Below are 106,746 nucleotides of genomic sequence, written 5' to 3'. Positions count from 1 at the left end.
AAGGACTTATCCACAGTTAAAGGATCATCCACAGACACAGCATGCGTAATCCCATTTATAAACACGCGCAATCCGTTTTATAAACACATAAATCCGCTTTGTAAACACAGAATACCGATTTACAAACACAAATATCCGACTTATAAACACATGAAATGGCTGTTAGCCTATGCATGGCGCGGTTTTCAACGTACCGGGATCTGTTTGGATCATTATATGGATCTTTGCTGGATCAGATATTTGGATCTACCCGGTGGATAACTGGATAAGTTGTCCATTTAACTTCGAGCGTAAGCAGAATTTGTACGTACAGTTCCCTGGTGCTTCCTCGCTCACTCGCGGGCTTCGCCCTGTCGTTCGGCTGCGGCGAGCACTACTGGCTCTCTCTGAAAGGCAAAATTTAGCCGATCCTCGCTATGGGGATATCTTTCCAGCGGGTGGTGTACGCAGGGGAGAGCATATCGCGTTTCATTTGCCATGATGGCGCAATCCCTCGCCCGGCAAACCAGACCTGTCCCAGACCGGAATGATTAATGCCATCGAGAACCTTCATCAGCTCAGTGCTGTGAAGACGTGGAGGACGTTCGTCGAACAGCTGCAGCTGCGAAACGCCGGAGCCGGTGAAGTCATTCAGCATCACACCGGCTTTGGCATACCGGTGCCCATCCTTCCAGATACGCTCCAGAGCCGTTGTGGCGGCCGCAATGATGTCCCGGGTGTCCTGAGTGGGGGTAAGCAGTTTCTCCGTGGCCACGTTGCCGTAGTAAGGCTCTTTAACGGCGAACGGAGACGTTTTGATAAAAACGGAAATATGCCGGCAGTACTGGCGCTCTTTACGCAGCTTTTCTGAGGCCCGCTCTGCGTACTGACAGACAGCCTGCCGCAGCGAATCGTATTCAGTGACCTTCTCACCAAAGCTGCGGCTGCAGACTATCTGCTGCTTTGTTGGCGGTACTTCCTCAAGCGACATGCAGCTTTCCCCGTTCAGTTCGCGCACTGTTCGCTCGAGAACGACGGAGAAATTTTTGCGGATGAAGGCCGGGTTCGTCAGGGCCAGATCGAGCGCGGTCTTAATGCCCAGAACATTGAGCTTGCGTGCAATACGGTTTCCCACGCCCCAGATCTCTTCGACCGGCTGCAGTGAAAGCAGTTTCCGCGTTCGCTGAGGATTCCCCCGGGTCAGGGCGAGCACGCCTCTAAACTGTTTCCACTCCTTTGAGGCCCATTGTGCTGATTTTGCCAGGGTTTTCGTCGGCCCGGCACCCACGCCGATGGTCAGACGGGTACAGTCATATACGTGCTGGCGCAACTGCCGGCCGAAGTCCTCCAGAGCCATGCAGTGCTCCACGTCGGTCAGGTCGAGGAACATCTCGTCAATCGAATACTGTTCCACCCTGGGAGCCAGCTCCTCCAGACAGCTCATCACGCGCGCCGACATCGAAGCGTAAAGCTCATAGTTGCTTGAAAAACAGTATATTTGTTCCGGGTAAAGCTCGTTCTTTATCTGGAACCACGGGGTGCCCATTTTGATCCAGGGCTTCGCCTCGGCGCTGCGTGCGATCACATTTCCGTCGTTGTTGCTCAGGACGACGATCGGCTTTCCTTTCAAATCCGGGCGGAAAACGCGTTCGCAGCTGGCATAAAAGCTGTTCACATCGGCCAGGGCAAACATCAGTACATCTCCCTCGGGCGGTGGATGATGTGCGTGACGACGCCAAAGATATCCAGATCGTCCGGGTCGGGATAAATCGGCGACCAGGCGGCGTTCATGGGCTGCAGCGTCAGTCGTGGCGTCAGCAGGAGCCGTTTAACCGTAAACTCCCCCTGCACGCTGGCCACAACAATATCGCCATGCCGGGGCTTCTCGGCACTGTCCACAACCAGAAGATCGCCATTGTACAGGCTGCCGTCTGCCATGCTGTCTCCGCTTGCGCGAAGGTAGTAAGTCGCGCTCGGATGCCGTATGCAGTAATCATGGAGATCCAGATCGGACTCGACATAGTCAGCTGCAGGGCTGGGAAAACCGCAGCTGGCCAGGTCTGCAAACAACGGGTGGGCCTGTGGCGGGAGTGCTTTCCCGGTGCTGAAAAGCTGCAGTTTCATCTTTCCTCCTGACGTCTAAATATACTAGTTATACATACAGTGTATTTAACAGCGTGAGGATAATCCAGATCGCCTGCGCCATGAACAGAGTGAGTAACCTAAGCTACTCAAAATGTTCACAAATATCATTTTGATTATTTTGTGTTGCTCATGATGAGAATTAGGACTTTTATTTTTCCATTTTGCTCTTATAATATGTATCAAATTGAGTGTAATTGACGGAGCATAATGGTGAATATTTACTGCGATGATGGTTCAACTAATGTTAAGCTGGCATGGTTTGAAGGAAACGAGCTGCAGACCCGGGTTTCAGCTAACTCCTTCCGGCATGGCTGGAAAGTGGCGGAGTTCAGTGCTGCAACGTTCAACTATCAGGTGGACGGGCAGAAATACACCTGGGACAGCGTCAGCCGGGATGCCATCCCGACAACAAACGTGGAGTATCAGTACGGTGATCTTAACCTGCTGGCCGTGCATCATGCCCTGCTGAACAGCGGACTTGAGCCGCAGCCGGTGAGCCTGACCGTGACGCTGCCCCTGAGCGAGTATTATGACGGGGACTGCCAGCGGAACGAGGAGAACATCCGACGCAAACGGGAAAACCTCATGCGTACGCTGGTTCTGAATAAGGGCAGGGCATTTACCGTAACGGACGTGAAGGTGATGCCGGAATCACTGCCGGCGGCGTTCTCCCGTCTCGCGGAGCTGAAGCCCGGACCCGCTGAGACCACCCTGATTATCGATCTCGGCGGAACCACGCTCGATGCCGGCGTGATTGTCGGACAGTTTGATGATATCAGTGCGGTACACGGCAATCCGTCTGTTGGCGTGTCACAGGTCACCCGCGCAGCTGCAGGCGCGCTGCGGGCTGCAGACAGCGAAACCAGCGCGCTTATTGCTGACACGGTCATCCGCAACCGCCATGATCGTCAGTATCTGCAGCGTGTGATCAACGATGCCGGAAAAATCGACGATGTTCTGAACAAAATTACAGAGGCAATCACTTCCCTGGGCGCGCGTGTCACCAGCGAGCTGACGGCCTTCAGGAACGTTAACCGGGTATTCCTGGTCGGGGGAGGGGCATCCCTCATTGATGAGGCTATCCGTCAGGCCTGGCCTCTGGCTCCTGACCGTATCGAGGTTATCGGCGATCCGCAGCTGGCGCTGGCCAGAGAGATCGCCCTTTACAATAAAGAGGACTAAACGTGCCGGACGGCCAGTATTCTTTCTATCTGCACAGCGACGATCGCACCGACATCGCGGCGATGGCGACCATCAGCACCATCTCACAGCCCCTGCGCGGTGACTTCATCCGGACCGCCGCCACCGCCGGGGCGGTGATGTACCAGACGGATGCCCGTTTACCGGCGCTGATCCCGGTGTTCTTTGACGGGCATCTGAGCGCCATCCGGCTTTGCGCCGTGATGGCCCTGGTCTCCGGCATCTGGTCTTCACTCTCAGGACTTCCTGATGAGCCTGATGGTGGCGTGGCGGCTCTGGCCATGTCACCGGATACGGAATACCAGCGCCGGCGTTACACCCTGACGCTTCTGGATGACCGGAGCAGTGAACGGGTTGAGCGTGTGCTGACGGGGGTGTCTTCGCGCCTGCGTGGAGAGCTGCTGAGAAACCTGATTATCACCGGTCTGGCCCTGCATACGACCGCACCGGAGCTGCCGCGTCTGCTGGCCAGTATGCCGGTACCGCCCGGCACGGTCTGCGAGCTGCAGGTTCTGGTTCAGCAGATGGCCGGATCGGCTGGCGTGAATAACGCTGCAGTACCGGAGAAACCGGCCGCGTCAGTCGAACCGGTATCCGGTGAAGCGACCAGGATAAAGAAAAATATGCAACGGGCATTCGGTGACTAGTATTACGAATCACATCCTGTTCGTTCTGCGGAGGTTCCAGTGGTCCCTGGTTTCAGAAAGGTTTTGCGATTTGCCGGGGCCCCCGTTGACGCATCAGAGGCAGAACGCCGTAAGTATGGCCGCCGCCTGATTCTGATCGTCACCGCCTGTCTTCTTCCGTTACTGTTTGTCGGGGCTCCGTTGTGGGTATTTGTGCTTTCACAGGTTGTATGGGGAGCCGGGATGTACGCTGGCATTTCCCTGATCAGTGACAAAACTGATATCCAGTAACGACTCATCTCACGGGAAGCCGCCCCGGCTTCCTGTGTAACACCGCGCATTTCTGCTTTATCACCTCAGGCTGCTGGCCCACAGATAAAAATTCATTGCGTAAAAAATGACCATGCCGTGGTGTTCCCATGGATACGCGGTCTGCAGCGATCTGACTCCAGGTTATCCACAGAGTTAGGGTACCAGCGCTGTGGACAGGTGCAGGCTATTTATCCGAGGGGGGTGAGTTTCAAACATCGGGTAAAGCGCGGAAAAAAACGTCTCCACAGTGGAGGAGACGTAAAGAATAAAATGATAAACAACAACGCCATCACAGCGATACAGAATGTGTCGAAAACGGCTCAAACCAACGCAACCGTTTGCGTCAGCTATTTTCTCATAACCGATCACCCTTAACAGCTACCAGAACGGGTAAAAATGACAGCTTGCATTTCCGTTATCCGGCTGCCGCAGGCAGACCGGTTCAGTCAGTCTTCGCTGCGGTATGCTGAAGCTGATCATGTTGCTCAAGCTCATACTCGATAAATGCGCTTATCATGGTCCGGTAGATTTTCTCGATAATCACTTCTGAAAGCCCGGCCTCAGCTGCCTGCCTGCGAACCCTGTCGATGACCTGTTGCACGCGATCGGGAGCCCGGACAGCGGAATGATCCGTCTTGAATGCCGCTGCAGCTTTAACACATTCGGCACGCCGGGCGATGATGTTAACCAGTTCTCTGTCTAACTGGTCGATCCGGTTTCTGACCTCTTCAATAGTGGTGAACGTCATTCTGTGAACTCTTAAGCTAGTACATGGGTTTATCAGGATACACCATGTTCAGTCCGGAACCCGTGTGTATTTCCGGGGCTAAGGATGTCGCCGGCTTGCTGTTGCCGCCGGCTCCGCTTCACCCGGCCCCATCCCTCCGGTCTGTGGCCTTATAGCTGCGTCTGTCGCGTTGCGACATCTGCTTCCGCTTTTCTCCCTGTGGTCGAAAAACGGGGGAGAGAAACCTTGTATTCAGCCTCCTGCATCGCGACGGGTAGTGCCGTGCCTTCACTTTAGCCCGGCCGCTGCAGATGCAAGGGTTCGCTGACGCCGCCATCCTCGCCCGGTCGCAGTTTTTTTTATGATGCTCGCCGTTCTTCCCGTCGTTTTCTCGCTCAGGTTTCGCTCGAAAACCGTCCAGACCAGCTTCGCGCTTTATCTGCGCTGCGGCCTCCGGTGTCGCCCCTGCATCTTCCGCTTTCCGCCGGGCTGTCGTGTCGGCACGGCACAACCCGGTGCCGCAATCTTATGAACCTGTGGAGGTTGCTATGTATCACGTCTGTCAAACCGCGCTGGATGTTGAAGAGTCCGATCGCCTGTCATTCCTGCCTGAATTATTTGGGACAGATTTTCTCGCCGCAGAGATGCAGGTCTATGCGCTCGCTGAGAAACACATCACCGATTACTGCGGAGGATTCTGGCATTTCATCCGTATTCCGGAGGGTGGCGGTTACATTATGCCGGACGGTGATCGTTTCCATCTGACTAATCCGGATAACTGGTTTGATCGTTCTGTCAGTGCCGATGCGGCAGGGATCATTATTACGGCGCTGGCGATCAACCGCCGTATCTGGCTGCACTATGAGCGCGGTGATGTTGCCCTGACGCGCCACCTGATGGTGCAGGAGTCCTGCCTGTGGAATTTCATCAGCTCCCATGACGAATGTGCCGCTATTTGTGCTGCCCTGGACTGATACCACGCCGGGGCGCCTGGCGCCCCGTTTAAGGAGCTAAAAATGAACGCTACATCACCGGCGGTGTACGTGGGGACATACCACAAATACAACTGCGGCAGCATTTACGGGAAATGGCTTGATCTGACGGATTTTGACGGCGAAGACGAATTTCTGGAGGCGTGTCGTGAGCTTCATTCCGGCGAGGACGACCCCGAGTTTATGTTTCAGGACCGGGAGGGGATCCCGTCTCAGTTTGCGTCTGAATCCTCCGTGAACTGGGAGTATATTGCGGCCTTCAGGCAGGCACAGGAAGAAGGGCGAACCGGCGCGTTTGTAGCCTGGGCAGAATATACCGGTGAATGCGATTATGACGCCTTCGATACGGCGTATTACGGAGAGGCTGACAGTGAGGAAGGTTTTGCTTATGGCTTTGTGGAGGAACACGGTCTGCTGAATGAGATGCCTGAATCCCTGCGGTGCTATTTCGATTATGAGGCTTACGCACGCGATTTGTTCAGCAGCGGCTACGTGTACATCGACGGGTTTGTTTTTTACAACTGAGGCGGGAGGGGCAGGGGGGAACCTCTGCCGGCACCGCAGGCAGGTCCGGCCGCGCGAAAACCCTGGCAGGCTTCGCCTGCCGGTGAGGCGTTCCGCCGCGCCTGCGGCGCCGCGCATCTTCCTCACCGTTGCGGGTCGCCGGGAAAGCGTTCAGGGGGTAAAATTGGTTTTCCCTTTCTGAATAACCGGATAAAGCCAGTGTCTCAGTGGAATATTGCTGCATTCTCAAAAGAAGATCAGGACAAAGTTTCTGTCGATAAAGCTGCCGCAGCCGTCGCCTGGCAGGAACGAATGAATAAGCCGGTGGTGCCCGAAATGGTTGAGCGTGAGCAGCCGGAGTCTCTTCGCGACTATTTCCGGGAGAGGTTGCGGATTCACCGGCAGAACAGCCTGCAGCTGCCGCGTGCCGGATCTCCTGAATACCTGAAAGCTGACGAAGAAAACAACTGACAGACAGCTAACCCCTTATCTGGACCCCTTCGGCTCCTGACCAGCTGCGCTGTCCAGTCGTCGAGCCACACTCCGCCAGGGCAGCTGCTTCGCACCCGCCGGGCTCCGCCGAACCCGCAGGCGGGTTCGTGCCTGACGGCTAGTGTCTGATGTCTGAGGTCAAGGTCAGGGGCAGCGCTTGCTGCGACCGTTCCGGTCGCGCCGCTTTCACCGTGCCGGCGATAAAGCTGCCGGCACTCTGAGGGGCAACGCCGTTTCGCGCCCGCGCGTTCCGTCGTTGCGGCGGGTTCCTGCTCCTTTCCTCTGGTGCCGTTTCACCCGTTTGAGTCCATTCGCCGGGGCTGAGACAAGCACAACCCGCCTGGCTGTCCAGGGACGGTAAACCTTTCGCAATAAATTTTTCCCGGCCATTCCGCAGGCTCCATTAGACCGAAAAAAATTTCCCGCTCACCCCGGACATCTGCGCCGGGCCGTGCTCGTTTACGCCCTTGCGGCGAACGGCTCTCAAACGGGTGAAGGTAACAACCAGGGGCAGGTTCAGCAGGTCCCCGCAAAACGTCAAAACCGCGGCCCCGGCAACTCAACGGGTGATGGTTTTAAAGGCAAAACAACGGATTAAGGAGATTCATCATGGCAGCACGCGGCGTCAATAAAGTCATTCTGGTTGGTCATCTTGGACAGGATCCCGAGGTGCGGTATCTCCCTTCCGGGGGCGCAGTAGCGAATATGAACCTGGCAACGTCCGAGACGTGGACCGACAAATCCACCGGGGAGCAAAAGGAAAATACGGAATGGCACCGCGTGGTGCTGTTCGGCAAGCTCGCCGAAATCGCCGGGGAATATCTGCGTAAAGGCGCACAGGTGTATATCGAGGGGCAGTTGCGTACCCGCACCTGGCAGGATGAACAGAATGTCACCCGTTATGTCACCGAAATTCTGGTGAATAACAACGGCACCATGCAGATGCTGGGTGGACGCCGTGACAACGTGCCAGCGTCACAGCCTGCCGTGCCGCAGTCCTCTGAACCTGCTGCCCCGACTCCCGCTCAGTCTCCGGCACCCACTTCTCCGGCGAAAAAACCACGTAAAAGCCGGACGACACCACCGCCGTCGAATTTGCCTATGGATGACGATGCCCCGTACTGATAACCCGTTTGTCCGGCCCTGCGGTGGCAGGGCCCTGATAAGGAACTGTTTATGAGCAAGTCTCTGAAAGATTTTTTGAACCAGCCTGAACGTCAGCGGGCGCCAACAGCGGAAGAACTGGAACTGGCCGCTCTGCTTAACGCGAACGCGGTATCACCCGTCATCGCCACCCCGGTGCTACCTGACGGCGAATTCACCCGTCAGGACGCTTATCGCGTGGTGGCGTTCTATACCAACGTGTTTATCGAGGACGATCAGGGTACGCATTTTCGTCTGGTTGTGCGTCGCGAGGGGGAAATGATCTGGCGTGCTTGGAATTTTGAAGCCGGGGCCGGGTACTGGCTGAACCGTTATATCTCCGGCTACGGCACCCGAAAACAGCAGTAAACAGTAAGAAAAAAGCCGGACAGGTGGGCTGTCCGGCAGACATTCATCAATAACTAAGAGGTATCAATTATGTCTGCAACTGAGTCTAAGGTAAAAACTGCTCCGAAAACCAGCAAAAATTCCCTTAAAGCTGCTGAAGCCGAAGCGCTGAAAGCGGCTCTCGATGCCGCACCGATAGAGTATGTCCCGGTGACGGCACTGGTGAAATCTCCCCTGAACGTCAGAACCATCCCTTATCCGGTGGAGAAAGTACGGTCAATGGCAGACTCCATTGATGCGCTTGGCCTGTTGCAGAATCTGGTCGTTCATTCTCTCCCTGACGGGCTGTGTGGTGTGGCTGCAGGTGGTCGTCGCCTGAAAGCCCTGCAATTGCTGCAGGATGAAAACCGTATCGATACCGGATATCTGGTGATGGTGAAAAAGGTGCCCGATGAACTGGCCGTCGCCGCATCAATGGCAGAGAACGAACAGCAGATGGCCATGCATCCGTCTGAACAGATCGCCGGGTTCCGCACGCTGGCAGAGCAGGGGAAAACCCCCGCGCAGATTGGCGATTTACTGGGGTTCGGTACCCGTCATGTTCAGCGCATGCTGAAGCTGACCGAACTGGCTCCCGAAATTCTGGACGCGCTGGCGAAGGATGAAATCACCACCGAACACTGTCAGGCGCTGGCGCTGGAAAACGATCAGACCCGGCAGGTCGAAGTGCTGGCTACCGCGCGTAAACGTGGATGGAATAACGAACCATCGGTTACCACGATCCGTGACCTGATTACCACCGAAGAAGTCTCCACCACGGGCAACAAATTCCGCTTTGTGGGAGAGGCGGCTTTCAGTCCTGAAGAGATCCGCGTTGACCTGTTCAGCAGCGAAACGGGAGGGTTTGTAAAAAGTGCCTCCCTCGATACCGCCCTGCTGGAAAAACTGCAGGATATCGCGGAGCACCTGCGTGAGGCGGAAGGCTGGGCATGGTGTGATGGCCGTCTTGAGCCGGTTTCTCACTACGGGAAGGACGCTCAACTCTGGCGTCTGCAGTCTGTTCCGCCGATTGAATATTCTGAGACAGAATCAGAACGCCTTGCTGAGCTGGAAACGCTGGAAGCGCAGTACGAAAGCGAGAATCCCGGCGTGAGTGATGACGTCGCGGCAGAAGCTCTGGAGGCGGTCCGGGAAGAACAGCAGACCATCGCACACCGGGCAAAACACCGGGCATGGACGGAGGAGGATAAGCAGACCTCCGGTGTGGTGGTTTCCTGGAACGGTCAGGAAGCGACGGTGCAGCGCGGCGTTGTGCTGCGCGCCGATGAAAAAATAAAGGAGAAGGAGACATCCACCGATCAGAAACCTGAAAAAGTCGATCCGCTGGACGCTGTCAGTGTCCCGCTGCTGACGCGCCTTTCTTCTGAACGCACACTGGCGGTTCAGGCAGCCCTGTTGCAGCATCCGCAGAAAGCCGTCGCGCTGATGGTCTGGAAAATGTGTAACTCGGTTTTCCATACCACGACGTCCGTCAAAGAGCCGTTCTGCATTTCCGTGAGCGTGTCGCATTACGCGCTGACCCGGGAAGCGCCGGACGGTGAAAACAGTATCGCATTTCAGGCCATCCAGGCGGAGAAAGAACGCCTTGAAGCCCTGCTGCCCGAAAACTGGCGTAAGGATATGACGGCTTTCTTTTCGCTTGATGGCAAAACCCTGATGGCGCTGATGACGTTCTGCACGGCCTGCTCCATTGACGGCGTCCAGAAAAAAGATGAATTCGGCCGGAAACATCAAAGCCCGCTGGACCTGCTGGAAACGGCTATCCACTTTGACCTGCGCGACTGGTGGAAACCGACAGCAGACAATCTCTTCTCACATATGACGCAGCCACACATTGTGCAGTCCATCTCAGAGGCCGGACTGACTGGGGCGGCACTCGATGCCGCGAAGATGAAGAAAAAGGATGCGGCTGAACACGCTGAGCACTTCCTGACGCAGGTCCGCTGGATCCCCGACTGGATGACCTGCGCCGAAAACGAGAAGCAGTTGTCCGGTAAACCTGATCTGAGTCTGGCTCCGGACCAGTCTGAATCCGACGTTGTGTCTGAATCTGCCCCTGAAAACAACCCGGCACGCGCTGCCTGATAACGGAAGTCGCCCCTGCGGGGGCGGCTAAAAGGAGACTGTAAATGAACACTGTCCTGAACGTTGATGTCCTGAAAACCATGTCAGCCGATGAGCTGGAAGACTATCGCGCTGCCGGGGAAGACTTCCGCCGGGTGCTGAGCCATGCCGTAATGCGCGATCTGCCGTCGCCATCCGGATGGTCGGCGAACGCGGAATACCGGAGTGAGTTTGGTGGCTTTTTCCCGGTACAGATCCGTTTTTCTCCGTTGCACGGCCATTTTGATGTGGCGGTATGCAGCCCCGGTGAACTGAGCCCCCGCTGGATGGTGATTTTTGTCACCCGTGGCGGTCAGCCGTTCTCTGTTGTTCGCGCAATGGACAGCTTTAACCCGGAACTGATTACGCATACGCTGGCGCTGATTGCGTGTCTCGATTCAGATGGATACTCATTTGCCAGCATTATCAGCACGCTGGCGCAGGAGAGTGCGAAATGATCCCGTCATCCCATGCCCTTGTCACCCTGAAGCCAGCGCGTCAGGCTGCGCAGCAGGCCATTATGTCCGTGGAAGAAGCACGCCAGCGCGGTTCCCGTCTGCCATCGATGCCACATGTCCGGACCTTTCTGCGGCTGCTGACAGGCTCCAGTCGCATCAACAGCACGGTGGCGCAGTGTATTCCGGGGCTTAACCGCGATCCCAAAAACCGGCTGTCCAGCCTGAAACAGGTGGAGGAAGCGCTCGATATCCTCATCGAAAGCCACGGTGAGAAATGCCCTCTGCCACTGGATATGGATGTGCAGGCAGAGTTGTTTCCGGAAGTCCGGCATACCCGGACAGAACGGAGGAAGCAGCGAGAGGATATTGCCTTCAGTCGCAAAATGCGCCGGGAAGGCAGACTGGAAGAGAAGGGCTGGAAACAGCGGCAGAATCTGCTGGGGCAGGCGGTGACGGAGCTGAATTTCCAGTCACCGGAGACCGTTCTCAGCTGGTATCGCCGGTGGGCCGACGAGTTTGACGCGAGTGAGCTGGAACCGGCGTTCTGGCAGTGGCAGACGCGATTCGCCTCACTCAGCGAGCTTGTCTGGCTGCGCTGCAGTGATGCCCCGTTGTACGAGGTTATGCATGAAATCAGCTTTATTGTCAGGGGATCGGCTGCGCATATTCTGGAACGTGAACGCTGGCAGGTACCCAACAAACTGACCTGCAGGAGATAATCATGAAATGGCGATATTCACTGCGCTGGAAATTACCCTCTCCGTGTCCCGGCAAAGAGGTGCTGACGATGGCTGAAGTTGAAGCCGGGCAGTCAGCGCCGGAATCGATAATGTCTTTATGGGTTGCCGGAGCCGGGTATGCGGTGTGTGTGGATTTTCCCGGCGACAAACCAATACGGCGCTGGAGCGAGGAAAGGAAAGCAGCGGTGAGAAGGCGTAACATGCAGGCACGGATTAATCGTGTTGCCCCTCTGTTTGCCGATGAGTTAATCGAACGGGAGCTGGCTGCGCGTCTGGCGTATTTCAATGGCAAGTCAGCCCGGTGAATCAGATACAATGCTGCCTGACTGATCAGATAGTTACATAAAAGGAAACCAGAAAAATGAGGTACTTTTTGCTCGTTATATTACTGTTCGTACTCTATTTTTTAATCATCAGAAATGCTGCGCCAGAATGGGAAGGCTCGACAGGCTACTATGCAGGGCTGTTCATATGCAGTCTGATAGCGCTGGTTATCACATGGCGTGATCCGCCTGGCTGGTTCGATAAAACCCTGCTCAGCGTAATGGAGTTCGGCGTTCTGAGTGCCGGGCTTATCTTCTTTATCTGGGGTGTCGGGTACAAGCTGGCATTCTGGGGGCAACATGACTCCGATGCCATATTTGTAAGTGCCGGGGAGATAATTTTACCCAATCTTGCGCTGGTTACGGGTGTATTGATCGCGGCATGGGGATATGTGAGATATTTCAGGCGCTAAGCAGCATAAAGCGTGGATATACCTGGTAAGAAATAGCACCTGCCCGGTATAATCGACGTGGCGCTTGAGGCTTTTTGCCTCATGACGTGAAGGTGGTTTGTTACCGTGTTGTGTGGCAGAAAGCAGAAAGCCCCGAGTAATTTTTCAATTAACCCGAGGCCCCTGTATGTCTGATCAACAACAGTATGGCCGCTTACCTGCCGAAAGGCAAGGAGAAGTCAGCTATGAAACTGCCACGAAGTACCCTGCTCTGGTGTGTGTTAATAGTGTGCCTCACACTGCTGATATTCACTTACCTGACACGGAAATCGCTCTGCGAAATCCGTTACAGGGACACGAACAGGGAGGTGGCGGCTTTTATGGCCTACGAATCCGGTAAGTAAGCTACCTGAAGGCGGGGGAAACCCCGCCTTTTCAGGAGCTGAGTTGCTCTGACATGCCTGAAGCGCCTTTATGAAGGGGTTACCGGTTTACCGGTAGCCCCTTTTTCCTCCCCGACGCGACCGCACGCCTGAACTTCCGGGAAGGGCTGTTCCCCTTCGGGGAACGGGGGAAGGGGGACGCGCCTCCGGCGCTGCCCCTCTGCTCCCTCATGATCGCCTATAAACGCAGTAGCCCCCCGTCGACCACATACTGACTACCCGTAACATATCCGGCATCGTCCGACAGTAAAAACAGTGCAACGGCAGCGGCTTCTTCTGCAGTACCCGGACGTTTAAGGGGGACGCCAGCGTTTATCTGGGCATCATACTGCGCACGGAAGGGGGCGGGAATAATGTCCAGTATCGGCGTATCGATGGCCCCTGGCACAAGCGCGTTCACCCTGATCCCCCGTGGTGCAAAGGCCGTTGCCCAGCTGCGAACCAGCGCCAGTTGTGCGCCTTTACTGGCAGCGTAAAGTGCTGCCATGGGGGTTCCTTCATAGGCTGCCGTGGAGGCGGTCAGTACCACGGAGGCCCCTTCTTTCAAAAAACGGGAGAGACTGGCGACCTGCAGGACCGCGGCCCGGACATTGTTTGCCATTATCGTATCGAACTGAGTCGCGCTGCAGTGTTCAACGGATGAGAAGGCGAGTTGTCCGGCGTTAAGCCACAGGCCATCCAGCATGCCGAACGATTCGACAGCGTCTGCCAGTGCCTGTGCTGCCTCTGGCTCGGCTCCATCGTTTTGAAGAAGAGCTGTGTGATGGGGGAGTTGTGTCCGTAGTTGTTCCAGTTTATGCAGGTTGCGGCCGGTTATCATGACCTCGCCACCTTCTGCTGTAATGCGCTTTGCCCCGGCCAGACCAATACCGCTGCTTGCACCCGTTATCACTATTTTCTTGCCTGAAAATCTTCCCATTGTATCCCTCGCAGAGTGTTTTACGTCCGGTTTACTCACACTAGAACAACGGATATTGGTTGTAAAACCATAAACCTGAGGGGCAGGGCGATGGACCCCTTCGGCTCCTGGCCAGCTGCGCTGTCCAGTCGTCGAGCCACACTCCGCCAGGGCAGCTGCTTCGCACCCGCCGGGCTCCGCCGAACCCGCTGGCGGTTTCGGGCCTGACGGCTAGTGTCTGATGTCTGAGGTCAAGGTCAAGGGCAGCGCTTGCTGCGACCGTTCCGGTCACGCCGCTTTCACCGTGCCGGCGATAAAGCTGCCGGCACTCCGGGGGCGCCACGCCGTTCCGTCGTGTCGGGTGTGTTCATTCTCTTCCTGTGCTTCTGGTGAGCCATCTCCCGTTAAGTCCCCGGGCGGAGGGCTGGTCGTAGCACCGTCGTGTCGTCATCCGAAGGGTGAAATGCACTCCGCCAAAAGTTTTTGCGAAGGACCGCAAAAACTTTTGTCTCCGCCCTTCTCCTGCCGCCACGCCGTCGCTCCTTTGCCCTTTGCCGCCAGGGAACTCACCGAGAGATGGATTAATCACCAGACAAGAGGAAAAGCAGAATGAACACACAGAACGTCAACGTCAAAACCGCCACCAAAGAATCTACCAAAAGATGGGGGACAGACCCGAAAGCGCGTCTGGCCTGTGTTATCGCGGAGCAAAAGTCGTATCTGGCCGAGCTTTGCGGGATAAAGGCGCTCCAGCTGGTCCAGCATGAAGAGGCTGAGGAAGCCTGCAACATCCTGTGCGCCATGAGTAAAAACATCTGGTACGAGGGAGTTATCGACTGGATGCGCGAAAAACCTCTGCTGTCATTCCATGTTGTTCAGCCGTGGTTACAGGCTAAAGCACATGCCGCCCGGTTGTATGGCGAAACAGGCCAGGAAGCATGGGCGTATGCAGACAAGAGCCTTAAGGGCTGCATGATTTTTGAACGTGCCATGCTGGCAGAGTAAACACGCTCACTTTACTACTCACGGCGGCAGAGGGTGCCGCCATCAATCACAGAAGGAGAAAACCATGTACTTACACCTGACCGAATCCTCCACCCTGCTGGGGATGCACGCGACTGCCGAAGCGGAGCGGGCGTACTGGCTACACCGTCAGGAGCAGGCCGTAACAAAACCCGCTGAAATCGACGTGCACGCCTTTCATGACGCGCTGGGGCTGATGTATCCCCTGAACTGGTCAACAAGTGAAAACGGTGAGTGGGAAACGTTCATGATGGCGGAAATGACCTGCGGAGAAGTCACCGAAATTTATGCCCGTACCGGAGCGCGTTATTTCCGTCTGCGGGATGTGTGCCATCTGAACCACGAGCAAATCAAGACGCGCATTAAAGAGGCGTTTGGTCTGTTCCGTAAATGAAAAAGGCAGACTTTCGTCTGCCATTTCCCGCCGGATTTGTACGCCGCAAAACGATGAATCCGGCCTTAACTAAAGGAGTCAAGAATGAATCACTTCAGTGTAGTTTCAATTGTCACACCGACCGCCCTGTATGTCCAGATCTGCCGGGCAAAAATGACGCCAGTGAGAAAACAGACGCGAATTAAGCGCGGGGATATCGCACCGGAGGCTATCAGTACCGAAATGCGGTCGATGGGGCGTCATATTGCCCGCAACTGCAGGAAGGGACGCTCAGTTCGTATCCCGGCCATGCGCGGGAGCGAGTGGGGACAGGTGTTGCGTACGCTCGAACTGGCACGGGCATTTAACTGACGGAGGCGCCGCCCTGTAAGGGGCGGCATTTCAAAGGAGGTAATATGTCTCAACTTAGTTTTGCCAGCGTCTTTGACCAGGCGAGAGCGTCCGAACCCCGGGCTGTGCAGCGGCCTGCTGTCATACCGAAGCAAACCCCAACGTCATCCCGCGGTATGCTAACCATCGATGAGGCGCGGCGGCAGTTCATTCGTGTGTTTAAAGACACCGCCCGCAACCTTCGCCGCTGGGATGTATTCCGCGATTTCATCACGCTGGCTGCCAGTGAACTTGACCTCGCGCGGATCAGAACGCCGGAGAACATGGAAAGCAGCCGCGAGATTTGTGCTAAATACGGTGACAGCGATATCCGGAACCTGCACGAACTTTTCTGCCTGATGGTCTGCGCACTGGAGGCGAAATTTCATGACTTTCTCGGTGCGATCTTCATGGAGCTGGAGCTGGGCGACGACCGGAACGGGCAGTACTTCACGCCCTATCACCTCCAGTCGTTATTGGCAAAGCTGGTTATGCCAGATGTCGAACAGACGATACGCACGGAAGGTTTTGTGACCGTCAGCGATCCGGCCAGTGGTGCGGCGGGAATGATTATTGCTTATGCAGAGAACCTGCTTGAGGCTGGCTACAACCCGTCCGAGCAGATGTATGCACACTGTGTGGATATCGACCCGATCGCCGCCGATATGTCGTTTATCCAGCTTTCCCTGCTGGGTATTCCGGCTCAGGTAGTCACGGGTAATTCGCTGACGCTGGAATGTAGCAGGACGCGGTATACGCCGGTGTACTACATCAACAACTTTGAGAAGCGTCTGGACGATCAGCGGCGTATCAGTGCCATGCGCGAATTTATGCGCAGCATATCAGATGCTGCATAAAGTCCGGCTGGCAGGGGGACATTCTCCTGCCATCGGGCCCGCTAAAAAACGCGCGCCTGCGGCGCCGGAAGGGCAGGCTGCGCTGACGCGCCGCCGGGCCCTTTCCTCCGCGATTTCTCTGTTCTCCGGCTCTCTCTCTGCTTTCTGTCCGGTTTTAGCCTGCTGCTGACTAACTTCCGGCTGTTCTCCCTGCTGTGATGCCTCTTTTTTAACGGCAACGGCAACACCATTATGGACCCCTTCGGCTCCCGGCCAGCTGCGCTGTCCAGTCGTCGAGCCACACTCCGCCAGGGCAGCTGCTTCGCACCCGCCGGGCTCCGCCGAACCCGCAGGCGGGTTCGTGCCTGACGGCTAGTGTCTGATGTCTGAGGTCAAAGTCAAGGTCAAGGGCAGCGCTTGCTGCGACCGTTCCGGTCACGCCGCTTTCACCGTGCCGGCGATAAAACTGCCGGCACTTTGAGGGCGCCACGCCGTTCCGACGTGTCGGGTGTGTGCATCCTGTTCCCCCGGTGAGGCCATCCCCCGTGTGTCCTCACGCGGAGGGCTGGTCGTAGCACCGTCGGGTCGTCATCCAAGGGGTAAAATGCACTCCGCCAAAACTTTTTGCGAAGGGCAGCAAAAACTTTTGTCTCCGCCCCTTTCCTTCCTCCCTTCGCCGTTGCTCCTTTGCCCTTTGCCGCGAGAGAACTCACCAGGGAGATGGACAACCATCACTACAGGAGAGAACCAGGATGCACACACGAAACGTCAACGTCAAAACCGCCGCTCAAGAATCTACCGGAAGATGGGTGAAAAAAATGGCACGGATCATCGACCGTGGGCACTACAACGCGGCCTGTGCGCAGGAGGATCATGCGCATTACAGAAATAAGTTCACCCGTACCGATGCCTGTCTGTACTTCATCCGTGGAGCACTGTCAGAAATTACTAATAAATTTTGATTCAGAGGGAAACGAATATGACACATAAAACTATGTTCCTGCGCACTGACGGCTTTGTACGCAATATTCACTCACGTAATCCGTTCGACGTCATTCGTGCTGATGTGGTTCTGGCTCGTATGGAAAAACTGGCTGGTAAATCATGCGGCGCGTACCCCGAAATCTATGACGTCAGATTGCTGGGAATGGCGCTGGACTACCTGGCTAAATTACCTCTTAAAGACCGCCCGGTATTCATGGGCGCGGCGTCGATGCGTGGCTTTATGCTGACGTGGGCTGAGGAAGAACGTGCGAAGCAGAGGCATGACGACCTTATGAACGAGATGGATTTTGAGTCGCAAATTGAGTCAGGTGAGTATTAATCCCTGATCCCGGATTCGGTTCAGCCCTGGTGGCGTTCATCAGGGCAACCGCACAAACCTCTTTCCCCTGCGGGGAAACGGGGAGGGCGAAAGCGCCTCCGGCGCTCCTGCCTTTCCCCGTTGCAGTGCTTCTCTTCTCACCTGCGTTCATAACCGGCGTCCTGCTGGTTAACTTTCTCAACTGCGGCTCCTTGGCCATAACCCGAAAAACGGGCAGGGCGATGGCCCCCTTCGGCTCCTGACCAGCTGCGCTGTTCAGTCGTCGAGCCCCACTCCGCCAGGGCGGCTGCTGACGCACCCGCCGGGCTCCGCCGAACCCGCAAGCGGTTTCGGGCTGACGCTAGGGTCTGATGGCTAAGGTCAAGGTCAAGGGCAGCGCTTGCTGCGACCGTTCCGGTCACGCCGCTTTCACCGTGCCGGCGATAAAGCTGCCGGCACTCTAGTGCTTCTCTCCTCTCCTGCGTTCATAACCGGCGTCCTGCTGGTTAACTTTCTCAGCTGCAGCTCCGTGGCCATAACCCGAAAAACGGGCAGGGCGATGGCCCCCTTCGGCTCCTGACCAGCTGCGCTGTCCAGTCGTCGAGCCCCACTCCGCCAGGGCGGCTGCTGACGCACCCGCCGGGCTCCGCCGAACCCGCAAGCGGTTTCGGGCTGACGCTAGGGTCTGATGGCTAAGGTCAAGGGCAAGGGCAGCGCTTGCTGCGACCGTTCCGGTCGCGCCGCTTTCACCGTGCCGGCGATAAAGCTGCCGGCACTCCGGGGGCGCCACGCCGTTCCGTCGTGTCGGGTGTGTTCATTCTCTTCCTGTGCTTCTGGTGAGCCATCTCCCGTTAAGTCCCCGGGCGGAGGGCTGGTCGTAGCACCGTCGTGTCGTCATCCGAAGGGTGAAATGCACTCCGCCAAAACTTTTTGCGAAGGACCGCAAAAACTTTTGTCTCCGCCCTTCTCCTGCCGCCACGCCGTCGCTCCTTTGCCCTTTGCCGCCAGGGAACTCACCGAGAGATGGATTAATCACCAGACAAGAGGAAAAGCAGAATGAACACACAGAACGTCAACGTCAAAACCGCCACCAAAGAATCTACCAAAAGATGGGGGACAGACCCGAAAGCGCGTCTGGCCTGTGTTATCGCGGAGCAAAAGTCATATCTGGCTGAGCTTTGCGGCGTGTGCAATCTCCAGCTGAGCCAGCACGATGAGGCTGAGGAAATCCTGCGTCTTCTCAGCCTGATGAGCGACAACATTCACAGGGAAGGTGTGCTGTGCTGGGAACGTTCATATCCGCTGGTTTCGTTTCATGTCGTGCAGCCATGGTTGCAGGCTCAGGCTCATGTCATCCGCTTATACGGCTTTATCGGGCAAAAGGCGTGGGACATCGCGCATAAGGACCTTTGCAATAACATTAATCTTGCACAGTCTCTGTTGCGCCTGGAAGCTCGTTAATCAGCATCTCCATGCATAAATTTATGCGCAGCATGTCAGATGCTGCGTAATGTCCGGCAGGCAGGGGGGCATCCTCCTGCCATTGGGCCCGCTAAAAAACGCGCGCCTGCGGCGCCGGAAGGGCAGGCTGCGCTGACGCGCCGCCGGGCCCTTTCCTCCGCGATTTCTCTGTTCTCCGGCTCTCTCTCTGCTTTCTGTCCGGTTTTAGCCTGCTGCTGACTAACTTCCGGCTGTTCTCCCTGCTGTGATGCCTCTTTTTTAACGGCAACGGCAACACCATTATGGACCCCTTCGGCTCCCGGCCAGCTGCGCTGTCCAGTCGTCGAGCCCCACTCCGCCAGGGCGGCTGCTGACGCACCCGCCGGGCTCCGCCGAACCCGCAAGCGGTTTCGGGCTGACGCTAGGGTCTGATGGCTAAGGTCAAGGTCAAGGGCAGCGCTTGCTGCGACCGTTCCGGTCGCGCCGCTTTCACCGTGCCGGCGATAAAGCCGCCGGCACTCTGGAGGGCAACGCCGTTTCGCGCCCGCGCGTTCCGTCGTTGCTGCGGGTTCCTGCTCCTTTCCTCTGGTGCCGTTTCACCCGTTTGAGTCCATTCGTCAGGAACGTTCATTAACGAATAACGAATTAATTCAGTTTGTGCCTTCTGTCTTTCCCGAAGAAAAGCACAGTACACGCAGTGAACACTATACCTGTATCCCACCTATTACCCTGCTGGATAAGTTACGTGACGAAGGGTTTCAGCCCTTTTTCGCCTGCCAGTCAAGAGTGCGAAATGAAGATAAACGAGGTCATACAAAACATATGGTTCGCATGCGCAGGGAGGGTGTAAACAAAGGAAAGGAAGTTCCGGAAATCATTCTGCTTAATTCACATGATGGTTCATCGAGCTATCAAATGATCCCGGGCATGTTTTGTTTTGTCTGTACCAATGGCCTGATATGTGGAACATCATTTGGTGAGTTCCGGGTACCGCATAAAGGGGATGTCGTCGGACAGGTAATAGAAGGTGCTTACGCAGTCCTGGGTATTTTCGATAAAGTGGCAGAGAACATAGATATAATGAAATCCATTACGCTGACAAAAGAAGAGCAACACCTTTTTGGGAAGGCCGCTCTGACCTATAAGTATGATGACGAGAATAAAGCCCCGGTCAGTGTTGGACAAATTATTCACCCCCCGCCGTTTTGAAGATAAATCAGAAGATATCTGGACCACGTATCAACGTGTGCAGGAAAACTTGATTAAAGGTGGTTTGCCCGGTCGTTCACAGAACGGAAAAAAAACGATAACCCGACCGGTGCAGGGCATTGATGGTGACGTCAAACTGAATAAAGCGCTGTGGTTGATTGCCGAACAGTTCCGCACATTCAAGGGATAATACAAAAATACCCCGGACCGATATGTCCGGGGCCTTCAGTTCAGCGTCAGGGTGTTAATTACAATGTTTGAATTCACAGGCGTCTGCGTCAGTATTACACATATGGAGGGAAAAGATGTCAGGATCCTCCATATACTTTCCTTTAATAACCAGACCATCGAAAGCTATAACGAGTGGATCCATGACACGTCATATGGCGTGGTCATCAGGATGTATGATTTTAAGCGCCATCTTCTGGCCCTTAAAAGAGGTGGCGTATCCAGGCTATTGCGCAGGAATCTTATCCGCATGTATCAGGAACGTGGATATCTCATCTATTATTTTGACAGCGATGCGGATCATTACCCCGATATAGACAGTGTGGAATTCTGAAAAGATGAAGCCTTCTCCACGAGAAGGCTTTTTTTAGTTCATTGCGGTTAGCTGCGTTTTAGCTGGCTGACGTTTACTCGCTTTTATCGCGGTGTAGTACCGATGAATTTTTTTCGCATACTCATAACGCCTGGCTGCCTGAAGCGGCGTTCTTTTAAACCCTGCGTTATACGCACCCACAGCATCCCATGACACGCCCCATTTTCTGAAAGCCTTTGCCAGATAATACGCCCCGGTGTAGATATTCAGACAGGCATCCGTGAGCAGATGGTCTGATTTTATTCCATATCGTGACAGTTCGTCGAAATGCTGCGAATCAATCTGCATAAGTCCGGAGCCGTAACCTGTTACCGGATTACGACCAATGGCGCCAATTATAAAATGCGATTCCTGCCAGGAAATAGCACGGAGTAGATCTGGATCAATTCTGTAATCTCTTCCCGCCATATCAAAACAATCCGATGCCATGGCGGACAACGATATTGCTGACAGTGCGATGCCCAGTACCCAACCTTTCATGAATTTCCCTCCGGTGCAGTTGCCGGAAATACGTTAACCCATCCGAGAAATATACTCAACAAATGTGCACTCCTCACCACAAAAACAGCACACCCCACGCAAAATTAAAATTTTGCAGATAATCCATTAAATTTATGTAGTTGCCTGTGGTTATGTTATGTAGTGTTATATATCGTTATGTAAAAACAAGTTGTCGGAAAGTTTTAAATAAGTTGTGACTGAGTCGATTGAAACTTAACTTCAACTCAGTCCTTTAAAAACAATAAGTTGTTTAGACTTAAGTTCAGGCTTAAGTCGTTAACTGAGTTTCCATACAAGTCGCCAGTGCTCTAGGCTTAAGTTTAGAGTTGTATTAATCGAATGTTCGCGATATCTTCTGCCCTAAATAAACTTGAATATCCCATATTATTAATACAGGAGTCGCTATGGCCAGGGTGCAGGCATATCCCAGTGATGAGGTCGTTGCAAAAATTAGCGCGATTGTTGATAGACGCAGGGCAGAAGGTGCCAAAGAGAAAGATATAAGTTTTTCCAGCGTAGCGACGATGCTTCTGGAACTGGGGCTCCGTGTGTATGAAGCTCAGATGGAGCGGAAAGAGTCCGGCTTCAATCAGACAGAGTTTAATAAAGTTCTGCTCGAAAATGTTATAAAGACTCAGTTCACCATTTCAAAAGTTCTGGCAATGGATTCGCTCAGTCCACATATCATCGGTGATGAACGCTTTGATTTCAAATCTATGGTCATGAATATTCGTGATGATGCAAAAGAAATTGTAGACAGATTTTTCCCAGTGCAGGAAGAAGAGGAATAAGTTAGCAGTTTTTATGTCTATATTGTTTTCTTAAAAAAGAATAATGATCTGGGTTTTATGAGTGACAGGGATAGTCTTGGGTATTAAAATGGAATCCGAGTAGTGATTAAAATTTGTTGAAGCATTGATGCCTGGGGATTGCCCCCCAGACATCAACTATCCATAGAGTCCTTCAAAGGAGGCGCCTATGTGTGCGAAGGATCGTAGTCAAAATGCGTTTGCCAGTCAAACGGATTCCATTCAATCTGTGAGTGAAATGCTTAACATTTCATCTTCATTGTCGTTTATTCGTAACTCCTGTGGTGAATTAATTCGTTCCAGCCCCCTTTTTGACAAAATGTTCTTAACAAACCGTGACATTAACTCATGGTTATCTTCATTACCGATTGAAACGGGTATGGAGCTGGTTGGAGCTGAGATTGGTGTTCTGACTGAGTGCTCTGCATGTATTGTGAAGGATGTTTGTATCGATGGTTATGTCTGGAACGTTTTCATTGAGAGTATGTTGTTAAAAAATGAGTCTTACACTAAATGGGTTTTTGTCAGAGAATCTCATGCTGTTGTATTAGCCCAAAACTCTTATAGTAGATTGGGAAGGCGAATCAATGCATACCTTTCAAACCCGTTATCAAGAAAAGATGATAAATGGAAAATTCTGAGTTTATATGCAATTGGTTTAACGCATTCTAAAATTGCAAGTCTGACTGGTGTTGCTGAAAAAACTTCGAAAAATGTTATAAATGATTTTAATAAAGAATTCTGTTTTGAAAATCGCGACACCCTCATTTTATCCTTTTTTTATTCTATGAATTACCAGAGGCTGGCTCTGAATGTCGTGAATGTGCTTAAATTTGTTGTTAATGATATGTTAACTTGAACGGGACTTTTCGGGTAAATGAATGTCAGGAAAATTTACTCAGCCCTCTGGCGTTATTTATTTACTTTAGGGTCGTCTGGTGTAAAAATTTCTTATGCAATATTAACGCATTCACTGGGGGCGCGATTGACAAAATCGGTGAGAAGTAATTCAAGGCCAGCACCAGGGCTTCATGTACTTCTGCGTCTTGATGACGAGACTAATCGCCTTTTAATAAAGGCGAAAGACAGAAGTCTGAGAAGCAAGACAGCGGAAGCTTTCATGCGACTCAGGGATCACCTGGAGCGTTTTCCGGATTTTTATAACTCAGAAACAACAGAGGAGATGAAAAAACACAATTAGTTCTTTTACACAGGTTTAATGGACTGTTCTAAACAGGTTACGTCGGTTATTTAATTTCATTCAAAATATTGGGTATAGACATGAATACTGTATTAGCTGTGCAGGGTAGCGCTGTAGCTGTAGAAAAGAAAACCTCTAAATTTTCTCGCATTTTTACCAAAAAGAATGCGCTGAAAGCAATTAAAGCTGTTTTACCAGTAGCAATTCTGGCCGCTGCATTCCCGCAGGCTGCCCTGGCAACCTCAACCGGTAATGACCTGATGGCCTCCGGTGACGGTACTGTTAAGGCAACCTTCGGTAAAGGGTCGAGTGTCGTCAAGTGGGTTATCCTGGCCGAAGTTATCGTCGGCGGTATCATGTACATGATGACCAAAAACGTTAAGTTCCTGGCCGGGTTCGCCATCCTGTCGGTATTCGTTACCGTCGGTATGTCTGTCGCTGGCTACTGACAGGGCGTGAATGATGACCGGGGACGAACTCAAGAAGTACCGTTTCCCGGAAACATTGACGAACCAGTCCCGTTGGTTCGGTTTGTATCTTGATGAACTAATCCCGGCCGTGATTTGCCTCGGCTGGGGTTTCTGGACCAGTAAGTTCTTATTCGGTCTGGTAGCGGCAATTCTGGTTTACCTGGGCATCAAAAAACTGAAAAAAGGGCGGGGCAGTGCCTGGTTGCGCGATTTGATTTACTGGTATCTGCCTACGTCCCTTCTTAAAGGGATTTTCCATGATGTCCCGGACTCCTGTTTCCGGCAGTGGATTAAATAACAGAACGGAGTAACAAACATGGAACACGGTGCACGTCTCAGTACCACCCGTGTCATTGGTCTGGGTTTTATCTGTCTCGGTACCGTCACCTTACTGAGCCTGGCCACCAACGTTATTCAGGGCATCAATAACTACCGCCTGCAGACGGAGCAGAAAGTGGCGGTAACGCCGATGCTGTTTAACGCCCCTTTTGCGGTATCACAGAACCAGTCCGATGCCTCCTATCTGGAGCAGATGGCCCTGAGCTTCGTATCGCTGCGTCTTAACGTCACACCCGAAACGGTGGATGCACAGCACGCACAGCTGCTGAAGTACGTCTATCCGGCTTCCCAGAACAACCTCAAGATCCAGCTGGCTGAAGATGCCAGTCGGATTAAAGACAACAACGTGAACTCCAGTTTTTACTGGACTTTTGTACGGGCCTATCCGGCTGAAAACCGTGTCGAGATGCGGGGCGAACTGAAAACCTGGATTGGCGATTCGCAACCTGACTCGGACATTAAACATTATGTGCTTCAGTTTAAACGCCTTGACGGGATCAGCTGGCTGACACGTTTTGGAGAAGTGACAGATGAAAAACACTAGGCCCCTCTGTATTACTGTCAGTCTGAGCCTGTGTCTGATATCGCCGGCAATGTCAGCGACAGTCAGCAGCACGCTGGCTCCGACGGTCGTACCGCTCACCAACGGCGGTCAGGCTAACATCGCCGTCAGCAATACTGACCCTAACCTGTTCACGGTTCCCGGCGATCGCATTACCGCGATAAACAGCCTGGACGGTGGCCTCACGAATCAGGAGCAGACGGATAACGGCGGCGCCATTCTGGCCACAGTCAGTAAAAAGCCATTCACCTTCATCGTCGAAACCGAACGCGGGCTTAATTTCTCTGTTCGCGCGGTGCCGCGTGCAGGAGCTGGCCGCACCATCCAGCTGGTCTCAGAACTGGCAGGAACGCCGGGTCCGGCAAAAGCCTGGGAAGAGTCTGCACCCTATGAAAGTCTTCTGGTTTCCCTGAACCGGGCCGTGCGTCAGGGAGGGGTACCGGAAGGATATGAGCCCATTCCTGTCACCTCTGAGACGTTACCTGTCCCGGCAGGCCTGAGCGCTAAAGCAGACAAGGTCTGGACAGGGCATCACCTGAAAGTGGTTCGCTACGCGGTGGAAAATATGACTTTCTCCCCGCGTGTGGTCAGGGAAAGTGACTTCTGGCAGCAGGGTACCCGGGCCATCATGATAAGCGGGTCTGCCGGTCCCTTAGTGGGCGGCGGACGACTGCAGGTCTGGGTGACCACAGCAGAGGGGGAACGATAATGGCCAACATTAACAAGCTGGTCAGAAACAAACAGTATTTGTGGCTGGGTGTCATTATCGTGGCAGCAGCAGGCGCAATAGGCGGTGGCCTGTACCTGTCCGATCTGGATATGAATTCAGATGATACTGCGAAGACCGAAAGCGAACCCGCTCCGGATATGACGGGGGTTGTTGACAGCCGCTTTGATGCAAAGGTTCAGCAGCACGCCACAACGAAAATGCAGGCAACGGCAGCCGATCTCAACAAACGCTTTGACGCAATGGAGAGCGAACTGGCGCTTCTGAACAAGGGGCGTGGTGAAGATCAGCAGCGGATTGAAAAACTGACGACGGATAATCAGGCCATGCAGGACCAGTTAAGCAAACTGGGCGTGAAGCCAACCACCCGCAGCGGCGAACCGGTACCCGCACCGCCGGTTCCGGCGCCAGGACCGGAAGGTGAACCTCAGCCGGTTAACTTCCCGCCGCAGCCTGCCGGTTCGGTCCCTCCACCGACGTCTTTTTACCCAGGGAACGGCACCACGCCACCCCCGCAGGTGAGCTACCAGTCTGTTCCGGTACCAAACCAGATCCAGCGGCGCACATTCAGTTATGACAAAGGGAAGAAAGCGAAGTTATTGCCGTACATTCCGTCGGGGAGCTTTGCAAAAAGTACGCTCATCGAGGGGGCGGATGCCAACGCGTCTGTTACCGGAAATGAATCAACCGTACCGATGCAGCTGCGTATCACCGGGCGCGTGGAAATGCCAAACAGCAAAACCTACGACCTGACAGGGTGTTTTGTGGGACTTGAAGCCTATGGCGATGTTTCCAGCGAGCGCGCCATTGTCCGGACCCGCAATATCAGCTGTATCAAAGGTGATAAAACCATCGATCAGCCGATTAACGGCCACGTTTCCTTTATGGGGAAAAACGGGGTTAAAGGTGAGGTGGTGATGCGGAACGGCAAAATCCTCGGCTGGGCGTGGGGGGCAGGGTTTATTGACGGCATTGGCCAGGGCATGGAGCGCGCCTCGCAACCGTCTGTAGGCATTGGTGCAACGGCATCCGTCGGTGCCGGTGATGTGCTGAAGATGGGTATTGGCGGTGGGTCATCAAAAGCCGCGCAGACGCTGGGTGATTACTACATCAAACGTGCAGAGCAGTATCACCCGGTGATCCCGATTGGTGCGGGTAATGAAGTGACGGTCGTATTCCAGGACGGTTTTCAGCTGAAAACGATTGAAGAACTGGAAGCCGAGAAAAACAGTAAACAGCAGGCGCAAAATCAGCCGCAGCAACCGCAAGCGGGGGCAAGCCTGAATGGTTTTAATACTGACCAGATGCTGAAACAGCTCGGTAAATTAGATCCGCATCAGTTCTCTCCTGGTGCAGCAAATGAGGGTAACAACAATGAATAAGCGTCCTGTGAGTTTTGTACAAACGTCGCTGAACGTGTCCGGGTGGCTTATCCTGCACGCGGTGGTCTTTCCGATGGCCTTGATGGCCTTGTTATATGTCATGACGTTCTGGAAGGGCGGGATGACGCCGGGGGAGATGCTGGTGAGCCAGAATGAAACGGTACAGAGAGAGGGATATGTCATTAACGTCTGCATTCCGGCCCCGAAAACCGGTTCTGATGATAATCCCTTCCCGGTGCTGAACCAGAACTGCACCAGTATTAAAACCGATGCTGCCGGGTATGCAGCATATGTGGATAAATCGTACTTCGAGGAATTAGTGAACCTGTGGATAGTCATGGCGCTGGTATTTATGGGGATGTCGGTACTGTTCGGTCGCACGCCGTGGCACAGAACTCATCGCCTGAGTAATACCGGCCATACCGTCTTCTTCAGTAAACCAGGAACCGGAAAGTCATTTCACCCGACGTCGGGAAAAAACAGCGAGGGAGAAAATGGAGAAAAATAATCCGTTCCCGGAGACGTCTGGTCATACTGTTCCAGTCGGAGAGACAGGTGCCGGGAAAACCACATATATGTCGAATCTTATATTTGCAAAATCAGATGTTAGTCAGATTGGAAAAATATATGACGCGAGCAGTCCGGAGGAAAGAGAGAAATTAATCCAGTCAGTTGAGGCCAATACCGTATTCAGGATGAACCTGAAAAAGAACTGATAAAACGCGGAGAGTATTATGAAGGAATTAATTCTGTTAATTCCTCTGGGCAGCGCTTTGCTTTTAACCGGATGCGCAGGCACAGAGTCTGAATTTGAATGTAATGCCACAACATCGGATACCTGTATGACGATGGAGCAGGCAAATGAAAAAGCGAAAACGAAAGAGGAAAACAGTGAAGCAAAGCCGGTTGCGGCCGGGTTGCCACGACTGGCTGACGGTAATTTCAGAACGACGCCAGTTAATTCTTACCCGCTGCCATCACAGCCTAATTTGTCGCAGGTCAGAACGACGCCGGTTGTACCCGTAAAGAGGGACCCGTCATTACTCCTGAATAATACGGCGATGCCGAAGGCGCGGGGATATTCTCAGCCGTTAGTTACGCCGGTTATTCGTCCGGTGAGCGCCCCTGCATATACGTCACCCTCAACCGTACCGGGGCAATACCCCCGCCCCTTAAGGAGTGGGGAGCAGATCACTTCACTCTGGATTGCACCCTATGTGGATTCCGATGATGTCTATCACCAGCCTTCCACAGTGCTATTTGTCGTAACGCCATCGGCATGGGGTCAACCCCGTATTAATTAGTGCGCAGCGCCGTGGCAGGTGCTGATTCAGTATTACCGGTTTCAGAACGAGTGCCCTCTGCGTTGAAAGGGATGGGCGGTAGCGTGTTTATTATGTAAGTGGTTTCAGTTTATGGGGGGGATATGTATTTTTTAAAGTATTTGTATCTTCTGATGAGAGAAGATTCATCATATATCATTCTGAGTCTTGCTCTGTTTGGGGTGCTTCCAGCACTGTTGTTACCCAGTGTGTTGAAAATAAAAATAGTACGAAACGCAATCTATTGATCATTGTGGTATTGATTCTTTCAGTTGGTTCGCTTGACTTACTCAACCCTGAAAGTAAATACAAAGCGATATTAACTAATAAGGAGGACACTGAATATACATTACAACATTGCAAAATTTCGGCATTTAACGCGCAGCCAGAAAGACAATATACCAGAGCAAAAGATGCCTGGAGTTGTCCTGATGGCATCACCCGCTATCTGAGCGTTGAATACCGGGATAAGGGCATTCACAACCTTTCCGGTAAAAAGGAGTGAGGGAATGGAAAAATATCGTATTGAAAGGATGCCGGCTTTTCAGTGCATCCATCTGAACGCACAACGATGAATTCCACTAAGGATACTGAGTCTTCATTAAATCGTATGCATGAGCCAGGAGTGTACCCGTGAGTCCAAATCCCCTTGAGTCTGTAACAAAGGCGGTGAACAGCTTAGTCACCGCGCTGAAGCTGCCTGATGAATCTGCTGAAGCGAATAACATTCTGGCCAGCATGAACTTCCCTCAGTTCAGCCGCGTTCTGCCTTATAAAGATTATGACAGCGACACAGGGTTGTTTATCAATCAGAAATCGGTCGGCTTTCTTCTTGAGGCCCGGCCGCTCCCGGGCGCGAATGAACATATTGTCGGTTCGCTTGAGAACCTTCTGCGGACCAAGTTTCCCCGCAACGTGCCGGTGACGATTAACCTCGTCGCCAGCAAGCTGGTCGGCGGCGACATTGAATACGGTCTGCGCGAATTCAGCTGGAGCGGCCCGCAGGAGAAGAAATTTAACGCCATCACCCGGGCCTATTATCTTGCCGCTGCTGAAACGCATTTTGCCCTGCCGCCGTCAATGGATTTACCGTTAACGCTCCGGAACTACCGTGTGTTTATCTCCTGCAGTATTCCACGCAGGAAAAACTCAAACGCGCAAATCATCGAAGTGCAGAACCAGGTCAAAATCATTCGTGCCTCACTGCAGGGGGCGCAGATCCCGACGAAAACCCTGGACGAATCCGGCCTGGTGGAGCTGGTCAGTGAGCTGGTCAACCCTAATCCCGGGGAAATGTACAAAGTGCCGAAGAAGCTGGACCCTTACCAGGACCTGAACTACCAGTGCGTTGAAGACAGCTTCGATATGAAGGTGACGGCGAACTATCTCAGGATTGGCCTGTTGGATAAAAACGGTGTGGAGCAGCATACGCGGGTGACCAATTATCATCTGGCACGGGATCCGGAAATCGCCTTTCTGTGGACCAGCGCAGACAACTACGCCAATCTCCTGAACCCGGAGCTGTCCATTTCCTGCCCGTTTGTGCTGACCCTCACCATGATGGTTGAAGACCAGGTCAAGTCTCAGAACGAAGCCAACCTGAAATTCCTCGACCTTGAGAAAAAAAGTAAGACGTCCTACGCGAAATACTTCCCGTCAGTTGAGAAAGAGGTCAGGGAATGGGGGGATATTCGCAAACGTCTGTCATCCAATACCTCGTCTCTCGTTTCCTATTTTTTAAACGTCACGGTTTATTCCCCGGATGATGCGGAATCAGCTCTGGCCACGGAGCAGCAGGTGTTGAACAGTTTCCGTAAGGGAGGCTTCGAACTTATTGCTGCGCGCTATCAGCACCTGCGTAACTTCCTGGCTATTCTGCCCTTTAAGCCCGGGGATGGGGTGTTCAGCCAGCTGCGGGCAGCCGGGGCGGTGCGCCGTGCGGAAAGCTTTAATGTGGCGAACCTGATGCCGGTTGTGGCAGACAGCCCGCTTGCCCCCTCCGGGTTACTGGCCCCCACATACCGTAACCAGCTGGCCTTTATTGACCTGTTTTATACCGGCATGAATAACACCAACTTCAATATGGCGGTATGCGGAACCTCCGGTGCCGGTAAAACCGGGCTCATTCAGCCACTGATACGCAGCGTTATCGACGCCGGTGGGTACTCCTGGGTCTTTGATATGGGGGACGGGTACAAATCGCTGTGTGAAAACATGGGCGGCGTCTATCTCGATGGCGATACGCTCAAATTCAACCCGTTTGCTAACGTGCTGGATGAGAAGAACTTCGATGCTTCCGCCGAGCGTATCCGCGATCAGCTGTCCGTGATGGCCAGCCCGAACGGCAATCTGGATGAGGTCCATGAAGGGCTGCTGCTGCAGGCGGTCAAGGCCGCCTGGCTGTCCAAACATAATAAGGCCCGTATTGACGATGTGGTTGACTTCCTTCTGCAGTCAAAAGACAGCGCGGCGTATGCGGATTCACCCACGATCCGCAGCCGTCTGGACGAAATGATCATCCTGCTCGATCAGTACACCGTCAACGGGATTTACGGCAGTTACTTTAACTCTGATGAGCCGTCGCTCAATGACAGTGCCCGTATGGTGGTACTGGAGCTGGGGGGGCTGGAGTCCCGGCCGTCACTGCTGGTTGCGGTGATGTTCTCGCTGATTATCTACATTGAAAACCGGATGTACCAGACGCCGCGTAACCTCAAAAAACTCAACGTGATTGATGAAGGCTGGCGTCTGCTGGACTTCAAGAATGAGAAGGTCGGTACATTTATTGAGAAGGGCTACCGTACTGCCCGCCGCCATCTGGGATCGTATATCACCATTACCCAGAACATCGTCGATTTTGATTCCGATACGGCATCCAGCGCCGCGCGTGCCGCCTGGGGGAACTCCTCGTACAAAATCATTCTTAAACAGTCGGCGAAAGAATTTGCCAAGTACAACCAGCTTTACCCGGACCAGTTCACACCGCTTCAGCGCGACATGATAAACCGCTTTGGCTCGGCTAAGGACCAGTGGTTCTCCTCATTCATGCTGTCCGTGGAGGCTCATTCATCCTGGCATCGCCTGTTTGTCGATCCCCTCAGCCGCGCAATGTACTCCTCCAGCGGTGCTGACTTTGAATATATCACTCAGCGAAAACGCGCCGGCGTGAGTATCCATGATGCGGTTTATGAGCTGGCCTGCCGTAACTTCCCGCAGGAAATGGCGGAACTGGAGGCCCGGGTGGCCAGAGACAACGAAAGGAGTGACATCTGATGGACAAGAGCAAAAAAACTGCGCTGTTTTCCCGCCGGGTGCTGATCACCGGCGGTCTGGTCATCGCTATTCTGATGGCGAACGTCATCATCACCCGGGTCATGATGGCGCACAGCGTGCCCCGGGTGGTGGCGTTTGATATGAAGAAGACGCTCGATAGCTTTATGGACAGTGTCAGCCGCAAACAGCTGACAGAAAGCCAGTCGAAAGCGCTGTCAGAGCGCTTTAACGACGCGCTGGAAAAAAGCCTGGATGACTGGCAGCGCCGGAATCACGTTCTGATCCTGGTTGCTCCGGCCGTCGTCAACGGGGCGCCGGATATCACGCTCAGCATTCAGCGGGATATTGCGAAGCGGATGCAGGGAGACGCGAAATGAACATTCTCCCGGGGGCATGCCTTGCGGTATGCCTTCTCTCTCCGCTGGCCTACGCCGGGGACCTGGGAACCTGGGGCGACCTCTGGCCCATACAGGAACAGGATATGTTGTCCCTTATCACCAGTCGTCTCGATGCACTGGAGAAATCGGGCCGCTGGGGACAGGAGATGGAGGCCTTTAAGGCTCGCGTGATCACCAACAGCCAGCGTCCTGCTCCGGTAGAAGGGATAGTGAGAGCCGACCGGTATGAGCAACGCTGGTTTGACCCCAGTATCAGGCTGAGCGATGACCTGAAAGACCAGAACGGTGTCCTGTTCGCCCGCAAGGGGCAGGTCATCAACCCCCTGAAGACGGTCCCTTTCATGCAGACGCTGTACTTCATTGACGGGGATGACCCGGACCAGCTGGCCTGGATGAAGCGTCAGGTTCCGCAGACGTTAATCAGCAAGATAATCCTCGTGAAAGGAAGCGTGCCAGAGACCTCTGCCGCGCTGGACAGCCGGATTTACTTTGACCAGCAAGGTGTGCTGAGTCACCGGTTTGGGCTGACTAGGGTACCGGTGCGGATCACTCCGGCCCCCTCAGGTGAACGGCTGAATATCGAAACCTTCCCTCCCGTGCAATAAGGATGTTTCTGTGAAACGTATTGTGATGTTCATGGCGGTCTGTCTGCTGTGGGGACACAGCCTGAATGCCGCTGCCGATCCTTCCTGTGAGGGCCGGTTTGTTAATCCGATAAGCGATGTCTGCTGGAGCTGTATTTTCCCGCTATCCCTCGGCAGCGTGCAGGTGGGGCAAGGTGACCAGCCGGATACACCGAATCCCGGGAGTGCTATCCAGTATTGCCCGGCCCCGCCGCCTGTTTTTGTACGTATCGGCCTGGCGATGGGCTACTGGGAGCCAATGGCCCTGACGGACGTCAGCCGTTCACCGGGCTGCATGGTGAATCTGGGGGGCTTCAGCGTCAATCTCGGCAAGACCGGTATGGGAACGGCCAAAAAGGATGATAAGCAGGTCAATGGCGCGTTCTATCACGTCCACTGGTACAAATACCCGCTGACATACTGGCTAAATATCATCACCTCATCCGGCTGTCTGGAAGGCGGTGATATGGATATCGCCTATCTGTCGGAAATTGACCCGACCTGGGTGGACAGCAGTCTGACGACGATCCTGAACCCGGAGGCGGTGTTATTTGCTAACCCGTTAGCGCAGGGCGCCTGTGCGGCGGATGCGATTGCCAGCGCCTTCCACTTGCCGCTTGATCCACTGTTCTGGTGTGCCGGTTCGCAGGGGTCAATGTACCCCTTCAGCGGATGGGTAAGTAATGAGTCCAGCCCCCTGCAGTCCTCATTACTGCTGAGTGAGCGCATGGCCTACAAACTGCACCGTCAGGGGCAGATCATGGAAACGGTCGGAGCGGATACCGCAGTGTGTTACGAGTACCCGTCCCCCATTATTCCAAAGGAACGCTGGCGCTATCAGATGGTGAACATGTACCCGGACAGCGGGCGGTGTCATCCCCTCGGACGGAGCGTGATGCGCTGGGAAACGGGGCGAAACCCACCGAATACCCGCAAAAACTATGGCTATCTCATGTGGCGCAAACGTAACTGTGTATACCTCTGAAGGGAGTCTCCTGTGACACGACTGAATGCATTTATCCTCGCAACCTTACTGACCGGTACCGCCGCTGCAGGCACGCCGGGGAGTCCGGTAACCACTGACCAGGTATGGCTGAAGCAGCAGGAAAACTTCAGCGAACAGCTGCGTCAGCACCCTGACAGACAGCTGCAGCAGGAACTGGACGATCAGATTAGCCGTAACCCTCTGGCCGGTACTGACCGTCAGTACATCGATAATCTGGCCAGCCAGCAAAAAGCGGCTAACCAGGATAAGCCAGCAGAAGGCGCGTTGTACTTCGTGTCCTTCTCCATACCGGAGGAAGGGTTGAAGCGGATGCTGCATGAAACCGGCCAGTACGGGATTCCCGCTACGCTGCGGGGGCTGGTTAATAACGATATGAAAGCGACAACGGATGCGGTGATGAGACTGGTCCAGGACGGTGCAACACAGGGAGTGCAGATCGACCCGACGGTTTATACACAGTACAACATCCGCAGCGTGCCGGCTCTGGTGGTGCGCTGCCGGGCTGGCTTTGACGTGGTGCATGGCAATATTCGTCTGAAACAGGCGCTGGAGAAGGTGGCAGAGAAAGGGGACTGCGCGGAGATCGCCCGCCATCTGCTGGGAGGTGTGAAGTGAGGACACTGCCCGTCATTCTGTTTATCCACGGTGTTGTGCTCGGTGCCTTTATCTGGTTTACCGGACCCGCCCGCGCGGACAGCAGCACCGATTACAGGGCCGGTTCGGACTATGCGAAACAGGTCCAGGGCGGGGGAATCGATGCCCTGAAAAACTTTAACGGGACGCAAAACCTGCCGGGCTATACCAGCAATCCGGACCAGAAAAAATATTACGGTGGCGTGACGGCCAGCGGAGATAATGCGCTGAAAAATGATGCGTCCTCCCAGTGGGCCAGCAGTGAAGTGGGGCAGAGTATTACCGAATCGTTCAGTAACCGGCCACCCGACAGCATCTCCCAGGATACCCCGTTTATCCAGAGCGCGAAGGATATTGAATCAAAAGCGGACACCATTATCGGCAATACGGGACCGGCATGTCAGGCTCAAATCGTTAACCGGAGCCAGTTTACCAACGCGACCTGTGAACGCGACCTGCAGGTTGAGCAGTACTGCACGCGAACTGCAACAATATCGGGTCATTACGAAGATACGACCGAAATAAAACAGATGGTCATCGACTCATCATCCATCAAATTTGCGGCGGGGAATAATAGCTTTACGGGGGCGTTTAATTCAGCGCTGGGAGGGACGGTTATAACCACCAGTGCGACATATTCATGGAACAAGAGACTGGCGTTTAGTAACCCTAACTGGTTTATGCGTGTGACAACGCCATTTGGCCTTATTTCAATGGACAACAGTGAAGGGAGTGTATCACTGGGGACCGGCATGCAAATAAGTGCAGGTCAGATACTGAGTTTTTCAATAAGAACAAGACGCAATAATCCTGCTGCAGCTTCTACCTGGTATCAGCAGAATATGAGATACCGGTTTACGATTACAGTGACAGTGCAGGTACCATCCAGAAAATGGGTGCCGGATGTGAACTGGGTTGAATACTGCCCGTTCAGCAAGGCCGAAGGCAGGCAGACGACCACGGAATGCATCGAGCCTGGCGGAAACCGAACGGTTAATCAGGACGGTAACGCCTATCAGGTCTACCAGGCCTGCTGGAAGTTTCGCGACACCTATATCACACAGCCTTCCGACTACGGTTCCTGTCAGGCGCTGATGGATAACCACAGCTGCACGCTTGCCTCCCGCCAGTGTGCCTTTACCGCCAGTGACGGAACCTGTCTTCATGAATATGCCACTTACTCCTGTGAAACCCGGACAACCGGCAAACAGATGATCTGCGGCGGGGATGTTTTCTGCCTCGACGGAGAATGTGATAAAGCTGCCAGCGGGAAGAACAATGATTTTGGCCAGTCTGTAGCCGCGCTGGCGGCTCTTGCTGCAGCCGGCAAGGACGTGGCAGCCCTTAATGGCGTGGATGTGAGAGCGTTTACCGGGAAAGCGAAGTTCTGTAAGAAGTTCGCCGCCGGTTTCAGCAACTGCTGTAAAGACAGCGGCTGGGGTCAGGATGCGGGACTGGCGAGCTGCAGCAGCGATGAAAAAGCGCTGGCCAAAGCGAAGGCGGACAAACTGACGGTCAGCGTAGGGGAGTTCTGCTCCAAATCGGTGCTGGGTGTGTGTCTTGAGAAGAAACGTGGCTACTGCCAGTTTGACTCAAAACTGGCACAGATTGTTCAGCAGCAGGGGCGAAACGGACAGTTGCATATCAGTTTTGGTGACGCCAGCAGCCCGGATTGTCGCGGGATCACCGTTAATGAACTTCAGCAAATTAATTTTCGCGCCCTCGATTTTACCAACTTCATGGATGACCTGATGAAGAATCAAAAAATCCCGGGTAATGATGTGCTCACTAACCAGACGAAAGATCGTATTAAAGAAATTATGAGTCGTCAGACGTCGAAATAAATAAGAGGCAAGTATGAAACCACAATTTTCTTCAAACCGTGTTGCGGATTTTGTGATCAGATTATGTATCACGCTTATTGTTTCCGCCCCGGTAATAATCTGGACATGGGATACGGTTAAAGAAACGTCCGGCAGTGATGTTATTGCTGCTTCATTGTACATCCTTGTTTTTTGTGCACTCTGGATCCTCTCTTATTTTTTCTTTTCTTCTCTCAGTGAAGTGCTGAGTCCGGGTAATAAAAACAGCAGAAAAGAAAACGAGGAAAATAAATGAGAGAGGAAAATTCCAAATGGCTGGCTGTCGCGCTGGTCGCTGTTTTCATCCTGTTTATGACGGGTATGATGTGTTTCGGGTTAGTGAGGGATAAGCAGGAATCGCATTTTAACGCCACCAACGCGTTCTATGGCGTGCATTGCGAAAACGCCTCCGGTAAGGCCTGGATAATAAAAAACGATGTTCGTGAAGATTTGATATTCAGACAATATGCCGTGTTCTGCGACGGAACCGGCTTCTCAGGTAAGCAATCAGAAACAGGTGAGAAAATCCGGCTGGATAAAGACGCCGTCTACCAGTTTCTTTCAGGAAATAAACCTCAGAAATAAAGGTGTCTCATGAAAATGAAACGGCTGGTACTGCTGCCCGCTGTGCTGTGTTGCGCCGTCATGTCAGCTCAGGGAAAAGATGCCGGGTGGCAGTGGTATAACGATCCGGTACAAACACCGGATCCCGACCCGGATACTTCACCACCACCGCCCCGGGAAATGGATATTTTACAGAAGCAGGCGGCCCTGCAGCAGGAAACTAAAAAGGCATTAGCCGAAGCTATTATGTATCCCTCAGTACCGGCGTTTGTGAAGTATTTCCGCCTGCAGAATTACTGGACACAGCAGGCTGGCTTATTTTCGATGAGTGCGAAGAAAGCCTTCCTTGAGCATCCTGAACTCGATTACAACCTGCAGTTCAGTCATTACAACGGCACGGTAAAAAACCAGCTCGCGGCGGACTATGCCGAGCAGCGTAAGGCAATTTCTGAGATCGCCCGGCATTTCGGGGTGATGTTCTTTTACCGGGGCCGCGACCCGATTGACGGGCAACTGGTTCAGGTCCTGAGTAATTTCCGTGATACCTACCGGCTGAGCGTGATCCCCGTCTCGGTTGACGGCGTGGTGAACCCGTTACTGCCGGATTCCCGTGTTGACCAGGGCCAGGCGGAACAGCTCGGGGTGAAATACTTCCCGGCCATGATGCTGGTCGACCCGAAAAGCGGGCAGGTCAGACCCCTCAGCTACGGCTTTATCAGCCAGGACGACCTGGCGAAGCAGTTTCTTTATGTTTCCAGCGACTTTAAACCCAATTTCTGAGGAGCGCACGATGCGTAAATTCCGCATACCGGATCTGGATATCACGGGGACGTGGGTGGTGGCTGTCGGCGTGTTTTTCCATCTCATCGCGCGCCTGGTGCGCAGACAACCTGAGATGGCCGTTCAGCTGGGGGAGATATTTGGTATCGCCATGATGATATTTGGTGGCTATCGGATCATTAACGTTTTAATCGAGGAAGCCGAAAAAGAGGAGAAAGACCGTGAAAACCACCCTGAATAAGGCATGGCGCAGGCGCTTTACGTCATTTTCGCTTGCCGCGCTGCTGTGTTCAGCCGCCCACGCCAGTACCCTGGATGAGGTGAAATCGCTGTATAACCCGAAAGGTCTGACGGAAGAAACCGCCGGGCAGACGCCGGCAACCGTCCCCGCACCCGTCAGTCATGCTGCAGCACCGGTCTGGTTTCGTCTCAGCAACGGCAGACAGGTCAATCTGGCGGACTGGAAGGTGGTGCTGTTCATGCAGGGGCACTGTCCGTACTGCCATCAGTTTGACCCGATCCTGAAGGAACTGTCCGCGCAGCACGGCTTTTCTGTCTTTTCATACACCATTGACGGGCAGGGTGACCCGGCGTTCCCGGAGGCCCTTCCCGCACCGCCGGATGTCATGAAGACTTTTTTCCCGAACATCCCGGTGGCCACACCCACCACGTTTTTAGTGAATGTGAACACGCTCGATGCCTTCCCGATCCTGCAGGGGGCCACTGACGCACAGGGCTTCATGGCCCGGCTGGATACGTTGTTTCAGATGATGGAGAAACCGCAACATGAATAGTTACAGCAAACCCTGCCCGGAGGATTATGCCGCCGCGAAAGCATACCTGCACTCCCGGAAACACCGCGAACAGGAAAAGCTCGATTTCTGCTTTTACTGGTTTCTTGTCTGTGGCGTATCCGGTTTGCTTCTGTGGTGGGGAACCCACCACTGGTTTGATCTGGTGACGCAAACCATGGGGCCTGAAGATCTGACCGGCCGGGCAAAGGCTGTGGTGAACCAGTGGAATGTTCTGATGTATTTCGTGCCCTGCATCTTTTTCGCGCTCTCAGCCGGGTGCTGTGTGGTGTGGGTTTCCGGCGTTGTCCTGAGTGAATTGCTTTACCGGTGCGACCTCCTGCTTTTGCACCGTCAGTTAAAAAAACCGTGTGCCACTGCCGGGAAAGGAGAGTGAAATGTCAAAATCGCCAATGAAATATATGGTTCGCGCGTGGAACAAAGAGCTGAAAAATCCGGCATGGGAAATGGGTAACCGCAGGCATCGAAAAGCATGCGCCCGTGACTGGGCGGGTGCCAGCATTGAAGTGGACGGTGACATTCAGGATCAGGCCGAGGCTGATGATCGCCTTGAGGAAGAATTAAGGGACTGGAGGGACTAGCACATGACTTCCATTACCAGAAAGCAGCGTGCAGAGCTGCGCATGAAGTTTGGTGGCCGCTGTGCTTACTGTGGTAATCCGTTGCCGGAAAAAGGATGGCACGCCGATCACGTCGAGGCGGTTCTTCGTAAATCAGAGCAGTGCATGAAGGCGGCAGCAAAAGGCATGTTCAGGCTTAAATCGACAGGTGAAGTATTCAGGCCTGAAGCCGACTGTCTGGAGAACCTCTTTCCGGCATGTGCGCCGTGCAATCTTCTCAAAACATCCTACTCACTCGAAATGTTCAGGAAGCAGGTTTCACTGCAGGTTGAGAGAGCCCGTAAGAGCAGCATGAATTTCCGCACGGCAGAGCGTTTCGAGCTGCTTGAAGTCGTCGAAAGGCCAGTTGTGTTCTGGTTTGAACGGTATCAGAAAGGCGCGACATCATGAGCACTATGACCAGAGAATTCACCCAGGCGCAGTCAATTGCGGTGGTACCTGAATGCGCTGATAAAGGAGAGACCCATGCGCGTCCGTAAACCTTTATCCGTGTTGTGCAGCCTCTTTCTGGGGCTGTCGTTTGCTGCTGCCGCCGATGTTAACGGGGATATGAATAACTTCTTCGATAAGCTCGGGTTTGCCTCAAACACATCTCAGCCACAGGTCTGGCAGGGGCAGGCGGCCGGGTATGCTTCTGGCGGCTCGCTCTACGCGAGAACCCAGGTCAAAACCATTCAGCTGATCAGCATGACCCTGCCGGACATTAATGCCGGTTGCGGAGGGATTGACGCCTACCTCGGCTCGTTCAGCTTCATCAACAGCGACCAGCTGCAGCGCTTTGCCAAGCAAATCATGAGTAACGCCTCAGGATACTTTTTCGACCTTGCACTGCAGACGACGGTACCGGAAATCAAAACGGCCAAAGACTTCCTGCAAAAGATGGCCAGCGATATTAATAGCACCAACCTCAGCTCGTGTCAGGCTGCGCAGGGAATTGTTGGTGGCCTGTTCCCGCGGACACAGGTGGCTCAGCAAAAGGTCTGTCAGGATATTGCCGGTGAAAGCAACATTTTCTCTGACTGGGCGGCCTCCAGGCAAGGGTGCACCGTGGGGGGCCAGCTGGACAGCGTGCAGGATAAAGCCAGCGATAAGGATAAAGAGCGCGTGATGAAAAACATCAACATCATGTGGAACGGCCTTTCAAAGAACAGGTTGTTTGACGGCAATAAGGAGCTGAAAGAGTTCATTATGACCCTGACCGGGACGCTCATTTTTGGTGAAAATGGCGAGATTACGCCGCTGCCGGCACGTACCACCGACCAGGATTTGATCAAAGCGATGATGGAAGGGGGCAGCGCCAAAATCTATCACTGCAACGATGCGGATAAGTGCCTCAAGGTCGTGGCGGATGCGACCGTTACCATCACCGCTGACAAGGGCCTCAAGAACCAGATTGCGAAACTGTTAAACAGTATCCAGAACAAGGCGGTGGCCGACCAGGCACTGACGGATCAGGAAAAGGGATTTATCTCCAGCACCACAATCCCTGTCTTTAAATACCTGGTTGATCCGCAGATGCTCGGGGTTTCTAACTCACTGCTTTATCAGCTGACGGATTACATCGGCTACGACATTTTGCTGCAGTACATCCAGGAGCTTATCCAGCAGGCACGGGCGATGATGGCCACGGGTAACTATCCGCAGGCCACCATGGACATGATCCTGCAGAACCTTGACCAGGCCACCCGACAAATCGCTACGTTCCAGGCGCGCGTTCAGGTCCAGCAGGACGCATTACTGGTGGTTGACCGCCAGATGAGCTACATGCGCCAGCAGGTGTCCGCAAGGATGATGACCCGCTATCAGAATAACTACCATTTTGCAGGAGGTATGTGATGCTGGAAGTTTACGTTGTTGCCGGAGGTGACTGGTACCGGCACGTCCTTAACGCGGTTGCTGCGTTTATGCAGACGGATAACTGGAGAATCATCGAGAGGATGTGTGTCGCATTCTCCGTGCTGATTGTCGCGGGAAGCTGGATTAAAAAACACAGCGTCATGGACCTGTTGGGCTGGGTCTTCTCGCTGACCCTGGTATCCATGCTGATAGTGATAAAAACATCGGTCCAGATTATCGATTATTCCGAGCCGTCAGCGGTTTACGAGGTGGATAATGTGCCAATTGGCCTCGCTATCCCGGCTTCGCTGACCACGCGGATAGGGAATGCACTGGTGCAGAGCTTTGAAATGGTCATGACGCTGCCGGACAGCGCCGTGTACAGCAAAACAGGGATGCTCTTTGGCAGCAATCTCGTGGCGAAAAGTACCGACTTTATGTCGCAGAACCCGGAAATTGTGTCGGTCTTCTCGGACTACGTTCAGAACTGCGTGATTGGGGATATGCTGCTCAATCAGAAATATTCCTTTGAAGACCTGATGCATTCCACCGACCCGTACACGCTGATTTTCTCCAACCCGAGCCCGCTGAGGGGCGTGTTTGACAGGAATAACCAGTTTAAAACTTGTCTGGAGACGTCGGTGACACTGAAAGCCGCGCTGGCGCTGGATACGCAGACGGGAGGCAAAACCTGGAGTTATTATACCCGCCAGATATTCGGCGGGCGGCCAAACCCGGATGTGCTGATGTCTACATTGCTGGGTGACAGTTATCAGACGTTCTATAACAACAGCCAGTCAGCAAGCCAAATCATCCGCCAGAACATCACCCTGAACGCGCTGAGAAGCGGAATACAGAGCTATGCCTCCCGCAGTGATGACACCGCGAGCCTGATCAACATTGCTACGACATCCTCTCTGGAGAAGCAGCGTCTCGCGCAGGCATCCATGGGGCAGCAGGCACTGAGAACGCTGCCGATGATGCAGACCGTCATTCTCGGCATGATGATAGGGATGTTCCCGATCATCGTCATCTCCGCCATGTTTAACATGCTGACTATGCAGGTGCTGAAAGGGTATGTTGTGGCCCTGATGTGGCTGCAGTGCTGGCCGATCCTTTACGCCATTCTGAACAGTGCCATGGTGTTTTACGCCACCAAAAACGCCACACCGGTTGTGCTGTCCGAGATGTCCCAGGTCCAGCTGCGTAATTCTGATATCGGGACCACGGCGGGGTATATCTCGCTGATGATCCCGGGACTGGCCTGGATGATGATTAAAAGCGTGGGGGCGGGCTTCTCCAATATTTACAGCCATTTTGCATCGTCCGGCCTCAGTTCAACCTCGCAGGCGGCGTCCGGTGTTGTTGACGGAAACTACTCTTACGCCAACATGCAGACGGACAACGTCAGTGGTAACAGCTGGAACACGAACAGCACAACCGCATTTGGTCAGATGACCCGACAGCTGGCAAACGGCGGGACGGGAACCCAGACCCGGGATGGCTCGATGGTCTGGGATACGAGTGGCGCCATGTCGAAACTCCCGGTCGATATCAACGTCGGCCGCCAGATTGCCAGTGCGCAGCAGCAGATGGCCAGAGAGTCGGAAGTGCAGGCTGACAGCGCCATGCACGGGTATAACAACAGCGTGACCAGCGCCTGGAACACGCTGAAGCAGTTTGGAACCAATATGGGCACCAGCTCCTCGATGACGACGGGGGCTGACAGAACGGAATCATCCCAGGACACGATGGCCAGAAGCAAAATGATGAATGCTGTTGATTCTTACTCGAAAGCCAATCATATAAGTCGAGATGAAGCATTTAGTCAGTTAATGGATAAATCAGTAAAAGGTGCGGTCTCTGGCGAAATGTATGGAAGTGCACGAGTTGACGGCGGTTTGGAAATATTTGGTAATGGAGGACATGTAGAAGGCGGTGGTCGAGTATCGATTAGTGGTACGGCTAGTTCAGGTTCGCAAGACAATACGAGTGAATCAGGCCGTCATTCTAATACCAATAACCACGATATCAACAGCCAGGCGGTTAAAGACTTCAGGGAAGGCTCCGATTACTTAACCAGTCGTAAAACAACGACATCCGGGAATATTACAGATAATAATGCGTCTTCGCGTGTTGACCAGTTTGCCGCCTCTCTGTCCAGCGCGAAAAACAGCTATGACCAGTATACGAGCAGCAAAACCCGGAGTCATGAATACAGCGAGATGGCATCACGCACTGAAAGTATGAACGGGCAAATGAGTGAAAACCTGACGCAGCAGTTCGCGAACTTTGTCCACAGACAGGCACCGCAGAATGCCGAAGCTATTCTGACCGACACCAGTTCTCCGGAAATTGCAGCACAGCGTGAGGCGCTTGCGAGAGAGTTCGTGAAGATTCAGGTTGAACCTAAAGTAGACGGGGCATTCCAGGATGCCCGGGGTTCGATTGGGCAGGATATGGGCGGTGTTTCAACGGGGGGAGGCCGTAACGACGTTGTTTCTGACTTCGGACAACATGCAGGGAGCATTGATAACATGACTGCAGGTGCAGGTATTAAGCAGGACGTGAATAGCAGCGTCGGGAATCTGGCGTCAGAAAACAGACAGGCTAATCAACACGCACGTCAGAGTATAAACAGTCAGGAGCAAGATGTTCAAAAACAACATACAGAGCTGCAAAACAACCACATCTCAGAAGGAAATAAAATAGATAAGGAATACAATAACAAGACAGGAGAGCAGAAAGCTCTTCCAGGTGCAGACACAAGAGATGAACTCTTAAAGAAAGCGAAAGACTTCGAGAATAAACATAACAAATAGTGTGATGGAGGGGGTATGAATAAAATGGTAGCACTGCTGATCCTGCAGGTCTTATCTTGTGTCTTAGCTGACTGGGAACCCTCTGTAACAATTTTTGTAACAATCACATTATCATTTTGGTTTTCGATTTTTGGCTATGTTTTCTGGAAGATTAGAAGGAAGAACCTTCCTAAGATTGTTAACGACAAGCTATATCTATGTTTGATTGTTATCTGTATAAGCGCGTTTCTGAGTCCAATTGCATGCCTTTTTCTCAACGTATTGTATCCGTTGCTTGTGATGAATAAATCGTTTCGGTTTGTTTTATTTCATAAGTCCGTCATGGGAAAAAAATTCGATACGAATGTATATAGAGGTGCAATGACGCAAACATCCATTACTAATCAAGTAAGTATTATTGAGCATCAATTTAATTCACTTGAGCCGAACAATATGATTGATTCATCTCACTTTATAAATGATGGTGGCGATGCCTATAATGAATCTGGATGGCAAAAGGATAACATTTCGATAATATCTTCGGATATAAATCCAGCAAGCGGGCTTCCTATGGTAGGAAATGTTGATGTCACTGGCAATCCTTATGGTATTGATCGCCGTGATTAAATCCCACTATTATTGGTGGTGGTTTTTTATATAATTACGGTTTGTTTTTGATATATTGTTACTACGCACTCATATAATCAATATTGAGTGCGCCCACCTTTATTGATGAGTACAAGGATTCTGTATGAAGCTTAATAACGTCGTGGCTGTGGCAGTCATGAGTTCAGTGCTGGTTCTTTCTGGTTGTGGTGCGATGGGTACCGCAATTAAAAAACGCAATCTGGATGTCAAAACTCAAATGAGTGAAACCATCTGGTTGGAACCATCGAATAATCGCACGGTATACCTTCAGATTAAAAATACCTCCGATAAGGATATGAGTGGTCTGCAGGCTAAAATTACCAACGCCGTGACAGCCAAAGGCTACCAGGTCGTCACGAATCCCGATACGGCAGGTTACTGGATCCAGGCTAACGTCCTGAAGGCCGACAAAATGGACCTCAGGGAATCGCAGGGCTGGCTGAGTCAGGGATATGAGGGGGCTGCGACTGCCGCCGCCCTGGGCGCCGGGATTACGGCCTACAACTCGAATTCAGCCGGAGCAACGCTGGGCGTTGGCCTGGCCGCTGGTCTGGTTGGCATGGCCGCCGATGCGATGGTGGAAGACATCAATTATACAATGGTCACGGATGTCCAGATTTCGGAGAGAACCACAGCCAAAGTCCAGACTGATAATGTTGCTGTACTCCGCCAGGGCACTTCAGGCGCGAAGGTTCAGACCAGTTCAGAAACGGGAAACCAGCATAAATACCAGACCCGCGTAGTGTCGAATGCCAATAAAGTTAACCTTAAGTTCCCGGAAGCACAGCCGGTACTTGAAGATCAGCTCGCAAAATCAATCTCTAATATCCTGTAATAAAATCCGGCCCGGAACTGTCCGGGCTTTTCCCGGCGTAATACCGGCCTGCAGTTTGCCCGGATAAATCCGCACTTCAGTTATAAAAAACGGTGAGCAGGTACGCAAATTCTTTGTGTGCCTGTGAGGCGTTGCCGCGTTCAGCGGAAACAATGAAACGAGAATATGTCGATGGAACAAATTACGGTCACGATATCCGAAGTTGAACAGGGTGATACCACATTGCCCTGTCATTTTTACCCGGCTGAGACGTGCGACTATGTGAATTTCAATACGTCAGCCGGACTTGGTACCGGCGCGGTTTGTACCGCGTTGTATTCCCTGTTCGGGTCTGTGTGTAACATAGATTATTCACCCGGAGACGGCAGGGGATCATTTATCACACTCGACGTGCCCCCACTGCCAGGGCGCTATGAATATTCGATAAGCCGAACGTCTCCATATTGTTCAATTCTGTGAATTCATTTTATTCCCCTCAATGGTTTACTGACGGATTATTGCCATGAGTTTTAACGCCAAAGACATGACGCAGGGCGGTCAAATAGCCAGCATGCGCTTTCGCATGTTTGGCCAGATTGCCAATATTATATTTTATGTACTGTTTCTTTTATTCTGGGTGCTGTGCGGCCTGATATTAATGTACCGGCTCACCTGGCAAACCTTTGTGAACGGTTCGGTATACTGGTGGTGTACAACACTGGGGCCGATGCGGGATTTAATCCGCTCTCAGCCTGTATATTTCATCAATTATTATGGTCATCAGCTGCAGTATACCTCTGAGCAAATCCTGAAAGATAAATATACGGTCTGGTGTGGCGAACAGCTATGGACAGGTTTTGTCTTTGCCGCAGTGGTCTCCCTGGTCATTTGTATTATGGCCTTCTTTGTGGCCAGCTGGGTGCTGGGACACCAGGGCAAGCAGCAGAGTGAGGATGAAATTACCGGCGGGCGTAAGCTCTCAGATAAACCGAAAGAGGTGGCCCGGCTGATGAAGCGGGATGGTGTGGCCTCGGATATTAAGATCGGTGACCTGCCCATCCTGCGCGACTCTGAAATCCAGAACTTCTGTCTGCACGGTACCGTCGGGTCAGGTAAATCAGAGGTAATCCGCCGGCTCCTGAATTACGTCCGGGCTCGCGGGGATATGGCCATCATTTACGACCGTTCCTGTGAGTTTGTGAAAAGTTATTACGATCCCGCCATCGATAAAATCCTCAACCCGCTCGATTCACGCTGTGCGGCATGGGATTTGTGGAAGGAATGTATCACCCTGCCTGATTTTGACAACGTGTCCAACACGCTTATCCCGATGGGAAACAAAGAGGACCCGTTCTGGCAGGGGTCAGGCCGGACTATCTTCGCGGAGGGGGCCTACCTGATGCGGGACGACAAGGACCGCAGCTACGAGAAGCTGGTCGATACCATGCTGTCGATCAAAATCGACAAGCTTCGTGAGTACCTTAAAAGCACGCCGGCTGCGAACCTGGTCGAAGAAAAAATCGAGAAAACGGCGATCTCCATCCGTGCGGTATTAACCAACTATGTGAAAGCCATTCGCTATCTGCGGGGGATAGAAAAGAACGGCGAACCGTTCACTATCCGTGACTGGATGCGGGGCGTTCGCGAAGACCAGCCGAATGGCTGGTTGTATATTTCCTCGAATGCAGACACACACGCGTCACTGAAACCGGTGATTTCGATGTGGCTCAGTATTGCCATACGTGGCCTGCTGGCCATGGGGGAAAACCGCAGCCGCCGTGTCTGGATTTTTGCCGATGAACTTCCGACGCTGCACAAGCTGCCGGATCTGGTGGAGATCCTCCCGGAGGCCCGTAAATTCGGTGGCTGCTACGTATTCGGTATCCAGTCCTATGCCCAGCTGGAAGATATTTACGGCGTGAAACCCGCCGCCACGCTGTTTGACGTCATGAACACCCGGGCATTCTTCCGTTCACCAAGTAAGGGGATTGCGGAGTTTGCGGCCGGAGAAATCGGTGAGAAAGAACACAAGAAAGCGAGCGAAAACTATTCCTATGGCGCGGACCCGGTACGTGACGGGGTCTCCACCGGCAAGGAGCTGAAGCGGGAATCCCTTGTCAGTTACTCCGATATTCAGGCGCTGCCCGACCTGTCCTGCTACGTCACGCTCCCTGGCCCGTACCCGGCAGTGAAACTGGCCCTGAAATACAAACCCCGTCCCAAAATTGCCGAAGGCTTTATCCCGCGGCAGCTCACTCAGGTGGCTGATGACAGACTGGCGGCCGTCCTCGCGGCCCGTGAGGCCGAAGGACAGAGTGCCCGGATGCTGTTTGAGCCTGATGCGCCGGTAGCCGCTGCTGAGTCTGTCGTTCCTGCAGCAGAGGTCAGGCCGACAATAGTGGCCGGGGTACCCGCTGTGCCTGCTGTGCCCGCGCGGCCGCAGAAGGCGGCTACGACAGCCGCACCGGCATCCGGTGGTGCCGCTGCACCTGCAGGCGGGGTTGAAAAGGAACTGCAGGAACAGTCTCAGGCGGAAGACGTCCTGCCGCCTGGCGTGAATGAGTATGGTGAAATTGATGATATGGCGGCCTGGGAGGAGTGGCAGACCAGCTCTGATGTCCAGCGGGATATGCACCGTCGTGAAGAGGTGAACATCAATCATAGTCATCGTGGCCATGATGATATCGACCTGGGGAGTAACTTCTGATGATGTCGATTGGCTCAGTGAAATCCGCGGATAAGGCCGGTGGGTATTACACCAAAGAGGATAATTACTACGTCATCGGCAGCATGGATGAGCGCTGGCAGGGGAAGGGGGCTGAGGCCCTGGGGCTGGAAGGAAAGGCGGTGGATAAGGCATTGTTCACCGCCATGCTGAACGGGAAGCTCCCGGACGGCAGCGACCTGTCACGGCTTCAGGATGGGGTTAACAAGCACCGGCCGGGCTATGACCTGACCTTCTCTGCGCCAAAAAGTGTGTCAGTCATGGCGATGCTGGGCGGCGACAAGCGCCTTATCGATGCACACAACAGGGCGGTCTCGGAAGCCATTCGGCAGGTGGAAACCCTGGCGTCCACCCGCGTGATGACGGACGGAAAATCGGAAACCGTGCTGACCGGTAACCTGATTGTTGCGACATTCAACCATGATACCAACCGTAATCAGGAGCCCCAGATTCATACCCACGCGGTAGTCATTAACGCCACGCAGAAGGATGACAAATGGCAGACGCTGGGGACCGATACGATCGGCAAGACCGGTTTTATCGAGAACGTGTACGCCAACCAGATTGCTTTTGGAAAAATCTACCGCGAAATGTTCAAACCGATGGTTGAGGCTCTCGGTTACGAAACGGAAGTGGTGGGTAAACATGGTATGTGGGAGATGAAAGGGGTCCCGGTGGCCCCTTTTTCCACCCGCACGCAGGAAATCAGTGAGGCGGCTGGTCCTGATGCCTCACTGAAGTCGCGGGATGTGGCCACACTCGATATCCGTAAGGCGAAAGAGACGGTCGATCCGGCGCAGAAAATGACGGAGTGGCTCCAGACCCTCAAAGAAACCGGTTTCGACCTGAAGGGCTATCGTGAAGAGGCCGACAGTCGGGCGCGTGAAAACCGGGATGTTCGCCCGCCGTCAAAACCGACAGGCCCGGATATCGATGAGGTGGTCAACAGGGAACGGGAGAACCAGGACGTCAGTCCGCCGTCAATACCGGCAGGCCCGGGTAGCGATAAGGTGGTCAACCGGGACCGGGAGAACCGGGACGTCAGTCCGCCGTCAAAACCGACAAGCCCGGATATCGATGACGTGGTCACCCGGGCCATTGCCGCCCTGAGTGACCGGAAGGTGCAGTTTACCTACACGGAACTGCTGGCCAGAACCGTCAGTCAGCTCGAAGCCCGGCCCGGCGTTATCCAAACCGCAAGAGCCGGGATTGACACTGCCATTGAGCGGGAACAGCTGATCCCGCTCGACCGGGAAAAAGGGATTTTCACCTCCGGTATTCATGTTCTGGATGAACTCTCAGTCAGGGCCCTCAGTCAGGAAATCCTGCGGCAGAACCATGTGGGGGTGGAACCGGGGAAAGGTGTCGAACGCCAGTCCCCGTTCAGTGATGCGGTCACGGTCCTGGCTCAGGACAAACCGGCAATGGCGATTGTCTCGGGACAGGGCGGCGCAGCCGGACAGCGCGAGCGCGTGGCCGAACTGGCCATGATGGCGCGAGAGCAGGGCCGGGATGTGCATATTATTGCCGCCGATACCCGCTCGCGTGAGTTCCTGCTGAAGGAGGAAAGACTGGCCGGCGAAACCATTACCGGGAAAAACGCCCTGCTGGAGGGGACTGCTTTTGTGCCTGGCGGCACGCTGATTATCGACCAGGCAGAGAAACTCAGCCTGAAAGAAACCCTCACGATGCTCGACGGCGCCATGCGCAATAATGTTCAGGTGCTTATGTCTGACAGTGGAAAACGCACCGGGACCGGGAGCGCGCTGGCTGTCATGAAGGAGAGCGGGGTGACGGCGTACAAATGGCAGGGCGGGAAACAGACTGCTGTATCGGTTATCAGTGAGCCGGAGAGAAACCAGCGTTACGGCAGGATGGCCAGTGACTTCGTGGCCAGTGTCCGGGAGGGACATGAAAGCGTGGCCCAAATCCGGGGGCCGCGTGAACAGGGGATGCTGACAGGGATGATCCGTGAGAGCCTCCGGAATGAAGGTCTGCTAGGCAACCGCGAGGAAACCATCACCGCGCTGACACCCGTCTGGCTGGACAGCAAGACCCGGGGCATACGCGACAATTACCGGGAAGGCATGGTGATGGAGCGGTGGGACCCGGAAAAGCGGGTGCATGACCGCTTCGTTATCGATCGCGTAACGGCCGTCAGCAATTCCCTGACCCTGAAGGATGAGAAAGGGGACTCCCTGAATCTTAAACTGGCCGCCGTGGACAACACCTGGTCCCTGTTTCGCCCTCAGCAGCTGCCTGTGGCTGCAGGAGAGCGTCTGTCCATTCTGGGGAAAATTCCGGAAACTCGCCTGAAGGGAGGGGATACTGTTCAGGTCCTGAAAGCTGAGAATGGTGTCCTGACTGTAAAGCATCCCGGACAGAAGACCACCCAGAAGCTGGCTGCCGGCAATACGCCCTTTACAGGTGTCAAGGTCGGTCAAGGGTGGGTGGAAAATCCGGGCCGTTCAGTCAGCGAGACGGCCACCGTATTTGCCTCGCTGGCGCAGCGGGAGCTGGATAATGCCACCCTTAACGCGCTGGCCCAGAGCGGTACGCAGGTGCGCCTCTATTCCGCGCAGAGTGAGCAAAAAACCGTTGAGAAACTCGGGCGCCATCCTGCGTTCAGCGTGGTGACCGAGCAGATCAGGAGCCGCTCCGGGGAACAGGAGATTAATACGGCCATTGCGCACCAGAAACGTCAGCTGCATACCCCGGAGCAGCAGGCGATCCACCTTGCGCTTCCGGTGCTGGAAAGCGACAAACTCACCTTCACCCGCCCGCAACTGCTGGTTACCGCGCATGAGTTTTCTGACGGAAAGATACCGCTTGCCGACATTGAGAAGACTATCGGGGAACAGATACAGGCGGGCGATCTGCTGCATGTACCTGTCGCCCGGGGATACGGCAATGACGTGCTGATTTCACGCCAGACCTGGGATGCAGAAAAAAGCCTGCTGACGATGGTGCTGCAGGGGAAGGAAGCCGTGTCGCCCCTGATGGAGAAAGTGCCCACTGAACTGATGGACGGACTGACTGCCGGCCAGCGGGCCGCCACCCGGTTGATCTTGGAAACCCGCGATCGTTTCACCCTGGTGCAGGGCTATGCCGGGGTGGGGAAAACCACCCAGTTCCGGGCGGTGATGGCGGCCGTGAATATCCTGCCGGAGGCGACCCGCCCGAGAGTGGTAGGCCTCGGCCCCACGCACCGCGCGGTGGGGGAAATGCAGGCTGCCGGCGTGGATGCGCAGACGACAGCGTCTTTCCTCCATGACACGCAGTTACTGACGCGCGCTGGCCAGACGCCGGACTTCAGTAACACGCTGTTCCTTCTGGATGAAAGCTCGATGCTGGGGTTGTCAGATACCGCGAAGGCGATGAGCCTGATTGTCGCCGGCGGCGGCCGGGCCGTCTCCAGCGGCGACACCGATCAGCTGCAGTCCATTGCTCCCGGACAACCCTTCCGTCTGATGCAGCAGCGCAGTGCGGCGGATGTGGCCATCATGCAGGAAATCGTTCGTCAGGTTCCGGCGCTGCGCCCGGCGGTCTACAGCCTCATTGACCGGGATATTCACAGCGCGCTGGCCACCATTGAAAAAGTCGAACCCGGGCAGGTGCCCCGTAAGGACAACGCATGGGTGCCGGAAAGTTCGGTGATGGAATTCACACCAAAGCAGGAGAAAGCCATTCAGGAGGCCATTGAAAAAGGAGACGTCCTGCCGGGTATCTCGCCGGCCAGTCTCTACGAGGCCATTGTGAAGGATTACACCGGCCGCACGCCGGACGCTCAGGCTCAGACGCTTATCATCACCCACCTGAATGAAGACCGTCGTGTCCTGAACAGCATGATCCATGATGAGAAGATGCGGGCCGGTGAACTGGGTGAAGAGAGCGTGACCCTGCCGGTGCTGGTCACCAGTAATATCCGGGACGGAGAGCTGCGAAGGATGGGGACGTGGGAAGAGCATAAGGGGGCTGTTGCCCTGGTGGATCGGCAGTACCACCAGATTGTGGAGGTCAACAGGGACAACCAGCTGATCACCCTGCGATCGGAGGCTGGGGACGAACGGCTCATCTCGCCGCGCGAAGCGTCAGCGGAAGGCGTGACGTTATACCGGCAGGAACGTATCACCGTTTCGCCAGGAGACAGGATGCGTTTCAGTAAAAGTGATGCGGAGCGCGGCTATGTGGCGAACAGCGTCTGGCATGTGGACAGCATTGTGGGTGACAGTGTCACGCTAACCGACGGCAAAAATACCCGTGTTGTCACCCCGTCAGCCGATAAAGCGGAATCCCATATCGATCTGGCCTATGCCATCACCACGCACGGCGCGCAGGGGGCCAGTGAATCCTTTTCCATTGAGCTGGAAGGTATCACCGGCGCCCGGCAGCGGATGGTCAGTTTCGAATCGGCGTATGTGGCACTTTCCCGTATGAAACAGCACACGCAGGTTTATACCGACGACCGGAAAGGTTGGACGAACGCGGTGAGCCGTTCTCAGGAAAAAGCCAGCGCCCACGATGTGCTGGAGCCCCGCGATGACCGTGCGGTCAAAAACGCGGCGCTGCTGTTTGGCCGGGCCGTGGCGCTTACGGAAATCCCGGCCGGGCGGGCAGCGCTGCAGCAGTCCGGGATTGCACGCGGGCAGTCGCCCGGAAAATTCATCTCCCCTGGGAAAAAGTATCCGTTACCGTACGTGGCCCTGCCGGCGTTTGACCGCAACGGGAAAGCCGCCGGGATATGGCTCAGCCCCCTGACGGATAAGGACGGCCAGCTGCAGGCCATCGGGGGTGAAGGGCGCATTATGGGAAATGAAGAGGCGCGTTTTGTTGCCCTGCAGGAGAGCCGGAACGGGGAAAGTCTCCTTGCAGGCAGCATGGGGGACGGTGTCCGGATTGCCCGGGATAATCCTGACAGCGGCGTGGTTGTCCGCCTTGCCGGCGATGACCGTCCCTGTAACCCGGGTGCCATCACCGGTGGCAGGGTCTGGGGCGATGGTATTGCGGTGGAGCCGGTGAGTCCCGGTGCGGATATTACCTTACCTCCGGACCTGCTCGCCCGGAAAGCGGCGGAAGAACTGCAGCGCCGCGAAATGGAGAAACGGGCACAGGAAACGGCCCGCGAACTGACCGGTGAACAGCGTAAACAGGGGGAAGCGGGAGAGCAGATCCGGGACATTATTACGGATGTGGTTCGCGATCTGGCACAACAGAAAGGCCAGGGTGAACGGCTTCCGTTGCCTGATGAACCGGAAAACCGTCTCAGAAATGAGGCTGTCCAGAAAGTGGTTGCCGACAATCAGCAGCAGGAACGTCTGCAGCAAATTGAACGGGATATGGTCCGGGAAAAAACGCTCGGGGGCGACTGACGCGCCTGCGGCTTGTCTGCTCCGGCATGCGCTCCGATTAAAATCGGACCACCTGCCGGAGCGCTGAAAAGGACGATAATATGAGATCACAGGACACCTTTCTCACCATGACGGACAGCTGGCTGCAGCGCCTCCTGACCTGGACACCCGGACAGACGGATATCATTAAAACGGTCGCCCTGGTGCTGATGGTGACGGACCACACCGGCCTGCTACTGGCCGGGAATAATGAGGTGATGCGCCTGCTGGGGCGCGGTTGTTTTCCGCTGTTCGGGCTGGTCTGGGGGATGAATCTGGCCAGACACCGTGACATCCGACAGTCACAGCTGAACCCGCTCTGGTGCTGGGCCCTGCTGGCACAGGGATCGTTCATCCTGATCGGGTATCCTTGGTACATGGGGAATATTCTGTTCACGTTTGCCGTGACGGGGCAGGCGATGCGCTGGTTCAGCCTGCGGACCCGCAACGGCATTCTGCTGGCCATCGCTATTGTGGTGGCCTGGCTGCCCCTGTCCACGGACAGCTATGGCCTGGCCGGGATGTTTATGCTGATCAACAGCTACCGGTTATGCCGCGCCACTGAGCCGGTGGAAAGAACGGGCTATGCTGTACTGTGGGCAGTGATGGTGCTGCTGATGAACCCGTCTGATGCCTTGCAGTCAGTGGCCGGACTGGCGATTGCGGTTCTGGTGGTGGCCGTCTGTGCGGATACGGGAAAGCAGGTTAAACGCTTCTGGCCGGCGGATTTCTTTGTCCTGTTTTACGTCGTTCACCTCGCGGTGCTCGGCATACTGGCGGGCTGACGGGACAGAAATATGACGGACAGACGCGGGGAGGATGACCCGGCAGTGAACCTGTCGTATCTTACCCCTTCTGTATTAACTGCAGGAATACCTCAACCTATGACGGAAGATAAACGCCCCACGCTCAGCCTGAAGCGCAAACCGGCGGAAAATACAACCGGGCCGGGTACCGATGTACCCCGTGTTGTCCGCCGGAAGCAGGTGGTGAACGTGACCACACCGCCGGCGTGGAAAGTGAAGAAGGAAAAGCTGGCCAGAAAAACGGAACAGGAGACCCCGGCCAGAGCCGTTCAGGTAAGTCCGGAAAAAACCGTTTCCCCCCAGAAACGGGAGAAAGCCGACCGGGCGGTGCGTTATCTCCGGCTGCCGGCACTGCAGGAGGCGGTCGACACGCTGAAGACCTGGTGGCCAGCGCTCTTTGACGGCGAGACTCCCCGCCTGCTGGCCCTCGCCGTGCGAGAGGCCATGTTTGCCGATATGGCCGAACGCGGGATACCGTTGTCCCATAAGCAGGTTATTAAATGCCTGAAACGTATCACGCGCTCAGACATCTATCTGTCGTCGATGGTTGCCGGTGCCGATCGGTTTGACTTAACCGGCCATCCGGTGAGTAAAGTAACCCCTGATGAGGAGCAGTATGCGCAGCTGCGGATGGAAAAACAGCGCCGGCAGCAGGCCCGAATTCAGAACGATATCGCTTAATCCCGTCTTTTTTAATTTAATTTTATCTGTATATCCCTCTCATACCTGCCGGCGTCATTAAATACGCTGGCGGGGTGATAATATTCGTTTCGACCGCACTGTATTTAAAAAGGATATTTATGAAGCTTAAAACGGCTTTAATCGCGTCGGCTATTTCTGTGCTGACATTTAATATGGTTTATTCACAGGCCGGAGCAACCACGCCGGTATTTACCCCCGAACAGGAGGCCCGTATCGGTGAAATTGCAGCAGAGTATATGCGTGCGCATCCGGACCTGCTTATTCAGATGAGTGAGACGCTGCAGCAGGAGCAGCAGGAAAAACAGACCCGTGAACTGAAGTCGGCTGCCCTGGCCCAACAGGCCAGGATCGTGAAGGACAACACTATCCCCGTCTGGGGACCCGCTGACAGTCCGGTTATGGTGGTCGAGTTTTTTGACTACCAGTGCATCTGGTGCAGCAGGCTGGCTCCGGAGCTGGAGAAGGTCATGAAAGCTAACACGAACGTGCGCTACTACTTTATGGAATGGCCGGTATTTGGCAGTCGCTGGCCATCCTCGCTGCTGGCAGCGAAGACCGGTCTTCAGGTTTGGAAGGAAAAGGGGGCTGATGCGTATCTGAAATATCATAATGGTATTTACGGCACAGGAATGAATGAGGGCAGGCTGACGAAAGAGGTTATCGAAAAAGTCTCGGATAATGTTCAGTTCAGCCAGAAAACGATAGACAGTATTAATGTGACGCTGACAAAAATTAACGATATTGCCACCACGGCAGGATTAAGCGGTACGCCGGGTATTATTGTGATGCCGGTTAATGGCGCAACGGTAAATAACACCACGGTCTTTGCCGGTATGACCGAGGCAGAGAATATTCAGCAGGCCATCAAGACTGCGCAGGGGAATAAATGATGAAACATTCAATCCTGTCAGGGCTCATGGGCGTCTGTTTATTTGTTTCCGTTGGTGCTGCTGCCCAGCCAACCGTACAGGCGGGCTTTTCGCCGGAAGGATCGGCGCTGCAGCTGGTGCTGGACACCATTAATTCGGCGCAACAGCGCATCCGGCTGATGGGGTACAGCTTTACGTCGCCGGAAGTTTCGCGTGCGCTCGTACAGGCGAAGCAACGCGGGGTGGATGTCAGGGTGGTGCTGGACTGGAAAGCCAACAAGGAGAAGGGGAGTGCAGGGGCGGCCGCGATGGATCTGCTGGTCAATGCCGGCATCCCCGTTCGCACGGTGAGCCAGTTTAAAATCATGCATGACAAAGTCATCATCACGGATGACCGGAATGTGGAAACCGGTTCGTTTAACTACACCCGGGCAGGGGCACAGAGTAATTCCGAGAATGCCCTGGTTATCCGGGATTATCCGGTACTGGCCAGCACCTATCTGCAGCACTGGCAGTCCCGGTGGGAAATGGGTAAAGACTGGAAAACCTCGTACTGAATCCACTCCGGTGATAGCCTGTTCACTGCGCCAACGGTGGCAGGTTATATAACAAAAAATAACACAGACACTCGCTGCCTCTTAAGACGTGTAGTATCTTTGTCCAGGTATTTGTTAAATGCTTGAGGAGGCAGATATGTCACAGGTCGTAAAAGTAATTACTTCCTCACGAAAACCAAAACGGTCCTACAGAAAGGGAAATCCGCTCTCTGCAACGGAACGTCAGCAGAAAGCTGTGGCGCGTAAAAAAACGACGCACAAAGAGGTGAGAGTGTTTGTCCGGGACTCACTTAAAAGCCAGCTCCAACTCATGTGCGAAAGTGCCGGAGTCACCCAGGCGGAAATGATTGAAAAGCTCATAGAAATGGAGTCGGCGAAGCTTGGGATCGGTGTAACGACGTCACATTCTTGATCCTGGCAGCTATGAATGCTAGATTACTGATCGTTCAGAGATTGCTGGCTGGCCACGCCGCAAGGTGGCAGGGAACTGGTTCTGATGAGGTATTTACCCGGAACCAGAAAAGCAAAAACCCCGATAATCTTTCCATTCTTGGCGGAGTAGAAGATTACCGGGGCCTACTTAAACTGTATAGAGTTTGTTGCTCTATGCAGGGAGTATAGAATTATGCTCAGAAAAGTTCAACACCTTCTGTGCTCACTCCTTCCGCGCAACATAAGCGCAGGCGGGGATGACTGAACAGACGTCACAACGACACACCCATTACCGTCAGGTAAAAAACCCCAACCCTGAATTTACACCGCGGGAAGGGAAAAAGACGCTGTCGTTCTGCCGTAAGCTGATGGCGAAAGCCGAAGGCTTCACGTCCCGCTTTGATTTTTCCATCCATGTGGCGTTTATGCGTTCCCTGGGTAAGCGTCACCGGATGCCACCACTGTTACGCCGGCGCGCAATTGACGCTCTCCTGCAGGCAATGTGTTTCCATTACGATCCGCTGGCCAATCGCGTGCAGCGTTCGATTACGAATATGGCCATCGAGTGTTGCCTGGCCACCGAGTCCAGGAGCGGCAATCTGTCCATCACCCGCGCCACACGGGCGCTGAAGTTTTTGGCGGAGCTGGGGCTGATCACCTATCAGACTGAGTATGATCCGCAGATTGGCTGTAACATCCCGACCGATATCACGTTCACCCCGGCCCTGTTTTCCGCGCTCGACTTTTCTGAGGTGGCCGTGATGGGCGCGCGCCGCAGCCGCGTGGAGTGGGAAAACCTGCAGCGTAAAAAGCAGAAGCTGGAACCGCTGGAGATGGACGAACTGATCGCAAAAGCGTGGCGGTATGTGCGGGAGCGTTTTCGCAGCTATCAGGCTGAACGAAAATCTCATGGCCAGAAGCGGGCTACTGCCCGGCGGGATGCTTCACGGCAGCGTAAGGATATAGAGACGCGTGTTCGTCAGCAACTGACCCGCGAATACGCCACCGGCCGCTTCAGGGGCGATCATAACGCGCTGAAGCGTGAGGTTGAGCGCCGCGTGCAGGAGCGCATGCTGATGTCGCGCGGGAACAACTACACGCGACTGGCCACTGTCCCCATATAACGTTCCTTCCTTAAATAATCCGGCCAGCGCCGGAGGCTTTCACACGTCTGTTGCCCGCTGTTGCTGATTATCTGAACAGCGAGGCCCCCGCCTTACCCGCTATCCCACCTTCCTGATGCTAAAGTGGCCAGAAATTTTATCGCCGGTGTCGTTTTTTTTCGGTGGCTTTCCGTTATCCACAAATAACTGCAAGGGAATTTTCCCTAAGGTTAAAATCGTTATGCGTACAGGGCGCCAGCCGTCAGACGTTCAAAGTGCGTGGTTCCTTTTAAAAACCTGCTCTGTACCTCTTTTAAAGTTCCTGTTTATTAATCCTTTAAGAATACAACCTGTTCATCGCCTGACCTGTGGACAGGCTCCGGAGAATGACCGCCCTTGCAGCGACCTGACGGTCGCGCCGGTTCGGAAACAGCATAAGTACCTCCCGTCGCCATGCGACGGGCCCCGGAATAAGTAGTTACAACATACAAATATTCCCTTATGGCGATAAACCAGCGCCGTTCTGACATCCCGTGCCCCTCCCCACCACTGAAAAGCGCCGCCGCCCCCGGCCGAAGGCCGGGGAACACCATCGCTTTTAATGATGGGTGTTGTAACTACTCTTTTTCATCGCTTTGGGTGGTGCTGCGGTGAGTTCCTGAGTACACGCTCGTAAGCGCCTGAACGGCGCTAACGCGGAGATACGCCCCGACTGCGGCTAACGCCTTGCCGGGGCCACTCCGACCGCGTAAAGATGCATCTGTGACGTTTTAAGCGGGTATGGCTTAGCAGGGTAAGGGATGGATAGGCAGAACCTTTCAGAACGGAAACCGGCTACGCCGGGCTACGGCGCCATTTGCCTATGATATTCCATTCAAATTCAGCTGGCGCCTCTATGCCGCTGAAGCGGCATGAAGAAGCTTTCGATGTTTTGATACGAGAATTTAACGGCTGCTCTGGAAATAATATGTCCGATAAACGATTTTCTTTTCCTGATGATAAAAAAGGGGTTAACTATGACATGAACCAGACGTCAACAACCTGAAAGTAATCAGTGATGAGGACCGGCTCGGGGTTACCGCCACGCCTGAGATGGTTGTGGTTGAGACGTCTGTCCATACTTTCCCTGGCAGTGTTTTTCCGGAAAAATTCTCGAAGAACTAAAGTAAAGAGACGGACAGGGATTGATGAAATTAATCGGTGATGATGGCAGATTTACCATTAAATGCGAGGCTGGCAAGTTTGGCCACCTCTAAAAGGATAAAAATGAAAGTCCGTCTGAAAGTGCGATCGAGCAAACTGCTGTTATGTTTACTGACCATGACGATCCAGATAGCGGGTCCTGCAGCTGCAGCGGTAAGGCTCATCACGGTATCACAGGCCCAGGATGAGGCGAAAATGACGCCCCCAGGAAGCGAACACCTCACCTCAGGTTCCGGAGAGAAGCAAACACATGCCAGGCGCCGTACATCGCTGCAGCAGGAGGACAGACTCCTCAGAGCTGAAGAACAGGGCATAATCGACCAGGGTGCCAGAACCGCTATCCATATCCGGGAACAGGAGGTTCAGCGAGACATCAGAGAACTGCGCTAACAGCCCGGGCTGTATGAGATATTTAGTGGGATGTGGGATACTTACAGGGGCAGGCTGAACTTGTCAAAACGGTAACCGGCTATGACGGGCGACGCCCCCCTCACCATCAGAGTATTATTTAACTGCGGCATTAAATATATCTCTCGATGTCATTAGACTTGGAGTTAAATTTCAGAATCTCTATATTTCCTTGTGAGTGAAACAGCCTTTTATTACGTCAGGAAGGGGATATCGTCGGGGTGTCCATTAATCGGGTAGCAAGTATGTCAATAAGCAAATCGTGTGGAAAGATAGTTTCATTTGTATGTGTGAGTTCTTCTAATGTCCACCAGTGGTGATCATGGATAACTTGTTTTTCGTTCCCGCTCCATCCGGAACAATCGATATCTGATTTTTCAGTATTAATAATAAAAAAACGCTCTTCCGCCAGAACAGTTTCTCCGCTTGGTAGCATCATTGTGAAGCTTTGGGAGGCTACTTGTGGTCCCACAGTTCTTCTTGTCAATCCAGTTTCTTCTCTTAACTCACGTAAGGCTGCCTGTTCAAAAGATTCATTGATTTCAAGTCCTCCCCCGGGAGTAGCCCAGTAAGATTTTCCACTCAATGCATCTGCTTTATGGATGAAACGAAAAAGAAGTACGCGATTTTCCGGTGAAAGAACTATCAAACGAGACGATGGACGAGTACGCACAACATAACCTCCTGCAATAATAGATAGATTGTACCTCTCAGATATAGAGGTAACCATGATTAACAGCCTGAGTTTTTTAATGAATCGAAATTATCGGTTTCATCTGGCGTAAGCCAACAACAATTGATCGCGGGTCGGAGAGGCTTCAATTACAGGCAGTTACGGTTAATCATTTTTTGCTGTACCAGGGTATGAATTGTCTCAGGGTCCCCCCCCAGAATACGCCATCAACAAGTCCCGTCACACCGCCAAACAACATACAAAAACTTGCGGATGACCGTAATCCTGGCTGCAGATAAATGGCAGAGGTAAGAATAAACTTCATGCAAAAAGTAATCACAATCAGCCCCAGGGTCAGCGGCGTCCCGGCCCTGACAATCAGGCCCGGATTATCTGAATTTCTCAGCGGTGGCTGTGAGCGCCACAACCGGTATCCAAGAGCGGTACCTGCGAGCAGTCCAACTGCCATCATTGCAAGGCTTGTGCCAGCAAGTGCTGTCTCAGTGATAACACCATATGCCCCCCAGACAAGAAAAATCACCGGAAGAAAAAACAACCGTCCAGTTGTCATCTCCCGGTCATAAAGAGCAGCAAAGCCGCGTCGCAGTAAAAAAGCCAACAGGATCCATACCCAGACGGGGGTATCTCTTAAAAAATGTGCAATATCCATAAGTTGTCCCAGTTACGAAAGTTAATCTTTTTCAGTACAGGTGAATCGGCACCCCATTAATTTTCGGTGGTTTTGTTATCCGATTTTTTATTTCCTGACCGAAGAATTTTCTGCAACCTGCGTTGTTGCCATAAGGCGATTTTCCCTCGCATGATAAAGACGCGTATTCCCCTGAATATGACAAGTCCTCCCCATATGACAGCTACCACAACGGACCAGTAACTTTCCGGGGTAAACAGATAGTTAATTATCATTAATACTGTGCATACCAGAACAGCAGTAACCAGAATCCGATAAAACCGGATTTCCTGCGCCACCTGAATTTTGGCTTCGCTGATGCGTTCATCAAGAGCCTGGCTGGCAACGTAAGTCTCTTCCGAGAGTGCAGAGACATTTACACCAAAGGCTGAAGCAATCGCACTGAGTGTTTCCAGACTCGGTTTCTGGCCTTTTTCAGTTCGCTGCACGGTCCTTACAGAAAGAGAGGCCACTTCAGCCAGCTGTTCCTGCGACCATGCCTTTGTCAGACGATATGTTTTCACTTTTTCAGCTACAGTCATCATTGTTCCCGTTCTCTGCAATGCCTGTGATAATACTTGCACATCAACCCGGCACCGTATACGACACCACCATGACAGCAAGGCGACACGCCAGTGACATAAGGTCGGAACCCGGCATTTAACAGGCCTGGTTAAGGAGCAGAAGATACATTTATACCAGACGCTGGCAATGGTATGCAGGATACCAAACACATGGGAAACCGATAATCGCCACACTGTCAGACTCGGCGCTTTCTCGTTAGATAGACCCAGCCCGCACAGCCGAACTACGCGACAGAATGCTGGCAGTCGGTTTGCCAATATGAGGAAGTTGATTTGCAGTTATTGTGAGCCCGGTGGAATGGATTGCGAGCCGGAGGGATTTCGATTACGAGCCGTTACAAATATACTTTCAAATACAGATAAACGAGGCGATAAAATGGACACGTTGCTTTTACCCGGCCAAAATCCCCGAGCGTGGGCGGAAACCATGATCAACCTGGAGGCCAGAAAACTGGTTAATACGGCCAACACGGTAGCGGCTATGCATCTTCAGGATGGTTTTATCCGGATTCAGTTTGTGGATGAGATCAGGGCATTCATCCTGGCCCAGTTTGAGGCCGCGCGCCGGGCAAAAACGGATGATGACTGTATGGCCTGCCTGCAGGCATTGCGCGCAGAGAACACCAGTCTGCTCGAACAGTCCCGTTCACTCAAAACCGGCTATGCAAAACTCTATGCCGAGGTGAAGGTTGTCCGGCACGAGAACAAAATTGTAGGTTACATCATCTCAGCTGTTGATGTGGTGGTAGCCGGAGCTGCTATCTTTGGTGGGATCGTCATGATGTCCTCCATGACGCCGTTGGGGGTGGTGGCCGGTGCCGTGATTGTTGTTAACGGGCTTAACACTATTTCACGTGAGGCCGCACACAACCTGCTCGGTGATAAGCAGACGGAGGGAATTTTCGCTGACGGCTCGATGGAGATCGCAGAATTTCTGGGCTTCAGCCGGCAGCAGGGGCTGGGGACCTATAAGGCTGTCACACTCTTCAGCGAAGTCTACGGCGCGTTTGGCCTGAGGCTGAAACCCGAAGCACAACGGCTGTGGTACTGGACCAGGCCCGATTTCTTCAGGAAAGTATCCGGCACACCACGTCCCGCGATGGCGCTTAAAATTGCGGGATGGGGTGTTAAAGCCAAAGTGGCGCTTGATTTACTGACTATCGAGCCTTCCGGGAAATAGTCTTCTGCAGGCGGAATGCTTTCCAGCCAAGCGCAGGCGGAAAGGTCACCCAGGCAATGATCAGGACTACAAGGGAACTCATGCCCCCGGAAAGAATGTGTGTCCGGCTGCCGGCAATGAGGGTGACCAGCATAACCAGAACCAGCGCGACCGTGATCCATACGGACACCCGGAAGCGCCGTGAGAGCGCATCGATGAGATGCTGCATGGTGCCTCCGCCTGTTGCAAGCCGGCCCTGTAAATTGTCCACTTCGCTCTTGCTGAAACCTGCCTCAAGCAGGTCTTTCTCACTGATAGCCATCACGTCCTCCCTAATCAGGCGAAAGTATACTGTATCAGGGGTTTGACGCTCAACGGAACGGCTTTACGCGTTAAGTGATTTTTATTCTATAAATCAATATATTATGACTATTGAGGAATTCTCCTGAAACGGTGTTTTTTTTAATCGGTAAATGGCAATTAACGAACGCCACTGTCCATTAATTGATTTTTCAGACGACTTTTATCGCCCTAACGTGAGTTTTCGTTCCACTGAGCGTCAGACCCCTACTCCATTTAACTTCAGCTGGCGCCTCCATGCCGCTGACGCGGCATTATCTATACTTTGAGTCTGCCCAGAGGAGGTGTGTATGTGTGGACGTTTTTCCCAGTCGATGACCCGCGAAGATTACCTGTCACTGATTGCTGATGAATCTGATCGGGATATTACTTATGACCCGGTACCAATCGGCCGCTACAACGTTGCCCCGGGTACAAGGGTATTACTGCTGAGCGAACGTGACGAACAGCTGCACCTCGATCCTGTTCATTGGGGATATGCGCCTGGTTGGTGGGATAAGACACCGCTGATAAATGCCAGGATGGAAACAGCCGCATCGAGCAGAATGTTCAAATCGCTGTGGTTGCATGGCCGGGCTATCTGTTTTGCTGATGGATGGTTCGAGTGGAAGAAGGAAGGCGATAAGAAACAACCCTACTTTATACACCGTAAAGATGGCCAGCCAATATTCATGGCCGCGATTGGAAGCACCCCATTTGAGCGTGGTGATGAGGCCGAAGGATTTCTGATTGTCACGTCCGCAGCTGATAAAGGCCTCGTTGATATACATGAACGGCGGTCGCTTGTCTTGGTTCCGGAAGCTGCCCGGGAATGGATGAAACAGGACGTGTCTGGCAAGGAGGCTGAAGAAATTGCTGCTGAAGGAGCTTTGTCAGCTGATCATTTCATATGGCATTCCGTATCGCGCGCTGTTGGTAATGTGAAGAACCAGGGACCAGAACTCATCGAGCCTGTTAGTTGATGAGATGGATATGTCAGTGGCCGAGCCGTATTTTAGCTGCTACACCTGCAACTTCGCTTAATGCGTTTTATGTTAAATATTAATAAGTTGCATTATTAATTTATCATGTGTTGATGTGTTTGTCGTGTCGTGTCGTGACAGCAAAATCAGGGATGTCACCCACTAACGCGGTAAGGACTAAGGCCATGAACAGCAAAGCACATGAAGTACAGATCCGCTGGCTTGAGAGCCGGCAGCCTGATGAGCGTAACGGTAATGAAGCGGAAAAATTTTCGGATGAGTGCTGGGAGAAGGGTTTGCGGCTGGATAAAAGCCCGTCTGTGCACTATCAACTTCTGATGGAAACCATCCGCTGGACGCTGATCCCGCATCAAAAGTGAAGTCCTCCGTCGATCTCCATTGTTATCGCTACCGGGTAAGCTGTCAGGCATGACCCGGTTTAAAAAGATACGCTGATAGTTCTGCTGCGGTTATATCAAATTCGAGTCTCTGTATTAGATCTGCCAGTTTTTTCTCTGCAGTATCACGATCAATCTGATTCTGTACTATTTGCAGAGCAACCTGTTTTAGCTCCGGAGGGAGTTGTTCCAGAGCTATATAAATATCACCGGAAATTTCATCATCTGGATTTTCGAAGAGCCAGCCGTAACTCATAAGGTCACCCATTCTATTTAACAAATTTCCAGACACCTGGAGGTACCCGGTCATATAGCTTTCCCATCGTCAGTTCTGCCAGTCGGTGATCAACAGCTGCATTAAAGGGTTCCAGTTCGTCGTCGGTCAGATCGTATTTGTTTTTTTCTATCACTTTTTCAAGCGTGTCTCTGGAAGTACAGCGTCTTAGGCGTAACAGCCATTCCTGTCTGGTCATGTAATTTATGCAATAGCACCGGGAAGAAGTCGCTTATCTTAAGTGGTACGCTTCAGATCTGTCTATGAGACAACCCCGTGTTCCAACAGAACAGGACGGAAAGCGGTTAATTCAGCCCGTTATGCTGAATATAATCGCTGATGCTCAGGCCTGACTTGCGAATATCATCCGAAACCTTGCGGTACTGATCTTTCCACTCTTCTGGCATGTCCCGGAGAGCCGCTATCTTACAGGCCACACTGTAGGGGGTACGCCCCAACTTTTCGGCCAGCCAGAACAGATGAACGCCCACCGCTTCGTCCGGTACGGATTCGAGGGCATCAAGCAGCATAGTCCCCTCTTCTTCCCGCCAGGGTTCGCCGGCATGCGGAAAACGTGGGTCGGGCACACGTTCCTGTTTCTCTTCCTTTGGTTTCGACGCTGCCGGAACGTTGGACTTCTTAATACTGACGCGCGCTTTCATGGCACCGATGGCGGCGACGGCCCGGACCAAATCTTCGCGCTCCTGACGCGTCAGCAGGCTGTCCTCACAAATCAGGACATTCAGATTATCGATCAGCGTATTCAGCTTGGGTTCTGTTAATTTCATTCTTCTGTTCTCATTCCTTGTTTGTGGTGGCCGTCAGTTCCGGCTCTCATTCACCTGGATGGTGACCGGCAGGCCAGCATCAAAACAGGTCTGATACCAGCTGGCCACCTGCAGGGGATCGCCCTCTTTTATCCGTCGTATGCCGCCGGCATCCGTCAGTTGCAGGCAGGTGGTACCGTCCAGACGGATCACGTAGGCCGCTTCCCTGATGGTGTAATAGCCGTCATCCAGCTGCAGCTCCACCGCATCACCGGCAGCCGTCTGGCGTAACGGCAGACGCCGGACGTCTGTCAGCCGTTGTCGTGCCGTTTCAGCCTCGCGTTCTGCCTGGAAGAGCGGTTCTGCAATGCCGCGACCGGCCTCCGTCAGCTCGACGGCCAGCTGCAGGTTCGGGGCGCGCAGGGTGCGCAGCCAGCCCGCCGCTTCCATGCGCCGGCAGGAGGCGCGGAGATTCGGCCCGTACACCGGGGCGTCCCCGCCCTGCTCCAGCACCCGCTCAATATCCCGCGTGGCCACCGGCCCATGACGTTTCGCACCGAGGGCGGCCAGCACAATCAGCACCCGGCGCTGCAGCGGTGAAGGGCGACGTGTGTTTTGCTTCGTCACGCGCCACCGTCCTTACGCTGATGAACGAGGCCGCTGAGACGCTGCCAGTCGGCTTCCACACGCCCGCATTCCCGTGCACCTGGCAGACCACACAGCGCCAGGCCATACCAGAAGCCCAGAATGGCAGAAGCCTTACCCAGTTCCAGGGGATAACCCGTCCCGTCCTGGTTCAGATGGCATTTTTTAATCGCATCTTCTGCTTCCCGGGTCAGCTGCTCATAGCTGAGTGTAAAATTCATGTCTTTCTCATCCATCCTGCACGCTCCGTCTGAACATGTCCGGTTTAGACAAAAATCATACTTCGTATGATTTACATTGCATTGAGTAAGCATCATATCAGATATGATTTTGTTATTAATGATAAATATCACATTCAGTATGATTTTATGCGAATTGCTTGATTATCATATTTCTTGAGGGATTCCCGCCGCGCAGCATCCGAAAAGATGCTTAGTAGGATCTGTGCTGGTTACTGGTTAAGGGAGATCAAGAAGGCAGGTGATAAAGTAAATTTTCGCCTGAATGGCATGTTCTGGCGCAGGCCACACTGTCCGCCTTGAGCGAATAACAGACCAACTCATATGTGGCTTTCGAGAGCTCCGCTCGTGTCGGCCTGTCATCGATACTTGCGCTGCAAACGCGCCGCGCATATATGGTTTGGGCTTACCTTTTATCAAACGCTTAGACTACTTTTCACCTGCCAAATTTTTTGGATAAAAGCCATCATTGCCAAAGCAACATCGAAAAATGCTTAATTAAAAGTGCTCACGCCTGCATCCCCTTACCCCGTGCCAGGTTAATCCTGTCAACACATTCCCTAAACGCTTTGATTTGCTCTGGAGAGAGCTCAGATTCATCAATGTTGGCCAGAAGAGCATTGAGGGAGCGCTCAATATCATTTTTTGCTAACCGTAAACAGATAACCTTAACCCAACGCGGCGAGAACTTGCTGAGGCCGATTGCTCTTGTGATTCGTAATTTCATGCCATGCCTCTCAACCACCAGTGTGGAGGTTTTCATACTCGCTTATAACACGCATTGGATAGGTCTTCTGTAATTATTTCACCTAGGCATTGCGCCTGGGAGCAACCAGATTTCAGCGTACATCAATGTAGGGTACCTCCCCTCCGGGTTTCGGGATATCCACCCTGCGGACTGGCTGCAGCTTATACTGCCCTGCCAGCAGGTTATTCCGTATTTCCGGCCACTGGCGTTTCAGATGCGAAGATAGCCCCCATAAGGCTGTCCCCGGACGACGGGTTTTGCCGTTCCGGGTGTGTCTGCGCGGTTTCAACACCCAACGTGGCAGGGTTCGGGGCTTCACCTCTTCTGCTCTCATCGGGGTCGCATTGCGTTTTCTGCTGCATGACCGTTCAGAACCTCCGGTGGTATTCACCACTCATTACTGTTCGGGCCTTCGGGTTTCCCCTACTATGTCCTCTGCTGACTTCTGTATAACGATCAGCACACCTCGCGATGTGCACAGTCCTGAATGCACGACGTTATACAGACCTCCCAGGGTAAGTCCGACCGCCTTCACCACACACCTGCCTGATTTACTCATACGACCCTTGATGGCTATGGCCTTCGCGATCATATGCTCGCTCTGCCGATCACGTGAGCCTTGTATCAGGTTTCTGTCCGCTAGGTCATGGCTTTGCTCCACGCGTCCTTCAGACCCCACCTCACGATGACGCTCTTGCGTTTCACTGGTCCTTCGCCACCATCAGGTTGGCCCCCCTGGCTGTCGAGCATGTCCGGCACACATAAAAAAGCCCGCTGTTAAGAGCGGGCCAATGAGTGACTATTAGTAAGTAAGGTAGGTAGTCGTGAGTTTTACTAACTGACCAGAGTGATGCAGTATCGTGCTTATTCACAATGGTTCAGGGGAACCATCAGGCAGCTATCTTAGACCCACTGCTCACGCATAGCAGCAGTTTGCAAATTCTTAAAAAAACCTACTTTTGAAGTATATTCATCATGCGGACCTTTAAGAATAACTCCACATTATTATTACATTGTAATTTTTTTCTGATCTTTAAATGCATCGCTTTAAGCTTCTTGTAGCTAACATTAAAAAGACGCATCTTTAATGAAGTTGATGAATTTATTGCAAAGAGATGAAGAAGCTGTTTTTCCTCATGTGAAATTGTATAACAACCTTTCTTTTTTGAATGGAAGTTCTTATCAATACTATAATTCAACAAATCAACCAAATGAAAAATCCTACCATTAACAACACCATTAAGTAAACGCGCACCTCGCTCCGTACAGAAAAAAATACCATTTCGCGGTTTATGTCTGCTAATGAAAAAATAAATCCCAATTGCGCTGGAAGATGTGATGATATAAACATCATCAGGCAATGATTGCAATTTCCTCGAAATTTCAGCATTAAGAGAAGAAAAACCAACTAAATAATAATTATCGTCACAAATGATGCACATAAAACACCTTAATAAACATAATTACAATTTAAAACGACGTTTCTTTACCAACCTGTAACTATATGTTTTTATTGATATGCTGCCATAATTAAACCTGTTGCCTGAACGTGACCTGGGTAAATGTCCTGTCCTGTACGTGTGTAGTAGGCTTGTATAGGTAAGGAATATTCACTCTCATTATCTAATTCAATTAAAATAGGAGTAGCACCATCCCAAATAACTTTGCGGTTGTTTACATGTACAATGAAACCAGCACCACTGAAATCACCTGATGCATCCAAAGCAGGTAATATAGAGGAATTCATCAATGTCGAGCCAGAAGAAACTGGCATAAAATACAACCTGATGTTATTTTGTGAAGAATGTTCACATGTTATGCGGATACTAGTTTGCCCATTGATGCCAGCAAGTGGCATTCCTACAGGAATGCCAAGTAATTGGTTCTGACTGACAACTGGAAGAGTTATATTCAAATCTTGACCATGAGGGATATAACATCCCCCATTAACAATCTTACCCTTAACGGCTATGTTTTCTGACACTAAACGTATAACATGTCCATTTTCATCAATATGTTTTACGGTCCGTCTAAGTAATGGAGTGGAAAGTAACTCCCCTGCGATTACAGTATTTCCTGTCCTTTTCAGATTCACCTCCATTGATGAGTGCTGCTGCGCAGAACGATTTTGTTTCATATTCGGAATTTTGATCTGTATGCCAATCCCGTTAACTCCTGAATGAAATAAATATTCACTCTCAGGAGTCACAATCTTATTTCCAGACAGAGGAGTCCATTCAATATCAATTTTTTTACACTCCTCCTCACAAATGTCAACAAAACTTTCTATATGAGAAAATATAACTTCCCCACTTAATATTCCAGAGCTTGTAATTTTTTGCTCTGGAATATCTATAATCCTGTGAGATATTTCGTTAGCGTAAGTATCTTTCATCAGTACTAACATCGTACTAAGTATTACATTGAGTAATATAGTTTTATTCATTGATTTCGATCCTGATTACAGGTTAGAATTTTTCTGGTGGGTTCGTTGTTTTCCCCGGTTAAATGATATGGTGCTTCACACACATCTTTTAACCCCCTTCCCCACCGAACAAGTAAAACATCCTTATTGGGAAGCCCACTAATCCAAACCTGGCCCTCGTCAGAAACTATTGCTGCGGAATTCTCTGTATTCTCATCGCTTTTTAGAGTTACTACACTCCCAAATGGAACTGGATTTCCATCAGGGCGTAATAATGTGATCAAAGATTTAGCACCTTTCTTAACTTTGAACTTCGCTGATACTAATGAACCGCGTGATGGTGTAACTTTCACATCGGAGGTAATAACTTCAGTAAATTTATTTGCGCTATTTACATCAAGAGAGATATTATTCTCCTGATATGGGATCAGGTTAGGAATTAAAGCATATCCCAACATGTCAGTTTTAACTCCAGTACCATTATTGGTGATTAAACCTGATGCACCACGAGTATCAATCAGAGCATTCGCGCCATCCATGCTCAGACTCTGACCTAAAGTCACCCCCCCCCGGTGCACAACACCAGAGCCCGAAAATCCCAAGAATAAATGATGGCTATCTTTTCTGTTAGTAAAGTTACTCTGCACATCACCATAACGCCCAGTATATCTGACGTTTAAATTCTCTTCATTATCCCTACTATTTTTGCTGTAACTTTCTGTAATTCCATAAGAAACAGATTGTTCTTTTAGCGTGCCACTAATTCCGGTTTGAAATAAAGATTGACCATTGAAATCAATAATATTTGAATTTAGCGCCAATGAATTCTTGTTCAAGAAAGATGTTAATGGCATGAATAACGAAAGATATGCTGAACGCTCGTTTTTTTCATATTGAGGTGATTTACCGTATCTAAATGAAATGTTCACGTGCCCTCTACCTACAGGCATGCTCCAAGATAACCCTGTCATTACTCTCTTCTTATCGGTATTATAAAATTTCTCTATATCGCCCGATAACACTAAAGTTCCTATATCTAGAATCGGCTGAGAAACATTCGCATTAAACCGATAAAAAGGGGCTATATCTTGTTGCCAATAATGTTCGTGTTGTAATCGGTTGAAAGAGTAATAGTCCGGAGTCGAGTTCCAGTAACCACTTATATTAATATTAGTTTGAGTTGCCTCAAGGCCACGAGTCCAAACCGCTCCGACAGATTGCCCTTTATTCTGGCGCTCAATAACCCCATCAGAAAAGGTTGCCTCTGCATGAGTGATATCTACAGAAAATGCTCCGAGTTTTTCATGATACTTACCGATACCAGTCATCGCCGATCTGTAATCATTGGCAAGAATACCACCTCCGTAAAATGTTAAGTCCTCACTGCTTCCATAAGCTCCCGACACCTGAATGAATGTGGGCGATTCATTTCTTAAAACTTCCTCATTATTGCGGTAACGACCAGCTGAGATATTATAACTAATACGCCCACGAGGTTGTAGTGCAGGAATACTGGCTGACGCCTGATTAAGGTGTCTGACAGTCCCATCCTCACCGCGGATTTCAATGTTCAAATCACCGGCATAAAGAGGTGTTATGTCTGTTAACTCAAAGGGACCTGGCGGTACTTCACCTTGCCAGATAACCGTATTGTTTTGGCGTACGATGATTTGAGATGGCGAAGTAGCAACCCCCTTGACTACAGGGGAAAAACTCAATAACGCTGGATTAAGCATCCCTGTATCAGAGTAAATTTGTACCCCTTCGAAAGGAAAACTTTCGAATATGTTGTATTCAGACGCCAGCTGGCCAACAGCAAATTGACCACCCTGACCAACACTAAAGTCATGATAGGCCCAGGTTCTTAGAGGTTGCCAACTACGTCTTTGTTTATAAGAAGTAGATTGCGACATGAAGCCATCATGACGAAGACGCCAACCTAAAACAGCTAAAGAAGAATTCAGGGAAAGCGTGTCGCTTCTACTATTTTTTCCATATGCTCGGGAATACATACCAGAGTATCTATAATTAACCATTAAAGCCTGCAAACCATCATCCCATTGATGTGGTGGAGTCTTAAGCCAGTCGTAACTTGCTAACCATATCTGTGGAATTTCAAGGTGAAGTTCTTCGCTTGAAGGGAAAAACTTTTCCGTTGCGCCGGGCAATCTCTCACTTAATTCCTTATATGGAGCAGAATTTTCATATTCACCCTCAGGGAGGGATACCCCTAGTTTTAAAAGCAGCTCATTAGGTAAGACCGCTCTAACTTCACCCGTAGGAGTGGCCGCAAATGTTACTTTTTCCTCTCCTATTCTGGAACCATTAATTATAATATTTACAGTATATTCTCCGGGGAGGAATGAATTCCTTGTTTTGAAATAACTAAGGTCAATAGGTGTTTCTTTTTTATCAACCAGAGACAAAAAAATAGTATTGAAATCAACATTGTCATTAGCTGCCTTACCTGGTAGGGTAAATATAATCCCAAATGCACAAGCCAAATAACGCACTGGTCAGCCCTCCGATTAGAACACTACAGAGACAGATCTGGTCATGCCTCCGAAATCATTAATCAAATTAAAATCAACTGTCTTGACGGGGGCTTTTGATGGTATGTTTATCTCCGAAAATGGAGCGATCATCTGAAAAGACTCATCTGTCACATTTATATTATTCAAAGCCAGTCGTCCCATTGAAGCATAATATGGTGTTGGATTTTTTAGCTTAACCCCATTGTTTGTTTTACTAATTTGTATTTTTTTATTGAGACTTTCAATTTCCTTCTTATCTTCGATTGAAGCAGGTCTGTATAATAATTTTATCTGGTGCATTATTGTTAACTCAATATGCCCCGCAGCTGTTTTTTTATTCTCAACGGGAGGGATCGCCATCACATTAATATGAAATATTGACTCACGATCACTGGGTAGTGACGATACATCATCGAGTTTATTTATTCGAAATTGCCTTTTTTCATCTTCATTAATTCTAATCAGAGGGGGGGTAATAAAAAAAGGAACTGATTTATCATTATAATTTTCGAACTGAGATACCCATGACTTCAATAACCATACATCTTCCTTTGAGCTATTATTTACACGAAAAGCAACACTTTCATTCTCCGATGTGAAGACAACTCTGGTAACATCAAGGCTAATCCCTCCTTTTTTATATGTTGCATTCGCACCAAAAGCGGCGCACAAACCAACGAACATAATAAAAATGCATTTAGTGATCTTATAACTCATAAACTTAGCCTAAAACATTAATACAACGAAAAAGCAGCATCTTTTTGATGCTGCGTATGTATGTATCAATAAGTACACTTATGACTGAGAAATCAGATAAAGGTATCCACCAAAGAACGGTCCAGTATCAACGCTTGCTGCATCCTTAATAAGGCTGATATCGATAGGCACAACAGCATCTCCCGAATTGTTGCTTGCGACAAGTCCATGGTCGGTACCATCGGTAAACATCGAAATGTTAGAGGAATTCTTCATATGCAACTTAAGTCCGTTATGTTTCCGACCAGCAGCGTTAAAGAGAGCTGATTGCCCAGTTCCTCTAAAATGCTGGTCCCCTAAAGCATGGATTTTGTATCTAAAGGTGGCATTTGGAGCACATTTAGATAGCTCAATATTCCCCCCTTGGGATTTGAGTGTGCTTCCCACAGCTGCGTCTGAAATTGTGTTGTGGGAAATGGTTCCAAAATTGAGATCCGATGGAATCGTTACAGTGCATGTTGCTGCTGCAATAACACCTTCAATCTTTTGAAAACCACCACCAATAAACTTCTGCGTGGGGTGGCGATCCGTGTGCTGCAAAATGGTGCTAAGAAGTGGCGCAGTTTCTGTATGCGACGATAATGAAGATAAGCTATTACCTACAGCTTGTAAGTTAGGTAAGTTAGATTGTTGGGCGAAAGCCCCCCCCGTAAGTGCAACAGAACAGAATAGAGCACTAATAATTTTTTTCTTCATGTTTCTTCATCCTTAGTGTCAGTTGATTAAGCGTCTTTTCAGTGAAGCAGACATCTAATATTTATCATCAAGTTTCTCTACAATTCAAATCTCGCCCACATAAAAAAATACTAAAAAAACACCCAAAAATACCAAAACACAAGCAAAAAACAAACAGCAGCCACACTTTCAATAAGATTGTGGGTATTATTTCTTTTATAAAAAGAAATAATACAAGCACTATTTCATTGTTTTTTGTTTTGGACTTGATGTTCAAAAAAACATCGGGTATAAAACACTCCCTGAATTTAACTTGGGCATTAACCACACATAGAAAGGGGGCTCTCTTGTTCTCAAATTTTTTGTCCGATAGCATTTCCATCCAACATAAGACTTCAGAGCCTCATATAACCTTTAAAAACGTAAAGTTTCATCATTGTTCTTTAGTTTATGTAAATAGTGGCGCTGTAATTTTCAAAAATGGGAATGGAGATGAGTTCTGTTTTGAAGGTGGGCAGGTTTTATTTGTTGAAAAGAATATAACTCTCAATATTACGATAAAAAACAAAAAAAGCTTGAAGTGTTATATGGTGTATAATATCAAGAATGATGAGCTATGTACCCTTTATGCCATGCTAAAAACCTATAGCAAATTTAGAGAAATTTCTTTTCTTACCACAAGGGATATATTTCACTTTCAGGCGGATAGTATCGATCAATCTCTATTCAGAAAACTAAATGATGATACATGCAAACATGAAAAGTGTGCAATCATGTTGTATATGTTATCTAAATTCGGGGAAATACCAAGATTATATACATCCATAGCCAGATCAATAAAAAATTCATTCTCGGAAACTGTTAGGGATTTATTTGAGAGCGATATTTCAAGAAACTGGACCATGGATATGGTTGCCGAGGATTTAAATATTTCAAAATCGAATGTTCGCAGAAAACTTTTCTCTGAAGGTCTAAAATTCAATGAGTTGCTACTGGATGTTAGAATGCGCAAAGCACTTAGGTTAATACTAACAACAGATCTACACATTAATACTATTGCCTATAACCTGGGATTTTCAAATGTTTCATACTTTATTTCCTTGTTTAAGAAGCATTATGGCTCCACCCCTAAAAAACTATCAGTACAAATTAAAAACACTTCCTCGTTTAATGATTGAGTTTAAAATGAAGGATTAAACAAGGTCATAACACAAATAGTAGTATGACTTAATTCTTGTTTTCAGAACCATATTTGTGTATTGCACCCACTAATTATTGAGGAAATATTGTTTTATTATTCAGGGTGATTCATTTTCTAGCATGATTTATTGGGTAGGCTATCGGTTCAAATAGGATATTTTTCATACTCAGTGACCTTTGATATTATCAATTTTGTTATGGATCGCTAGCATAATGGGGGCGTGCTCCCTCCTGCTGGCCGAGCAGGAGCTGAAGTGGCTTCTAATGACTGTAGTGGTCAACTAAAACTGGCCACCGCTTTAGGGTTTTTCCAGTATCGGTTTTCCGATTCGTTTGACGATAACCCACCGTTATATTCATGCGGCCTGAACGAGCTGTAATACCCGACGATATAGTCTGTGATCGCATGAGCTGCTTCGCTAAAGTTTATATAACCCGTTACCGGCACCCACTCGTTTTTCAGACTTCTGAAGAAGCGTTCCATCGGGCTGTTATCCCAGCAGTTTCCGCGTCGGCTCATACTCTGTTTGATCCGGTAACGCCACAGTAACTGCCGGAACGACCTGCTTGTATAATGGCTGCCCTGGTCGCTGTGGAACATCACCCCGGCTGGCTTACCGCGAGTTTCCCACGCCATCTCCAGCGCTTTGACGGTCAGTTTGCTGTCCGGTGAGAACGACATTGCCCATCCCACCGGTTTCCTTGCGAACAGGTCGAGAACAACTGCGAGGTAAGCCCAACGCTTTCCTGTCCAGATATACGTCACATCGCCGCACCACACCTGATTAGGCTCTGTCACTGCGAACTGTCGCTCAAGGTGATTCGGGATAGCTATATGTTCATTACCACCACGTTTATAACGGTGGGTAGGCTGCTGACAACTCACCAGCCCCAGCTCTCTCATGAGCCTGCCGGCAAGACAGCGCCCCATTCTGAAGCCTCTCAGGGTTGCCATAGTCGCGATACTTCTTGCGCCAGGTGTAAATGGTGGTTTCGGAATTGGCGTGCTTTCGTCTTGTGCTTTTACTCAGCGTACTCTTAGTTTGCCTCAGCCAACTGCCTAACGGCTTACAGCCCGGGTCAGTTCGGTAATATTCTGTTCCGAAAGTCAGCCGGATCGGCTTTTTCCACGCCTGCTAGCCGCAGCTCTTCAGTCAGAGCCACGCTCTATTTCGGCAAATGCCTCCGTAAGCACCAACTTTTTCTCCAGGAAGGCTTGCTGCTTCGTATTGAGTTCTGTGAGAAGCACGTAGGAATAAACTTAAAAAGCCTAGTACACCGATTTCCACTTATTGAAAATCATCGGAAAAGTGTTCAATATATAGATAAAGTACTGTCTATTTTCCATAATAATGATTTGAGGCAGAAACTTCAGTGAGGAGAAAATTATGCTTAAGTTAGTTGTCGCAAGTTTAACCCTGTTATCAGCAACTTCCGTGTTGGCTCATAATGATATTTCGGTCAGCAAACTCGCTACAGATAGTGACACAAGCAAAGCGTTTCATAAGATGTCGAAGGATCATAACCTGCCAGACTGGGTTATGAAGGGGGGCACCGAAACTCCGGCTAGGAAGGTGACGCTGGACAGCAAAGCCTATCAAGTTGTATCTGCATGTAAACCTCATAATTGTGCTGCAGAACAGATTGCGGTTCTGTATTCACCAGAAGGAAAAAGCCTGTCCGGCGTTTTCTCCAGACAGGCTACAGAGGGAAATCAACAGAATCTCGTATGGCTAAATTCCGGGAGTGACATATCTATAGATGGTAAGACAGTGCTTTTTGCGGCCCTCAGCGGTAGTCTTGAAAATCACCCGGATGCTTTTAATTTTAAATAACTGAAAGAGCAATTTTGTGCTGTTGTTGTATGGTTGTCTTTAAGTTTCATTAAGATTTTTGCTACCTTCATGGGAACTTGCTGGCAGATATTACGTCGTTACTCTGGCGATGACTGAACTGTGATTCTGCTTGTTGAGTACCACGTCGGGCGCTACCGCCCGACGTTTTTTTCATTTCTTTTTTACCGGCATGTTTGCTATTAACGACATTCCGGTCTCCATAATAAAAATACCTGGTAGCAATGTAAGTGAAAAGGATAAACACTTTTTCAGGAATTTTTATGAAACTCAAATCATCATTGTATTCCGCTATTGCGGTCGCTTCGTGTACCGTGTCACCGGTATCCGCTGATTCATTTGTTATAATGCTCTCATAGATAACTCCCCTCCACAGTTCACTACGTCTCATGGCCATTGACACGAGAAGCCTTTCGAACGACAGCACCGGATAGAGCAGTCAGTACAGAAGGAACTAATAAATAAAATACTCGAAGAAACTCTCTTTCATTTTAAAAGCAGAAAGTCTTCATCTCGTTTTCAACACATAAACCAGCACACGGGCGCAACCTCTCTATTTCTGAGGGCATTAACATCCTGACCGTACATTCCTGTACAGTCAGGCATGAGGGCTAAGCAACTTTACCAGGGCCCGGGCTTACCTGATCTGGGTAATTTCTTTAACGTCTGCCCGGTTAATTTGTTGTTTTACACCGTTGGCATCCACAAAACCCACTAATCCTGCACTGGTTTCTTTAGGTTTACCCTCGCTGATAATGGTTCTCCCGTCCTGCGTGACAATACTGTAGGTATGCTTGGCACACCCGGCCATCAATAATGTTGCGGCAGTAACTACGGACAGGGCTAATGCTTTTTTCATGCGTGCTCCTTTATGTTCCAATGAAAAGATAATAACGGAGAAATGGAAATTACTGCTTACATGCATACCTCCATTTCTTGTCTATGATTTCCTTGTTATACCTGTAATATCGCAAAAACATACCGTATCCCCGACATCCAAACTTCTGCACAATTCGACTTCGGTAACAGGTTGCCGTTTTTTCACCAATTAAAAACTTATTTTGTATTTCCTCAATGCTTTCGTTATCAAGCAGACACTGAAGAATATCTAACTCCCGCTCAGTAAGACGCGGATAATGATGGTAGATCAAACTTGACCGGCGCCTCAAATAGGCAGAATACAGGGCCAGAATTGAATCATGCAGGCTACCTCTTAAATTGACGTAGATATGATATTCACAATTTGCAGGATAAAACCGTCCATGTCCGGATATATCCAGCCAGATCCAGTCCGCACCTTTTTTTAGGGTCTCCTGTAGTTTATTGAAGCCACGCCAGTTACCCTCCCTGAAAATTCTGCCGTCAATAAGCACCCGAATTTTCCCTTTACCTTTAATGGGGGCTGGAGTCTGAGTAATACCATCATAAGTCACATGAACCAGAGGTAATCCGGTTATCTCTTTTAAACCATGGAAAAGGTAGAAATCATCCGTCAGTAAAATACTGATATTTCTATTGTTAATAAAATAGATGTATTTTTCCATTTACACATAATGCGCCATCTCAATCCATAAAGTTAATAGCCAGTACATAGCAATTACACTGTTGATCCCGATGCGTACTTTTCACAATGATGTTATACATACCCGATGCCGGGGCAATGAATACACTGTCCTTATCCAGATGGGTACGTGCCTTACTTCCTCTTTGGTTCGGTCCGGCCATACTTAATTCAAAGCGTTTGCCCGATACCTCCACTCTGAGGGACTGAGACTTCTGAAGAAACACATGATATTCATCAAATTCACCACTCTTAATTTTCCCGTGAAACTCGGTATAGCTCGGAAGACTGTAATTCTTGACATAAAAAGAACGGGCATCAGTCTTCACAGATAAGGTCATCAGTGAAAGACACAGGAGATAAATCATTGAACTGTTATTAAAAATACGCATGACATACCTCCCTGGCATAACCTCCGTAACCTGATATCTCTACCATATTGTTATAACATAACATCGGCAATCTGGTCTGACAAGTTATAACACCATTATGCATATTCGATTGAAACAATAAATACGCCTTAACTATGAATAAATATGCATCTCTTGTGATTAAAGAATTCCTAACGCGTAAAAGAAAGCCCTTCTCATAAAAGGTATATTAATGTTATTTCTGGAAAAAGATTTTTGCTCTGGTGATTGACCCTTTCATCTCATGCATCTAACAATGAGTGTGAAAGGATTCTAATCAAGCATTTATTACGGATTATTCCTGGCGAGTGTAATAGGATTGCCGTGATTTCGGAATTTATAATATGAGAAACCATTTTTGATTATAAACTGTCGGCAGGTGGTGTTTAATCAAGAATATGTGAGTTAATGGCGGTGCTTTTGCGAATTCATTCCTCGCCCTCTCAGGAGTCGTACGCCTGACTTTACGTACGAAGCCAGTAAAAAGGTTTATTATTTATACAGGCAATTACTGGAATGTCTTCTTCGGAAGCCGAAAAAGTAATGTCTGCAAAGGAGGTTATTATGTACAGGGGTATTGTTGCTCTCTTAATTCTGATACTGGCAGCAGAGAGTGCCGCTAAAGATAACATAACTATTAATATGCTTGCTAACAATCCATCAACCCGAAACTGTTTTCATCAGATGGTGAAGGCGAATAAATTACCGGCCTGGGTTGTCCGTAACGCTGAAAATTATCCGACGATTGACATGACCATTCGTAAAGATCGCTATCATGTCATGAAAGCCTGTAATCCGGATAATTGTGAGCACGAGCAAATTGCGGTCATCTATTCCCCTCAGCGGAATATTATCTCTGGCGTCTACTCCATCACGGACAGGCCAGAACAACAGTCGCTGCAGTGGCTGGGGATAAGTGATGAGCAGGCAGACTGGAAGGCTTTGCTTTTTGCTGCATTGTCAGGGAGCCTCATCAGGCAGCGGGAATTCGTATCAGAAATGAACGTCCTTCCTCTGACAACAGGTGAATGAAGTCAGGCCTGAAGGTGAAGATGGTGGCAGCCCTGCCACCATCGTTTCCGGATGCCTTGAGTTATCAGACGGCATAAGCCGCAAGTAATTCAGTTGCCGCGAGGCGTCCAAGAGCATTCGCGGCAAAAGGGCTGTCGCCGGTCAGTACGTTACGATCCTTGTGAACCGAGCCAGTAATATCATCATTAACAATGTTTATCCCCATCCCACGCAGTTTCTCACCGAAGTACCATGTCAGGTGCCCGGGCATATATCCAATATCCGGTGTTTGCTTATCCACGCTATCCGGAAATGCGCATATCGAATACCCATTCAGAGGATTAATACCGTGCCTGAGCGAAAGAAATGCGGCTGGTCCGTGACATAACGATATAACCAGTCTGCCATTGCTGATTGCCCAGCGAAGCGTGTCTGCTACCGCCTGGCTTTCTGACATCGCAATAAGCGCACCATGACCACCGGGAATGAAGACGGCGGCATATTCACTGGCAGACGTCAGCTCCGTGCAGATCTCGGACAACTTGCGGGGATGCCTGAACGCATCTCGATATTGTTCGTAGAACGGCATGATCTTTTTATCCTCGGAAGGCATTGCCCAGTGTTCAAATTTGGCCATGTTTCCGGAGAGTGTGGCTATCTCAAAATCAAATCCAGCCGCACTCATATGATACATAGGAACCAGTGTTTCCACGGGATGATTTCCCGTCGAAAAGAGGGAACCGTTATCCGTCAGCAGATAGCGTTCGTCTGCTGCAATCACAAGCACTTTCCTGGCTCCCTGATAGGGGGCTGGATATTCGTAGTCGCTTAAATCAGTTACCGGGCTGGTAAATTCACTCAGTGAGTAGTCCGACGGAAAAAAAGCGTTGTCTTCAGCGGGGTCAGGTTTAGGGCTTTTGCTCTTCATTTCTTTCACAGCGAGATCCTCTGTCACAGGGTATTAAACTTATATAATGATTTTAATCGAATCACGCATCATCGCCTTTACTGTCAGGGGGGATTCTGCATAAATCAGAATTTGCAACGCTCACCTTTTCCAAGTCTTTTCATTTATGTCATGTAATCTGTGCCGGTATCTGACTCCCGGATGGGCTTAATTGACAGAAATACTCATAAAGACTTTCGAGAAACCTCAAACCCGTATTAATCAGCATAATGCAACATTCATCCATTTTTTGTGTTATTAAGACAATAATCTCCCTCTTATTCTCCTGAGCTCCGGAAAAAGGTGGATACGGATCTGCCCTCCGGACAGACCGGAAGAATCCAATATTGAGATTTTTAGAGAAATATTCTGCTCACAGGACGTATGATGAAGAGGTTGACCACTCATCTATCAGGAAAGCTATGTCGGGCAAATTCCTCACACTCCTTTCAGCGAAAGTACGAGCCGAACTCAAACAAAACCTGAAGAACAATGCGGTGTATAAACGACATCGCTGGAGCCTGCCTGAGAGGGCACAGATCTACTGCTCCACGCATTATCTGAGGGCTATGCTGTTGCTCTGGACTGCGGCCGCTGGCGCAGTCACTGCTGCAGAATATTTTCGTCCCGTATTTCATTCTTTTGCCGTTACCTATCTGAAAGGCGTCACGGCATTACCGGCATGGATGTCAAACCTGCTGGGCGCGCAGTTGACGATTATCGGGATCGTTTTTCCACTGGTTGTGGGCCTTATCAGCGTACTCTTTCAGAAAAAATCGTCCCGGATACATATTCAGTCAGCTTATCAGCTGCATTCAGGTTACATGTTTGCGGGGCTCAGCGGACTGTCACTGGCCGCATTTATCGTGATTGGCGGATTGTTTTCATCAGCAGGCGATAAATACCGGACGACCGCCTTTGCCATTACGGCCCTCGTCTGGATGCTGTTCAATCTCGGGCTGTCTATATGGTTTTTTATATCAAGCCTGAACATTCTGGACGATAAAAAGCGCGATCGCCTTATGCTGAAGTACTTTCAGTCAGAGATTGTGGAAAATTTTATTTTACGTTCGCTGATAAATGCATGGCTCCGGTATCCAGGCACCTATCTTGATAAAAATCATATTAAAGGTATTGAGATCCTGCGCTGGTATGTTTCAGGCGAAGAAAAGATGCAGTTACTGCCTTACTATGTCGGTGAAGGAAAGGATATAACGGATGTCCGGCTGCGACCACTCAGTTTTCTTTTGCGATTTCTCCGGCCTGTTAAAAACAGTAATGGTGAACTTATTTTACTTCCCTCGCTCGGCCGTAAGCAGGATACCATAACGCTGATTGCATCTTCTGATGTCATTTTCCCCCGTGGCTGGCCATTCCTTTTGAGAAGGTGCTTTATCAGAGGCCGAAATAAAAACTGGAAAGAATACCGGTATATTACCCGCGATTTTTACGGTGAGGCCTACGATGCCCTTGAAGACGGTAATATCAGTTCTTTCATCAGCGCCGCAGACCGGCTGGTTGAAACCTACTCAACGCTGAAAAAAAGTTTCCGGTATGCAGACGGTAATTATCTTGATGAATGCGGTGACACGGGATTTATGCCGACATTCAGCCAGTCTTTCCACCGGGATTTTTATGCTTTCAGCCATACAACGGTAAAGTCGCTGGAAACCACAGGTGAATATTTTCGTCATGTAATGACCATCCCGTTCTCAGTATACCGGGATTCTGACAGCCGGCTGCTGAGTGATTTTGAGCAATATATTTCGTCTCTTTTCCACGTGTGGCATGCGCTGACAGACTGGAAAACAGGGTATGGTGATAATCTGACTGTCGCTCAGGAGCTACGTCACCGCGAGCTTGTCAAGGACTTCATCGGAGAATGGGAAAGCTGGTACATGTGGCGGCGTCTTCAGAACCGGGCCGGAGAACAATCTGACAGCGATCGTAACTGCCTTCTGGCTCATCTTTTTCATACCGCTCAGACTGTCATAACAGCAGTCATGAAAGATGATCGTTTTGCCTCTGAGCACAGCTCAGATATGCTGTTGCTCTGGTACGGACGGAACAACTTTGAAGAGCATTTTGAGTATTACCGGTGGCACAGTTTTTTATTCACGCCAGCTTTATTAACGCAGAAGCCTGACGGTTCTGACTGGCAGGGTGTATTACGGGGTCATGAATATTCAGCCAGCAAAACGCTGGCGACGGTATTTTATAACGCTCACGCTGACGTGCGTCTGCTGACCGCCGGTTATATTCTTTCGCATATCAGCCAGAAAAAGAATGTGCCACTGAAAGACGTTGTCAGGCGACTTCTGAATTCAGACCTTGTCTATCCCACAGGCGCACACGATCGCCTGACGTTTTCGTTCAAGTCAGCCACTGATATTATTGACAGCATCATCAGGCTGGAACACCGTAATAACGGGCGTGAAGATGGGTGGTACGGAATGCTGACCGGACTCATAAGAACATTTTCATCATTCAGTGATACCGAAACCATTTCCGGTCGTATTTATATGGGGGCCTATGAAGATGTCAGGAATATTTACGGCAGTTACGCAGATATTGCTTTTTATCTTTCCGCTGGGCCTCTGACCGTCAGCAGGCGTGTACAGGATGCGCTGGATGATAATATCTTCACGTATTATACAAAGCAGCAAATTATCAATCAGCTCAATGGAATGAAGCGTCGTGAAGATGCCCCCTCTGACGGCTATTTAATGCCTGAGAAAGATTTCAGGGCGAAGATAACGGCTTTCAATACAACGCTTGATGCCTATATTCAGGCGTTCAGTCAGAGTATGTTGGATGAACTTATTCATGCTGAAGTCGATACAGAACGCCTCAGAAAGACCGATCTGACTCTCACTCACGGGCTGCCCGATATGCTTGCTCAGGATGCCCTGCTTTCCCGTTTTTCCTTCAGCGACATAGAGACCTTGGAAAAGGCATGGGAGGCCAGGTCAGTTTACGTACCCATGCCCAAAAATATCATTGCAAAGGGCATCAACAACAATGAGTACGAAGAGTTGATGCCGCTCTCGGTAGTGAAAAAATCTCTGCTTCATGACGTTTACCGCATCCTGAGCCATCTGCCGCCGCAGCGGACCGAAACCGTCCGCAACGTGGACGAACAGCTGCAGCATGTCAGGGAGATGACCGCCGACAAGGACGGCTTTACGCTTATTTTCTTCGGAGCCCGCCTGGGGAGCGAGCTGCGTGAACTGACCCACCACGCTGACAGGCATGCAGAGCTGGGGATCACGGTGGACCTGACGTCACCCCGCGACGGCCTGATGCCGGTCAGGATCAACGGCTGTGTTGTCTACCAGGTGTGGGGCTATAAAGGATGCTATTCCCTGCTCGTCAGGAACAGTATCTTCGGCAACCTCCATCTGCGAAGAGATCCTGAAGGTCTGCTGTTCAGTTCATCGTGGCAGACGGACAGTGAAGATCCCCTGACCGGTTCGGTGACCACCACCTGGCATCAGATGCTGGAAATCAACGGTGCTGTGGTGGCCCGGTTCGAACATCTCTGATAAATCTGTCTGGGCGGGACACGTAATTCCCGCTCAGACAATATTATTGCTAATTTATTACACTTAACTCTCTATAATTGTTTTAATGGCAATAATTCCTAATTCGCAATAATCCTCCACTTTTTGTGTATTTAAGGCAACAATCTCTCTCTTACTCTTCTGAGATCCGATTTCTGGTGAAGCCGGATTTTAACTGGCTAATTAGGTAACGAATTTACCGACGGCCATGACTCTGGTTGTGTTGATAGAGGAGACTTCAGCTTCTAACTCTGCTCATGAAACCCAGGAGCGACAACTCGCTCTGAGCAGGTAAGACAACGGAAGGGTCTGAAGTATGAATTGACCTGCAGAATAGCAGGTCAATTTTATTGAACGTAAATTAGATGGTGATACCGGCTATACATATACATCGCATATTTGCCAGTCAGCTTACTGAACTTTTCATCGGCAGCAACATCAGGACGTTTTCCAGATGACAGCTATAGTGAAAATGATCGCCAGACCGGCGAGAAAGCAGAGTGAAAGCGGGATTTTGTCCTTCAGTGTCAGGTTCAGTTCTTCTTCAACCCATGCTTTCTCAAATTCACAGTAAAATTTATAATGTGCGTACCAGTTACTTCCGAAGATCTGTTTGCTAATGACTGTGCCGTAAAACCGGGACATGATAGCGTCGATGGATTGCTGTGTATGCTGATAGTCAAAGTTTGCATCGCTTTTCACGTTGCGGTATATGACTTCAAGTTCATTAAAAATTTTGGTCTGCTCAATCCCCGCACTTTCATAACTTTGCTTTTCCGAGTCATAAAACTGAATGTACATGGTAGCAACACCAAATATAATTAATATCGCGGAGATGACGTTTGTGGCCAGCTCAGGAATGAAAAGAGCGAACACACCGACAGCAAGAGAAATAAAGCTAATCCAACCGGATGCCTTACAAATCAGATCATAGGTGGCAAAGTTTTTCTTAGCGCCAAATCCGACGTTATAACCGTGTCGGGCGATTAATTTCAGCATCTCTGATTGCGTCATAAAAACCTCAGCTTATGGGAACTTCAATCTGTGCCCGGGCAACCACAACCTCATTTTTTATCACATAGCATTCTACCACGTGATCTCCACGGAAGTCGGTGGTTTCTTTCTTCGTATAGTAGCCGCCGTCCGGAACGATTTGTCCCCGGATCATATTTCTTCTGCGTGCTTCGTCACCCACGTTCAGTACCTTCCACATAACGGTGTAGGGTTCCTCTGCCTCCATTTCTGTCAGGTCTGCCCGGAAAAGGAGAGATTTTCGGGCGGAGAGGCGGAATCTTCTGGTAAGCATCTCCCTCAGGCTTCTGGGAGGGAAACCATCCTGGGTTACGGTACAGTCAAGGTTGAGTGAGTACTTGATATCCACCGGATATTTTTCCTCTATAAACTCTTCGGTATCGGCCCAGGGAGCAGCATCAGCCGCATGCGATTCCAAAGCGAGGCGGGCTTCCATAATATCCACCTTACGTCTGGGAAAGGCTCGGCCGAACACTTTGCGCCAGCGGTCATTTTCACTAGCAGCACCCTCAGCGTCTAAGGCATCACAACATAGTTCATACGCGTGTTTCGCTGCCCGACCAAACCAGGGGGATTTAACACGTACATATTGATTACTGCCTAACGCGAGATACCTTTCCCTTCTCTCCTCATTTGAGAGATATTCAAAAAAGTCTCTGGCGAGGACTCCCAGGCTGCCATTTCCGGTATTGTCATAATCTGATGTTGATGAAAGAAAGCGATACGCCAGTGTGTCTATCAATAAGCCACCCATATTGACGCCATGCAGGTTCTTCCAGGCTCTGATCATTTTACACAGCTTGCGCAGATTGTTGGATTTATCTCGCGAAAATGCGGTCATAGCCGCCTTTTCGTGAAGAGGTTTTGTAATGCGCCATGCTCCCCCATTATAGCTTTCAGGGAATTTAAAGCTGCCATCATCCTGTCTGAATACTGGTTGAACCTCGACATGAAAGTTTTTAAAGACGACCTGAACGACCAGTCTGTCCTTTTTCACCGTCTGGTCAGGATATTCTTCCGCCAGAATGTTTCTGACATCTGTGAGCAATGCAGACTGACCATTATCCTTACAGTTATAATATTCATACTGATTGGGGGGCATAATAAAAAGCATATCCAGATCGGATATGCCTTTTATTGCGGTATGTCTACCTACTGACCCCACTTTCAAGCGATTTGCTACCCGGGAACTCGTTCCTCTGAACGCAAGATTTAATGACTTGGTTATTTTTCGATAGTGATAGCTGATCTTTTTTGCCTGTTTAAGGTCAAGATTCAAATTTTCAAGAAATTCGCTGAACAACTCCCTGCGGCTCATGGTGTTTCCTTCGATATGTGAAACATTAACTTACATTATCATTACACCTTATAAAAACCAAGGTCTTCGGAGGTGAGCTTTATGTATGGCTCCATGACTTAAACTTTTACAGGATGGCCTACAAAAATAAGCCATGAAGTCATTCCTGGCAGATGAAATGCTCTGCCTAAGCACGGTCTGATTACTACTTCTTCATGCACTTAATTGCCGTGGTGCGCAGGAGAAACCAGGACGGATGATGAGTTACATCTCCATGATGACGATGAGCCCCCAACACAGCCTGCAGGAGACTGACGGCTCCAGCGGCCATATTCAGCAATGAAGGTGATCCCATATAACCCAGCACTGCCGGTACGGCGAGCAGTGCAGTGTCCTGTATACTCCGGCGCTTCCATATGCTGAGCTTCTGGTGAAGTTCATCCAGCCCTTCATCCGCAATACGTTCCCGGAAACGCTGCTGTAGCAGGCGGATCTCATCCGGACCGGACGCGCGTTCCATTTCGACTGCGCAGTCACGCAAAGAACGCCTGAAGGCCGTCACGCTGGGCTCGTAATCGGTACGGATACGAAAAATGTCGAGTAAAGACAGGTCCTGCAGAAACGGGAGAGCAATTTCCAGCATCCGGCGTGAAAGTCTGCCCGGTTCATCCAGTTTCTGGAGTATCTTGCTCTGGAATGTACAACGAGTGACAAATGACGCACCAGCCCTGGCTGACTGACTGATATCAGTAAGGAGACCGCGATAATGAAAGTACATGCTACGATTTCTGGCTCCGTTTACCCATCGCTCATACCCTTTACGGTTTTCATGTTTGCCGCGGGTGATCCTTGCTATAAACGTCCCGTCTTCGTTTATCTGAACAGGCTGCATTTCCTGATAAATATACGCATTGGTGAAAGGGCTGAGGCAATCCCGTAATTCCAGCATGATTTCGTCCGGCAATGTTTTTTCTGACACGAACCTTAAATGCCCTTCGTCACCCACTCGCCTGATGCCCCGCACGGAGAGGCTTCGTTCATAGAGCTGAGCCACTGCCGGAGGCATCACGCTGTGAAGAAAATGCCGGTCAGGGTTATCCTGCAGGAGCTGCATCCTGCGCTGCTGTTCATGCCTTGCTGATTCACAAGGCGTGAAAGCAATGAAACCGGCCTGAATCAGAAGAAAATTGTCCTTAACAAAACGAAAGAACTGCGCAACACCAGTTCTGATATCCCCAAGCCTGTCGGTTTCTCTGTTATGTACCAGATGATCCATCGCCTGGGATGATTCAACAATTTCAAGCCGTAATGCCGCTTCTTCCAGCGCATCGGTCAGGATTATTCGCTCAGCTGACAACAATCCGGGTCGATAAAGGGCTACCTGGTCGTGACGGGCAATCCACAAGCTGAGAGGAGAGTGTTCGGGATTATGCCACTCGCTCCGGAGTACGCTGACAGCGTGGAGATAACGGCTGAGTGCTCCCCTCAGCGCTTTAGCGTCGAGGACAGAATAGTCTGTTGCCAGAAGACCATTATCCCACAGAATACTGTCGGTTAGGGCGGGAAGGTTATTGTACATGGGAGTCTCCTCACAGATCTCCGTGCAGGCAGCGCAGACCGGTCAGGGGCTCCGCCAGCGTGCCTTCCGCGCATCGCGTAGTGAGCTCCCGGAGCAGCGTCTCAAAGGCCTCCGCCGACATAAAAATCCGCAGGCCGTCTATCCCGAAAAATCCCTCTTTTGATACGTGGCCGGGCGGAGAAAACATCACGCGCTCGCCCTGATGGCCGTGTGCCAGGGCTTCCGGATGGCGGGCGTACAGCGTGAACAGGCCCAGCAGTTCGGAGAACGCTTCCCAGCCGTACGGCACCACGAAGTCCTGGCCGGTGATCAGCAGATGCAGCCGCGGTGTCTCATACCAGGCGCCCGGGCGGGTGCCGGGGTGCTGGCCGTCGATGCGGATCTCAAGGCGCAGCGTACCGGCCTCAATGGTTTCCGTGACGGCTGGTATCACCGGACGCACCTCCTGAGCCAGATCTCGGGCCTTCTCCCCGCTCCAGTCCAGCCCGCGCAGCATCAGCGGGAAAACGGCTTTCAGCCGCGGCAGGGTGAAAATTCCCGCGAGCGCACTGTCGGGAATATCTGCGAGGTTAAAACAGTCGCTCTCCAGCGGACGCAGGAGGTGTTCGGCATAAAGTTGGTCCACAACGGGACGAAGGGCTGCCCGGAAGGCGTCAAACTCCTGCGTCCAGTTTTCCCCGGCCAGGCGGAAGATCCCCTTCAGGTAGTGGCCGTCCACCGGGCGATCGTGCTCCACCTGCCAGGCCAGCAGGTCCCGGGTGATGTCCAGCAGGGTATGCAGGGCCGGGAGCGTGGCCACCCTGTTCCGGCCGTGCATAAAGGCTTCCCTGGCGTGAACCAGCATAAAGCGCAGCTCGTCGCGGGAGAGTACTGACGTGCCGAAGGTCTGGCCGAGAATGATGTGCCGGTACAGCTGCCGGATCGTGGCCTCCGGATCGGCGATGAGCTGAAAATACCCATCGCCGGGTGCGACCGTTTTCAGCCCGTTATCGAGGAAGCGTTCGGCCAGGGCGTTGACCGAAGTATTTTCGCGACCGGCGCGTACTTTCAGCGCCTCGATCAGCTTTTTGTGAAAACGCAGGTTAAGCTGGCTGAGCATTATCGTTCCTTTCATCTTTGTTTTATTTTTCATGCTAACCTAGCATTTTATTATTGGCTATTAATCAGTTTGCTTATTTTTTCAAAATTGTGATGTTTCTTAATTTGCTGAATGTGATGATTGTAATACTACAGCAACACCTGACCCTTCTCATTTCCGCGCAGATCCGAAAACCCTGAATTTCGGATCAATACAGCCCGTTTTACACCTGCATAATCAGTCGGGTCAGGGATTCAACGCATGTTCTTGATGGCTTGCTGTATCACGAAAGCGACCTGGAAATCAGGGAGCATTACACCGATACCGCTGGTTTCACCGATCATGTCTTTGCCATGATGCATCTGCTAGGCTTTGCGTTCTGTCCGCGAATCAGGGATCTCCAAGACAAGAAGCTGTTTATCAAAGGGAAAGCTGACCAATACCCGGCGCTTCAGTCACTGATATCAACAACCAGCCTGAATCTGAAAGAGATCGAAATCCACTGGCGTGAAGTGTTGCGTCTGGCAACCTCAATAAAGCAGGGTACCGTGACGGCATCCCTGATGCTGAAAAAGCTTGCCAGCTACCCCAAGCAAAACGGACTTGCCAAAGCACTGAGAGAAATTGGCCGTATTGAACGAACGCTGTTTATGCTTGACTGGTTCCGCGATCCAGCACTTCGTCGGCGGGTTCAAGCGGGACTGAATAAAGGAGAAGCCCGTAACGCGCTGGCGCGCGCGGTATTCCTGCACCGTCTGGGTGAAATCAGGGATCGTAAACCGGAAAATCAGAGCTACCGCGCCAGCGGTCTGACGCTGCTGACGGCAGCTATCTTGCTGTGGTGGAAAGAGCGGTCGGTGCCCTGAAGCGTAAAGGGATAAAGATCAACGAGCAACTGCTATCGCATTTGTCCCCGCTAGGCTGGGAACACATCAATCTGACAGGCGATTATATCTGGAAAGGCAACCGGATACCGGCTTCCGGTAAGTTTTGTCGGCTGAGACCCGCTAAAGTAGGAAGGTCAAAAAAAGACCTTAATGTACAATAATTTTCGATATCCAAACTGACCCCTTTTTTGCGGCTCCGATCGTTATTTAGTCAATGACCATAAAATCACGCCCTTCTTTACTGGAGGGAAAGGACTCTTTTCATGGAATTATTCGGCGTATCGATGCAAATAGTGGTACCAATGGCAGCCTTACTCGCTCCCCCTCCGCCAAAGGCAAGTCTTTTAGCGGAGCGCAGGCTCCGAATCGCCTATCTTTGCAGGGCAGCAAGGGTACGCAGCCCTGAACCAGCAATTGTGATGGCGAGCCTAGGGCGAGGTCGCCAAAGCCTTATCTTTTGCATCCTCTGCTATCTTCGCGAGAGTGGTCGCAGCGTATTTTGCAATGAGTTGAGTCTCCGCTGCAGCGTGCGCTTCCTCCAGTACGAAATTGGAAGCACGCTCTACTGGGCAGTTAGGATGATCGCGTGAGATGGGGGCGGCGAGGATAGTTTCCTCGGTTAGAGCGTGCTGAACGTCGAGCACTGTGACATGGTCGAGTGCCCGGGTAAGTCTCCACCCCCCGCCTCGACCGCCTTCGGACTCTACGATCCCATGTTTACGCAACATCCCGAGCGTGCGGCGCACAACAACGGGATTTGTATTGAGCATCTGTGCAATTCGCTCTGACGTTTCCCTGCCGCCCAATAGCCCCATGTGAACCAAGACATGCAGCATTCTGGCAAGACGAGTATCGCTCTTCATCACACCCCATTCCGCAACAATATGAGTTACACTAACTTGACTTTTAGTTATTATTGTAACATAAATTGTTACGTTATAGAAGAAGCGCATTTGCAACGTCGTCAGTTTCTGATTTTTCGACGGGCGTGATTGCCTTTCGTTCAATTGCCCTGCCAACAAATCAAGAGGCATCCATGACAGAGACCAGTATTCAGACCCGAACGATTAACATGAGCATCCTCGATGCCGGGCAAGGCCCGTTAGTACTGCTTTGCCACGGCTTCCCTGAGACCAAATACTCCTGGCGACACCAGATTGATGCACTTGCACAAGCCGGATACCGTGCTGTTGCGCCAGATATGAGAGGTTACGGTGACACGGATGCTCCAGAGCATGCGGATCAATACACAGTCTTCCACGTCGTTGGCGACTTAGTGGCACTCCTCGATGCTATTGGAGAGAAAGAAGCTGTCGTCGTCGGCCATGATTGGGGGGCGACAATTGCTTGGCAAGCCGCGCTTCTGCGACCCGACCGGTTCCGCGCTGTCGTCGCACTCAGCGTCCCAATGATGGAACAGCCACCTGTGCCACCCTCTAAAATTTTCCCACAGACCGAAGAGGTCCTTTTTTACGCACTTTATTTCCAGGAACCACAGATCGCAGAGGCGGAGTTCAGTCGGGACGTGAGCCTGGCTCTTCGCAAGGTCATCTTCGCTGCAAGTGGTGAAGCTGGGCGGCGCAAGCCGGGCGATGGGACACCTAATCCATTCGGCATGGTCATGAAGGGCTCCGGATTGCTGGCAAACCTCCCGACACCGGCCGGGTTACCGGAATGGCTACCCAACAGTGATTTCGAGAAACTGGTCGCGGCGTTCGAATCTTCAGGCTTCACTGGCGGGTTGAACTACTATCGCAATCTTGATCGCAACTGGGAACTACAACAAACTCAAGCCGGTCAGACCGTTACGGTGCCAGCCCTATTCATGATTGGTGAGCGTGATACTGGACTTAGCATCCCTGGTATGGAGCAAATAATTGCTGGCATGCCGAACCTGGTTTCCGATTTGCGCGGCTCCAACGTCATTCAGGAGGCGGGCCATTGGCTTCAGCAAGAGCGACCAACCGAGATATCAGAGCTGATCATTAAGTTTTTAAGGGAGCTTTAAAACCCCTGGTGCGCATTTCCTAAAGGCTGAATCCGAACGAACTCAACGGTCGATTGTCTATTTCGAATTCTGACGTTAGCTTCTCGCTCAAAGCTGCCTGTCAACGTGGTCAAGCTCACAAAGCCATGATGTACACAAAACCACCCTAACGTACAATAATTTTCGATATCCAAACAGACCCCTATCACAGTGCCATCTACGCCACCGGCCATAATGAAGGCAAACTGACGGCGCAGGATATTCACGGGGCAGCGTTAAAAGCGGGACTGGCCACCCCGGCTCCTGACGACCATACCGCGTCCCTTGAGAAAAAAAGTAACCTGGCTGAGGCGCCGGGACTCACCGGAAAGCCGGGGACTCAACGCGACCTATTGCCTAGCTGGATTCCGCGCACAGCGGGGTAATGTTTAGGCAGCGCATAGCTCGGGCAAACCATACTGGTTTGAAAACTCTAGCCTAGACATTCCTTAATCTTAATGAGCGACAAATAGACACTAGCATTGAGCTCTTACAATACCAGTGCGCATAACGGACGATTATGTTTAATGAGGAATTTCAGGATATTGCCTTGGTATCACCTAATAACCTGAAAAGCATGGATTTAAAAGAAGCGACCCGGATCACATTTGCCCGAAAAGGTCTCCTTTAATTCGATTTATTTTTCCTGTTGATACTGAAGCAACAGTTTAACTTTTTTTCCCCGATAACGTCTGGCTTCAGAAATGATCTGGTCAGCAGTTTTACCATTAAGGAAGAGCAGGCGTATTTTATCTGAAGAAAAATGGTCATCGTTATTTAACAGGGCCTCAGTTTTGTAATAATCCATGATATCCGTTATCGCGATATGCAGCTGCTCTTTCTTCTCGGCTGAAAGCTGCTCATAAACCTTCAGCGTGGAATACTCCAGCGTGTCCGGGCTTGTGCCATCAAATGTTGCTGCAGGCTCGCAACCATTAAGAACCAGAGAGAAGGATAAAACCACCACATAACTGATTTTCATATGAACGGTTCGCTCTCAAATAATGCAGTGAGAAGACTGAGCTCAATCGTTGCATTCACCGAGATACAGTTGATGGCTGCAGCAGAATAAAAAGTGGCGCAGGGTTCTCCCGGTGGTTCACTAACTATCTTAGTATCACATGTCATTTTCCTCTATCTTCTCCATAAAAGTCTGTAAACGCGTACGATCAGCATCAACACGATCCCTATCGATAACACTTTCATGGCTATACAGTGCAAGTTTTTGCCAGTAATGGAAAATGGCCCAAGCCTTGGTCAATTCCCACGGATATAGTGAAGATTCTGGATCAAGTAGACATCTTTTTATTTCCATTTCTGCTATATAAGTCAGTTGTTCATAGTTCAACGTCAATTCCTGTTTGTTATCCATGCTGTACATCCGTTGTCAGTTCTAAAAATCAGTATTGCTATAAAATATAGCATGTTTTTTTAATTCCGCCGGTGACATCTGATCACTCTAACCGAGGCTGCTGAAAAATTTTCTCAGGCATGATTCTATGCATTCCACACCTCCAGTTTCGGGATGTTAAAGTGAGGTATAAAAAAAGCCCGCTTTTGAGAGCGGGCCAATGAGTGACTATTAGTAAGTAAGGTAGGTAGTCGTGAGTTTTATTAACTGACCAGAGTGATGAAGTATCGGGCTGATTCACAATGGTTCAGGGGAACCATCAGGCAGTTATCTTAGACTCACTTCTCAAGCATAGCAGAAGTTTGCAAATTCATAAAAAAACCTACGGCTCTTAAGGAATTTGAATCGTTATTATGATGGCCCGGTACCTCCCGATATCTCTGCTCCAGTCAGCAAAGATTCGCGCATGCCTGCAGATAGCTGTTGACTTCGCTGAGAAAGGATTCACCACAAAAAAATAAGTTACGTTCACCCATGTATATTGTCAACCAGTGTCAGACCGGACTGACTATCATCGGCGATGGAGAATATGTATTTCATATACCCCTTGGGTAAATTAAAGATTGTGGTGCCGGGTGCCTCCCGGTGAGCTGTTGCATAACCAACAACAACTCGCTTTTGTCAGCCAGCAATAGTATCGCTTGTTACTCGGTCATGTAGCCCCGCCGCACAGGGGGATTCACCACAAAATGAATATAAATCTGAGCGGTAAACATTGCAAACTTCCACTGTAAGGCCTGTGTTTGGCTTGTGTCGAACGTAGCCCGGGTATGGTAAAGGCCACCAGATGGCAGCCTTAGAAATGAAAAACCTCACCGAAACGAAGTCATATGATTTAGAGGCACCTCATCCAACAAACCGCCCCCGTTTTATTGGAATTTGACGAGATGCTTTTGGATGAGCGCTGAACCCAAAGAACAGTAATGTTACAAAGCAATTTTGCAAAAGCAGCGCTCACGCAAAAAACTCTATGGCAAATGAAAAAAGTTGCCATCGGCTATAAACTCCGAGCCATGACTGCAACCTGGCGGTAAGCTGCCATTCCGCAGCCAGAGCCCCCTTCCCGATCCCCGCAAAATATACAGAGTAATGACAGTGGAGAAAACCCAGTAACGGAAATAAATTTTAAAGGAAAGGCCGTTTATACGACCTTGCTGTGAGGAGTGTTAGAGAGGCTACTGTCGTTTCTACTTATTTCAGACCATAAGTTGTTACTGCATCCTGAAGTCTGGTACTCCGTGACATCAAATCCCGCGTTGAACTGGCCGATTCAGCAACCATTACACTGTTATCCTGCGCCATCAACTCTATCTGTTCAATTGAACGATTAATGAGCGTCAGTGCTGCAGTCTGTTCTTCTGTCGTATGATGGATTTCTTTGATCATGGACGACACTCTGGTGACTTCAGTGCGAATAGATTCAATGTGACCGCTGGCATTTTCTACGGTTTTTTCTCCTGAGGCCACAGTATCAACCGTTGCAACAATGAGCCCCTTAATCTCTGCCGCTGCGGAAGCTGAATTCTGGGCCAGTGTTCTCACCTCACTGGCCACAACGGCAAAACCACGACCATGAGTTCCAGCCCGGGCAGCCTCAACTGCGGCATTCAACGCCAGAATATTAGTCTGAAAAGCAATATTGTCGATAACGCTGATAATATCGACTATCTTTTCGCTGGCATGAGAAATTGATTTCATCATGGCCTGTGTTTCCTTCATCGCTGCTTCACCTTTCACAGCTGAGTCATCAGCGGAAGCGGCAAGTTTTACCGTATCTGCAGCCGTATCAGCACTTTGTCGTACAGCGGCCATCAGTTGTTCGGTGGCCTGGGCTGTATGCTGAAGATTCGCAAGTGTATCTGTCGTCCGGGCATTCAACTCCTCTGCTCCTGCAGCCAGTTGCGAGCCAGCTACTGACATTTCTCTGATTTGCACATCAGTGTCGTTGACCAGAGAGTAAAGACGTATCCCGACCTGATTAACGTTACGTAACTGAATCGCAATGGGTTTAACAGACACCTCGGAGTCATTTAAGATGACTTAAAGATAGATACTCATGAGCGGTAAACGTTATCCCGAAGAGTTTAAAATTGAAGCAGTCAGACAGGTTATTGATCGCGGTCATTCTGTTTCCAGCGTTGCAACTCGTCCCGATATCCCCCCCACAGCTGACTGGCTCCATGAATCTCCAGACAGTTGGCATCACTTAAGTTAGTTTTTCCCTATTGAATTAAGGAAATCACTTGTTTCGTTCATGCTGCATCATTACTTTTTCATTACAATGAGTTTCAAAAATGTAACGACTACAGGCACTGAAACTTCAATGATAAACAACACAATAATGAGGTCAGCGTTGCTGTCACCATTGCGCCAAATGCCTGACAATACTGACACTAAGAAAAAGACAAAAACAGAAATGATCATCGACAGTCCATAAATACGGTTGGCCTGAAACCAGATCTTAGGATGATTCAAAATTAATGAGGTGCGAACACCATACCATCTGTTCGGTTTAACCTTTTGTCGCGCAAGAGGTATAGCAATAATAAACAGGAATAGGCTGCCAATACTGAGATAGAAAAAGTTATCGTTCATCCAACCCCACCTTTTCATTATTAAGCAGGAATCACCACATAACCGGAAAGGATCCTGCCCCGGACATGAATCAGGATCATAACAATTTTGCCAGGCAAGAAAAAAACACGGCTAGCATAACTGAATAATGTCATGCCGCCGGATGGCGGCATGACATTATTACTTCGCCCAGTCTTCAAGTACTAACCCCGGCACCCGCTCAAACTCCCGCGTATTATTCGTCACCAGTACGGCACCGGCGGCGACAGCATGCCCGGCTATCGCCGTGTCGTTCGGGCCGATTGGCGTGCCGGCAAGGCGTAGCGCAACCTTAATCTCCGTGGTCGCATCCACCGCGGCGCGGTCCCAGGGCAGGATGGCATCGAGGCGGCTGCAGAATTCATCAACCAGCTGCACGTGACGGGGCGAGGCCTTCGGCCCGGTGGCGCCGAAGCGCATTTCGGAGTAAGTGATGGCCGAGATCACGATGCGCTGGCCGCGCAGCACCGCCTGCTCCAGGCGCTTCAGCACCGCTTCCGGCTGCTCGCGCATGATGAATGAGCAGATACAGGTGTCGAGCATATAGGTCTTGTTCACAGGTCAAATCGTCCTTCGTCGGTGACAACGTCCCCACGCTCCGCCATAAAGTCCGGATCGGCTTTTTCGAGCTGCGCGAACGAGCCCCAGGTCGGCCGGACGGGACGCAGGATGATGCTGTCCCCTTCCCGGACGATCTCCAGCTCGCTCACCCCCTCAAAATCCAGATCGCGGGGCAGACGGATGGCGCGGTTATTGCCGTTTTTAAAAATGGATACGGTTCTCATGATTCTCTCCCGGGTAAGTGTGGATATGTAATGCATATCCGGAATGTTGTTCATTGCACCGGGTGTGTGCATTGGTTCAGTATAGGCAGATGTTCAGCATATGTATAGATGCAACATATGCAGATGGTGAGTATATGCGTATGTTATACCTATGCAGATGTCTGACATATGGATATGCAACGCCTATACACATTTCTCTCTTTTTCTGCTGAGATCCGAAAAAAGGTAGTTCCGGATCTGCTTTCCGCACCCCGGCGCGCAGCGGCCCCCTGATACAAGATGTAGCGGTGTAATCAGCTGCTCAAGACGCTATATGTTGTGTTAACCCCCTGCCCCGTGACCGGCCGCTTACCCCCATAAAAGGGCGGTGTGGTTATTCCCTGACCGTGGTACACTTCCGGAAAGTTGTTATACGCCAGAAAGTCGGATCATCGCGAAACGGCCATCCGGTAATTTAACTGCGTTTCTATATGGATGATTATTATAAGTATGGTGATAATTGCTCTCGTGATGATTACTGAGGGGGTCATTACTCCCTAAACAGTGCCGCGTAAAGCATTACCCTGTCGGTATTATCGGGCGGGGCATTAATTTAAGGGAAGGCAAATGCAACCGAAATCTATTGCGCTCGTTCTTTACACCGTTCTGGTTGCCGGACTGGCCATCACCGGAACGATTCTTTACGAAAGCTATGTGTCCGCACCGGATCTGGCTGATGACATTGCCAACGGCCGCAGCCTGACGAACCGGTGTGTGGAAACCTCCCGGACCGGTCATGTACTGCAGCTGGAGTGCCAGACGATGAGTCTGCGTGTGACGACGGCGGATTATGCGCGCGCCGTCAGAGCCTGGGAGCTGACCGGTGAACGCCGGGAGACAGCCCCGACTACCGCAAACTGACAACCGCCGGGGCGGGATTTCTCAACAATTTAAGGAAGCAAAAGTATGGGAATGTTTGATACGGTCAGATTCCGGTACCGGATGCCGGACGGAGTAACCGGGACGGACTTTCAGACCGACGACCTGGACTGCGAGTGTGAATTTTACGAGATCTCATCAGAGGGCCGTCTGTTGCGCTGGCAGAAAAACGGTGAACTGAAAGACACGGAGTACAACGGGATGTTAACCCTGAGCGCCAGTGACGGTTATCACCTGTATTTTGAGCACGGGACACTGGCGTGGATCGAGGTGTACTCGCAGGGCGACAGGCGCTGGCCGTTTGAGCCAGACCGTTTTATGCCGGACCCGGCCTGACGGGATTTCTCGATACAAGGAACGCGAATGTGTGATTTATGCAGGGCGGACGGGAATTATTTCCATTCGCCGGAATGCGTCTATGACCAGCTGGTCAGTGAGTACCCTGTGATGTGGCTGCGGGATTCGACCCGGATTGGCGCCTGCTACACCCTCCGTGAACTGCTGTCGCCGGAAGGGATGGTGCTGGCCATACAGAACGCGCCTCCCGTGACGGGATGGCGGCTGCGCATGCGGTATGACGAGGCCACTGACGAAGAGATTAACCCGCAGTGCGGGGACTGTATCGCGCTGGCCTCCAGGGCGGACGCCCTGCTGGCTTTTGAACCGTTCCGTGGAGACGCTGCGGCAGTATGACCGGCTGGATTTTTCATTTACAGAACCATACAGAAGGGTACTGGCATTATGGGAAGCATGAAAGACCAGATGATGGATATTGAATCTGAACGATTTGATAAATGGCTTGCGGAAAATTATCCGGATGTTGTCCCCGGCTCAGAAGAATGGGAACAGGCCGCTAACCTGTATTACTGGGAACAGGAGTATCTCGCCGATCAGGCTCAGTGGGATCATGAACACGGGCTGTTTGTGGCTTCCCTGAACAATGTTCATCAGCGTTACCTGCACGCCAGCCAGGAGCTGAAGAAGCTCCATGCCCTGCTTGATGAAAAGCAGCCTGAACTGGTGTACAGAATGTCTTTCGTCCATGCCGTGACGGTCATGGAGGCGTACCTGATGTACTGCGCCAGAGCTCTGCTGGAACATGACTGGCCCCTTACACGGTTCAGGGATGAGTTTTATATGAAGTCCGATAAAATCAAAAATCCGGTAAAACATGCTGCCCGTGACATGGATCTTTCTCTGTTCCGGCCTGCGGCGCAGATTTTTGTTTCCCGGATGACGTTTCATAACGTGAAAACCATTGAGCGCTATTTCGGGACTGTGCTTCATATACCGCCCGTCTGGCCAATTGAGCCGCTGGGTATCATCGCAGACTGGCGAAACGATCTGGTACACCGCAACGGTGTGGATGAGCATGATGTGCCACGCGTGATATCAGCGCAGCAGCTGCATAGCGCCCTGCAGAAAGTGTCGGATCTGATAGAGGCTGCAGATCATTCCCTGCGTCTGGAAGTGGACTATTTTGGTAACTGGCGTAATGAAGAGAACCGGGAAATCATTGCGGGAGCACTGCGCATATCCCCGGGCGGAGAATCATCCTGATGACCGGACTTGTAACCCTGGGAGGGTATTCGACAACAGGTGCTCAGTTACCTGTTTCTATCGACTATCCAGCGGCGCTGGCCCTGCGTCAGATGGCGCTCGTTCAGGACGAACTGCCGAAATACCTGCTGGCGCCGGAAGTAAGTGCCCTGCTCCACTATGTACCCGATCTCCACCGCAAGATGTTGCTGGCAACCCTCTGGAATACCGGCGCGCGCATTAACGAGGCGCTGGCGCTGACCCGGAGTGATTTTTCCCTGACACCGCCCTACCCGTTCGTGCAGCTGGCCACGCTCAAACAGCGGACCGAAAAAGCCACCAGAACGGCCGGCCGTGCTCCGGCCGGTAGCCTGCCTCATCGTATCGTTCCGCTTTCCGATGCGAACTATGTCAGCCAACTGGAGATGATGGTGGCCACGCTTAAAATTCCGCTGGAGCGCCGTAATAAACGCACAGGCAGAACCGAGAAGGCACGCATCTGGGAAATTACCGACAGAACGGTCCGGACCTGGATAAGTGAAGCCGTTGATGCGGCTGCCGCCGACGGGGTGACGTTTTCGGTACCGGTTACCCCGCACACGTTCCGTCACAGCTACGGGATGCACATGCTGTATGCCGGCATCCCGCTGAAGGTGCTGCAGAGCCTGATGGGACACAAGTCGATCAGCTCGACGGAGGTCTACACGAAAGTGTTTGCGCTCGATGTCGCGGCACGGCACCGGGTGCAGTTCCAGATGCCAGGCGATGAGGCTGTGGCGCTGCTGAAGGGAAATGGCAGGTAACTTCTGTCAGTGCTCACCTCCCGGCACAGGCTGGGGTATTTGTGCAAGAATAATAAATACGACCAAGCAAAATATTTTCTGGACATTTATTCCGATAGTGCCGAAATGTCCAGGGAGAAAGGCATTTTTTGTGTATCTGTTGTTTATTGCAGATGAACCCGATGATGTCTTCTTTTACTGGACAGAATCACCTGATCGTCCAGGTGGGCGCGGAGAATTAAACAAGGGGCATAAAAAAGGCCGCTGGCGCGGCCTTAGTTCGGTATCTGGTGCTATCAAGCTGCTCACTCAGCTACGATTCACAATGTAAATGCAGTAATTTTTCTAATTCTTGTAGTCTCACTAGATAGCCAGCGGTGATTGCCTTACCACTTTCATCATCACCAAGACCGTTCTCAAGCAGATCAGAGGCGAAATTAGAACAGGCGCAGCGGAGAGTCATTACTTGTGAATCAGTAAGGGTAGTACCGTTAATAACAATTGCCGGTTCTGGTTGTGAATTCATCATTGTCACCACTTATCGTCTTACATTGATATTATCAGGCTAGATCACTCACCGCTAGCAGAGCTGGACAGAATTACCTGAATGTCCAAGTGGCGCGGGAATTAAACGAGGGGCATAAAAAATGCCGCTGGCACGGTCTGACTGATGAGTTCATGCCTTGCTACAAAGACTGAACGGCATGACCATACTCGTTTCTGGTCTTGCATATCTGCCACGCTTTTTATAGCGGAGATCCCTGTCAGCTATCTTGAATAACGTCCGGTCACGGGGTGATCGTCGCATTAATGGCTTTCGTTGATAACGTTCCGGCCACGGAAGAGAAGAAGCAGAAAGATAACGCTCCTTCCGAGAACAGTCTTCTTTCTGATAAGCAACCATCAACCTGAAAACTGTCGTCATAGGATATTCCTTTTCCTACCAATTCATTAAGTTTACCAGGCCAGATCCGTCACAGCCAGCAGAACTGGACGGAATGACCTGAATGTCTAACTGCGCTGGGAATTAAATGAGGAGTAGTAAAAAGGCCACTGGCGCGACCTTAGTTCTTTTTAATAAATAGAAAATAGGCAACTATGCCTACACCTATACAGATAGGTGCATAAAACAGAAAATCATTATTGAACATGATTCACCTGATTATGAATGGGGAATAGATATTGTGTGATTAATATACCAAGCCAGATCCCGCGCTACCAGCAGAACTGGACGTAATAACATTTATGTCCAGACGACGAGCGAAGAATCCACAAGAGGAAGTGATGCCATCAAAGTTCCACAATGGGATATACCCCAACCTTAGGTGTTTAATGGTTTCATTGATCGGTTCGTTTTTAAATGCCCCACTTCCTTCGCAATGCCTGACTATCGTTTTTACGTCTCTGCTTGTGGGATTGGTTTACTTACTTTGCAGAGGTGAACGATAAGGTGCTGGCTAAGGCCAGCATTACCACAGGACAGCATCACCGGAGTGTCAAACCGTGAGGTGAATTAAACTTTACGGCGGCGCAGCTCGTCGCGGAACGCTTTAGCCTGGCGGGTAATGACGGCCTGCCATTCACTACGGCGCATTCCACCGCGAGCAAATATTCTTTCACGCCACTCGTCGCTTTCCCATTTTGCGACCCGCTGAACATTCTCAATACCGAAATATGACAACGGAAAATACGGAAATAACGATCCCATACCAGATAGGCAACAGAGACGGCGGCGATGATCATGGCGATTATTATTTCCATACACCAAATATACAAGGCATATACCCGCACTACCAGCAGAACTGGGCAGTATCACCAGTATGTCTAACTGCCGGAGGAATTAAACGAGGTGTAGAAAAAAGGCCGCTGCCGCGACCTTATTCAGACTTTAAGTGGATGCATTATGTCATGTAAAGAGTAAATGCCAGTGACCACATGGAAAGCAAGTAATCCACATGCAAAGCCGCACGATGTCCAGAAGTGAGCAAAACTATCCGCATCACCACTGTAAGAAGCGAAGATAAAGAATAGCTGAGCCAAGCAACCTGCAACAGATATAACCAGCGTATGTTTAGCAATGTTCATTAGACGGCTCCTTTTTGTCAATTATACCAGGCCAGATCCCGCGCAGCCAGCAGAACTGGACTGAAATATTTCCATGCCTGGCTATTTTATTCCTTTATGATTCCCAAAGAAGAATCTGATATCACTCTTCTTCCTCTTCCCATTTAGATGGTCAATATATTTTCGAAACTGATAAATTATATTTATGTCTTGACCACCTAAACTCCCATATGTCCTATGAGGTTCGTTTGGTGTTTCGCAGTACTTAGGGTTATCTACTGTGAAAAAGGTTCTACAATTGAAAGGTCGATATTCATATATGGAGCAGATTCCATCAATTAAAAATGGGCAATCTGTATTGGTTTTTAATTTTCTTTGCTTGTTAGATACAATTCTGTGGGATGTGTTTTTTTCTATAAAACTTGCTTCTAATGCCGTCATTTCGACACCTATTTTGCAACAGGCGCTGCAACCTTTCTGACATACTGTAAAGGTTGATGCAAACTCGCCAAAAGTATCAAGAAATCCATAAATCAAACTAATTTCCAAAAATGGATTATTCTTAACAGAATCCAGCTTCACCTGAAGAGTCTGACAGGCAGCTATGACGTTTTCAGGGATGTCTGGTAATACTCTTGTTTCATCCCTTTCAATGTATTTCACTTCAATTATTTCATTTTTTTTGGGGAAAAAACGTTGTAGAAGACGTTGTAAAAAATTAATCCATTTCAAAATAACTCCTTAGGCATGACATGAAGCAGCTGCACATTGCAAAAGCAGATTAAACGACACGGATCCAGTAGGCTGGTTCAACAACCCAAACTCCGCAATCATATGCGATAGCCCTACGATGACGGTTCATCAGCCAGAACGTCCAGGCGACAAACCGACTATTTCCACTATAGACGGTTTTATCCCCATCCAGCATGACAGCATAGCGAGGCTTTTTGTTCATATTATGATTCCTTATGTTGTTTACCTGGAATTATCGGAGCGTCCAGGTGGCAAGGCAACTCTGTATCAGAGGATATTTTACCCCGCGCAACCAGCCCTGCGCGACGTTGTTCCAGCCATGTTTTGAAAGCGGGTGTCGCTTCGACTTTTTTCACTTCCTTCTGTTTCCAGGCTTTTACCGGGCCTGCACTGAGTGCACTGAGCGGCGCACCGAGAAATTCACTGATCGCCTTGTCAGTCCAAATGCGAGCTTTCAAGCCACGTTTACTTATCCACTCAGCATGCCATTCATTGCTCGCTTGGGCTCGTCTATCTGCTGCATTGTAATAAAGCCTCACGGTCATGGCACATATCCTTGTACTTCTACATCATGAATGGGTTTGGCATAGAGGGGCCAAAGAAAAATACAATGATTGAGGTAAGGATAAAACAGGTTAACCAGAGCCATTCAAGTTTCCAAGGTCTGAATAATTGCCAGATAAATCCGACCGCGATAGAGCCGCAAACAACACCACCAATTAGAGCTTCAGAAATTGTCGAGTGTTCCATTGATTTTGTTTCTCCAAAAATTACGCCATTGTGCTTTATAAAACTTCAAGCGATGCGACAGGGAATTTCATACTGAAAGAAATCACAAAAAACCTCGTTTTTTAGATAGTTAGGACTGAAAATGTAGTGGGAACTTTTTAGTGGAGTCACACATTAAATTCCCACTTTTTTTATTTTTCGAAGGACTGCATGTTGCCCATGACCAGCCTGATGGCCTCATCTAACTCAGCCTGAACTGAAGCAGGAAGACGGGCAAATTCATAGGTCACTAAGCGTTTAGACGGATCGGTTTTCTTCCGGGCAAACTGCTTTTTGTCTTCAAACTCACGTAGTTTTTCAGTTTGTACAGTTTTCACTGGCGCTGGCTTCAGCTGCTTCGAATGGCGTTTAAAAGAGTCCATAATTAGCGACTTACTTACGCTTTCAACTTTTGCAGCACTGATGTCTGCCTGCACTTTTCCGAGCAAATCAGACAGAGGCACACCTTTGCTATCTAAGTCCTCTGAAATTTTTAACAGCAGCTGGTAATCAGCAAGGGAGAGTTCATTGATAACCGGGAATAACTCGACCATTTCAGCTGGCACAGAAGCAGCTTGAAACGCGCGGGAAACGCTGGCCGGTGAGACGTCCTCTACGCGCGCAATTTCATCCTTAGACATGCCATTTGCGTACATAAATTGATATCTTTGACCTATCTCACGAAGCGTATGCTCACGCGCGGTCTGAATGTCTTTGGCAAGCTGACGAGCATCTTCAAGACTTATCTCATCTTCTGTAACCAGAATTTCGAATTTCGCGCCACTGAAGATACATGCCGCCCGGCGCCGGGAACCATCTAACACTTCAATACAACCGTCAATAACTCGGCCGATTGCTGGGAAAAATTGCTGCAGGTTGATAGTTCGCGTTATGTCGCTCACTGACTCAGGGGTTACATACCTTTGGTCGCGACCGTTAACAGCTGGATCTACAAATGTCTTCTCTTCAATATCACCATTCAAAATGGTTGAGAGGGTGAACTTGGCCTGATTACCGGACTTAAGGGTGAATACCTTCTCTGCTTCTTTGGTTTCGAGGCTACGGATAAAATCCGAGCTATCACTACCTAAAATGTTTCGCCCGCGAGCTACTATTTTTTTCTTCACGCTGATTGGCTCCTCAGGAATTCAATACGGTCAAACACAGCCTTCGTAAAATGCTCTGCTTCTGTACGCGCTTTTTTTAACGCGTCGTTGCTACCGGGATAAGATGCTGGGTTAGCACTAATAATCGTATCAAACGTTTCTCCGCAACGTTCAAAGCCATCCAGGCGTGGCAGGGAAGAGTCCAGTATGCTACTTGTGTAGACTTCACGAGCAAGGCTATGTGAAACCAGGTGATCGGGCTTGCCAGTCATTTTCGACATAAAACCAATACTGGCAGCCAGACGCGGTTCAATTCCTTCTTCTTCCAGCGTTTCCAGCATTTCAGGCAAGCGGGTAAGGTATTTCAACGTGGAATGGAAATCGACTTGCGCCGGCGGAGTAGGGGTGAGAATAAGGTCACTTGCCGCCAAACCGTTTAGTAAAAATGGATCGAGGTGCGGACCTGTATCAATCAGGATGAAATCGTAGTCATCAGCCACACGATCGATAATGATTTTGCGAAGCACTTCGTACTGGTTTACGCCCGGCAGGTGCTCGCTAACCAGCTCCTTCCATGCGCTGGCTACAAAACCATCATCGATAGAAGCCGGAATAACATCAACACCTGGAATGATGGTTGGCCGTATCACTTCGTTACGCAGGGTTTCAGCATCGACATCGTTTAGCATCGCTTGCGCGGCGGTTTCAAGAATGGAACCAATACTGTGCGTGTGATCGAGGAACATGGTGCTGGATGCCTGCGGATCAAGGTCAATAACCAGAATACGCAGATCGTGACGCAATAAATCCTGATGCACTCGCAACGCGTGCGCCAGCGTTACAGTTGATACGGTTTTGGATACGCCGCCTTTCAAGTTAACGACGAAAATAACGTAAGGCGATTGATGGATTTCACGATACTTCGGGATCTTGCGGTGGGCGTAAATATCAATAACATTCTGTACTGTAAGAGCATATTGCTCAACATTTCCGACGCGTTTCTTGTTGAAATCGTAGCCTGCATCTTCCATTTCTTTAATGGCCTGCTCCACGATGCGACGGCTTAGCTTGGGTAATTTGGCTACTGCGTTCCGGGTAAAGGTCTGGAAGTATTCTGTAAGGTTAAACTCTTTGCGTTGATCTTCAATGTCCCGGCTCATTGACTCAAGCAATATGCCAGCTCGTCGCGCTATCGAGCCTACTCCACCGTAATCTCGTTTCATTCTGTTCTCCATGATGTTTTCAATGTAGAGGACATTGATTGTACAACTCGGAGTGTACAACAAATATCATTACGTGCAAGAAAATATTGATATCTGTGTTTTTGTTGCACGTTCAGCGAGTGACTCAAAGGCTGAACGCTGATACATGTGTTTATAAATCGGCTCGGAAGTGAGCAAACAGGTGTGTTTACAAAGCGGAAAACAATATGAGAGGAAATAGATGTGTTTATAAAACGGATGCTGATGCTGTGTTACCGGGAAAACAGCAAACACTCGCAGTCACTGCGGCACATATCCGCTTTACAAACACAGTTAGGCGCTTTTACTCTCCATCTTTTAAGGCTTCAGACATAGCCTTAATGTCTGGCCTAGGCGTGCGACGGGTTATGATTAAGTGCCATTCACCATCCTTTTTAACGACATCGCCATCTAAATAACCGACCGCTTTAAGCTCGTCTATAGCCTTGTTAATCACTCGATTCTGCTGGTTATTGGGTGAAGTAAGCATTAGGCGACGTTTAATACGCGCGAACGATAGTGGTATTGGTCGCTCAGGAAGGCTCTCAATGAAAGTGTATAGGGCCTGTGCTGTACCTTTGTTCGCAAGTTGCCGGATTATAAACATCTGCAGAAGCACCTGACGGTCGAATTGATAAAGCTCCCAAAGAGACTCATCGGCGGTAAGTTCCATGATGTCGTCTTTTTCGTCCCACTTACCACGACTTAACAGACCAGATACAACACCATTCCGATCCTTTTCTGAGGCAAGCTTGATAGTTGTGCTGCGAAGACGAATAAGAGAGTCGGCCAAGCGCGTTCTGAGTCCTTTATCTTTGTCCTTTGAGCTAAACCCGCAGAATGTAGCAAACTCGCTGAATGGAAGTTCAATGGTGCTGCTGTTTAAGCCATATTTCGAAAACGCGAGAATGATGCCAACCCACACCTTGAAGTCAGTCTCCATCGAAAGTCGTGGGCCGGTAATACGGATGTCTGTATAACCTTCGGCTCTTGCCAACTCTAAGCTTTGAAGTTCGCTACTCGCATCAATACTGATATTTTCTGTGTCCTTTCCTTTTCGTTTTAAGGAAGGTAGAAACAGACCTAAGCGCATCAAAGCTACAGGCTGGACAGTAGCGTTTCTGGAAGGCATGAGCTTCTTATTTTCATCGATTTCTACGAGAACCGATTCAAGTGATAGATCTACACTTTTCTTATACAT

117 protein-coding genes and 7 pseudogenes are annotated in these 106,746 nt (G+C 50.8%); 80 read left to right on the top strand and 44 right to left on the bottom strand.

Features of this window, described 5'->3' with window-relative positions; translation table 11 throughout:
• Window positions 1-400: 400 nt before the first annotated feature.
• Together V1566_RS23760 and umuD are read right to left on the bottom strand one after the other, a co-directional pair.
• Entirely contained in the window at window positions 401-1,672 is a 1,272-nt protein-coding gene (locus tag V1566_RS23760) for a Y-family DNA polymerase (RefSeq protein ID WP_395306079.1), read from the bottom strand.
• Entirely contained in the window at window positions 1,672-2,103 is a 432-nt protein-coding gene (gene umuD, locus V1566_RS23755) for a translesion error-prone DNA polymerase V autoproteolytic subunit (RefSeq protein ID WP_192545249.1), read from the bottom strand. The genes V1566_RS23760 and umuD overlap by 1 nt, the downstream gene beginning before the upstream one ends.
• A 231-nt stretch (window positions 2,104-2,334) precedes the next feature.
• On the opposite strand from umuD, the gene parM reads away from it, so the two are divergent.
• Genes parM through V1566_RS23740 form a run of 3 tightly spaced genes read left to right on the top strand, consistent with a single transcriptional unit; the run spans window position 2,335 to window position 4,241 of the window.
• Complete coding sequence (gene parM, locus V1566_RS23750) at window positions 2,335-3,306, top strand: plasmid segregation protein ParM domain-containing protein (protein ID WP_395306135.1); 972 nt, start codon at window positions 2,335-2,337, stop codon at window positions 3,304-3,306.
• Between the two features lie 2 nt (window positions 3,307-3,308).
• Window positions 3,309-3,971 (top strand): plasmid partitioning/stability family protein, encoded by a 663-nt coding sequence (locus V1566_RS23745; RefSeq protein WP_395306078.1) that lies wholly within the window; start codon window positions 3,309-3,311, stop codon window positions 3,969-3,971.
• 39 nt (window positions 3,972-4,010) lie between these two features.
• Window positions 4,011-4,241, top strand: a complete 231-nt coding sequence (locus V1566_RS23740; protein WP_395306077.1) for a hypothetical protein — start codon at window positions 4,011-4,013, stop codon at window positions 4,239-4,241.
• Between the two features lie 463 nt (window positions 4,242-4,704).
• On the opposite strand, the gene V1566_RS23735 is transcribed toward V1566_RS23740, so the two are convergent.
• Window positions 4,705-5,010 carry a chorismate mutase gene (locus V1566_RS23735; RefSeq protein ID WP_395306076.1) on the bottom strand — a complete coding sequence of 102 codons (306 nt, stop codon included), beginning with the start codon at window positions 5,008-5,010 and terminating at the stop codon, window positions 4,705-4,707.
• 527 nt (window positions 5,011-5,537) lie between these two features.
• Here V1566_RS23735 and V1566_RS23730 point away from each other — a divergent pair.
• The 12 genes and pseudogenes from V1566_RS23730 (at window position 5,538) to V1566_RS23675 (ending at window position 12,948) form a co-directional block, all read left to right on the top strand.
• On the top strand, window positions 5,538-5,963 hold the full coding sequence (locus V1566_RS23730) for an antirestriction protein (protein ID WP_395306075.1): 426 nt from the start codon (window positions 5,538-5,540) through the stop codon (window positions 5,961-5,963).
• 42 nt (window positions 5,964-6,005) lie between these two features.
• A complete protein-coding gene (locus tag V1566_RS23725) occupies window positions 6,006-6,506 on the top strand; it encodes an antirestriction protein ArdA (RefSeq protein ID WP_395306074.1) in 501 nt (166 codons plus the stop codon).
• A gap of 198 nt (window positions 6,507-6,704) precedes the next feature.
• Window positions 6,705-6,956, top strand: coding sequence for a DNA polymerase III subunit theta (locus V1566_RS23720; protein WP_058842241.1), 252 nt, complete (start codon window positions 6,705-6,707; stop codon window positions 6,954-6,956).
• A 630-nt stretch (window positions 6,957-7,586) separates the two neighbouring features.
• Window positions 7,587-8,102, top strand: coding sequence for a single-stranded DNA-binding protein (gene ssb, locus V1566_RS23715; RefSeq protein WP_395306073.1), 516 nt, complete (start codon window positions 7,587-7,589; stop codon window positions 8,100-8,102).
• A 162-nt stretch (window positions 8,103-8,264) separates the two neighbouring features.
• The gene (locus tag V1566_RS23710) at window positions 8,265-8,489 is read left to right on the top strand and encodes a DUF905 family protein (RefSeq protein ID WP_032645552.1); all 225 of its coding nucleotides are present in this window, start codon (window positions 8,265-8,267) and stop codon (window positions 8,487-8,489) included.
• Window positions 8,490-8,558: 69 nt separating this feature from the next.
• The gene (locus V1566_RS23705; protein WP_395306072.1) at window positions 8,559-10,613 is read left to right on the top strand and encodes a ParB/RepB/Spo0J family partition protein; all 2,055 of its coding nucleotides are present in this window, start codon (window positions 8,559-8,561) and stop codon (window positions 10,611-10,613) included.
• A 44-nt stretch (window positions 10,614-10,657) separates the two neighbouring features.
• Window positions 10,658-11,089 (top strand): conjugation system SOS inhibitor PsiB, encoded by a 432-nt coding sequence (gene psiB / locus V1566_RS23700; protein WP_058842249.1) that lies wholly within the window; start codon window positions 10,658-10,660, stop codon window positions 11,087-11,089.
• Complete coding sequence (locus V1566_RS23695; RefSeq protein ID WP_395306071.1) at window positions 11,086-11,808, top strand: plasmid SOS inhibition protein A; 723 nt, start codon at window positions 11,086-11,088, stop codon at window positions 11,806-11,808. The genes psiB and V1566_RS23695 overlap by 4 nt, the downstream gene beginning before the upstream one ends.
• A gap of 2 nt (window positions 11,809-11,810) precedes the next feature.
• Window positions 11,811-12,134: a theronine dehydrogenase gene (locus tag V1566_RS23690; RefSeq protein WP_395306070.1), complete on the top strand. Its 324-nt coding sequence runs from the start codon at window positions 11,811-11,813 to the stop codon at window positions 12,132-12,134.
• Window positions 12,135-12,190: 56 nt separating this feature from the next.
• On the top strand, window positions 12,191-12,565 hold the full coding sequence (locus V1566_RS23685) for a hypothetical protein (protein WP_395306069.1): 375 nt from the start codon (window positions 12,191-12,193) through the stop codon (window positions 12,563-12,565).
• A 166-nt stretch (window positions 12,566-12,731) separates the two neighbouring features.
• Window positions 12,732-12,881 (top strand): annotated as a pseudogene (locus V1566_RS23680) (DUF5431 family protein); the annotation flags it as partial.
• Entirely contained in the window at window positions 12,823-12,948 is a 126-nt protein-coding gene (locus V1566_RS23675) for a type I toxin-antitoxin system Hok family toxin (protein ID WP_223540704.1), read from the top strand. The pseudogene V1566_RS23680 and the gene V1566_RS23675, both read left to right, overlap by 59 nt.
• Window positions 12,949-13,165: 217 nt before the next feature.
• Here V1566_RS23675 and V1566_RS23670 read toward each other — a convergent pair whose 3' ends face one another.
• Window positions 13,166-13,906: an SDR family NAD(P)-dependent oxidoreductase gene (locus V1566_RS23670; RefSeq protein ID WP_395306068.1), complete on the bottom strand. Its 741-nt coding sequence runs from the start codon at window positions 13,904-13,906 to the stop codon at window positions 13,166-13,168.
• Window positions 13,907-14,494: 588 nt separating this feature from the next.
• On the opposite strand from V1566_RS23670, the gene V1566_RS23665 reads away from it, so the two are divergent.
• The 10 genes and pseudogenes from V1566_RS23665 to V1566_RS23620 all read left to right on the top strand — a co-directional run bounded on the left by V1566_RS23665 (window position 14,495) and on the right by V1566_RS23620 (window position 21,021).
• On the top strand, window positions 14,495-14,890 hold the full coding sequence (locus V1566_RS23665) for an ammonia monooxygenase (RefSeq protein WP_395306067.1): 396 nt from the start codon (window positions 14,495-14,497) through the stop codon (window positions 14,888-14,890).
• Between the two features lie 64 nt (window positions 14,891-14,954).
• Window positions 14,955-15,302 carry a hypothetical protein gene (locus V1566_RS23660; protein ID WP_395306066.1) on the top strand — a complete coding sequence of 116 codons (348 nt, stop codon included), beginning with the start codon at window positions 14,955-14,957 and terminating at the stop codon, window positions 15,300-15,302.
• Between the two features lie 84 nt (window positions 15,303-15,386).
• A complete protein-coding gene (locus V1566_RS23655) occupies window positions 15,387-15,653 on the top strand; it encodes a hypothetical protein (RefSeq protein WP_395306065.1) in 267 nt (88 codons plus the stop codon).
• A 44-nt stretch (window positions 15,654-15,697) separates the two neighbouring features.
• A complete protein-coding gene (locus tag V1566_RS23650; protein WP_395306064.1) occupies window positions 15,698-16,528 on the top strand; it encodes an N-6 DNA methylase in 831 nt (276 codons plus the stop codon).
• The gene (locus V1566_RS23645) at window positions 16,518-16,697 is read left to right on the top strand and encodes a hypothetical protein (RefSeq protein WP_395306063.1); all 180 of its coding nucleotides are present in this window, start codon (window positions 16,518-16,520) and stop codon (window positions 16,695-16,697) included. Before V1566_RS23650 ends, V1566_RS23645 begins: the two co-directional genes overlap by 11 nt.
• 562 nt (window positions 16,698-17,259) lie before the next feature.
• Window positions 17,260-17,469: a hypothetical protein gene (locus V1566_RS23640; RefSeq protein ID WP_395306062.1), complete on the top strand. Its 210-nt coding sequence runs from the start codon at window positions 17,260-17,262 to the stop codon at window positions 17,467-17,469.
• A 17-nt stretch (window positions 17,470-17,486) separates the two neighbouring features.
• On the top strand, window positions 17,487-17,831 hold the full coding sequence (locus tag V1566_RS23635; protein ID WP_024909886.1) for a hypothetical protein: 345 nt from the start codon (window positions 17,487-17,489) through the stop codon (window positions 17,829-17,831).
• Between the two features lie 1,035 nt (window positions 17,832-18,866).
• Window positions 18,867-19,271 carry an ammonia monooxygenase gene (locus V1566_RS23630; RefSeq protein WP_395306061.1) on the top strand — a complete coding sequence of 135 codons (405 nt, stop codon included), beginning with the start codon at window positions 18,867-18,869 and terminating at the stop codon, window positions 19,269-19,271.
• 564 nt (window positions 19,272-19,835) lie between these two features.
• Window positions 19,836-20,649, top strand: a pseudogene (locus tag V1566_RS23625) (DUF932 domain-containing protein).
• 63 nt (window positions 20,650-20,712) lie between these two features.
• Window positions 20,713-21,021: a DUF5983 family protein gene (locus V1566_RS23620; RefSeq protein ID WP_395306060.1), complete on the top strand. Its 309-nt coding sequence runs from the start codon at window positions 20,713-20,715 to the stop codon at window positions 21,019-21,021.
• 33 nt (window positions 21,022-21,054) lie between these two features.
• Here the strand turns inward: V1566_RS23620 and V1566_RS23615 are convergent, their stop codons facing one another.
• The gene (locus V1566_RS23615) at window positions 21,055-21,540 is read right to left on the bottom strand and encodes a transglycosylase SLT domain-containing protein (RefSeq protein ID WP_395306059.1); all 486 of its coding nucleotides are present in this window, start codon (window positions 21,538-21,540) and stop codon (window positions 21,055-21,057) included.
• Between the two features lie 425 nt (window positions 21,541-21,965).
• Between V1566_RS23615 and traM the strand changes: the two genes are divergently transcribed.
• From traM to repA (V1566_RS23435), 36 genes are all read left to right on the top strand, one after another.
• The gene (gene traM, locus V1566_RS23610) at window positions 21,966-22,352 is read left to right on the top strand and encodes a conjugal transfer relaxosome DNA-binding protein TraM (protein WP_395306058.1); all 387 of its coding nucleotides are present in this window, start codon (window positions 21,966-21,968) and stop codon (window positions 22,350-22,352) included.
• Window positions 22,353-22,539: 187 nt separating this feature from the next.
• Window positions 22,540-23,229 (top strand): conjugal transfer protein TrbJ, encoded by a 690-nt coding sequence (locus V1566_RS23605; RefSeq protein ID WP_395306057.1) that lies wholly within the window; start codon window positions 22,540-22,542, stop codon window positions 23,227-23,229.
• Window positions 23,230-23,409: 180 nt separating this feature from the next.
• Entirely contained in the window at window positions 23,410-23,571 is a 162-nt protein-coding gene (locus tag V1566_RS23600; protein WP_395306134.1) for a TraY domain-containing protein, read from the top strand.
• Window positions 23,572-23,651: 80 nt separating this feature from the next.
• Window positions 23,652-24,020 carry a type IV conjugative transfer system pilin TraA gene (gene traA / locus V1566_RS23595; RefSeq protein WP_024908900.1) on the top strand — a complete coding sequence of 123 codons (369 nt, stop codon included), beginning with the start codon at window positions 23,652-23,654 and terminating at the stop codon, window positions 24,018-24,020.
• 13 nt (window positions 24,021-24,033) lie between these two features.
• Window positions 24,034-24,339 (top strand): type IV conjugative transfer system protein TraL, encoded by a 306-nt coding sequence (gene traL, locus V1566_RS23590; protein WP_024908901.1) that lies wholly within the window; start codon window positions 24,034-24,036, stop codon window positions 24,337-24,339.
• An 18-nt stretch (window positions 24,340-24,357) separates the two neighbouring features.
• The gene (gene traE, locus V1566_RS23585) at window positions 24,358-24,924 is read left to right on the top strand and encodes a type IV conjugative transfer system protein TraE (RefSeq protein ID WP_395306056.1); all 567 of its coding nucleotides are present in this window, start codon (window positions 24,358-24,360) and stop codon (window positions 24,922-24,924) included.
• Window positions 24,911-25,651, top strand: a complete 741-nt coding sequence (gene traK, locus V1566_RS23580; protein ID WP_395306055.1) for a type-F conjugative transfer system secretin TraK — start codon at window positions 24,911-24,913, stop codon at window positions 25,649-25,651. Before traE ends, traK begins: the two co-directional genes overlap by 14 nt.
• Window positions 25,651-27,051 (top strand): F-type conjugal transfer pilus assembly protein TraB, encoded by a 1,401-nt coding sequence (traB, locus tag V1566_RS23575; protein ID WP_395306054.1) that lies wholly within the window; start codon window positions 25,651-25,653, stop codon window positions 27,049-27,051. Before traK ends, traB begins: the two co-directional genes overlap by 1 nt.
• A complete protein-coding gene (locus V1566_RS23570) occupies window positions 27,044-27,559 on the top strand; it encodes a conjugal transfer protein TraP (RefSeq protein ID WP_395306053.1) in 516 nt (171 codons plus the stop codon). The genes traB and V1566_RS23570 overlap by 8 nt, the downstream gene beginning before the upstream one ends.
• A gap of 226 nt (window positions 27,560-27,785) precedes the next feature.
• Window positions 27,786-28,355 carry a type IV conjugative transfer system lipoprotein TraV gene (gene traV / locus V1566_RS23565; RefSeq protein ID WP_395306052.1) on the top strand — a complete coding sequence of 190 codons (570 nt, stop codon included), beginning with the start codon at window positions 27,786-27,788 and terminating at the stop codon, window positions 28,353-28,355.
• Between the two features lie 271 nt (window positions 28,356-28,626).
• A complete protein-coding gene (locus V1566_RS23560; RefSeq protein ID WP_395306133.1) occupies window positions 28,627-28,878 on the top strand; it encodes a hypothetical protein in 252 nt (83 codons plus the stop codon).
• Window positions 28,879-29,006: 128 nt separating this feature from the next.
• Window positions 29,007-31,646 carry a type IV secretion system protein TraC gene (gene traC / locus V1566_RS23555; protein WP_395306051.1) on the top strand — a complete coding sequence of 880 codons (2,640 nt, stop codon included), beginning with the start codon at window positions 29,007-29,009 and terminating at the stop codon, window positions 31,644-31,646.
• On the top strand, window positions 31,646-32,023 hold the full coding sequence (gene trbI / locus V1566_RS23550; protein WP_395306050.1) for a type-F conjugative transfer system protein TrbI: 378 nt from the start codon (window positions 31,646-31,648) through the stop codon (window positions 32,021-32,023). Before traC ends, trbI begins: the two co-directional genes overlap by 1 nt.
• Window positions 32,020-32,649: a type-F conjugative transfer system protein TraW gene (gene traW / locus V1566_RS23545; RefSeq protein ID WP_395306049.1), complete on the top strand. Its 630-nt coding sequence runs from the start codon at window positions 32,020-32,022 to the stop codon at window positions 32,647-32,649. The genes trbI and traW overlap by 4 nt, the downstream gene beginning before the upstream one ends.
• Before the next feature lie 25 nt (window positions 32,650-32,674).
• Window positions 32,675-33,652 (top strand): conjugal transfer pilus assembly protein TraU, encoded by a 978-nt coding sequence (gene traU, locus V1566_RS23540; RefSeq protein ID WP_395306132.1) that lies wholly within the window; start codon window positions 32,675-32,677, stop codon window positions 33,650-33,652.
• A gap of 12 nt (window positions 33,653-33,664) precedes the next feature.
• Window positions 33,665-34,288 carry a type-F conjugative transfer system pilin assembly protein TrbC gene (trbC, locus tag V1566_RS23535; protein ID WP_395306048.1) on the top strand — a complete coding sequence of 208 codons (624 nt, stop codon included), beginning with the start codon at window positions 33,665-33,667 and terminating at the stop codon, window positions 34,286-34,288.
• A 14-nt stretch (window positions 34,289-34,302) separates the two neighbouring features.
• Window positions 34,303-36,150 (top strand): type-F conjugative transfer system mating-pair stabilization protein TraN, encoded by a 1,848-nt coding sequence (gene traN / locus V1566_RS23530; protein ID WP_395306131.1) that lies wholly within the window; start codon window positions 34,303-34,305, stop codon window positions 36,148-36,150.
• Window positions 36,151-36,163: 13 nt separating this feature from the next.
• A complete protein-coding gene (gene trbE / locus V1566_RS23525; RefSeq protein ID WP_395306047.1) occupies window positions 36,164-36,424 on the top strand; it encodes a conjugal transfer protein TrbE in 261 nt (86 codons plus the stop codon).
• Window positions 36,421-36,753, top strand: coding sequence for a hypothetical protein (locus V1566_RS23520; RefSeq protein ID WP_058842210.1), 333 nt, complete (start codon window positions 36,421-36,423; stop codon window positions 36,751-36,753). The genes trbE and V1566_RS23520 overlap by 4 nt, the downstream gene beginning before the upstream one ends.
• Before the next feature lie 9 nt (window positions 36,754-36,762).
• Entirely contained in the window at window positions 36,763-37,512 is a 750-nt protein-coding gene (gene traF / locus V1566_RS23515; RefSeq protein ID WP_395306046.1) for a type-F conjugative transfer system pilin assembly protein TraF, read from the top strand.
• A gap of 10 nt (window positions 37,513-37,522) precedes the next feature.
• A complete protein-coding gene (gene traQ, locus V1566_RS23510) occupies window positions 37,523-37,753 on the top strand; it encodes a type-F conjugative transfer system pilin chaperone TraQ (RefSeq protein WP_395306045.1) in 231 nt (76 codons plus the stop codon).
• Entirely contained in the window at window positions 37,746-38,306 is a 561-nt protein-coding gene (gene trbB / locus V1566_RS23505) for a type-F conjugative transfer system pilin assembly thiol-disulfide isomerase TrbB (RefSeq protein WP_395306130.1), read from the top strand. Before traQ ends, trbB begins: the two co-directional genes overlap by 8 nt.
• A complete protein-coding gene (locus V1566_RS23500; RefSeq protein ID WP_395306044.1) occupies window positions 38,299-38,700 on the top strand; it encodes a hypothetical protein in 402 nt (133 codons plus the stop codon). Before trbB ends, V1566_RS23500 begins: the two co-directional genes overlap by 8 nt.
• A 1-nt stretch (window position 38,701) precedes the next feature.
• Window positions 38,702-38,905 (top strand): hypothetical protein, encoded by a 204-nt coding sequence (locus tag V1566_RS23495; RefSeq protein ID WP_024908919.1) that lies wholly within the window; start codon window positions 38,702-38,704, stop codon window positions 38,903-38,905.
• 3 nt (window positions 38,906-38,908) lie between these two features.
• Window positions 38,909-39,334 (top strand): HNH endonuclease, encoded by a 426-nt coding sequence (locus tag V1566_RS23490; protein WP_395306043.1) that lies wholly within the window; start codon window positions 38,909-38,911, stop codon window positions 39,332-39,334.
• Window positions 39,335-39,409: 75 nt separating this feature from the next.
• Window positions 39,410-40,780: a conjugal transfer pilus assembly protein TraH gene (traH, locus tag V1566_RS23485; protein WP_058842213.1), complete on the top strand. Its 1,371-nt coding sequence runs from the start codon at window positions 39,410-39,412 to the stop codon at window positions 40,778-40,780.
• A complete protein-coding gene (gene traG, locus V1566_RS23480; protein WP_395306042.1) occupies window positions 40,780-43,602 on the top strand; it encodes a conjugal transfer mating-pair stabilization protein TraG in 2,823 nt (940 codons plus the stop codon). Before traH ends, traG begins: the two co-directional genes overlap by 1 nt.
• Before the next feature lie 15 nt (window positions 43,603-43,617).
• Window positions 43,618-44,208 carry a hypothetical protein gene (locus V1566_RS23475; protein WP_395306041.1) on the top strand — a complete coding sequence of 197 codons (591 nt, stop codon included), beginning with the start codon at window positions 43,618-43,620 and terminating at the stop codon, window positions 44,206-44,208.
• Window positions 44,209-44,332: 124 nt separating this feature from the next.
• Window positions 44,333-45,064 (top strand): conjugal transfer complement resistance protein TraT, encoded by a 732-nt coding sequence (gene traT, locus V1566_RS23470; protein WP_395306040.1) that lies wholly within the window; start codon window positions 44,333-44,335, stop codon window positions 45,062-45,064.
• Between the two features lie 502 nt (window positions 45,065-45,566).
• Window positions 45,567-47,750, top strand: a complete 2,184-nt coding sequence (traD, locus tag V1566_RS23465) for a type IV conjugative transfer system coupling protein TraD (protein WP_395306039.1) — start codon at window positions 45,567-45,569, stop codon at window positions 47,748-47,750.
• Window positions 47,750-53,137: a conjugative transfer relaxase/helicase TraI gene (traI, locus tag V1566_RS23460; protein ID WP_395306038.1), complete on the top strand. Its 5,388-nt coding sequence runs from the start codon at window positions 47,750-47,752 to the stop codon at window positions 53,135-53,137. Before traD ends, traI begins: the two co-directional genes overlap by 1 nt.
• Before the next feature lie 80 nt (window positions 53,138-53,217).
• Window positions 53,218-53,940 (top strand): type-F conjugative transfer system pilin acetylase TraX, encoded by a 723-nt coding sequence (traX, locus tag V1566_RS23455; RefSeq protein ID WP_395306122.1) that lies wholly within the window; start codon window positions 53,218-53,220, stop codon window positions 53,938-53,940.
• 99 nt (window positions 53,941-54,039) lie between these two features.
• Window positions 54,040-54,642: a fertility inhibition protein FinO gene (locus tag V1566_RS23450; RefSeq protein WP_395306121.1), complete on the top strand. Its 603-nt coding sequence runs from the start codon at window positions 54,040-54,042 to the stop codon at window positions 54,640-54,642.
• 119 nt (window positions 54,643-54,761) lie between these two features.
• Window positions 54,762-55,553: a DsbA family protein gene (locus tag V1566_RS23445; protein WP_395306120.1), complete on the top strand. Its 792-nt coding sequence runs from the start codon at window positions 54,762-54,764 to the stop codon at window positions 55,551-55,553.
• Window positions 55,553-56,089 (top strand): phospholipase D family protein, encoded by a 537-nt coding sequence (locus tag V1566_RS23440; RefSeq protein ID WP_395306129.1) that lies wholly within the window; start codon window positions 55,553-55,555, stop codon window positions 56,087-56,089. Before V1566_RS23445 ends, V1566_RS23440 begins: the two co-directional genes overlap by 1 nt.
• A gap of 136 nt (window positions 56,090-56,225) precedes the next feature.
• Window positions 56,226-56,501 (top strand): replication regulatory protein RepA, encoded by a 276-nt coding sequence (gene repA, locus V1566_RS23435; RefSeq protein ID WP_395306119.1) that lies wholly within the window; start codon window positions 56,226-56,228, stop codon window positions 56,499-56,501.
• A 23-nt stretch (window positions 56,502-56,524) separates the two neighbouring features.
• Here the strand turns inward: repA (V1566_RS23435) and V1566_RS23430 are convergent.
• A pseudogene (locus V1566_RS23430) lies at window positions 56,525-56,656 on the bottom strand (replication protein RepA).
• 58 nt (window positions 56,657-56,714) lie between these two features.
• On the opposite strand from V1566_RS23430, the gene tap reads away from it, so the two are divergent.
• The 3 genes from tap to V1566_RS23415 all read left to right on the top strand — a co-directional run bounded on the left by tap (window position 56,715) and on the right by V1566_RS23415 (window position 59,217).
• Window positions 56,715-56,786 carry a RepA leader peptide Tap gene (gene tap, locus V1566_RS23425; RefSeq protein WP_395306128.1) on the top strand — a complete coding sequence of 24 codons (72 nt, stop codon included), beginning with the start codon at window positions 56,715-56,717 and terminating at the stop codon, window positions 56,784-56,786.
• On the top strand, window positions 56,779-57,645 hold the full coding sequence (gene repA / locus V1566_RS23420) for an incFII family plasmid replication initiator RepA (protein WP_395306118.1): 867 nt from the start codon (window positions 56,779-56,781) through the stop codon (window positions 57,643-57,645). The genes tap and repA (V1566_RS23420) overlap by 8 nt, the downstream gene beginning before the upstream one ends.
• A 1,245-nt stretch (window positions 57,646-58,890) precedes the next feature.
• Complete coding sequence (locus V1566_RS23415) at window positions 58,891-59,217, top strand: hypothetical protein (RefSeq protein ID WP_395306117.1); 327 nt, start codon at window positions 58,891-58,893, stop codon at window positions 59,215-59,217.
• A 217-nt stretch (window positions 59,218-59,434) separates the two neighbouring features.
• On the opposite strand, the gene V1566_RS23410 is transcribed toward V1566_RS23415, so the two are convergent.
• The 3 genes from V1566_RS23410 to V1566_RS23400 all read right to left on the bottom strand — a co-directional run bounded on the left by V1566_RS23410 (window position 59,435) and on the right by V1566_RS23400 (window position 61,141).
• Window positions 59,435-59,908 (bottom strand): NUDIX hydrolase, encoded by a 474-nt coding sequence (locus V1566_RS23410; RefSeq protein ID WP_395306127.1) that lies wholly within the window; start codon window positions 59,906-59,908, stop codon window positions 59,435-59,437.
• Between the two features lie 169 nt (window positions 59,909-60,077).
• Entirely contained in the window at window positions 60,078-60,578 is a 501-nt protein-coding gene (locus V1566_RS23405; RefSeq protein WP_395306116.1) for a DUF6622 family protein, read from the bottom strand.
• Between the two features lie 56 nt (window positions 60,579-60,634).
• Complete coding sequence (locus V1566_RS23400; protein ID WP_395306115.1) at window positions 60,635-61,141, bottom strand: helix-turn-helix domain-containing protein; 507 nt, start codon at window positions 61,139-61,141, stop codon at window positions 60,635-60,637.
• Window positions 61,142-61,556: 415 nt separating this feature from the next.
• Between V1566_RS23400 and V1566_RS23395 the strand changes: the two genes are divergently transcribed.
• Entirely contained in the window at window positions 61,557-62,360 is an 804-nt protein-coding gene (locus tag V1566_RS23395; RefSeq protein ID WP_395306114.1) for a DUF4225 domain-containing protein, read from the top strand.
• Here the strand turns inward: V1566_RS23395 and V1566_RS23390 are convergent.
• A complete protein-coding gene (locus tag V1566_RS23390) occupies window positions 62,338-62,661 on the bottom strand; it encodes a hypothetical protein (protein ID WP_395306113.1) in 324 nt (107 codons plus the stop codon). The genes V1566_RS23395 and V1566_RS23390 overlap by 23 nt on opposite strands.
• 328 nt (window positions 62,662-62,989) lie before the next feature.
• On the opposite strand from V1566_RS23390, the gene V1566_RS23385 reads away from it, so the two are divergent.
• Complete coding sequence (locus tag V1566_RS23385) at window positions 62,990-63,661, top strand: SOS response-associated peptidase (RefSeq protein ID WP_395306112.1); 672 nt, start codon at window positions 62,990-62,992, stop codon at window positions 63,659-63,661.
• Between the two features lie 185 nt (window positions 63,662-63,846).
• Complete coding sequence (locus V1566_RS23380) at window positions 63,847-64,041, top strand: hypothetical protein (protein WP_395306111.1); 195 nt, start codon at window positions 63,847-63,849, stop codon at window positions 64,039-64,041.
• A gap of 43 nt (window positions 64,042-64,084) precedes the next feature.
• Here V1566_RS23380 and V1566_RS23375 read toward each other — a convergent pair whose 3' ends face one another.
• The 11 genes from V1566_RS23375 to V1566_RS23325 all read right to left on the bottom strand — a co-directional run bounded on the left by V1566_RS23375 (window position 64,085) and on the right by V1566_RS23325 (window position 73,143).
• A complete protein-coding gene (locus V1566_RS23375; RefSeq protein WP_395306110.1) occupies window positions 64,085-64,315 on the bottom strand; it encodes a hypothetical protein in 231 nt (76 codons plus the stop codon).
• 13 nt (window positions 64,316-64,328) lie between these two features.
• The gene (gene hha, locus V1566_RS23370) at window positions 64,329-64,532 is read right to left on the bottom strand and encodes a hemolysin expression modulator Hha (protein ID WP_032713766.1); all 204 of its coding nucleotides are present in this window, start codon (window positions 64,530-64,532) and stop codon (window positions 64,329-64,331) included.
• A 106-nt stretch (window positions 64,533-64,638) separates the two neighbouring features.
• The gene (locus tag V1566_RS23365; protein ID WP_395306109.1) at window positions 64,639-65,121 is read right to left on the bottom strand and encodes a DNA-binding protein; all 483 of its coding nucleotides are present in this window, start codon (window positions 65,119-65,121) and stop codon (window positions 64,639-64,641) included.
• Between the two features lie 33 nt (window positions 65,122-65,154).
• Entirely contained in the window at window positions 65,155-65,673 is a 519-nt protein-coding gene (locus tag V1566_RS23360) for a hypothetical protein (protein ID WP_395306126.1), read from the bottom strand.
• A gap of 50 nt (window positions 65,674-65,723) precedes the next feature.
• Window positions 65,724-65,966 (bottom strand): hypothetical protein, encoded by a 243-nt coding sequence (locus tag V1566_RS23355; RefSeq protein ID WP_395306108.1) that lies wholly within the window; start codon window positions 65,964-65,966, stop codon window positions 65,724-65,726.
• A 526-nt stretch (window positions 65,967-66,492) separates the two neighbouring features.
• Window positions 66,493-66,711, bottom strand: coding sequence for a hypothetical protein (locus V1566_RS23350; RefSeq protein ID WP_047400308.1), 219 nt, complete (start codon window positions 66,709-66,711; stop codon window positions 66,493-66,495).
• A 974-nt stretch (window positions 66,712-67,685) separates the two neighbouring features.
• Window positions 67,686-68,174: a hypothetical protein gene (locus V1566_RS23345; RefSeq protein WP_395306107.1), complete on the bottom strand. Its 489-nt coding sequence runs from the start codon at window positions 68,172-68,174 to the stop codon at window positions 67,686-67,688.
• 68 nt (window positions 68,175-68,242) lie between these two features.
• Window positions 68,243-69,178, bottom strand: coding sequence for a fimbrial protein (locus V1566_RS23340; protein WP_395306106.1), 936 nt, complete (start codon window positions 69,176-69,178; stop codon window positions 68,243-68,245).
• A complete protein-coding gene (locus tag V1566_RS23335) occupies window positions 69,175-71,670 on the bottom strand; it encodes a fimbria/pilus outer membrane usher protein (RefSeq protein WP_395306105.1) in 2,496 nt (831 codons plus the stop codon). Before V1566_RS23335 ends, V1566_RS23340 begins: the two co-directional genes overlap by 4 nt.
• A gap of 15 nt (window positions 71,671-71,685) precedes the next feature.
• Window positions 71,686-72,408 (bottom strand): molecular chaperone, encoded by a 723-nt coding sequence (locus tag V1566_RS23330; RefSeq protein WP_395306104.1) that lies wholly within the window; start codon window positions 72,406-72,408, stop codon window positions 71,686-71,688.
• A gap of 78 nt (window positions 72,409-72,486) precedes the next feature.
• On the bottom strand, window positions 72,487-73,143 hold the full coding sequence (locus V1566_RS23325; protein ID WP_395306103.1) for a hypothetical protein: 657 nt from the start codon (window positions 73,141-73,143) through the stop codon (window positions 72,487-72,489).
• Between the two features lie 41 nt (window positions 73,144-73,184).
• On the opposite strand from V1566_RS23325, the gene V1566_RS23320 reads away from it, so the two are divergent.
• Window positions 73,185-74,300, top strand: a complete 1,116-nt coding sequence (locus V1566_RS23320; RefSeq protein ID WP_395306102.1) for a helix-turn-helix domain-containing protein — start codon at window positions 73,185-73,187, stop codon at window positions 74,298-74,300.
• A gap of 299 nt (window positions 74,301-74,599) precedes the next feature.
• On the opposite strand, the pseudogene V1566_RS23315 reads toward V1566_RS23320, so the two are convergent.
• Window positions 74,600-75,298, bottom strand: a pseudogene (locus tag V1566_RS23315) (IS3 family transposase); the annotation flags it as partial.
• A 412-nt stretch (window positions 75,299-75,710) separates the two neighbouring features.
• Here V1566_RS23315 and ivy point away from each other — a divergent pair.
• Window positions 75,711-76,157 (top strand): Ivy family C-type lysozyme inhibitor, encoded by a 447-nt coding sequence (gene ivy, locus V1566_RS23310; protein WP_395306101.1) that lies wholly within the window; start codon window positions 75,711-75,713, stop codon window positions 76,155-76,157.
• A 67-nt stretch (window positions 76,158-76,224) separates the two neighbouring features.
• Here ivy and V1566_RS23305 read toward each other — a convergent pair whose 3' ends face one another.
• The 4 genes from V1566_RS23305 to V1566_RS23290 form a co-directional block, all read right to left on the bottom strand.
• Window positions 76,225-76,572 (bottom strand): hypothetical protein, encoded by a 348-nt coding sequence (locus V1566_RS23305; RefSeq protein ID WP_395306100.1) that lies wholly within the window; start codon window positions 76,570-76,572, stop codon window positions 76,225-76,227.
• Window positions 76,573-76,812: 240 nt separating this feature from the next.
• Window positions 76,813-77,034 (bottom strand): YgdI/YgdR family lipoprotein, encoded by a 222-nt coding sequence (locus tag V1566_RS23300; RefSeq protein ID WP_395306099.1) that lies wholly within the window; start codon window positions 77,032-77,034, stop codon window positions 76,813-76,815.
• 49 nt (window positions 77,035-77,083) lie between these two features.
• Entirely contained in the window at window positions 77,084-77,719 is a 636-nt protein-coding gene (locus V1566_RS23295) for a LuxR C-terminal-related transcriptional regulator (RefSeq protein ID WP_263710174.1), read from the bottom strand.
• Between the two features lie 19 nt (window positions 77,720-77,738).
• Complete coding sequence (locus V1566_RS23290) at window positions 77,739-78,128, bottom strand: hypothetical protein (RefSeq protein WP_395306098.1); 390 nt, start codon at window positions 78,126-78,128, stop codon at window positions 77,739-77,741.
• Window positions 78,129-78,662: 534 nt separating this feature from the next.
• Between V1566_RS23290 and V1566_RS23285 the strand changes: the two genes are divergently transcribed.
• A complete protein-coding gene (locus tag V1566_RS23285) occupies window positions 78,663-79,178 on the top strand; it encodes an Ivy family c-type lysozyme inhibitor (protein WP_395306097.1) in 516 nt (171 codons plus the stop codon).
• A 64-nt stretch (window positions 79,179-79,242) separates the two neighbouring features.
• Here V1566_RS23285 and hchA read toward each other — a convergent pair whose 3' ends face one another.
• On the bottom strand, window positions 79,243-80,085 hold the full coding sequence (hchA, locus tag V1566_RS23280; protein WP_395306125.1) for a glyoxalase III HchA: 843 nt from the start codon (window positions 80,083-80,085) through the stop codon (window positions 79,243-79,245).
• Window positions 80,086-80,525: 440 nt separating this feature from the next.
• On the opposite strand from hchA, the gene V1566_RS23275 reads away from it, so the two are divergent.
• Window positions 80,526-83,648 (top strand): hypothetical protein, encoded by a 3,123-nt coding sequence (locus tag V1566_RS23275; protein WP_395306096.1) that lies wholly within the window; start codon window positions 80,526-80,528, stop codon window positions 83,646-83,648.
• A 456-nt stretch (window positions 83,649-84,104) separates the two neighbouring features.
• Here V1566_RS23275 and V1566_RS23270 read toward each other — a convergent pair whose 3' ends face one another.
• From V1566_RS23270 to pifC, 4 genes are all read right to left on the bottom strand, one after another.
• The gene (locus tag V1566_RS23270) at window positions 84,105-84,680 is read right to left on the bottom strand and encodes an SLATT domain-containing protein (RefSeq protein WP_063147170.1); all 576 of its coding nucleotides are present in this window, start codon (window positions 84,678-84,680) and stop codon (window positions 84,105-84,107) included.
• Window positions 84,681-84,687: 7 nt separating this feature from the next.
• A complete protein-coding gene (locus V1566_RS23265) occupies window positions 84,688-86,016 on the bottom strand; it encodes a nucleotidyltransferase (protein WP_395306095.1) in 1,329 nt (442 codons plus the stop codon).
• Between the two features lie 184 nt (window positions 86,017-86,200).
• Window positions 86,201-87,574: a hypothetical protein gene (locus V1566_RS23260; protein ID WP_395306094.1), complete on the bottom strand. Its 1,374-nt coding sequence runs from the start codon at window positions 87,572-87,574 to the stop codon at window positions 86,201-86,203.
• Between the two features lie 10 nt (window positions 87,575-87,584).
• On the bottom strand, window positions 87,585-88,673 hold the full coding sequence (pifC, locus tag V1566_RS23255; protein WP_395306093.1) for a transcriptional repressor PifC: 1,089 nt from the start codon (window positions 88,671-88,673) through the stop codon (window positions 87,585-87,587).
• 179 nt (window positions 88,674-88,852) lie between these two features.
• Between pifC and V1566_RS23250 the strand changes: the two are divergent.
• Window positions 88,853-89,700 (top strand): annotated as a pseudogene (locus V1566_RS23250) (Tn3 family transposase); the annotation flags it as partial.
• Window positions 89,701-89,967: 267 nt separating this feature from the next.
• Here the strand turns inward: V1566_RS23250 and V1566_RS23245 are convergent.
• On the bottom strand, window positions 89,968-90,402 hold the full coding sequence (locus V1566_RS23245; RefSeq protein WP_395306124.1) for an RrF2 family transcriptional regulator: 435 nt from the start codon (window positions 90,400-90,402) through the stop codon (window positions 89,968-89,970).
• Window positions 90,403-90,575: 173 nt separating this feature from the next.
• On the opposite strand from V1566_RS23245, the gene V1566_RS23240 reads away from it, so the two are divergent.
• A complete protein-coding gene (locus V1566_RS23240; RefSeq protein ID WP_395306092.1) occupies window positions 90,576-91,547 on the top strand; it encodes an alpha/beta fold hydrolase in 972 nt (323 codons plus the stop codon).
• A gap of 655 nt (window positions 91,548-92,202) precedes the next feature.
• On the opposite strand, the gene V1566_RS23235 is transcribed toward V1566_RS23240, so the two are convergent.
• The 3 genes from V1566_RS23235 to V1566_RS23225 form a co-directional block, all read right to left on the bottom strand.
• A complete protein-coding gene (locus V1566_RS23235; RefSeq protein WP_395306091.1) occupies window positions 92,203-92,547 on the bottom strand; it encodes a DUF6694 family lipoprotein in 345 nt (114 codons plus the stop codon).
• A 135-nt stretch (window positions 92,548-92,682) separates the two neighbouring features.
• Window positions 92,683-92,937 carry a hypothetical protein gene (locus V1566_RS23230; RefSeq protein ID WP_395306090.1) on the bottom strand — a complete coding sequence of 85 codons (255 nt, stop codon included), beginning with the start codon at window positions 92,935-92,937 and terminating at the stop codon, window positions 92,683-92,685.
• Window positions 92,938-94,167: 1,230 nt separating this feature from the next.
• Window positions 94,168-94,995 carry a methyl-accepting chemotaxis protein gene (locus V1566_RS23225; protein WP_395306089.1) on the bottom strand — a complete coding sequence of 276 codons (828 nt, stop codon included), beginning with the start codon at window positions 94,993-94,995 and terminating at the stop codon, window positions 94,168-94,170.
• A 37-nt stretch (window positions 94,996-95,032) separates the two neighbouring features.
• Between V1566_RS23225 and V1566_RS23220 the strand changes: the two are divergent.
• Window positions 95,033-95,134: pseudogene (locus V1566_RS23220) on the top strand (transposase); the annotation flags it as partial.
• A gap of 107 nt (window positions 95,135-95,241) precedes the next feature.
• On the opposite strand, the gene V1566_RS23215 reads toward V1566_RS23220, so the two are convergent.
• The 3 genes from V1566_RS23215 to vapB all read right to left on the bottom strand — a co-directional run bounded on the left by V1566_RS23215 (window position 95,242) and on the right by vapB (window position 96,374).
• Window positions 95,242-95,571: an SdpI family protein gene (locus V1566_RS23215; RefSeq protein WP_395306088.1), complete on the bottom strand. Its 330-nt coding sequence runs from the start codon at window positions 95,569-95,571 to the stop codon at window positions 95,242-95,244.
• Window positions 95,572-95,730: 159 nt separating this feature from the next.
• Window positions 95,731-96,147 (bottom strand): type II toxin-antitoxin system VapC family toxin, encoded by a 417-nt coding sequence (locus V1566_RS23210; RefSeq protein ID WP_114979783.1) that lies wholly within the window; start codon window positions 96,145-96,147, stop codon window positions 95,731-95,733.
• Window positions 96,144-96,374, bottom strand: a complete 231-nt coding sequence (gene vapB, locus V1566_RS23205) for a type II toxin-antitoxin system VapB family antitoxin (RefSeq protein WP_395306087.1) — start codon at window positions 96,372-96,374, stop codon at window positions 96,144-96,146. Before vapB ends, V1566_RS23210 begins: the two co-directional genes overlap by 4 nt.
• Window positions 96,375-97,067: 693 nt before the next feature.
• Here vapB and V1566_RS23200 point away from each other — a divergent pair.
• The 6 genes and pseudogenes from V1566_RS23200 to V1566_RS23175 all read left to right on the top strand — a co-directional run bounded on the left by V1566_RS23200 (window position 97,068) and on the right by V1566_RS23175 (window position 99,944).
• The gene (locus V1566_RS23200) at window positions 97,068-97,274 is read left to right on the top strand and encodes a hypothetical protein (RefSeq protein WP_395306123.1); all 207 of its coding nucleotides are present in this window, start codon (window positions 97,068-97,070) and stop codon (window positions 97,272-97,274) included.
• Between the two features lie 219 nt (window positions 97,275-97,493).
• Window positions 97,494-97,628 (top strand): annotated as a pseudogene (locus V1566_RS23195) (hypothetical protein); the annotation flags it as partial.
• 27 nt (window positions 97,629-97,655) lie between these two features.
• Window positions 97,656-97,985, top strand: a complete 330-nt coding sequence (locus V1566_RS23190) for a hypothetical protein (RefSeq protein WP_395306086.1) — start codon at window positions 97,656-97,658, stop codon at window positions 97,983-97,985.
• 48 nt (window positions 97,986-98,033) lie between these two features.
• Window positions 98,034-98,852 carry a hypothetical protein gene (locus V1566_RS23185; protein ID WP_395306085.1) on the top strand — a complete coding sequence of 273 codons (819 nt, stop codon included), beginning with the start codon at window positions 98,034-98,036 and terminating at the stop codon, window positions 98,850-98,852.
• Complete coding sequence (locus V1566_RS23180) at window positions 98,852-99,634, top strand: site-specific integrase (protein ID WP_395306084.1); 783 nt, start codon at window positions 98,852-98,854, stop codon at window positions 99,632-99,634. The genes V1566_RS23185 and V1566_RS23180 overlap by 1 nt, the downstream gene beginning before the upstream one ends.
• A complete protein-coding gene (locus tag V1566_RS23175) occupies window positions 99,624-99,944 on the top strand; it encodes a hypothetical protein (RefSeq protein ID WP_395306083.1) in 321 nt (106 codons plus the stop codon). The genes V1566_RS23180 and V1566_RS23175 overlap by 11 nt, the downstream gene beginning before the upstream one ends.
• Before the next feature lie 1,550 nt (window positions 99,945-101,494).
• Here V1566_RS23175 and V1566_RS23170 read toward each other — a convergent pair.
• The 6 genes from V1566_RS23170 to V1566_RS23145 all read right to left on the bottom strand — a co-directional run bounded on the left by V1566_RS23170 (window position 101,495) and on the right by V1566_RS23145 (window position 106,746).
• Complete coding sequence (locus V1566_RS23170) at window positions 101,495-101,698, bottom strand: hypothetical protein (RefSeq protein WP_395306082.1); 204 nt, start codon at window positions 101,696-101,698, stop codon at window positions 101,495-101,497.
• Window positions 101,699-101,779: 81 nt separating this feature from the next.
• On the bottom strand, window positions 101,780-102,409 hold the full coding sequence (locus tag V1566_RS23165) for a YkgJ family cysteine cluster protein (RefSeq protein WP_072162194.1): 630 nt from the start codon (window positions 102,407-102,409) through the stop codon (window positions 101,780-101,782).
• Window positions 102,410-102,633: 224 nt separating this feature from the next.
• Window positions 102,634-102,975, bottom strand: coding sequence for a hypothetical protein (locus V1566_RS23160; protein ID WP_395306081.1), 342 nt, complete (start codon window positions 102,973-102,975; stop codon window positions 102,634-102,636).
• Window positions 102,976-103,350: 375 nt separating this feature from the next.
• Window positions 103,351-104,325: a ParB family protein gene (locus V1566_RS23155; protein WP_395306080.1), complete on the bottom strand. Its 975-nt coding sequence runs from the start codon at window positions 104,323-104,325 to the stop codon at window positions 103,351-103,353.
• Complete coding sequence (locus V1566_RS23150; RefSeq protein ID WP_004152349.1) at window positions 104,322-105,527, bottom strand: AAA family ATPase; 1,206 nt, start codon at window positions 105,525-105,527, stop codon at window positions 104,322-104,324. The genes V1566_RS23155 and V1566_RS23150 overlap by 4 nt, the downstream gene beginning before the upstream one ends.
• 322 nt (window positions 105,528-105,849) lie before the next feature.
• A complete protein-coding gene (locus tag V1566_RS23145) occupies window positions 105,850-106,746 on the bottom strand; it encodes a RepB family plasmid replication initiator protein (protein WP_004152350.1) in 897 nt (298 codons plus the stop codon).

It is taken from the genome of Enterobacter sp. ECC-019, from assembly GCF_043974075.1.
Taxonomy (GTDB): Bacteria; Pseudomonadota; Gammaproteobacteria; order Enterobacterales; family Enterobacteriaceae; genus Enterobacter; species Enterobacter asburiae_D.
Note: the sequence above shows the minus strand (reverse complement) of the source record. Positions and strands in the feature narration are given on the sequence as shown.

Bases quoted from the DNA above. Each gene is read 5' to 3' on its own strand.
- V1566_RS23760 (WP_395306079.1), bottom strand. From the start codon at position 1,672: ATGTTTGCCCTGGCCGATGTGAACAGCTTTTATGCCAGCTGCGAACGC.
- umuD (WP_192545249.1), bottom strand. From the start codon at position 2,103: ATGAAACTGCAGCTTTTCAGCACCGGGAAAGCACTCCCGCCACAGGCC.
- V1566_RS23735 (WP_395306076.1), bottom strand. From the start codon at position 5,010: ATGACGTTCACCACTATTGAAGAGGTCAGAAACCGGATCGACCAGTTA.
- V1566_RS23730 (WP_395306075.1), top strand. From the start codon at position 5,538: ATGTATCACGTCTGTCAAACCGCGCTGGATGTTGAAGAGTCCGATCGC.
- V1566_RS23725 (WP_395306074.1), top strand. From the start codon at position 6,006: ATGAACGCTACATCACCGGCGGTGTACGTGGGGACATACCACAAATAC.
- ssb (WP_395306073.1), top strand. From the start codon at position 7,587: ATGGCAGCACGCGGCGTCAATAAAGTCATTCTGGTTGGTCATCTTGGA.
- V1566_RS23705 (WP_395306072.1), top strand. From the start codon at position 8,559: ATGTCTGCAACTGAGTCTAAGGTAAAAACTGCTCCGAAAACCAGCAAA.
- psiB (WP_058842249.1), top strand. From the start codon at position 10,658: ATGAACACTGTCCTGAACGTTGATGTCCTGAAAACCATGTCAGCCGAT.
- V1566_RS23695 (WP_395306071.1), top strand. From the start codon at position 11,086: ATGATCCCGTCATCCCATGCCCTTGTCACCCTGAAGCCAGCGCGTCAG.
- V1566_RS23690 (WP_395306070.1), top strand. From the start codon at position 11,811: ATGAAATGGCGATATTCACTGCGCTGGAAATTACCCTCTCCGTGTCCC.
- V1566_RS23685 (WP_395306069.1), top strand. From the start codon at position 12,191: ATGAGGTACTTTTTGCTCGTTATATTACTGTTCGTACTCTATTTTTTA.
- V1566_RS23670 (WP_395306068.1), bottom strand. From the start codon at position 13,906: ATGGGAAGATTTTCAGGCAAGAAAATAGTGATAACGGGTGCAAGCAGC.
- V1566_RS23665 (WP_395306067.1), top strand. From the start codon at position 14,495: ATGAACACACAGAACGTCAACGTCAAAACCGCCACCAAAGAATCTACC.
- V1566_RS23660 (WP_395306066.1), top strand. From the start codon at position 14,955: ATGTACTTACACCTGACCGAATCCTCCACCCTGCTGGGGATGCACGCG.
- V1566_RS23655 (WP_395306065.1), top strand. From the start codon at position 15,387: ATGAATCACTTCAGTGTAGTTTCAATTGTCACACCGACCGCCCTGTAT.
- V1566_RS23650 (WP_395306064.1), top strand. From the start codon at position 15,698: ATGTCTCAACTTAGTTTTGCCAGCGTCTTTGACCAGGCGAGAGCGTCC.
- V1566_RS23645 (WP_395306063.1), top strand. From the start codon at position 16,518: ATGCTGCATAAAGTCCGGCTGGCAGGGGGACATTCTCCTGCCATCGGG.
- V1566_RS23640 (WP_395306062.1), top strand. From the start codon at position 17,260: ATGCACACACGAAACGTCAACGTCAAAACCGCCGCTCAAGAATCTACC.
- V1566_RS23635 (WP_024909886.1), top strand. From the start codon at position 17,487: ATGACACATAAAACTATGTTCCTGCGCACTGACGGCTTTGTACGCAAT.
- V1566_RS23630 (WP_395306061.1), top strand. From the start codon at position 18,867: ATGAACACACAGAACGTCAACGTCAAAACCGCCACCAAAGAATCTACC.
- V1566_RS23620 (WP_395306060.1), top strand. From the start codon at position 20,713: ATGTTTGAATTCACAGGCGTCTGCGTCAGTATTACACATATGGAGGGA.
- V1566_RS23615 (WP_395306059.1), bottom strand. From the start codon at position 21,540: ATGAAAGGTTGGGTACTGGGCATCGCACTGTCAGCAATATCGTTGTCC.
- traM (WP_395306058.1), top strand. From the start codon at position 21,966: ATGGCCAGGGTGCAGGCATATCCCAGTGATGAGGTCGTTGCAAAAATT.
- V1566_RS23605 (WP_395306057.1), top strand. From the start codon at position 22,540: ATGTGTGCGAAGGATCGTAGTCAAAATGCGTTTGCCAGTCAAACGGAT.
- traA (WP_024908900.1), top strand. From the start codon at position 23,652: ATGAATACTGTATTAGCTGTGCAGGGTAGCGCTGTAGCTGTAGAAAAG.
- traL (WP_024908901.1), top strand. From the start codon at position 24,034: ATGACCGGGGACGAACTCAAGAAGTACCGTTTCCCGGAAACATTGACG.
- traE (WP_395306056.1), top strand. From the start codon at position 24,358: ATGGAACACGGTGCACGTCTCAGTACCACCCGTGTCATTGGTCTGGGT.
- traK (WP_395306055.1), top strand. From the start codon at position 24,911: ATGAAAAACACTAGGCCCCTCTGTATTACTGTCAGTCTGAGCCTGTGT.
- traB (WP_395306054.1), top strand. From the start codon at position 25,651: ATGGCCAACATTAACAAGCTGGTCAGAAACAAACAGTATTTGTGGCTG.
- V1566_RS23570 (WP_395306053.1), top strand. From the start codon at position 27,044: ATGAATAAGCGTCCTGTGAGTTTTGTACAAACGTCGCTGAACGTGTCC.
- traV (WP_395306052.1), top strand. From the start codon at position 27,786: ATGAAGGAATTAATTCTGTTAATTCCTCTGGGCAGCGCTTTGCTTTTA.
- trbI (WP_395306050.1), top strand. From the start codon at position 31,646: ATGGACAAGAGCAAAAAAACTGCGCTGTTTTCCCGCCGGGTGCTGATC.
- traW (WP_395306049.1), top strand. From the start codon at position 32,020: ATGAACATTCTCCCGGGGGCATGCCTTGCGGTATGCCTTCTCTCTCCG.
- traU (WP_395306132.1), top strand. From the start codon at position 32,675: ATGTTCATGGCGGTCTGTCTGCTGTGGGGACACAGCCTGAATGCCGCT.
- trbE (WP_395306047.1), top strand. From the start codon at position 36,164: ATGAAACCACAATTTTCTTCAAACCGTGTTGCGGATTTTGTGATCAGA.
- V1566_RS23520 (WP_058842210.1), top strand. From the start codon at position 36,421: ATGAGAGAGGAAAATTCCAAATGGCTGGCTGTCGCGCTGGTCGCTGTT.
- traF (WP_395306046.1), top strand. From the start codon at position 36,763: ATGAAAATGAAACGGCTGGTACTGCTGCCCGCTGTGCTGTGTTGCGCC.
- traQ (WP_395306045.1), top strand. From the start codon at position 37,523: ATGCGTAAATTCCGCATACCGGATCTGGATATCACGGGGACGTGGGTG.
- V1566_RS23500 (WP_395306044.1), top strand. From the start codon at position 38,299: ATGAATAGTTACAGCAAACCCTGCCCGGAGGATTATGCCGCCGCGAAA.
- V1566_RS23495 (WP_024908919.1), top strand. From the start codon at position 38,702: ATGTCAAAATCGCCAATGAAATATATGGTTCGCGCGTGGAACAAAGAG.
- V1566_RS23490 (WP_395306043.1), top strand. From the start codon at position 38,909: ATGACTTCCATTACCAGAAAGCAGCGTGCAGAGCTGCGCATGAAGTTT.
- traH (WP_058842213.1), top strand. From the start codon at position 39,410: ATGCGCGTCCGTAAACCTTTATCCGTGTTGTGCAGCCTCTTTCTGGGG.
- traG (WP_395306042.1), top strand. From the start codon at position 40,780: ATGCTGGAAGTTTACGTTGTTGCCGGAGGTGACTGGTACCGGCACGTC.
- V1566_RS23475 (WP_395306041.1), top strand. From the start codon at position 43,618: ATGAATAAAATGGTAGCACTGCTGATCCTGCAGGTCTTATCTTGTGTC.
- traT (WP_395306040.1), top strand. From the start codon at position 44,333: ATGAAGCTTAATAACGTCGTGGCTGTGGCAGTCATGAGTTCAGTGCTG.
- traD (WP_395306039.1), top strand. From the start codon at position 45,567: ATGAGTTTTAACGCCAAAGACATGACGCAGGGCGGTCAAATAGCCAGC.
- traI (WP_395306038.1), top strand. From the start codon at position 47,750: ATGATGTCGATTGGCTCAGTGAAATCCGCGGATAAGGCCGGTGGGTAT.
- traX (WP_395306122.1), top strand. From the start codon at position 53,218: ATGAGATCACAGGACACCTTTCTCACCATGACGGACAGCTGGCTGCAG.
- V1566_RS23450 (WP_395306121.1), top strand. From the start codon at position 54,040: ATGACGGAAGATAAACGCCCCACGCTCAGCCTGAAGCGCAAACCGGCG.
- V1566_RS23445 (WP_395306120.1), top strand. From the start codon at position 54,762: ATGAAGCTTAAAACGGCTTTAATCGCGTCGGCTATTTCTGTGCTGACA.
- V1566_RS23440 (WP_395306129.1), top strand. From the start codon at position 55,553: ATGAAACATTCAATCCTGTCAGGGCTCATGGGCGTCTGTTTATTTGTT.
- repA (WP_395306119.1), top strand. From the start codon at position 56,226: ATGTCACAGGTCGTAAAAGTAATTACTTCCTCACGAAAACCAAAACGG.
- repA (WP_395306118.1), top strand. From the start codon at position 56,779: ATGACTGAACAGACGTCACAACGACACACCCATTACCGTCAGGTAAAA.
- V1566_RS23415 (WP_395306117.1), top strand. From the start codon at position 58,891: ATGAAAGTCCGTCTGAAAGTGCGATCGAGCAAACTGCTGTTATGTTTA.
- V1566_RS23405 (WP_395306116.1), bottom strand. From the start codon at position 60,578: ATGGATATTGCACATTTTTTAAGAGATACCCCCGTCTGGGTATGGATC.
- V1566_RS23400 (WP_395306115.1), bottom strand. From the start codon at position 61,141: ATGATGACTGTAGCTGAAAAAGTGAAAACATATCGTCTGACAAAGGCA.
- V1566_RS23395 (WP_395306114.1), top strand. From the start codon at position 61,557: ATGGACACGTTGCTTTTACCCGGCCAAAATCCCCGAGCGTGGGCGGAA.
- V1566_RS23390 (WP_395306113.1), bottom strand. From the start codon at position 62,661: ATGGCTATCAGTGAGAAAGACCTGCTTGAGGCAGGTTTCAGCAAGAGC.
- V1566_RS23385 (WP_395306112.1), top strand. From the start codon at position 62,990: ATGTGTGGACGTTTTTCCCAGTCGATGACCCGCGAAGATTACCTGTCA.
- V1566_RS23380 (WP_395306111.1), top strand. From the start codon at position 63,847: ATGAACAGCAAAGCACATGAAGTACAGATCCGCTGGCTTGAGAGCCGG.
- V1566_RS23375 (WP_395306110.1), bottom strand. From the start codon at position 64,315: ATGAGTTACGGCTGGCTCTTCGAAAATCCAGATGATGAAATTTCCGGT.
- hha (WP_032713766.1), bottom strand. From the start codon at position 64,532: ATGACCAGACAGGAATGGCTGTTACGCCTAAGACGCTGTACTTCCAGA.
- V1566_RS23365 (WP_395306109.1), bottom strand. From the start codon at position 65,121: ATGAAATTAACAGAACCCAAGCTGAATACGCTGATCGATAATCTGAAT.
- V1566_RS23355 (WP_395306108.1), bottom strand. From the start codon at position 65,966: ATGAATTTTACACTCAGCTATGAGCAGCTGACCCGGGAAGCAGAAGAT.
- V1566_RS23350 (WP_047400308.1), bottom strand. From the start codon at position 66,711: ATGAAATTACGAATCACAAGAGCAATCGGCCTCAGCAAGTTCTCGCCG.
- V1566_RS23345 (WP_395306107.1), bottom strand. From the start codon at position 68,174: ATGTGCATCATTTGTGACGATAATTATTATTTAGTTGGTTTTTCTTCT.
- V1566_RS23340 (WP_395306106.1), bottom strand. From the start codon at position 69,178: ATGAATAAAACTATATTACTCAATGTAATACTTAGTACGATGTTAGTA.
- V1566_RS23330 (WP_395306104.1), bottom strand. From the start codon at position 72,408: ATGAGTTATAAGATCACTAAATGCATTTTTATTATGTTCGTTGGTTTG.
- V1566_RS23325 (WP_395306103.1), bottom strand. From the start codon at position 73,143: ATGAAGAAAAAAATTATTAGTGCTCTATTCTGTTCTGTTGCACTTACG.
- ivy (WP_395306101.1), top strand. From the start codon at position 75,711: ATGCTTAAGTTAGTTGTCGCAAGTTTAACCCTGTTATCAGCAACTTCC.
- V1566_RS23305 (WP_395306100.1), bottom strand. From the start codon at position 76,572: ATGGCCATGAGACGTAGTGAACTGTGGAGGGGAGTTATCTATGAGAGC.
- V1566_RS23300 (WP_395306099.1), bottom strand. From the start codon at position 77,034: ATGAAAAAAGCATTAGCCCTGTCCGTAGTTACTGCCGCAACATTATTG.
- V1566_RS23295 (WP_263710174.1), bottom strand. From the start codon at position 77,719: ATGGAAAAATACATCTATTTTATTAACAATAGAAATATCAGTATTTTA.
- V1566_RS23290 (WP_395306098.1), bottom strand. From the start codon at position 78,128: ATGCGTATTTTTAATAACAGTTCAATGATTTATCTCCTGTGTCTTTCA.
- V1566_RS23285 (WP_395306097.1), top strand. From the start codon at position 78,663: ATGTCTTCTTCGGAAGCCGAAAAAGTAATGTCTGCAAAGGAGGTTATT.
- hchA (WP_395306125.1), bottom strand. From the start codon at position 80,085: ATGAAGAGCAAAAGCCCTAAACCTGACCCCGCTGAAGACAACGCTTTT.
- V1566_RS23275 (WP_395306096.1), top strand. From the start codon at position 80,526: ATGTCGGGCAAATTCCTCACACTCCTTTCAGCGAAAGTACGAGCCGAA.
- V1566_RS23270 (WP_063147170.1), bottom strand. From the start codon at position 84,680: ATGACGCAATCAGAGATGCTGAAATTAATCGCCCGACACGGTTATAAC.
- V1566_RS23265 (WP_395306095.1), bottom strand. From the start codon at position 86,016: ATGAGCCGCAGGGAGTTGTTCAGCGAATTTCTTGAAAATTTGAATCTT.
- V1566_RS23260 (WP_395306094.1), bottom strand. From the start codon at position 87,574: ATGTACAATAACCTTCCCGCCCTAACCGACAGTATTCTGTGGGATAAT.
- pifC (WP_395306093.1), bottom strand. From the start codon at position 88,673: ATGCTCAGCCAGCTTAACCTGCGTTTTCACAAAAAGCTGATCGAGGCG.
- V1566_RS23245 (WP_395306124.1), bottom strand. From the start codon at position 90,402: ATGAAGAGCGATACTCGTCTTGCCAGAATGCTGCATGTCTTGGTTCAC.
- V1566_RS23240 (WP_395306092.1), top strand. From the start codon at position 90,576: ATGACAGAGACCAGTATTCAGACCCGAACGATTAACATGAGCATCCTC.
- V1566_RS23235 (WP_395306091.1), bottom strand. From the start codon at position 92,547: ATGAAAATCAGTTATGTGGTGGTTTTATCCTTCTCTCTGGTTCTTAAT.
- V1566_RS23230 (WP_395306090.1), bottom strand. From the start codon at position 92,937: ATGGATAACAAACAGGAATTGACGTTGAACTATGAACAACTGACTTAT.
- V1566_RS23215 (WP_395306088.1), bottom strand. From the start codon at position 95,571: ATGAACGATAACTTTTTCTATCTCAGTATTGGCAGCCTATTCCTGTTT.
- vapB (WP_395306087.1), bottom strand. From the start codon at position 96,374: ATGAGAACCGTATCCATTTTTAAAAACGGCAATAACCGCGCCATCCGT.
- V1566_RS23190 (WP_395306086.1), top strand. From the start codon at position 97,656: ATGTGTGATTTATGCAGGGCGGACGGGAATTATTTCCATTCGCCGGAA.
- V1566_RS23185 (WP_395306085.1), top strand. From the start codon at position 98,034: ATGGGAAGCATGAAAGACCAGATGATGGATATTGAATCTGAACGATTT.
- V1566_RS23180 (WP_395306084.1), top strand. From the start codon at position 98,852: ATGACCGGACTTGTAACCCTGGGAGGGTATTCGACAACAGGTGCTCAG.
- V1566_RS23175 (WP_395306083.1), top strand. From the start codon at position 99,624: ATGGCAGGTAACTTCTGTCAGTGCTCACCTCCCGGCACAGGCTGGGGT.
- V1566_RS23170 (WP_395306082.1), bottom strand. From the start codon at position 101,698: ATGAACATTGCTAAACATACGCTGGTTATATCTGTTGCAGGTTGCTTG.
- V1566_RS23160 (WP_395306081.1), bottom strand. From the start codon at position 102,975: ATGACCGTGAGGCTTTATTACAATGCAGCAGATAGACGAGCCCAAGCG.
- V1566_RS23150 (WP_004152349.1), bottom strand. From the start codon at position 105,527: ATGAAACGAGATTACGGTGGAGTAGGCTCGATAGCGCGACGAGCTGGC.
- V1566_RS23145 (WP_004152350.1), bottom strand. From the start codon at position 106,746: ATGTATAAGAAAAGTGTAGATCTATCACTTGAATCGGTTCTCGTAGAA.